This window comes from Rickettsia endosymbiont of Lasioglossum villosulum (assembly GCF_964026455.1).
Taxonomy (GTDB): domain Bacteria; phylum Pseudomonadota; class Alphaproteobacteria; order Rickettsiales; family Rickettsiaceae; genus Rickettsia.
On the sequence record NZ_OZ032152.1, the window covers coordinates 865,072 to 980,414 of the forward strand.

Consider the following 115,343-nt stretch of genomic DNA (forward strand, 5'->3'; position numbering starts at 1 on the left):
CTTCTAACTGCTTAGGAAGCTTTTCCATTTCTTCCTTAATTTCTTTAAAAGCTTGAGGATTGTACCCTTCTTTTTCCCATTTTGCTATTTGTTTGTTGTTATTTTTTATAGTTGCAATAATACTTTTAACATCATTTTTTTTACTAGGATCAGAAGATATATTTTTAGGGTCATCAGGATCAGAATATATTAGATTTTGAATTGTTTTTTTTACATCAGGATCATTTACATTAATTTCTTTTTTTTTAAATCCCTCGTTAATTAACCCTTGTACTAAATAGTTTTTTGTTTCTTTTAAGTCTTTTCTTAATAATTGTATTAAATCATTTTCTTTATCTTTACTCCTAACCTCATGCTGTGCTTCTTGTAACTTTATAGCCATATGTTACCTATTATTAAAACATTTGATATATTAGATATCAAAATTCCATAATTTGCAACTTTTTTATCTTTTGATAGAAATATTTAAAAAATTAACGATGTAAAATAACTAAGATAGGTTCTATGAAGATTTCTAATACATATCCCATTTTAAGGTATTTTTAGAAATCTTCACAGCTTGGAAAGAAGGCTAATTAAAGACCAGGTCCTCTTGTTCTTACTTTCTGATTCTCTTGATGAATAGCAGGTTTGTCTTTTGAAGATGTTTGAGATTGGTTGGCAAATAATAATTTATCAAATATTTCAGGATTTGCTTTTCTTATTTCAACTAAATTAAGATTAGGATTATTAACTTCTTTCGGCTCAACAGTTTTATTCATTAATTTTGTTAAGCCGGCAGCAATTTGTTCGTTTGTTAAAGCATTTGAAAAGATTTTATTATCAATTTCTTTTTTTACATATTCATCACTTAACGCTGCATATTTATTTACTGATTGTTCTAATCTTTCCTCTAAATAATCTTTACCTGTAAAAATTGATTTAAACTTTTCCCAGAGAGAAGTACCTTTGTCATTAATTTCTTTTAGCTCCGAGACTATTCTAGGACTATTGTCAGTTAGATAAGCAGAATCTAAATTCTTTAAAATTGTTCCTGTTTTTTCAATAAGTTTTTCATTGGTACTCTCATATAAAGGAGCAAAAAGCCTAACAATAGGCTCTAACATTTTACTTTCTTGAGTATTTTTATCTAATCTTTCTGTCAGTTTCTTCTGCTGCTTTAGAAATTTCTTTTCTATCCATTTCCGATTCTGTATATGTTTTTTTATTTTTTTTCCCACTATGAATAAATTCCTTACATTGTTACAATTTTTGTTGTGATAAAGAATTAGGTAATTTTTCTATAACTGCTTCTAGTAGTTTTTCAGTATATATCTCTGCGGGAATCTTATTATTACTCACTTCAACTAATGATTCATTAATTGCATTTGTTAAAGTATTTATATCTTGATCATTAAATTCATTTAGTACAGGTTTCATTGATTCTAAATCTAAACTTACCCTAAATCCTTTTAAATTACCTTAAATTTTTGCAGCATAAAGTTTAATTTTATCTCTATTTTGCTTTGTAGTTATTGCAGCATTTTGTTTTGCATTTTCATTTATACTATCAACAAGATTTTGAATTCTCTCTTCTTTAAGATAGGACCTTATAAGGTCATAACCTAAATCTAACGCTCCACCAAAATTTTGTACATATTGAAGCGGTTGATCAAAAAAAGAAAGATCTTTAGGTACTAATTTTAAATTTTTTGCTTCTTCAATCTCATTAATTTTTTCATCAGCTATATCTTTCTTTGGTAATTGCTGAGCTTGATCATCAATATTTAAATCCTTTTCTTGAATATCAATTATATCTTCCATTTCCTGAACTCTATCATCAGCTTTTAAATTCTCTATCATATTATTCCTTTTTTAATTTATTTTAAATAATAATAAACATAATAGAAAAAATGCCAAATTAATTTTAAATTCTAGAAAAAAAAATAGTTAAAATTTGTAAAAAGAATCATATTTTTTTATAGAAGATGTGCGGATAATAATTTCCTCTGGGATTTCAGCTAAGAACCTTGATGGGTATGATCTGACTATTTCGTAGAATATTTTACGGCTTTCAGCATGGGTAATATAAAGCTCTTTTTTAGCTCTAGTAATACCAACATAAGCAATGCGGCGTTCTTCTTCCAAACCTTTTTCACCCTCTTCATCTAAAGATCTTTGAGACGGAAACACCCCCTCTTCCCAACCTGGCAAAAATACTACATCAAATTCAAGACCCTTAGCACCGTGTAGTGTCATTATTGTTACAGAACCACCATAATTGGTTTCTAAAACTTCATTTTCCATAACTAAGCTAGAATGCTCAATAAAATCATGAATATCGTTAAACTCAGCAATAGCTCTTAGCATTTCGTTGATATTCTCGATCCTGCCTAAAGCTTCTTCAGTTTTCTCTTCCTGAAGCATTTCTAAATATCCGGAATCATCGAGTATTGCTTTAGTTACATTTATTGGAGCATCAAAGCTAAATCTTTCATGCCAATTGCTAATTTTGGTAACTAAATCTTTTAAAGTTTCATAGGATTTTGTTTTTATCTCACCATTTTCTAGCATTTCTTTAATAGCAGCGAAATTAGAGATATTTTTTTCTATAGCATACGTTTTAATTTTATTTAAAGTAGCTGCTCCTATTGCTCTTTTCGGTACGTTAATAATACGCTCTAATGCTAAATTATCATTCTGGTTTAAGGCAATACGGATATAAGCAAGCACGTCTCTTATTTCCATACGTTCATAGAACCGCAAACCGCCGATAATTTTATAAGGCATAGCACTATTTATAAAGGCTTCTTCAAAGCTTCTAGTTTGAAACCCTGCTCGCACTAATATAGCAATATTTCCTGCACTATACCTTCCCTCTCGCACTAACCTAGCTATTTCGGAGGCAATATATCTTGCTTCTTCTTTATCATTCCAGCAAGATATAATTTTGATCTTTTCGCCGCTTTCCTTATCAGTCCATAAGGTTTTGCCATGACGATTTTTATTGTTATTAATAACATTTGAAGCAGCCGCAAGAATTGGCAGAGTTGATCTATAATTCTGCTCCAATTTAATAATTGTGGCGTTTAAAAAATCCTTTTCAAAACGTAATATATTACCAACTTCTGCACCACGCCAACCATAAATAGACTGATCATCATCACCAACACAACAGATATTTTTACTTAAGCTCGCAAGCATTCTTGCCCACAAATATTGCACGACATTAGTATCTTGATACTCATCAATTAAAATATAACGATATTTTTCTTGATAATATTTTAATATCTCAGGGTTTTTAATGAAAAGCTCATTATTATAAAGCAGTAAATCCCCAAAATCCACTACGTTAGAGATCAGTAAATTTTGCTGATATTCTTCATAAACAAGTTTTGCTACACGTTGCAGCGGTAAATTAGTATCAGAGCTTGAAAGCTTATTTGGCAATAAACCTTGATCTTTCCAACGTGAGATTACGATATGTATTAATTTAGGAGCATATTTTTTAGTATCAATATTTTTGAGCTTTACTATATCCTTAATCAATCTTAGTTGATCATCTTGATTAATAATAGTGAATCTGCTATTTAAACCAAGATTTAAATGCTCTATTTGATCACGCAATATCCTTGCTGCCATTGAGTGGAAAGTACCAATGTTAAGACCGTAAGAGCTAACCAAATTATGGACTCTTTCCTGCATCTCTTTTGCTGCTTTATTCGTAAAAGTAACAGCTAAAATATTTTGAGGGGATGCTAAATTTTGATGAATAATATTTGCAATTCTTGAGGTTAGTACTTTCGTCTTACCAGTTCCTGCCCCTGCAAGCAAAAGAAGCGGTCCTTCGGTATGAAGAACTGCTTTTTGTTGCTGCTCATTTAATGAATGTAAGAAGTCTTGATTTGGCATATAATATACTTATTTAGTCCAGTTTGTTGGAGGGCTTGAAAAGCCTGCTCGATGTCATGCCGTGGCTTGACCACGGCATCCAGAAAATAAATAAAAATACTAATATTATTAGTATTTTAAACTGGATCCCGCGATCAAGTCGCGGGATGACAATGGTGGAACTGATCCATGCAATAAAGCCGGACAAGCCACGGGATGACAGTGAATAACATAATACCCAATAATACCCTTTTATCAATAAAAATTTATCTAATTCTTTTAAGGTTTTTTAGAATATAAGAAAGGGTAATGATAGGATTACAAATTATTATTTTTAATAATTTGAGATAAGAATTTAAATTTTTATCCTCAATAAACCAGCTATATAAATCATCTATAGGCTTAATCTTATTGGGAATAATATATTTATCCTTAAATAATTCCTTTAAAGCTTTTTTAGCTTTTTGGGCTTCTGCTTTACGTTCAGTTGTTAGGCTCTGATTATGCACCATATAAAAATATAACGACTCTGGTATATGAGCAAATTTCGTAACAAGCCCAAACCGAAGCCAATATTCATAATCATCAACTAAATGCATGTTTTCGTTATATCCACCTACTCTCTTTGCTATATCTGCTCTGTATAAAAAGCATGCTCCAACACAATCACGAATAGGCAAAAATTCCGGAGATTCTTGATAGAGCCTTGCCCCTATTTTGCCCTGCTCATCAATTAAAGTATAATCGGTATAAACAAGCCCTATATCCGGTGAATTATCTAAAACATTATTCATTCTTGCTAAAGCATCTTCGTGCAGAAAATTATCATCGGAAGTCCAAGTAAAATACTGCCCTTTAGCCTCTTTAAAAGCAATATTAAGACTAGCTGGCAATTTTTTATTAGGCTCATTTCTTATTACTTTAATACGCTGATCCTGCTTTGCATATTCCTTTGCTATTTCAAAGCTTTTATCTTTAGAGCAATCATCGATTATAATAAGCTCAAAATCTTTAAATGTTTGATTAAGACAGCTCTCAATAGCTTTCGGCAATAACTTCTCTCTGTTATAAACTGGCAAAACTATTGATATTTTTGGAGAATTATTATTCATATATTTTGATTTTTATTATTATGTCATTGCGAGCGAATGAAATGAGCGTGGCAATCTTATGAAGCAGGACTCCTGAGATTGCTTCGTCGATGCGTTGCCTCTCCTCGCAATGACGTTTTTAATCTTAACCATACCAAGGAGCAAGAGACAAGCCTATCTTAATCCCCCTCACAGTAATATCTTCTTCCTTACTAGCAAGATATTTCTCTTCTTTAACTAAAGCTATAGCTTTATTTTGATAGCTGGAACATATTATCCCAATTTTGTCCTTAGTCGTAATTATTTCCTCATTTTTAACTAAAAATGATAAATCTTCCTCAGCTATAATTTTGTATATTTTTCTTCTTATAACACCTTGATATTTAGCTCTTGATATAACTTCTTGACCTACATAACAACCTTTATCATAGCTAATAGCGTTTAATTCTTCAGCACCATAAATAACTGGAATTGACTCACCTGAAGCCAAATCATCTACTCCGTCTACTATGGCAAAATTATATTTATCATTTAAATATAATTTTTTACTTAGATTCCCGCTTTTGTTGGAATGACTTATAGCTCTGTTTATTATAGAACGAAATCCTAATAAATTATATCGAGGATCACGAGCTGTGACTAACGAATCCATATTTAATTCTTGATGAAAATAAGCAATTTTATACTCATCTTTACAATCTACTATTTCTATTTTAGAGCGGAACTTATAAAAATTTAAGTGATCTATTAAGGCAGTTTTACTTTTCTCATCAATATCAATATAAATTTCTTCAAGGTTATGTATATATACAAAGAAATCAAATAAATATCTACCTTGATTATTAAGTAAATAAGTATAACAATAATTACTCTTATTGATATCATTAGTTGTAAGGTTTTGCAGGAACTTTAACGAATCCGAACCCGCTATTTTAATAACCTCTCTATTGTTTAATATTTCGTACATAATTATAATATTATTGACTTTCTATGCTCCACACTACTATACTTTAAATTTATGTAAATTAAACTTAAATAATTATGAGATGTTCATCTTACTGCGTTTCTTCTGAATATAAGATGAGTGATCTAGTTACTAATTTAAAAAAGATAGGGCTTGAACCTCAGCATTTTGATGATGTTTTATATATTCGGAAAGAAATAAATAAAGATTCTGATTATATAGATATATTTTTCTTTCCATTTGGTTGTGTAACTATTTGGGGTGGTGACGAAATTCAGGAAAAAGTAATTTTAAATGATACTGATTTAGTAACGATAAATAGACTTGCTGAACCTGTATCCGATTATATTTATTTTGAATATAATGAAGAACACGAAAAAACTTTTATTGACGAAGAAAAAAACAAAATAATTTTAACTGATAAATCGGTTTTTGTTAAGCTATCTATTTCTCATGCACTTGCTCAATCTGTTAAGCTTAGCGTTCTTGAGCAATCTGTAAGTAATTTGATATCTCAAACCACTCCTATACAACAGGAATTAGCTAGAACCGGTAGTGTCTCTCTATCTAAAAAAGAGATATTACAACAAATAGGAATATTATTTAGTGAACGCTATTCAATCAGCTTACATAGTGATATATTCGATACTCCTGAATTTTTTTGGCGTCGTCCTAGCTATGAACCCCTATATCTTATGACGGCAGAATTTCAAGACATAGAAATAAGGCAAAATATAATGAATCATCGCCTCAATATGATTCATGAGTTGCTCGATATCCTTTCAAATGACCTTAATTATAAACATTCTACTAAACTTGAGTGGATTATTATTATATTAATTGGTCTTGAAGTAGTATTATCTTTATCTCATACCAATCTTTTTCTAAAAATTATTGGAGCTTTGTAAATAGCTTCATTTATGCAAATTATTAATAGTCAAAAAGTATTAGAAGAGTTTTGTAGGGAATTATCCACCAAAAAATGGTTGAGTATAGATACAGAATTTGAACGTCGTTATACCTATTATGCTAAACTTAGTATAATCCAAGTAAAAGCAGAGGGTTGCAGCATAATAATTGATGCAATAAATAACCTAGATTTAAATGTCTTTAACAAGCTACTTATAGATAATAATATTATTAAAATATTTCATGCACCTCGTGAAGATTTTGAAATTTTCTATAATTTGTTTAAAACTCTACCTTCTAATATTTTTGATGTACAAATTGCGGCAAATATTTGCGGTTTTGGTAGTCAACTAAGCTATGATGATCTTTGTTATAAACTTTTCAAAATCAATATTGATAAAACACATCAAAAATCTAACTGGTTAAAACGCCCTATTACTGAAGATATGCTGAATTACGCATTTTTAGATGTTGAATATTTGGACAAAATATATAAACAGCTAAATAAGATAATTTTGGATAATAATTTAACAAATCAATATCAATCCATGCTTCAGTTTTTATTTAATATTAAAAACTATGAGGTAAAACCCGAAGATGCTTGGAAAAAAGTAAAATTTAGAATTGAGATTAAAGATTTTAATACTAAAATACAAATGCTTGCAGCCTATCGTGAAGAAAAAGCCCAAACTATAAATATTCCACGAAAACATTTCATTTCAGATGAAGACTTAATGAAGTTGTGTAAATATCTACCTTTAACTGAACAAGATTTTAAAAATCTAAACCTAAAAAGTAGACATTTACTAAAACCAAGATACAAAGAAGAGCTAATACAACTATGCAATAGCTATATGCATAAAATAGAATAGCACCGAAAAGTTATTATTCTATGTCATTCTCGCTTAAGGCTTGCTTGCGTAGATCGAGAGTCGTCATTGCGAGGAGCAAAGCGACGTGGCAATCTCAGGAAATAATGATGAGATTGCTTTGTCAAAACTTACAGTTTTTCCTCGCAATGAGGAGAAACTGATCCACGCGGGCAATGCCTACTCGCAATGACGGGCTATTAAAATTTTCTTTTACTGTTGAGGATACGGGTTATTACTTGCCACTTGAGCAGTAACAATTTTTACACTATTATCATCAAAGAAAAAAGTTATATCAACTGTGTCACCAACTTTTAGATCTTTCCTTATATCATAAAGCATTATATGCATACCTCCAGGTACAAAGCCAACGTTAAGATTACCAGAAATTAAAAATGGATAATCTACTTTCACCATTTGACTAACACCATTACTGTCGGTAACTGTTTGGTGCATCTCTATTCTACCTATTTGATCTGAAGATATATTAACTATATTATAGCTAGCCGGTCTAGTATTTACTAATGTAAAATACATAGCAGAATTGCTTAGTACATTATTAACATTTGTTGTAGGTCTTACCCAAGGTTGTGCAAATTGTACAGCTCCTGCTGCATTTAACGTAGATAAAGTAACAGATGAATCTGTAGGGTTAGTATTTTGGGCTGGCTGAGTATTAGGGCTAGCATAGCTTGTTATACTAGCAAAAGCTATAAAACCAGCCAATAAAGTTTTTATCATAATTAACACCTTTTAATAGTTTTATAAAATACTAGCATAAATTTTATATAAATCTAGTTTTTTAGAATATAATGCCTGCGTGTTTCTTTAGGAAATCTCTCAATCGCATAACGCAATGTAGTTCTAGGCATTTGCGATATATGTTGATTTAGAAAATCTATCAGCTGCTTTTCATCCTTTTTTCCTGCTTCACGTAGCATCCACCCTACCGCTTTATGAATTAAATCGTGCTTATCGTTCAGTAATAATTGTGCTATTTTAAAAGTTAAATTGAGTTCATTTTTGCGAATAAAATACCAAGTTGCAACCATTGCTATTCTTCTTTCCCAAAGATTTTCAGATTTTGCTAATTTAAAAAGATATTCCTTATCTTTATCCCATAAATAAGCTCCGATAATATAATGAGCTGAAGCATCAACCAAGTTCCAATTATTAACATATTTTATATTATCTATATAGAATTCATAAAAAAATTTCTTATCATTATCAGAAGCTTTTTGATATTGATTGATAAGGATAACTAATGCTAAAAGTCTTTCTTCATTAAATCTTGATTTAATAAGCCCACCTAAATCATCCTTACTTAAATTATAATAAGTTTTAGCTATTTTACGTAAAGTCGGTACAGTCACGCCTATAAATCTATCATGCTCACCATACTGCCCTTCTTTAGTCTTAAAAAAGATTGTTAAACGTTCTACCGGAATAGTCGCCGAATTAAGTAAAATATTTCTAATTTCTTATAAATTTTCTTTCATGTTCAATAAGCCATTTTTTGCGATGTAATCCTGAACCATATCCGCCAAGCTCGCCATTATTATTAATAATGCGGTGGCATGGAATAATTATAGCAAATCTATTTGCTCCGTTAGCATTTGCAACAGCTCTATAAGCAGTTTCTTTACCCACTGCCTTAGCTTGTGTAAAGTAGCTCCTTGTTTCGCCATATGGCACATTCATTAGCTTTTCCCATACTAATTTCTGAAACTCGCTTCCTACAAGGCGTAAAGATGTATTAAATTTTTGTAAATTGCCGTCAAAATATGACTTAAGTTCTTTTTCAACTGATGAAATAGGTTTGGTATTGCCATCAATAACAGACAATTTAGTCTTAACTTTAAGCATTTTAATTTTACGCTCTAAGCCTTTACTTTCAGCAAAATCAAGCAAATAAAGTTTCTCTTCATCACTAATAGCAAGCATCGAACCAAGAGGCGTATCAAGAAAAGTGGATTTTAAACTCATTTTTTTACCTAAAATTTTTTTAGTATTATATATTGATTTCTTTATTTAACAATTTTATTTTTTTTAAACTAATAATTCTAAGCGATTAAAATAGATAGAACAGAATTTAGCAAGATGAGTATTTAAGTTGAATGACGTCATTGCGAGAAAAAACCGGTTTTGTCGCATGGATAACAAGTTGTCATTGCGAGGAGATACGAAGTATCGACGTGGCAATCTCAGAATTTAATATTAGATTGTAGCAAAGCTTCGCTCCTCGCAAGGCATTGTTGCGTAGATCGGAAAACGCCTCGGTGTCATGCCGTGGCTTGACCACGGCATCCAGAAAATAATAAAAAATACTAATTTCATTAGTATTTTTTAGCTGGATCCCGTGAATAAATCACGAGATGACAGGGGAAAATGATCCACGCAACAATTTCTCCTTGCAATGACGGGAAAACAGTCAACCATCTACAATATCTGCAAGTCTAGTGAATAGAGCCTCAATCATGTCCCAGCCTTTTTTCTGAATATTAAGCAGTAAAAGATCATTAACATTTAACTGTTTTAATAAATCTACTCCCATTTGTTCATGCTCGGGGTCAAGGTGCAGGTGGGTTTTAAAGTGCTTTTCTGCTTTTTTACAACTTAAAAATATTGAGCCTAATTTCTCATAAAATATAGTAGCACACGATTCTATTATCATATGCACAAGCACCGCTCGCTCGCTATCACCAAGTGTCATCATTTTTAAAGTAAACCAAGAACCAAGTGCCTCAAAGATAGGATCTTCCACTTCTGTATTATTTTTTCTATCTTTTGAGAGTTCTATATTGTGACCGAATTCATCAAGTAAATGTTCCCAAGCAAGTTTTGTAAATTTTTTATGTTCTGAAAATACTACCCTTGCAAGTACCATTTTTTGAAATTCATTTGACTAGATTTGGAAGTAATCAAGAAATTTATTTTTTTGTGCGTCACTTTCTAATTTAATTTTAAATAACTTATTTTGTTTAAATCTTTCTTTATATTTTTCATTATCTAAAATTAAACGATCTATTACATTCATCGTTGTTAATATTAATTAGTTGCTCAAATATACTAATATCAATAGAAAATAAATGCCACCAAAATTGTTAATTTTTATTTACCAATTTTTAAAACCATATGTGTAGCTATAGACAAATATAAACTGCAAAATAATAATTTGCACACAATATATATATATATAACATTTCTGCTGATCCATTTTAAATTTATAAATATTCTTTTTGAATAATTACTTATGATCATTAATATATATGTAGCTGTTAATAATATAATATCTAAAACTAAATCAAAATTTGAGAAATTAAGATCACTAAAAGAAATAGTAAGCACGAACAGAGCTGAATGTACTAAAGTAATAAGAATTGTTACAAAACAACAAAGTTTTAGGCTTTTGGGTTCATGTTTTGCAATAAATCCAAGTATCATAATTGCAATTACAATCGTACCATAATCAATGATAGCCCAACTTATATACCATAATATTATCATTATAATAACATGGCAGTAGCCGCTATAGAAGAAACGAGTTAGCGACTTACGAAAACAATAAATATAGCACTGCCCTAAATAAATAGAGATTAAAATATTTGTGGTGATAAACTGCTTGAATAATATTGTAGTGTAAATTTGTAGTAAAATACCCCATATTATTATTCGCAATTTTGGCTTATCATGAAAATTATAGCCAGCAAAAAAGCAAAAAACTGGCATAGCAGTACGACCAATTATTCGCAAAATAATAAGGTCAGGATATAGATACAAACCTATATGATCAATGATCATGGCTATGATTGCTAGAGTTTTTAGCAAATCTTGATAATTTGATTTATTTTTACTACTTTCTAACATGCTTAACTACTTTTAATAAATAAGCTACACTAAAAAAGACTATAATGCCAATTGTAATAGTACCTCCTAATGCAAAAACTTTAATCAGCAAATATTCCGAATAAAAATATTCTAAGAAATAATGTTTTATTGAGCCAATCATAATAGACATAATTGTGCAGCATAATAAAACTTTAATACAAAAAGATTTTATATCCTGTTCTATATGTAGCATATTCTGCTTTTTAGTATAGCTATATAATAAACCTAAATTATACCAAGCTGCAATAGAAGTACCAACTGCAATACCGATATGCTTTAAAGAATCCATCAATAATAAATTCATGCTGGTATTAATTATTATTGAAAATAGAGTTATTTTCAGAGGTGTTTTAGTGTCACTATTAGCATAAAAAATTGGGGTTAGAATTTTTGCCAAAATAAAAGCAGGCAGCCCTAAAGCAAACGCAGAAATAGCCTCAGCCGTATTTGTAGTATCAAGAGAAGTAAAAACGCCTCTTTCGTAAATCACGTTAATAATAGGATGCGATAAAATTATAATTCCAAAAGTCGCAGGCAGCGATAAAAATAACCCCATTCTAATTGCATTATTCTGCACTTTCGTGGCAGCTACTATATCATTTGATTTATATATTTTTGATAATTCAGGCAATAAAATAGTTGAAAAGCTAGTACCTATTATTGATAGAGGAAATTGATAAATTCGGTCCGCATAAGATAGTATGGAGATAGCTCCCTCAATAAAGCTAGCAATAGATTGAGAGATAAAAAGGTTTAATTGCTGTACGCCTGAGCTAATGGTCGCCGGTCCCATATTAATTAAAAGCTTTTTTACATCTGGATCATTTGGCTTAAAAATAAATGGAAAGCTTAAATCCGCTCTTTTAACGCAAACAAACATAAAAGAGACTTGTAATATTCCGGCAATTATTAAAGATAAGCTGATTGAAATGGTAGACTCTGTATAATTATCTAACATTAATGTACAGACTATTACGCATACGCTTAAGATAACAGGTGAAAAAGCAAAAGCAGCAAAGCGTTTTACCGAGTTTAAAATCCCCCCTAATAAAGCTGTAAGTGATACAAATATTAAGTAAGGTATAGTAATTCGGCATAAGAATACTGTAAGCTCAAATTTCTCTTTTTTACCGTGAAAACCAGGAGCTATAAACAGCATTAATTGCGGCATAAATATTTGCATCAATACTATTATAACTATTAATGAGAGTAGTAAAAGCGTAAAGACCTCACCAGAAAATCTACCTGCTGCTTTCTTAGAAATCAGCATTTTTTCATTATAAATAGGGATAAAGACGTTTGATAATGCTCCCTCGGCAAAAATTCTTCTAAATAGATTTGGTAATTTAAAGGCAACATTAATGCTATCACCCATTTGAGTAGAGCCAAATAATGATGCAATAAATTGCTCACGCACAAGCCCAAATATGCGAGAAATTAACGTGAAGAATGCTACTACAATCCCTGATCTGAATAATGTCACTAGTTTATAATTTTATTGTTTTCATAAGCACGTCATTGCGAAAAGATGTTGCCTGGGTGAATCAATTTTTCCTCTGTCATCCAGTTGCTTGACCACGGAATCCAGTATAAAGCGAGAAACGTGATCGGTGTCATACCGTGGCTTGGGAACTAGATCCAGAAAATAATTAAAAATACTAATTTTATTAGTATTTTTAACTGGATCCCGTGAATAAATCACGGGATGACAGGGGAAAATGATCCACGCGGGCAATGCTGCCGCGGGATGACACCCATGCACCTTGGCAGGAATGACATAAAACTAATTCTTAGCTCTCTCTACTCCCTCATTAATCAGGCTATCAGCTTTGGATTTACTTTCCCAGCCGGTAACTTTAACCCATTTACCTTTTTCTAAATCTTTATAATGCTCGAAGAAATGAACTATACGTTTCTTAAGCATCTCACATACATCATCTAATTCCTTGATATGATCAAAGGTAATATCAAGCTTAGAGGTTGGAACTGCAATAATTTTCTCATCAAAACCCGATTCATCTTCCATCATCAATACCCCAACAGCTCGACACTTAATTACTGAGCCAGGCACTACTGGATGATGCGATACAACAAGTACATCTACTGGATCACCATCATTAGAAAGAGTATGCGGAATAAAACCGTAATTACATGGGTAACTCATTGTGGTTTGCATGAAACGATCAACAAAAACCGCTCCTGATTCTTTATCGAATTCATACTTAATCGGACCGCTATTCATCGGTATTTCAATGATTACATTTATTTCGTCGTTATTTGCTTTTGCTTTAATTTTATCTATGAACATGTTTTATTTTTTTGGTTATAATTGTTTTATGTTATTGAATAGCTCATTTATCATTCCCGCAAAAGCGGGAATTCAGTCAATTATATTGTCATCCCGTGACTTGATCACGGGATCTTGTGCCATAGAATGTGTCCTGAGATACCGCGGTCAAGCCGCGGTATGACAGATTTTTTTCTAGATTCCCGCTTCTGCGGGAATGACAGTATTCGGAGGTCGGTAATTCTCATCATGCTTTGCTAGCAGCTCCCTTGCTATAAACTTGCCATTCGATAATCTACCGATAGCGATAATACCCTGATTCTCACGAAATAAGGCAGGCAGCACTCCTTGATATAATATTTCTAAGTCTTTAATATTGTCTGTGATAACAAAACTTATTTTATCAGCTGCAATTTTATTTATTGAATCTACTTTAACTAGCCCGCCGACTCTTAGCTCTTTCCCCTGCTCTACTTCATTAATTTTTGATGGTGGCACGAAAAATACTATACTTTTTTCTAAATTATAAAGTATTATACTAACTCCGATTACTGCTGAACAAAAGCAAATAATGATAGTTATTAACCTATTTTTTGCTCCTTTTTGCATCAGTATTTTTCTTCTCTTTCTTATAACTTATAAAGCTACTAACTAACAATACTCCCAGACTTAAAAAGGTAAATATATATGCTACTAACAAATAATTATTCATCAGTTACTTTTTAAAAATTCCATAATTTCGCTAGGAGCAGAATCTAAATAAAAATGCTTTAGATATTTTCCATTTTTATCCATTAGATAAGTAAAAGAAGAATGATCTAACATGTAATCTTGGTCATTATCATTTTCACTAGCAGCCTTAGCATAATAAACCTTAAACTTATCTGCTACTTCTCTTATTTGCTTCTCATTACCTGTAAGTCCAATAAATTTAGGATGAAAATGTTTTAAATATTCCTTTAATACTGCTGGAGTATCGCGGCTTGGATCAATAGTAATAAAAACCGGTACTATATCTATCTTATTTTCGCTTAAAATTTCCACCGCTTTTGTTATTTTATTTAAAGAAGTTGGGCATATATCAGGGCAGCTAGTAAATCCGAAATATATAAGGCTTAATTTACCTTTTAATTCATCACTACTAAATATTTCACCATTTTGATCTATTAATTCAAAGTCACCACCGATTTCTGCGTTATCTTCATAAATATTTACCTGACCAGCAAGAGGCTTATCTGGAGTCTTTAAAGATAATAATAAATATAATGCTCCAACGCCTATTAATAGACTAACTCCAATAATAATTTTTATAACATTTGATTGCATTTTTTATATCCCCAAATCTTATACAAGACCTAGTTTTTTAGGTTTAAAATATTTTACCCAAATATCTATTAGTAATTTAGTAATAATAATTGCTGAAAACATCGATGATATAATCCCGATTGTTAATGCTACAGCAAATCCTTTTATTGCTCCAACTCCAAATATATAAAGTAGAAAAGCAACAATCAGAGTAGTAAGGTTAGAATCCAAAATAGTAGCAAAGGCTGACTCAAAACCGGTTTTAATAGCATAAAGGTTGGAAGTTCCTTTATTTAGCTCTTCCTTTATTCGCTCGTAAATCAATACATTAGCGTCAACAGCCATACCCATAGTAAGTATTATCCCAGCAATCCCTGGCAGAGTTAAGGTAGCTTGGAAAAGCGACAATAATGCTAAAACATATAGCATAGCAAGACTTAAAGCTATATTTGCAAATAAACCAAGCAAGCCATAAGACCAGACCATAAATATACAAACTGCTGCAAAACCAATTATCCCTGCCTTTTTTCCCGATTCTATAGAATCAGCTCCAAGATTCGGTCCTATACTTCTTTCTTCAATAATCTTAAGCGGTGCAGGCAGTGAGCCGGCACGTAATAATAACGCAAGTTCATTTGCCGATTCAACAGTAAAATCACCTGAGATTATACCGCTACCACCCATAATTGGTTGATTTATTGTTGGAGCACTAAGTAGCTTATTATCTAAAACTATAGCAAGATGCTTTCCAACATTATTTTTAGTAACTTCACCAAATAATTTACTACCCAAACTATTAAAAGAAAATGATACAACTGCTTGTGAATTCTGATCAAAAGAGGCTGCGGCAGTTGTTAATGAATCACCACCTAAAATAGCTTTTTTCTTTACAACTAAATAACCCATTCTATCCCCTTGAACAAGCATTGAACCCATAGGCACATGACCTTTTACTGCTTCTTCAACATTGGCATTTTTATCAACCAAGTGAAAAGTTAGCTTAGCAGTTTTACCTAAGATATTTTTTAAATAGGTTGGATCTTCTTCACCAGGAACTTGTAATAATATATGTCTATCACCTTGTTTTTGTAGTATAGGCTCTTTAGTGCCGGTACTATCAACTCGCATTCTGATAATCTCAATAGATTGATCGACTACTTTATTAAGTAGCTCACTTAATCTAGATTCGCTATAGGAAAGCTTTATTCTATTATCATTTGCTTCAACATTAATCTCAGGATCAATTTTGCTAATTATTTTCTTTAATGGCTTTAATTCTTCCTGTGATCTCAGCTCTAACTGAATATTATTCTGCTTAACCAATAGATTTTTATAACCAATTTTATCTTCACGGAAGCTTTTACGTAAAGTATCGGCTAAATTTTCCATAGTGTCATTGAGATAAGTATCGAAATCAACATCAAGCAATAAATGGGCCCCACCCCTAAGGTCAAGCCCTAAATTTACTGAATCATGAGGCAGATATTTGGACTTTACCTGTGTAAAATTCGGTAAAGCACAAATAACTGCAAAAATCGTACATATAATTGAAAGGAAAATTTTCCACTTAGGAAGATTTTGCACCGCTTACCTTCTTATCTTTTTTATTATTTTTACTGTCTTCCTTTTTAACTGCTACATCTTTAGAACGGCTAGTTATATCAACAATAGCACTTTTTAAAACTTTAATACGTACATCTTTTGCTATCTCAACTTCAATATTAGGTTCACTTTCGCTAACTTTAGTAACGATCCCGTAAATACCGCTATTTGTTAGAACTTCTTCACCCTTTTTAACTTCGCTTACTAACTTCTCTCTTTCTTTACGACGTTTTTCTTGCGGACGTAATAGTAAGAAATAAAAAACAGCAAAAATTAAAACCATCGGTATTAAGCTTGTTAACCCCGATTGTAAAGAATTCGTAGTCTCTACAGGTACAACTTCAGTTTCTTGTATCTCTATTGTATCATTATTATTTGCGTTACTGTCTTGCCCATTTGTCGACATAAATTATTTCCTTTAAGTTTAAAAAAACAATAAAATAAAAATAGCTGCCTAATCGCTTTAATGCAAGGGTAAAATAAAAATAAATATAGAAGAAAAAGAGAGATTATTAATTGCTTTATCAATTATAGAGAACGAGGAATAAGTGATTTTATTAGAAAATCTTAAATTTATGGCATCGTTTTTGAATTATGGGAGTTTTTTAAAACTTCTTTATAAACTTCAAGATTTTTTCGGAGCATTAAATCAAGAGAGAAGTCATTAATTACAGTATGTCTTGCGGCAGTTTGAATTTTCTTAGCTTCTTCAGTATTTAGAATAGATAAGCAATGATCAATTTTTTGAGCTAAATCTTCAGCATCATTCGGCTTTACGTGAAAACCTGTTACATTATCATTTATTGTTTCAGTAGCTCCACCAATATTAGTGGCAATAACAAGCTTTTCCATCGCCTGCCCTTCAATGATAGTACGCCCAAAGGCTTCAGGCTCAATCGAAGCAGAAACAATAATGTCAGAAATACCATATAGATTTATGATATCAGAATCATTACCAAAAATTTGAATTTTATTTTGAAGTTTTAAATTTGCGATAAGTTCTTTTACTCTATTAGTAAAACTAGGATGTCTTGATAAATCACCGACCATTAAACAATAAAAGTTTCTGTGCTTTAATTTGCTTAATGCCTCTACTAAAACAAGATGCCCTTTCCAGTTAGTCATTCTCGAGGGCATTGATATTATTGGTACATTATCTGGAGCATCATATTTATCACGACATTTTTTAAGCCTTTCTGGTGTTAAATTTGCTGGATCGAAATAATCACAATTTACACCACGCTCAATTACCACTATTTTACTTTCATCAACATTATAATTTTTAAGTAAATGCTGCTTCACAAAATTGGATACGGCAATAACTTTCTCTCCCTTTAACATTATACTATTATAATATTTCTTTAAATCATTAGGAGCGTTATAAATACCATGAAAGGTTGTTAAAAACTTAGTATTCGTCCATTTTGCTGCTAGATATGAACTCCATGCCGGAGCTCTTGACCTTGTATGAACTATATCAACCTTATATTTTTTGATTATTTCAGCTATTAACCTAGCATTACTTAGAATTACAAAAGGGTTTTTACTACTACTATTCATTTGAATATGTAGTATATCCTCATTATCTAACTCTTTAACTAAAGCACCGCCAGCTGAAATTATAATCGGAGTATGACCAAGAACTTTAAGATATTTTGCAACTTCTATAGTCCCTCTCTCAACTCCTCCTGAAACTAAAGCAGGAACTACTTGCAAAATAGTATATTTATTGTATCGTTTACTTGAATTTAATGAAGGCATTATAATTTCATCTGTTTAAATAATTATTTAAAATGCACAAGCTTTATACTAGAACACAAGACAAATTTGTTGTCTATAATAATTATAGAATTGTTAATACAAATATTCCACCTGTAACTTTTTTACACGGCTTAATGTCAGGTATGCATTCATCTAAAGCTCTCTATTTAATAGATTATTGTAAAAAAAACAATTATAATTTTACTATTTTTGATAATTTTGGTCACGGTTATGCTACAGGACAATTTACAGATCAAACTATTAGTAGTTGGTTAGAAGGAGTAACTCTAGTTTTAGATGAATTAATTGATGATCAAGCCATAATAGTCGGCTCAAGCATGGGAGGATGGCTTGCACTTCTTGCAGCTTTAAAGTTTCCAAATAAAGTTAAAGGACTTATCTGTTTAGCCCCTGCGGCTGATTTTACGGAAGATATTTGGCACAATCTATCGCCAACAGATCAATCTAGAATACAAAAAGAAAGTGTGCTAGAAATATCAGGTAGAAGTTGTGAACATAGATATCCTATTAGCTATAAATTAATAGAAGATGCAAGAAAGCATTTACTATTGACAAAGAACAAAATTGATATAAATATTCCGGTACATTTAATCCATGGCATGTTAGATGAAGATGTACCTTATGATATTTCTCTTAAGCTGTTAGAAAAAATAACAAGTAAACAGATAATACTGAAATTAGTTAAAGATGCAAAACATAACCTATCTAGAGAAGAGGACTTAAAGGTTATGACAAATTCTTTAGAGGAATTGATCCATGTCATTGCGAGCGACTATAAGGAGCGTGACAATCTCGTAAAGCAGGACTCCTGAGATTGCGAACGTACAAAACTTATAGTTTTTACTCGCAATGACGGAAAAGCTAATACATACAATAATGCTAATTACAAAAAATTAAATAAAGAAAATAATAAATATGTTTAGTAAAATAAATAAAATTCACGATTTTAAAGAAGTTATAAAAGCAATAGAAAAAGCAGATGGAACTTATCTAGTGCTTTTTGATGTTGATGAAGTAATAGTGATGGATTCAGATGAATCTAGATTAACGCATGATTACCGCAAAATATTAGTAAATGACATTGAAAAAAGGCTCTCTCGTAAAGAATGCGAATTATTAATGAGCGTAGTTCTAAAGGACCGCAAAGCTAGGTTTGTGAATGACGATATTTTAACCATATTTGCTTTACTTAAAGAAAAAAATATTCCAGCAATGGGTCTTACAAAGCTTCCTACCGGTAAATTTGGCGTAATTGAAGATATGATAGAGTGGAGAGTACGAGAACTAACTTCATTAAAATTGAATCTTCAAGAATTATCACCTTTAAATGACGAAGTAGTAATAAAAGATTTTAATGCCGGTTATGGTGATCCTATTTTAAAAGATGGGATAATTTACACCGCAGAATATGATAAGGGAGCTGTGCTTGAATATGTGTTGCAAAAAACAAATTATTCTCCGAAATCAATAATATTTATAGATGATATAGAAGAAAATTTATTATCATTACAAAAGACATGTAGTAAACTAAAAATTAATTACCAAGGATTTGAGTTTATGGGTTCTGCAATAGTTCCTGAACCTGATCTTAACGAACAACTAGAAAAAATTAGATTTGAGATTCTAGAAAAAGAATATAAATGGTTAACGGATCACGAACTTAAAAAATTAAATAAATAATATTAATTATGCCTACAAAACTTATCATCCTTTTTGTCCTATTTTTTTCGCTTTCTACTATTGCAAGTAAAAAAATAGAAGAAAAAATTACAGGAGTAAAAGTTACTAAAGCAGAAACAGCTGAGCTTTATGAAGTCTTCAATATTGTAGGACGATGCCAAAATAATAATAGCCGTGATTATTATGCTAATGCTGCTGGTACTGTTGAAAAAATTTCAGCTATGCAAGGACAAATAGTTAAAAAAGGTGATATATTACTAGTTATAGATAGAGATGTAGCGGAAACTACTAAATCAAAAGCCGAGGCTTTATTAAATACAAAGCAGGAAGAGTATAATAGAAAAGAGGCTTTATTTGCAAAGAAATATGTAAGTAGCCAAGAACATAAAAAATCGAAAAGCGAGCTTGAAGAGGCTAAATTTAATTATACAATAGCTCTTAAAACCTACAATGACATGATAATTACCGCTCCTTTTAATGGTAAAATAGGTGTGATAAAACCTATGGTTGGTGATGAAGTAAAAATAGGTGATTATCTTTTTAGTATTACAGGAGCTGATAAATCACAAAGTGTTATTATTGAATTACCAGAATCTTTAAGCGGCAAGGTCTTTGCCGGCACAAAAGCAATAGTTAATGGCAAAATCCATAGTGAGGTTTTTGCTATCTCACACTATTTATCAAATAATGGTACTATAACCGCTAAAATTGCCTTACCAAATAATACAAATATTTTACATAATAGCTATGTAGATGTTAAGTTGATAATCAACCCGCATGAAAATTTAGCTGTACCAGAAAAATCTATACAACGTAATAATCAAGGTAATTTTGTCTATAAAATAGATGGTGATATAGCAAAACAACTATATGTAAAAACTGGTTTACGAACCAATGGCTTAATCGAGATTATTTCCGATAACATCAAAGACAGCGATATAATCGTTACAGAGGGCATGCCTCAAATAAGCGATGGTGCAAAAGTAAAAATACTTAATGAGTAAATTACTTAGATCTGCTTCTTTTAAGCCATATACTTATTCTAGATATAGTTGCATGCATTCCATTATATTTTATAGAATAAATGGCTAACCTAATTAAACTTGGTATATTAGAAAAACCTAATAGTATTTTTTTTATACCACTAGAGTCGCTCTTTGTAACATCATCTTCTTTTAATGATTTTAATTTGGTTATAGCTTTTGATAATAAACCAACAGTTAGGGAGCTATATTTATTTAAATAAGGATGACTAATAATATAAGATGCTGTGTTTATTAAACTTTCTGCATGTTTTCTAGGATTTGACAAAGTATTAGTACTAGTTATTCTTACTTGTGATAATTCTTTATTAATACCACCTATCAGATCCTTACTTGCAATAGAAATCCATACACAAAAATCTTCACCATTTCTAATATTTTCAGGAAATAAATTTTGTCTAAATACAGAAGTTTTAGCCATAACTGTCGGCACTGCTATTGGACAGTAATTAATAATCTGGGGAAAACATTGTCCAGAAAAAGTACCTGAATCCTCAGAAGAAAGATATTTTAGTTGCTCATCTACTTTTTGATAAGAAGTATGAGAAAATGATTTATCATTTTCTGCCATATACCTTAATTGAGTTTCTATTTTATCCGGCATAAATAAATCATCCGAATCAAGAAAAGCAATATATTCTCCGGTAGCTTTTTCAATTCCAAAATTACGAGCTGAACTAACGCCTTTATTTTCTCTACGAAAATATTGTATTCTTTCATCTTTTTTACAGGTTTCAATCAATTTTGATACATCATCAGTTGATCCATCATCTATTACTAGCACTTCAAAATTTCTATGAGTTTGAATAAGCACACTTTCTATAGCCTCTATAGTCCAATTTATTCTATTATATAGAGGAATAATCACGGTAACTTTTGTATTATTTAAATATTTATTTACCATCTCTAAAGCTAATTGTTCTGATTTTTTATAGGGAGTACTGTATTTTAAAAAATTTATAGTATCGAATAGAAACGCTGCTATTGAGCCACCACCCATGGTCAGCATTTCTTGCTCTGTTAATTCTTTTAAAAAACCCGTCCATAACACTTCACATTCTTCTAACTGGTTAGGAACGATACGACTACTTTGATTTGGATGTTGACGACATTTTACAAGAATTTGAGAATCGAAATGAATTGTTGCTATTCGAAAAATCTTAAAAAATAAATCATAATCCTGAGTATGTTTTAGTGACTCATCAAATAACCCAATTTTTTGAAAATATATAGTCGGTATTAATAAAGTACAACCATATGCTAATCCACGTAAAAGAGCAAATAATGATATATTTAATTTTTCTTTTGGATATTTCTCATCAGGTTTTATAAAACGTAAAGAACGGGATTTTTCATCAATTAGCTCATAACCACCATAAATTATGGTATCTTTGTTATCTAATTTATTTAATATATTAATTTGATGTTCAATTTTACTAGGATAATATAGATCATCATGACTAAGCCAAGAAAAATACTCACCTTTTATATTTTTTATGCCGACATTTAAAGCCGAAGCACATCCACCATTTTCTTTAGAAAAATAACGTATTTGATCACCATATGATAATGCTATTTCTTCCGTTTTCCCATTATCTTTTGAGCCATCATTAACGACTATAATTTCAATATTTTTATATGTTTGAGCTAAAGCACTATCTATTGCTTCACGCATATAATTTGCCCCATTATATACCGGAATAATAATGGAAACTAACGGGAAATATGTATTTTTCATCCAACTAATTTTTGAGAATGAGGAATTTTTCTAATTACTATACTAATTAGCAAACTAGCTATAAAAGTAATAACTGCTAAAACTATACTACCAAATATTGGATAGTTTGTTGGATTAAAGCTCGAGAAACTTATCATTTTACTTTCTAATTTAACTAATATCCATACATGCAAAAAGAAAATAACAAAACAATTCTCAGAAATACATTTTAGTAATATATTATACTTTACTGGTATATTAATATTTTGCAATGCTAAAAACATCCCTATAGCTGCTATAACAACGTTCGGAGATAAATACCAATAAGCTTTCTCATCAGGATTAACAGAATTTACATTTAAAATCCAAGTTATAATAAACGTAACACTACTTACTAGCAAATATAAAATTAACCAATAATAGCGAGAAAACTTTAACCCAATATTTTTCCTTATTAAATACGCCCCTAAAACTGCATAACCAGAATAACTAAAAAAATTATTAATTGCCATCCACTTTATTATCGAAAATAAATAATAGTAATTAACAGAATTAATTGCAAACCATAATACTAGAAAATAACAAGCAAATTTTTTACTTTTAAGCATTTCGTTAACAATTAAAGCAAGAATTGGAAATAGTAAATAAACTCCAAGCATATAATAAACAAAGCCTAAATGATACATTGCAGGCTTACGAAAGATACTATTTAACGCAGAAAAAATATTAAATGTCTCGCTAGTATTATAAGAAATCCAATATTTATATAAGGTGCTCCAAAATATTAATGGAATTAATAATCTTTTGATTTTATACCATAATTTTTCTATAGATATATTACCTTTAAGTGCTAAAAAACCTGAAGTTAATATAAATAAAGGAACAGCTACTCTACAAAAAGAATCAATAAAATTAGATAAAATAAAACTTTTAGAAAAAGGGATAGATGAATATTTATAGAATGATGGAGCTATAGAATGAAGTAATACCACCATAACAATAGCTAGAGTTTTTACTAAATCTACCCAAACAATACGGTTATTATCTATTTTCATCGTCATTTACTACCTTTCATATTTAAAAATTTAAAAAAATTTTCTTTCATACGCTCTAATGTAAAATCTTGTAAGAAGCAATTATATCCATTTTTAGTAAAAATATTATAAGAACTAGTATCAGTTACAGCTTTTTCTAAAATATTTAATATTTTTGCCGTATCTAATGAATTACATAAATACCCTGCATTATTGTTTGCTATATATTTACTTGGGGAGGAATAGTCAGGAGCATGACAAAAAACTGGTCTACCGGCTGCAAAATATGTAACTAATTTTCCTGGAAAACTAGTAGATGATTCTTTATAAAATTCTTCTGAAAACCAATATGGAAGATATAAAAGATCTGAATCTGATAATAAAGTGATAGCTTCCTCTTGCAGACGCCATCCTAAATATTCAAAATTTTCCGATTTTTGTGTAGAAACTTCAGAACGTCCAATAATACGGACTAAAATACGCTTTTCCCCTATTATCCAATTAGCCTCATTTAACGCATTAATAAAACTCATCCATGCATCTTGAGCATATAACTGCCCTGCTATTGCAATTATAAAAACATCTCTATCTTCATGTGAAGCAGTAGCAGGAGGTTTAACTAATTCTTTAGGTAAACTAGCAATTATCGGTATAGTTGGTATATTATATTTAGCTTCATACTCCTTAGACATCCCCCAAGAGGCGGTAGCACAACAAGTACTATATTTGAGTACTTCATCAAATTCTTCTAAGAGTCTTTTGCTGGTATATTTATCAATATAATGACTGCGTAACCACCATTCAAAATGATCCCATACCTGCGTATATAAAGGAACTGAGAGTTTTTTAGCTAAAGGACGTGCTAGCCTAACTATAGTTTGACCTTGCAATATAATCCATATAGTATCAACTTTATGTTTTTTGGCAAAATTAATAATCTTAGGAAGTAAAAAATATTTTACTTTTAAGGCACGAAGTAGCTCAATACCATAAGAAATTAAAGTTTTTATTTTCTTTCCTTTAAATCTTGTAACTGATTCGCTAGGTTTGAATAATTTTAAATGAGGAATCTTATCTAATTCTTCTGGTATTTTAAATTCTAAAGACGAATGTGAAACTGTACATATAACAATTTGATCTAAAGGTAGAAATTTTACTAAAGGTTTTAATACCAACCCTGCAGTATAATTATCACAAGGAGGTATATCAGTTAAAAGTAAAATCTTCATTTATTCAGAGCTTCCTTATAAATATCTACTAAATTTTTTATATGCATATCTTGATTATAGTGTAACTCAGCTGCCTTTCTTCCTTTACTACCTCGTTCTAAACGCTCTTCTCGACTGTCAACTAAATGTTTTATTGCATTTGATAAAGCGTTACTATCACGCATTGGAACAGAAATACCAATGTCAGGGGCAAAAGTTACCTCAGGTAATGATGTTTCATCAAAAACTATTATTGGCTTACCGCATGCCATTGCTTCTATTGCCATAACGCCGAATGCTTCTGCAACGGAGGGCATCAAGAAAATATCAGAAGCAGCTACAACATCTCGGAGTAAAACATCATCATTAGTCCAGCCATGTTCTATTATTTCAAATCTTCCTCTAAATCGTTCTAACAAATTATGTCTACCAACTGTTAATAGACATATAGATTTTGTAGTTTCCAACTTTTCTAACGCATCCATAATATAGCGGTAACCCTTAAAAGGAGTATCTTCCGAGCGGAAACAAATCACTATCTTATCATCGCTAATATTAAAACACTCTCTTGCTTTTTTAGTATGATCAGGAGAGAAAAATTTTAAATCCAAACCGAAAGGTAAATGATGAACCTTAACTTCTTTATCAAATAAAGGTGAAGTATCAACCATATTCTTCATCCATTTTGATGCTACAATTAAATTAAAATTGGATTTTTCATAGATTTTTCGTTTGTTATCAAATAAAGATCTACTATTATCTACTCTCATTGGAAATGGGGTTTTAAGGTCAGGGCAAACACCACAATTTTTTTCCCATCCAGTGCAACCCATTGGATAAACGCAACGTCCTGTCATTGCCCAAGGATCGTGCAAAGTCCAAACTGTTGGTTTTAACCTAGTTATTTCAGGTAGGTGATTTATGCTAAAAAACCGAGAATGAATAATATGAAGATGTATAAGATCAGCTTCTTGAAACTCAGGCATCTTTATCATTTGTAAAGCATTACGATATAAAATTGATTGCAACGATAAAATATTTTCTGCTACATACAAAAAGTTATTTATTATATGATCTTTTTTGCTAAAAGATAACACCTCAGGGTTATTGGTATCTCTTTTCCAAATCAGATGTTTGGAATCTATGCCATATTCTTTTAAAAGAGGTGTAATAGCTAAACCATGAAAACGACTTCCTGGTGATTCATAACCATTTACTTGTAATATCTTCATTTTAAACTTGCTGTAAAGTTAATAATATTTTCTAGTAAGATTTCTATCTTTATCAGTAAAATCATGCTTTTTCCATAAAGCTCTATGTGGCTCTTTTATAATATCATTAGCTTCATCACGTGGAGCTTTAGTATAATAGATTTACGATATTCACCTTCAGGAAAATTTAATGGATCAGGAAGACCATGATAACTTTTATCATGAGTATCAAAGGCAACTAAACGATTAAAAAGCGGCTCTACTCTTTTTACACATTTATCACCATTTTCATCATATATACCAAATTCTCCACCCCACCCTTTTTGCCAGTTAGGATTTAAATATAAAATAACATTCATACGACGATTAAGACCTGTTGCATCATGATAATTTCCATCAACATGCACATCTAACAAACCACCAGGCATTGTTATATTAAGCCCACCACCAGTAAAATAAGGATCAGGAATAAGTTTCGGAATTTCAAAAAGCTCTGCAAGTGCATAAAGCATATCCGATGAATTAAATAAACGTATTGTATCAACAATGCCATCTGGTATATCAAATTCAGATTTCCAAGTTGATCTTTGTTTAATTTCTATATCTTTATCATTCGCTATATCCCATTGCTTTTCTTTAGGATTCGGAAAATCGTCTAAACAGCTTTTAGCGAGTTCTAAGGATAAGAAATTATCAATTACTAAATGTTTAAAAGGCGATAAAAAATACTCTTTTTCTTTTGCTGCATTTATTATTTTTTTTATGCTTTCTTCTGCAAAATTTTTCATTTGTTGCTGTGAAAATCTTTTAGTATTCATTACTACACCTATTATTTTACTTGAATGTTATGTTATTCTTGCATGGATCACTTGCACTATTGTCACCCCGTGACTTGTTCACGGGGTCCAGTTAAAAATACTAATGATATTAGTATTTTTATTTATTTTCTGGATACCTAAGGTACAAGCAACTAGATGACACCACTCTCACAATACAATTTACTTATGCCATACTGTGCGGTTAATATAATCTACATAACTTAAAACTATACGTAATATCTTCTTAGATACAAGCCCTGCTTCATTATAATCAGGCACTATAGCTGGCGAACGTTTATTGTTATCATGTTCTTCAGTAATAGTCTTTACCGCTTGTAATACCCGCTCAGCCTTAAAACCGGACATAATTAACGTGCCGACATCCATTCCTTCAGGACGTTCGTGAGCCTCTCTAATATTTAAAGCCGGCAGATTAAGTATTGATGCCTCTTCAGTGATAGTACCACTATCGGATAAAATACAAAAAGCATTCATTTGTAATTTTACATAATCAGTAAAACTAAAAGCCCGTAAAAATCTTATTTTATCTCCAAGCTCTTTAAACCCTTCTAAATCTTCAAGTCTTTTTTTAGTTCTCGGATGCGTAGAAAAAATTATCGGGAAATTATACTCTTTAATAAGCATTTGTAGACTATGTAGTAATTCTTTTAAATTATTTTTGACATCTACATTTTCTTCACGATGCGAACTAATTAAGAAATATTGTTTTGGTGTGAGTGATAATTTATCTAGAATATCTGACTTTAATATTTTAGGCATGAAGCAGTCAAGTACTTCTGGCATATGTGAACCTGATTTAAAGGTAAGCTCAGCCGGTAGCCCTTCAGCAATTAAATAACGTCTTGCATGCTCGGTTAATGTAATATTAACATCGCTAATGTGATCAATGATTTTGCGGTTTATTTCTTCTGGTACTCTTTGGTCAAAGCAGCGATTTCCTGCTTCCATATGAAAAATTGGAATCTTACGACGTTTAGCAGCAATTGCAGAAAGACAAGAATTAGTATCACCGTAAAATAGCACAGCATCAGGTTTTTCTTTTTCAAGAACTTCATCTACTTTTTCAATAACAAGTCCTATAGATTTTGCTGTATTATCTGCTGCAACCTCTAAAAAATAATCTGGTTTTCTGATTCCCATATCATCAAAAAAAACCTGATTTAATTCGTATGCATAATTTTGACCGGTATGAACTAGAATATGTTTGGTATGTTTATCAAACTCAGAGATCACACAACACAGCTTAATAAGCTCAGGACGAGTACCGACAATAGTCATTACCTTAAGCATTTTTTAGCTCCTCTTGAATATAATCAAGATTTAGTAACAACTCTTTGACTTCTTCTAGATTTAAACGTTTTGTATTATGTGAGGTATAATCCTCTAAAAGTGCTACTTTCTTTTCACCCTCAACAAAGTACTTTGCATAATTAAGATCACGTCCATCCATAGGAATGCGGTAGTAATTACCTAAATCCTCGGCTTTCGCCATTTCTTCCGATGATACTAAAGATTCATAATGTTTTTCACCATGACGTGTGCCGATAAAACGTATTTTATTTTTACTGTTAAATATTGCTTGTAACCCTTTTGCGAGTATTTCAATAGTACTAGCCGGAGATTTTTGTACAAAAATATCACCTTGGCGACCATGCTCAAACGCATATAAAACTAAATCTACAGAATCAACTAACGACATTAAAAAACGCGTCATTGAAGGCTCTGTAATAGTTAAATCCTTATTTTGCTTAATTTGATTAATAAATAAAGGAATTACCGACCCTCTTGATGCCATAACATTACCATATCTAGTAACACAAAACACTGTTTTATCTTTCACATTCATACGTGCTTTTGCTACTGTTAGCTTTTCCATTAACGCTTTAGATAAACCCATTGCATTAATTGGATATACGGCTTTATCAGTGCTAAGTACTATAACTTTTGCAACTTTATTGTTAGTAGCGGCTCTTAAAACATTTTCAGCACCTAAAATATTCGTATTTATTGCTTCCATCGGATAAAATTCACAAGTTGGAACTTGCTTTAAAGCAGCAGCATGAAATACGTAATCTACACCTCTCATTGCGTCATCAATGCTATTGTAATTACGCACATCCCCGATATAGAATTTGAGTTTTGGGTTATTTAAAGCAATACGCATATCTTCTTGCTTTTTTTCATCCCTACTAAAAATTCTAATTTCTTTAATATCGTTAATAATATCGCTTTTTAGAAAACGAGAAAGCACCGCATTACCAAATGAACCGGTACCTCCGGTAATCAACAAAGTTTTATCCACAAACATTATCTATAAATACCTATTTTATTAATTTATTTTGGTGTCATTAGACGTCATTGCGAGGAGATGCGTAGATACCGAATCGTCATTGCGAGCAGTCAAAGGCTGCGTGGCAATCTCATGAAGTAGTGCAAAATTCCTGAGATTGCTTCGTCGCTTCACTCCTCGCAATGACGGCTTACTTAAATTCACACATACGCTTCACAAGTTCCCTCCACTCAGGAGGATTATAACCTGTTATCTCATTAAAACGCATAGCGTCTAGCGAGCGATCTATTACTAACTCATCTGATGGAATAACATCGATTTTTTTATTATATATTTCTGCTATTAGCTTTAATAATTCTAACTTATTAATTGGCTTTGATGCGACATGATAAAGACCATGCAGTTCTTTATTAGGTAGCACAAAATCCTTTATTATTCTTGCAAGCTCTACAGTGGGAAAACCTGAATATATAGCTTTTTTAAACCCTTTTACTGACCTTTCTGAACTTAAAAACCAGTTAGTCAAGCTTCTATTTCCTGAAAGTTCGTGACCTATAATTGAAGTACGAAGCGTAATAGCATGTGAATAATCCACCTCACCAAGAAACTTAGAACGACCATATAAATCATAACAATCCGGAAAATCACTTTCTTTGTAATTACCTTTTTTTCCTGAAAATACACAATCAGTGCTAATATGAATAAAACGTGCATTAATAAGTTCACATAACCTTGCAAGCCTATGCGGCAGTAAACTATTAATGGGTAGTGCTTTTAAAGGATCATTTGCATCAGCAAGCTGTTTTACCAGCCCTATACAATTTATTACTACATTAGGCTTTACTTTATTTAATACTTCAACTAACGAATCGTTATTCTCAACATCTACATTTGGAATTATTTTATCTGCTAACTCTTTAGAAAAATAAGAACGAGCTGAGTTGCTCCGACTTGTCGCATAAACATCAAGATTTTTGTCAGTACTCAAAAACCTAAACATGCTATTACCAAGCATGCCGGTTGCACCTAAAATCAATATTTTCATAATTAAATTTACTTTAATTTCCGCATCGTTTCTAACATAAATAGTATATCGTTACAATAGGTTTTGTGAATTGTCATCCCGTGGCTTGTCCATGGTATCCATTAATAAACTTTAAATGTCATCCCGCGACTTGATCGCGGGATCTTAGGACACAGTCCGTGACAAAAGACCCCGTGGTCAAGCCACGGGGTGACATTAATGAGTGATGGGATGACAATTAGTCAACCTTCTAACTATCTCTTCCCTTTTTATCAAAGGTAGCACCTTCGATATTTCCGGTCCTGATTCCTTACCAGTTAAAGCAAGACGCAATGGTAAAAACAACTCTTTTCCTTTTCGATTTGTTATTGCTGCGAGTTTTTTAGTCCATATCCCCCACGTCTCGATGGTAATTTCTTCTTCAGGTAATAACTCTGCTGCTTGTTTTAGATATTCTTTATCTAAATTCAAATCTTTTATGTTTGGAGTTTTATGACAAATCTCCCACCAATCTTTTGCATCAAATAATTTTTTTAAGTTAGGTCTTACTGATAGCCAAAAATTTTCATCAATATATTCAGCATCTATTTCTTTAAGACGATCTTTTACCTCGTTAAATTCTAGACTTATTAATAATTTATGATTTAATCTTTCTAGATCTTCCGGCTGGTAAATAGTTGGGCTTTTAGAAAAACTACTTATCTCAAAATGTTTTACTAACTCATCCATCTTTTTATGAGGGATAATTTGCGCTGATGATCCAAGTAAACTAAAGAAGCTAGCAATTGCCATCGCTTCTAATCCCACTTCTTCTCTTAGGGTTGCAATCTCAAACCCCCCTACTCTTTTTGAAATTTTTTCATCCTTATTAATAATTAAGCTTAGATGTCCAAAAGTTGGTGGAGACTTATCTAAAGCTTCAAACATCTGAATTTGAATCGCAGTATTACTAACATGATCTTCACCTCTAATAATATGAGTGATTTCATAATCAACATCGTCAATAACTGAGCATAACATATAAGTCATGCTTCCATCTGCCCTTATTACTATCGGGTCACTCAAAGCTTTGCCCTCATACTTAACTTCGCCTTTGATCATATCATGCCAAGTAATCGGCTCATGATTTACTAAAAATCTATAATGCGGCTTTCGTCCTTGTTCTATATATTTTTGTATCTGATCTTCTGTTAGATTTAGGGCTGCTCGATCATAAATAGGAGGCAACCCTTTAGAAAGCTGAAATTTACGCTTTAGTTCAAGCTCTTCCGGCGTTTCATAACAGGCATATAATCTTTTTTTATCCAATAATAGTTTTTTGATCTCATCATATCTACTTAAACGACTTAATTGATTAAATGTTTGATCCCAATTAAGGTTTAAAAACTTCAAGTCTGCTCTAATAGCGTCTTTATATTCTTGTTTGCTACGCTCTAGATCCGTATCGTCAAATCTTAAAATAAACTGTCCATCATGCTTCTTCGCATATAGCCAATTAAGTAGTGCTGCTCTTATATTACCGACATGTAACATACCTGTCGGTGATGGAGCAAATCGTGTTATAACTTTTGTCATTTTTACTTATTTTTTCGTCTTTTTAACTTTTATCTTTTTATCGACAAGATTAGTTACCTCATCCATATTTAGAGGATTTGGTTGTTTAGCAGCAATTGCACTTAGTTTTTCTTCAATTAACTTCATTGCATCATCTAAACTTAAATTTAAGAAATCATATTTTTTAGGTATCGAAATAAATTTACCTATATATTTTATATATGGACCAAACTTACCATACCCGACTAAAACTTCTTCACCACTCTCTTTATGATTACCGATTTTAAGCGGTAAACTCAAAAGCTTTAATGCCATATCAAGAGTGATATCATTTTGATTTAAACCAGCAGGTAAAGGTGAACGTTTTGGCTTTATTTTGCTATCAACTTGCTCACCATATTGGACATAAGGTCCATAAGGTCCTTTTTTCAAATATATTTCTACTCCCTCTTTATCCTTGCCTAAAACTTTGTTTTCATTAACAATATCTTTAGCCTCCCCATCAGCTTCATTATTATCATTACCACTAACAATAGATTTTCTAAAATTACATTCAGGGTAATTACTGCACGCTAAAAATGCCCCAAATTTACCAAGCTTTAAGCTTAGCTCACCAGTTTTGCATGAGGGACAAACTTTAGAGTCTTTATTTTCTCCAAATATATGATAATCAAGAGCTTGCTGTACATAGCTAATAATTTCTGTAATGTTTTGCTTACTTACAGATTCTATATTGTGGTTAAAGCCATTCCAAAAATTACCTAAAGCAGATTTCCATTCAAGTCTGCCAGCAGCTATTTCATCTAGCTCATTTTCAAGCCCTGCTGTAAAATCATATTCAACATATTTTTTGAAGAAACCAACTAAAAACACTGTTACCAAACGCCCTAGCTCTTCAGGCATAAAACGCTTTTTCTCTAACGTCACATATTTACGATCTTGTAAAACTGATAAAATAGTAGCATAAGTTGATGGACGACCAATTCCAAGCTCTTCAAGCTTTTTCACTAAGCTAGCTTCTGAATATCGTGGCGGTGGTTCGGTGAAATGCTGATTTGGAACAATCTCTTTAGTTTTCAAATGCTCTTGTTCTTTTAAAGGCGGCAGCATCTTATTTTCTTCTTCAGCCTCATCGTCTATACTTTCGCGATAGACTTTATAAAACCCATCAAAAGCTATAGTTGATCCGTTCGCTCTTGCCAAATATTCCTTATTTTCTGAAGCTAAAGTTGCATTTACTAAATCCATTATGACATTTTCCATTTGGCAGGCTATAGTCCTTTTCCAAATTAATTCATAAAGCTTATAATAATCTTTCTCTAGCTTTTCCTTTAAATCATTAGGGATATAGTTAATATTTGTCGGTCTTATAGCTTCATGAGCTTCTTGAGCGTTTTTTACTTTCGATTTACAAATACGAGGACTGCTTGGTAAATATTTATCGCCATAATCCTTATTTATTAATTTACGTATTTCATCTACCGCATCGTTTGATAAGGTAACGCCATCAGTTCTCATATAAGTAATAAGCCCGATAGTTTCCTTACCGATATCTACACCCTCATACAATTTTTGAGCTATTTGCATGGTCTTTTTAGCACTAAAACCTAATTTTCGTGCAGCTTCTTGTTGCAGGGATGAAGTAATGAAAGGCAGTTGTGGTTGACGTTTTTGCTGTTTCTTTTCTATCTTATCGACATGAAAATTTTGAGATTTAAGCTTTTCAGTTAAATCTTTTGCTTCTTTATTATTAGTAATCGAAAACTTTTCTAGCTTTTGGTCGTTTATATGGGTTAATTTAGCGGTAAATAGCTCATTATTACTATTTAGCATTTTAAGGCTAATATCCCAATATTCTTCCGACTTAAACCGCTCTATCTCATCTTCACGTTCACATATTAAACGAAGTGCTACAGACTGTACACGCCCCGCTGATTTACACCCAGGAAGCTTACGCCATAAGAGAGGTGAAAGTGTAAAGCCAACTAAATAGTCTAAAGCTCTTCGTGCTTGCTGAGCATTTACTAAATTATTGTCAAGTTTTCTTGGATTTTCTATAGCATGAGTAATTGCTTTTTTGGTAATTTCGTTAAACGCTACTCGCTTAAAAAAATCATCGGATTTGACTTTATTTTTTTCTTTAATTACTTCTGCAATATGCCATGAGATGGATTCACCCTCACGATCTGGATCGGTTGCAAGATATACTGACTCAGCTTTTTTTGCATCTTTAATTATTGCATCCACATATTTACCTGCTTTCTCTGAAATATCATATTTCATTGAAAAATTTTCATCAGGTATTACAGAACCTTTTTTAGATGGAAGATCTCTAATATGACCAAATGAGGCAATAACTTTAAATTCATCACCTAAATATTTATTTATTGTTTTTGCCTTTGCTGGCGATTCTACTATTACTAATTTCATCAATTATTATTATTTATTATATACTTATCTAATTTGTATAATTTTATTATAAAAACAACTATTTTTACTTATCAGCAGTATAAATTAATGATATTTTATTGCTGGGGTGTCACATTGCTTTACCAGCAAGCTCTAATTCTAATATTATTGTATATATAATAGGCAGCGGTAATTCCGTCATTTTTTGCAAATAATCAAAATCTATAGGTACCGCAGATAATAATTCTATAACAGCAGCACGCTCTTTTTCTGATGGTTCTTTTATCTGCATTGTATTTAGTGGTTTAAAATTAGCATCTAACTCAGCAAAATCTTTAAATAAGCTTTCATCTTTCTTGATAAATTCTTCATATTGCGGCAAATTAGCTACAATATCATTAACCGATTCTACTAAATATGCACCTTGTCTAATAAGTTTATTTGTACCTTGACATCTTGGATCTAAAGGAAAACCTGGCACGGCAAAAATTTCTCTGTTTTGTTCAAGAGCAAATCTTGCAGTAATTAAAGAGCCAGATTTTAGGCTCGCTTCTATTACTACTGTAGCAAGAGCAAGACTAGATATTATTCTATTACGTTGCGGGAAATGCTTACCAAGTGGCGTAGATCCTACAGGTAATTCAGCTATTATTAATCCCTCTTCTGCTAAATTTTCAAATAATTTTTTGTTTTCTGGTGGATATATATGATCAATACCACCAGCAATAACTCCAATAGTTTTAGAAGTTGCTGCTTGATGCACACTGCTATCTATTCCTCTTGCTAAGCCTGAAACAGTTACATACCCCTCTTCTGTTAACTCGGCAGCAATTTTATGAGCAAAGCTTCTCCCATTTGCTGAGGCGTTTCTAGCTCCAACTATCGCAATACATTTATGATGATTTAGTAAATCTATATTACCTTTATAGCTTAATACCGGCGGGGGATCATAAATTTCAAATAATAATCGTGAATATTCTAGAGATTTATATGTGATAAGTTTAGCATTATTTTTTTTAAGCAGTTCTAATTCTTTCTCAGCATCACTTTTACTAAAAATCTTAATCGGCTTTGATTTTCCACCCCTTAGTGAAAAATCCCCAATATTTTCTATGCTAGTTGCTGCATCACCAAATAACTTTATTAAGCTATAGAAAGTTTTAGGTCCTACATTTTCACTCCTAATAAGCCGTAAAATATTAATTGTTTCAAGATCATAAGATATTTTAGAAGTAGGAGCAGAAAATAGTTCTTTTAGCATTAGGTAAAGTACTTGATGAACGTCATTGCGAGCGACTAAAAGGAGCGTGGCAATCTCAGGATGTTTTATGAGATTGCAACAAAGCTTCGCTCCTCGCAATGACGGGGATAATTAATATAGTATACTATAATTTCTCTGCATGTGAGCTTAAGTAATGTGCGATACCCTCATGCGATGGAGTAATAGCTTCCTCACCTTTATGCCAACCTGCTGGGCAAACTTCACCATGTTTTTGATTATGAGCTAATGCATCTATTACTTTCAAGGTATAATTAATATCACGACCGATTGGCAAATCATTAACTAACATATGACGTACTACAAAATCTTCATCTATTAGAAAAGTACCACGTAGTGAAATACCACCATCATTAAGCACGTTATACATTGAAGAAATTTCTTTTTTAAGATCAGAAACCATTGGGAATTGAACTCGTCCAAGCCCACCTTTGCTATGAGGAGTATTTTTCCAAGCTAAATGGCTAAAATGTGAATCAACACTAACTGACACTACTTTAGTATTTCTTTCAGTAAACTCACCAAGTTTATTATGAAATGCTATAATTTCCGATGGACATACAAAAGTAAAATCTAACGGGTAAAAGAACAATATAATTTTATGTCCTTTAGCATAACGGCTAAGAGTAAATTCACCTTCTACATTATTATTAGGCATAATTGCTGTAGCTGTAAAATCTGGAGCAGGTTTGCCAACAAATACTTTCATATCTTCACAAACATTCTCATTTTTTAGCATATTCTTACCTTTTTAGTTAACAACCTGATTATGATATATAAAACTAATTATTATTACAACAATAAATCTTCACAAATTTTATTTACTTTCTTTCTTTTCTGAAGAAGTTTTTAATTGGTTAAATATACCTAGAGTTTGAGTAATAAAACTACTTGGCTCTGAAAGATTTGCAGGTAAAATTACTGTATTAGTGTCTTTAGCTAAATTACCGAATGCATTAATATACTGCTCGGCTATTTTAAGAGATACCGCCTCACTACCACCAGTTTTCTGCATTGCTGATGCTATAGTCTCAATACTTTTAGCTGTAGCTGTTGCAACTAAACCAATCGCCTCCGATTCACCTTTTGCTCTATTAACTTGATCAGTATAGGAAGCTTCTGAATTTAAAACGATCTGTGCTTTTTCCCCTTCCGCATGGTTAATCTTTGCTTGTCTGTTACCCTCAGACTCTAGAATTTGTGCACGTTTTTGACGTTCCGCTGCTACTTGCAACTCCATAGCTTTCAGAATAGATTGCGGTGGCTGGATATCCTTGATCTAATAACGCATACATTGTATGCCCCAATTTATCGCTGCTTGGTTAATGGCTGCAACAATAGCAACGTTTAAAGTTTCACGTTCTTCAAAAGTTCTATCTAACGGTAATTTACCAATTTCCGAACGCATAGTAGTTTGTGCAAGCTGAGTTATAGCGTAGTAAGGATTATTAACACCGTAAGAAGCTGCCATCGGATCAATGATTTTTACATATAAAACACCATCAATAGATAATGTTACGTTATCGTTTGAAATAGCAGTTTGTGCAGTAACATCTATCGCTTCTTCTTTCAACGTATGTTTATATGCTACTCTTTGAATTACTGGAATTAATAGATTCAATCCAGGTTGCAGCACCTTATCAAACTTCCCTAATTTCTCTACTACCCAAGCTTGTTGCTGAGGCACAACTTTAACCATTTGGATTATAACCAAAATAGCTATGATACTAAAAATTAATAATGCATATTCCATATTAACACCTTTTTTATTTTCTTTTTTATCTTATATTGAAATTTTAAAAATTACTAGAGATATTATTGTGGGTTGGGGGTTAGGTGTCATTGCGAGGAGGCGAAGCCGACGTGGCAATCTCAGGAGTCTAAATTTCATGAGATTGCCACGCTCACTTTGTTCGCTCGCAATGACACAGTCTAATACGATCTGTCCAAAATAAACCTAATAATAGAAAATAAATATTCTTTATAAATATTTTGAACGGGGATTTTGTTAAGCAAGCTAATAGCTTCATTTTCCAAGCTATTCAGATGATTTATAATATCCTTACTAATTTTATGCTTTACCATCAAATCACATATTTGTACAAATTCTTCCTTAGTACGATTATCTGACTTTATCATATTTTTAAGATGGGCTTTGTCATCTTTCTCTAATTTGTCATATAAGAAAATTAGCGGTAGTGTAACTTTCCCCTCTAAAAAATCATCACCGATATTTTTTCCTACCTGCTTATCATTACCGAGATAATCAAGCAGATCATCTATAACCTGAAATATAGTGCCAAGTAATCTTCCAAACTCTTCCATATCTTTAGAAATATCATCACTCTGATTTGCTATGATAGCTCCAACAGAGCAAGAAGCACCAAATAATTCGGCTGTTTTGGATTTAACAATTTGCTGATATTCTTCTATATTTATAAGACGACGCTCGTTTAGCTTAACTAGCTGCACTACCTCACCTTCTGAAATTATCGCTGAAGCTTTTGCTAAAACATTCATGGCTTTAATAGAACCGGAAGCTACCATTAACTTAAATGATTGGCTAAAAAGAAAATCACCGACTAAAATACTTGTTTTACTTCCCCAAATAACGTTAGCAGTTGGCTTAAATCTTCGGAGTGTACTATCATCTACTACATCGTCATGAAGTAATGTTGCTGTATGAATAAATTCCACGGCACTAGCAAGCTTTATATGGCTATCACCATTATAATCAAACATTTTAGCAGTTATGATAGTTAATAGAGGACGAATTCGTTTGCCACCTGCTTCCAGTAAATATTTACCGACTTTCTCTATTAACTCTTCATCACTTTTTAAACAGCTAATAATCAAGTTATTTAACTGTGTTACTTCATCTTTTAAATCTTGCTGTATTTTTACTATAATATCCATTATTTTGTAATCTCTTGCCACATAGTTTCATTAATATCTTGAAACCCTGGTAGCATACATTTTTCTAGTATTTTTTTATGTTCTTTAAAATCCGGTATTAGCTCCATGATTTTTTCTTTTAAATTATCACCTGCTTTAACTTCCTTTACTGCTGCTTGGTATAAAGACAAATAATATAAAGGTAGAATTTTATTTATATCATCTATAGTACCTATTTTAGTTTTATTTAAATCTGATAAATCAAAATTATATTCAAAACTAACATCAATTAAGTTAGAAGAATTTGGATGATCGGAAATAGTTTTAAAAAAAGATATAAAAGCATTTTTATAGATTTCTTTACTTTCTTCCGAAAGATTTTTGTATATATAAGAGCTTAGCACTTCCATTATTTTAGGATAATTATTAGCTATGATATCACCCTTACTATAAGAATCTTTAAATATATTTACTAATGTTTCGTTTGTTATATTAAATCCTGTTCTATTTGAATACAAACTTAGAGCATTTATTTTAGCTCTAGTTAACTTATTTAACTCAGTAAATAAACTAGCATTTAATTTAAAATCATATTCTCGGTTTTCCAAGATACTAAAATCAAACTGCTGACTATTATCTAAAATATAGCTTAGTTTAGAGTTTAAATTTTTATATGACTCATTATCTGAAATTGTCAGCAGATAGTTTTGCCTGTCATAATATTTTCTTATAAAACTTAAGAAATTTGTTATAGAGTCTTGCTTTAGCTTAAATTTTGAATCTATCAAAAGATTAACATTATTATTACCTAAACCATCCAACTTACCTTTATATAGTAAATTAATGTTATTTTCAAAACTATTACTATTTATTTGTGCATTAGTAATTTTAATTGTTAAATCTTTGGCAAAGTCCTTAAAATTTGGGTTACCCGCAGTAACTAAAAAATTAGCTGAAAATTTAAAGTTATTATGCCAAGCTAATCTATATAATAACAACCCTGCCGGAATTATTCTATCTTCAAGATCACTTTGTATTATTTCAGTGTCATAATTAATTTCTAATTTTTGTGGTATATTATCAAGAAAATCCTGTTTACTTGTATAATACTTACTCTTATCAAATATTAAAGTAAATAGAGTATGACCCTCTTCATATAGCTTTTTATTATCTACTAAATCAAAAATTTCTGCTTTATTTAAAGTAAATTTAACATCTTCTATAAAATTTACTATTTCAAAAAAATCCTTCTTCTCTTTTATAATTTTAAATAATCTAAAACTTAAAGGCATTTTTGCGGATAATATACAATTATCATTATAAAATTTTACTCCAAAGCCTCTCTCAATTGGTTTAAATCTGCCAACTGCCTCTCCTGAAAAATCTATAAATATTTGCTGCTTTAATAAATCATAACCAATATTTATAGGTGAGTTAAATTCGATTTTTCTATTAACACTTTCTTCTTGCCAATTAATAATTGAAATACCAAATTTAAAAGGAAAACCATAAGGCTTAGCTTTAGAAAATTTAACAAAATATTGCTGAGAATCATCGATATTAAGATAGGTATCAGAATATTTTTGATTTATAGAATTTGATAAGGAAAATAGGATTGCAAACCACAATATGCTATAAGTTAATACAGCAAGAATAGATACAAAAAATATTATTTTTAAAGTTTTTTTCATATGATTATTATTGTGTGTCTCGTCATTGCGAGGAGAGGCGAAGCCTCGACGTGGCAATCTCATTAAGCAGCAGTATAAGTCTCCTAAGATTGCTTCGTCACTACGCTCCTCGCAATGATGTGATGCATCACTTACACAACTCAGTATATTCCTTATTCAATTTTACAACATCCCAAATCCATAAGCTAATCATAACTATAAAAATTATTAATAGATATATTATTATAGAGTCAAAAGTAGCAGTAGGAATAATTATAAATATTAAGGACTGAATAAATGCACCGAGTGATTTACCAAATTTTGTACCTATTACTTCTACAGCAGCTTTACCCTTAGTTCTAAGTTCAAGCGATAACGGGATATATGCCATTTCTTTTGTTGAATCAAAGAGTGAGTATTTAGAGGATTTACTCAGGATATTTTGAATTGCTCCAACAATTATTGCGGCATATAAAAGGTTAAAATTACCAAAACATGAACCTATTTCTTCGATAAAAATTATGAAAATAAAAAACATTAAACCGGTTATAGATAGCATAATAGGTGTCAATAATGCAGAGACAAACCAACCTAGTCTTCTAAGGATGTTGCTGCCTATTATCATGAAAGTAACGCATGATATGCCCATCAAGATATTAAACCTACCCATAAAATGAACATAATCTATAGTATTTGGATATAGTTCTTTTACTTTTGCTTTCCAAGGTCCTTCTACGATATTAATTAATAACCCATAACAGATTATTAATAAGGCAATACGACCTATATATTTTGAGTTAATTACTAGCTTAATACTTTCCAAAACTGAAAGTTTGGTTTTTGTTTTAGCCTTAACTTTCTTTGAATCTAAAACATTTATAGAATCAGTCAAAATAAATTTATTTATTACTCTAAATAGCAGCATAGAGATAACACCCGCTGCAACAATTATTGACATAATAGGTTGTAGCATCTCTGTTGTTTGAGAGGTTAAATTAACTGATGCATCGAAAGAATTTGGTAATAATTCCGGATCTATTATTTTATTACCTGAGAAAAACACGAGTACACTACCTGCAAGTATTAGTCCCATATTACCAACCATCCCAAGGACTGGATAAAATCTCTTTGCTTTATTAGTATCAAAAATATGGTTAGCAAACTGCCAAAACATTAAGTTTATAACTACAGCACTCCATAACTCTGCAAAGATATACATAAGCCCATAGCTCCATTTACTGGCTATTTTAATAAACCATTTGAAGTTAGGGTAAGATGTTATCAAGCTACTTATTATTTCATCATTAGGATGATAAGCTTCCTGATTCGGATAAATAATATAAGCAAAAAATAAGAAAAATAATAGAAAGCTACCAACTATAATGTAAAAAACATATTCGAAATTGAATTTATTACTGAGCTTAACGTAAAGTATTGTAAAGATCACGCATGAGGGTAATACTAGCCATAATTTTAAAAAGCTAATAATCTCTGCTCCCATAGAGGGTACTACTAAGCTATCCTTTATAGAACGCAATGCTCCGAAATTGAAAAGAATACATAGCATCATTAATGCCATAGGTATGAAAAGCTTTAATTCCTTTCTTTCTATTGGCCAAATTATTTCCTTAACTTTCTCAAAAAAGGTTTTGGGCGGCAACATTTATATTGTAACCTTGCATAAAAATTAAATTAAATTCTATTAATCTTTTTAAATATTCATAGAATATAAACTTTTAAATCTCTTACTCATTAAAGTCAATTAAAATCTTTACTGCCCCAAGGAGTAAACTCTCTATATCGCCAATAATATTTTTCAATTTCTTGATACTTTTCTAAAATATCTTTTGTCCATTTTATTTCCTCATTATTCCATGGTTTCTTTTTACCAGCATAATGCATAATGAAATATGAAAAATAAGTATCTCTATCTATAAAATAGGTATAAAAATTCCATCTCATAGATAATGGATATATGTAATTATGAAAAGCAATATTTAATAAATCTTGATCAGGATAAGCAAAACTACATTTTGAATTATGCATTGCATCTAAAACCATATTCTTTGCTTGCTTTTCACGCATATTTTGTAGATTTAAAAATACTATACCGCTATTTTTATAAAAATTATTTATTTTCCTATTACATTCTTCTTCTACTTTTAAAGTACAATAAGTAAGAGCCGTATCCATACTACCAGCAACTATATAGTTTGACATACCTAGCTTTTTGAAAGAATTTAAATCACGCAACACAATAATGTCTGCATCCAGATATAATATAGACTCTAAATTTGGAAAGACTTGATCAAAATATAACCTATACATTACTAAAGGAGGCCACATCTCCGAAAATTCTATTTTTTTATTAGCTAAATTTAAGTCTAATACATTTTCAGGAAAAGGAACAAAATCTATAGAATAGTCCCTTATATGTTTCATGGAAGCTAATTTTTCCATTGATTCTTCTGTAAGCGAATCGTTTGGATTCATCACAATATGAAACTTATAAAAACTATCTAGATCACTATTTATTAAACTTGAAGCAATAACTGTTGCAGCGTGCCGAACAAACTTATCATTAATAATTAATGCTATATCTAGTGTATTATCTTGTTTAATACTGGTTAACTTAATTACATTTTGTATTTCCTCTATGGCAAGCTTATAATCAAGCTTTATATCCTGCTCATTAAGTGATGGTCTACCAAGTAGGTGAATCATGCTAAGCCTATACAAACATCTTGCTGTAAGCTCAAGCTATATTAAGAGAAATTAGACTTTTTAGAGCAGGAATTTCATCTTTTGTATAACCGCTAAAATATTTTATTAAGTCAGAATCATTTTTTATATTCAAATGTTCTTTTACTTCTTTTTCATAACCTGAAATTATTAATTTTGCTAAATTAATCGCAGCATTTTTAGTATATAAAGTATCAAGACCATAACTACCATTCTTAATTGCTTTATATTGCTCTACTAAAGTAGCATCCTCACCCGAATATAGCTGTAGCAAACAATCATAACCTTTTGCGACTTCTAAACGTACCTTTCCATCTTCTATTTTAAAAGTACAAATTTTTTCTAATTTTACCTTATCTTTAACGCTTAGCGGCTTATCTTTTAACTGCTCAAGTGCTGAGTCAAAGTTGAATAGATCTTCACGCACAATACTATAAAGCTTTTGATAGCTATAGGTAGAGATATCCCTAATACAATAATTTTCTGAATGCATTTTATGATTACTCGTGAAAAATCCTATAACAACTATAAACATTATTAAAATTAGAAGAAGCAATAGAGGAATTTTAATGGTAGCAAAAATATTTTTTTTAGACCTTTTTTTAAACATTTAAATTTATAACTAATTAGTTTAAAAGAATTTATCAATTAATAAGAAAACTCGCAATAATTATATTAGATTATTTAGCTATTTTCATTTATTATTTATAATTCTAGGCGTTATTTATAACAATTAAAACAATATGTCACGCAGTTTATCTATTATTTGGTTATTTGGACTTATTAGCGGCTTTAATATAATGATTACCGGTAATACATTAAATTATTGGCTTGCTAAAGAGAATATAGCTTTGCAAACGATAGGTTTACTATCACTTATAACTTTGCCCTATTCTATCAATTTTTTATTTGCCCCAATTTTCGATAGTTTAAAGATTAAATATTTAGACAAAATTTTTGGTCATAGATTATCTTGGATTTGCTTAACTTCCATAGCCCTAGTATTTTTTGTATATATTTTAAGCTTTTTAAATCCTTTTGATAATTTATTATTATTTGCCTCTATCTCATTGATTATTTCATTTTTTAGCTCTATGCAAGATACTATATTAAGTGCTTTTAGGACAGAAATAGTTAATAAGGAATCTCTTGGTTTTGCCTCAGGAATATATATATTTGGTTACCGATTCGGTATGCTCCTCGCAAACTCAGGAGCTATATATTTATCTATATATTTAACGTTCAACGAAATATATAAAATTTTTGCAATTTTAATATTTATTTATCTTATTTTACTTATAGTTGGTGTAAAATATTGCAGATTTAATCAAAATAAATATATAGAGCAAACCACGAATAATAATAATGAAAGTACTTTTGCTTTTATAAGGAATATTCTGAAACCGATAGGCTCTATCTCTTTTATTATCCTCATATTAGTCTTCCTAATATTATATAGACTACCCGACAATTTTATTAATGTCATGATCAACCCGTTTTTACTTCATTTAAATTATGATGCTTTTGAAATAGCAAGTGTCGGGAAGTTTTGGGGAGTTATGGGTGCTATCGTTGGTGGATTACTCGGCGGTTTTATTATGAAGAAAAAGAATATATTAGATAGCATACTACTATTTGGTATTATTCATGCTTTAGCTCATATATTATTTATTATTCTTAAAATATATGGAAAAAATCCCACACTATTATTTATTACAATAGGAGCAGAAAGTATTACGGGCGGCATGACGATGACAGCTTACATTGCTTTTATCTCATCATTATGTCAAGGCAAGTTTCGTGCTACACAATATTCATTCTTTTCATCAATGATGGGTATTTCTAGATCAATTTTTCCAATAATTTCAGGTTATATAGTAGTAAATTTTGGCTGGCAAAATTTCTTTTTATTTACTACTATTATAACTATTCCATCTTTACTAGTATTATTAAAAATAAAAAATAAATTACAACAATGAATGATATTTTAACTATTTTCTCACATGTAATAATTTTACTTTCATCTTCGATTATACAAAGTATTTTTATATTAAATCAAAGTGCAAAATATTGTAGCTTTAAAAAAGCTTTACCTAGTATGATCGCTGGTTGTATAACTTATAGCATTATCATATACATAATTATCTTTAATACTGAGTTCTTGTTTATTTATATGCTATGGTTTATAGCAATACCTATTTTTGTAGTTGGATTTATTTTTTTCATATATATGGGCTATAATACGTGGCATCAATCATACTTTAATTCAACAAACATCCCTGAATCGGTTTCTATTCAAAAACTATTTTTAGAACCTATATATATATTAGTATTATCAATATTCAATCCTTTTATTTTAGATATGCTAAATACAGTTCTTTATAAATATCGAGATTATAATACTAAAGTAATATACATACTTATACCTATCTATCTATGGTTTTTGTTATTATCAATAATTGGTTATAATATTAGAAAACTAAGTAAAGGGGCTATAATTTTAAAAATACTTAATAAGGTAGGAGCTATAACAATTTGGGGAATAGCACTTCTATATTTACCACAAACAGTAATTACTATAAAATCTTGGATAAATTGGTTAATTTAAAATGAGCGAAATATTAAATGCATTTTTTCATGCAATATTATTAGCACTTGGCTTAATTGTACCTTTAGGAGTGCAGAATATTTTTATATTCAATCAAGGAGCTACACATCAAAAATTTCAAAAAGTTTTACCTAGTATAATATCAGCTTCTATATGCGATACTATTCTTATCTGCTCTGCCGTTTTTGGTTTGTCTTTAATAATTTTTGAAATCCCTACCCTAAAACTTGCTATATTTGTCTTGGGATTTATTTTTTTATTATATATGGGATATAATACTTGGAATCAGCCACCTCTTGATCTTACTAATAACTCGAACGCACTTTCAGCTAAAAAACAGATTCTATTTGCTATATCAGTATCAATATTAAATCCACATGCAATTATGGATACAATAGTAGTAATAGGTACAAGTGCCTTAAAATATCAGGGACTTATAAAAACTATATTTACTTTAACTTGCGTGCTTGTATCTTGGTTATGGTTTTTCTCTTTAGGTTTTGCTGGTTATAATATTAGAAAGCTGAATAAAAGTAGCACAATTTTAGCTATAGTTAATAAAATAGCAGCTATTATAATTTGGGCAGTAGCTCTTTATATAGGAATACAAATATTATATGAAGTCGGTTTTATTAACTAGAAGCTTAGAAGCTAATTTAGAAACTACCCAGGAAATAGGTAAATATTTTCATTATATTAATTGCCCTATAATTAAGTATAAAACTTTAGATTTTGATGCTAATATTTTAAAAAACTACTCAAATATAATAATAACTAGCAAATATGCCGCCACAATTATTGCTGAATATGAATTAAATCATAACATTTGGGTGGTGGGTGATAAATCAAGAGAGATATTAATAAATAAAGGCTTTAAAATAGCCTATGCCGGTAAAAACGTCGATGATTTGATGCAGCATTTTCCGGATGATTTGTATGAACAAGCTATATATCTATCTTCAAATGAAATCACTAAAGATTTGCCTGATAAAATAAAACGTTATATTATTTATAATGTAGAATATTTAAATGAGCTTCCGTTATCTGTTGTAAAAGAACTTAAAAATTCTGTTGATTTTATTTTAGTTTATTCTCAAAATAGTGCTAAGACTCTGTTAAAATTATTGAATGAAAATAATTTATTAGAATATTTACAAAATAGTTTAGTTATAGCTATAAGTTCAAAAGTTGCAAATATAGTTAGACCTTTTTTTAAAAATGTGGTTTATTGTGATGACCAAAATCCTAATGATTTAATCAAATTATTATTTGAAAATGCAAAAATTCAATAGTTTATTTAAAAGCCGGAACATCTTTCTCATAGCGATAGTAATATTTACTTTATCTTCCTTTACACTTTATAACAATAGGAGCGATATTTTAAAATTATGTAAAAGCGAAAATAAAAACTTAAGTCAAACTCTTGATACCCCAGAGGAGATTGAAACAAATATTACAGAAGTAAAAGAAGAAGCACCTTTGCTATCTACTAAAACATTTTTTAATTATATAGATTCCTTAAAATTTCCCGAAGCTCATACTGCTGCATTAGAACAAAAACCTAAGCCTCAGCAAAAAATATATTCACCTGATTATATTAATTATCTGCTAAATGCAAATCTACTAACATATAATTTTTTGCAAGATCAGGAATATAGTAAAAAATTAACAGTATTAAAATCTCTGCTGCTACCTCAGGAAATAAAAAATATTTTAGCAAACTTAGAAGAATATAATAATAATTACCTTATTTCTAAATCTGAAAGAGTAGAAGTAATTTTCCCATTAAATCATAAATGGCTTGAAAAATTTGTTAAAATCGAGAAAAAGCCTTCTAATATAACTATAAAAGAACAAGATAAATCCTTGACCCTAGAAAAATTAAAATATCTAATTAATTTTCTTTATTCAGAAAAATTTATGCAGGAGTTTATAAATAAAGATGTTTAGATTATTATTAATATGTGCTGCTCTTTTTCTTCTTTATTTTGGCTTTACCTTAACGCAAAGCTTTGATTCAAAGGTTTTCATTAGTTTATATAATTATAATATTGAAACTACTTTTTTCTTTAGTCTAATTAGCTTAATTCTATTAATAGTACTTGGTTTTATCATAATAAGATTTTTGATATTAATTATAGATTTACCAATTAAGATACATAATGTTTTTAGTAATTGTAAAATCAATAATGATAGATATTCATTAGTTCTAGCTTTTGCAAAATATATTACTGGTAATAAAGCTAAAGCAGGCTCTATTGCCCGCAAGAATTCATCTTGTGAAAATTTAAAAGAATTTCATAACTTAATTTTAGCCGAAACAGAAGAGGATGTAGATAAGAAAATCGCTTATTTGCAAAATATTTCTAAATCAAAAGAATTTGCTTTTTATAGCAATAAAAATTTAGCCAGACTTTATTACGATAAAGGACTTTATCAAGAAGCTGAGAATTATGCTATTAAAGCTTATAATTTAAATGAATATGATGCAGATAATTTAGTTACTTTAGCTTATTGTTACGGGCAACTTGCTTTATGGTCTAAATTTACTTTTATCACAAATAAAATTGCCAAACTTCATAAAGCCATACCTATTTCAGACAATTTAAAAATTGCTGATTACTATTTGCTGGCAAATGATGCAGAATATTTAGAGTCAGCTATAAACACCAATTTTGTAAATATCCCTTTGCTAGAACTTTATTTGAATTCAAATAATAATCTGAATGATAAGAAAAAGATTAAAATATTGAAAGATGCTTTTCAAATTATGCCGTCTCTAGAAATAGTAAAGCTCTTTAAAAAATTCACTACCCTATCAGACGAACAAGTTTATGAAGAATTAACAAAAGACTTAGATACCAAAAAAGATGAGATATTAATTTTGGCACTAAAATCTTATTTAGAGTTGTAGAAATATCATTACGGGAAAGATGCAGTCTTTGTTGCATGACTCCTATGTCATTCCCGAAAAAGCTTTGTTGCGTGGATCGAAAAATGCCTCGGTGTCATCTAGTTGCTTGACCCATAGTACCGGACAATCATTAAAAAAATGTTATATTTTATTCAGATGTAGGTGACATTGTATGTCATTCCCGCAAAAGCACAGTAGTGTCCGGAGAAAATTGGAGTATTATTAAAACCGTCATTGCGAGCGGTCGTAGACCGCGTGGCAATCCAGAAAAATAGTAAAAAATAACTAATTTTAGCATTTTTTTACTTCCTTGCTTCGCCCTTATTACTTTGTAATTCTTCTCGCAATGACGAAAAAACCTAATAATAACAACGTTTATTTTTTCTCCGGACACTACTGTGCTTTTGCGGGAATGACATATAATAAAAACTGTCCGGTACTATCGGCTTGACTACGGCATCCAGAAAAACAATAAAAAATACTAATAATTTTAGTATTTTAAGCTGGATCCCGCGATCAAGTCGCGGGATGACAGGGAAAAAATGATCCATACGGGACAAGCCTCACGCAAGAATGACATAGTTGGTGACAATTACAATAATTCAACCTTTTTCAACTCTTCCAAATTATGCGATCCTGTACACATCATAGTAATTTTGAGCTGTTCTATTATTAGCTGTATCTCTTCAGATACTAGATTTTCTGAAACATCAGCTGCTTTTAAAAATGGACCAGCAAGACCAAAAATATCCGCTCCCATGCGAATAGCTTTAGCCCCGTCAATACCTGACTTTAAGCCGCCACTTGCAATAACCGAAATATCCTTTGAAGCTTCTCGCACCATTTTAAGGGAATCTAGCGTCGGAATTCCCCAATTGATAAAACTATTAGCTATACGATTTTGTAATGAATTTGTAGCACGGTAAGCTTCTACCTGACTCCACGATGTTCCACCACTTCCTGCAACATCAAGAATCTTAACTCCTATATCTATAAATTGCTTGGCTGTTTTTTTAGATAAACCAAACCCTACTTCCTTGATAATTACAGGAACAGAAAGATAATTTACGACTTCTTTTATTTTCGGTAAAAGATTTTCCCAATTTTTATCACCTTCCGGCTGAGTTAATTCCTGTAACACGTTCAGATGTAAAATTAAGGCATCAGCTTTAACGCTATCTACTAAATATTGGCATTGCTTTGGTGTTACACCATAATTGAGTTGCACCGCACCAATATTAGCAAGTAATACTATATCAGGAGCATTATTTCGCACTGTAAATGTATCTAAAGTACTTGGTTCTGTAAGTAATGTACGCATAGAGCCAAGCCCCATAGCGATACCTGCTTTTTGAGCAGCAGCAGCTAATCTACAATTAATATCTCTTGCCCTAGGTGTTCCGCCTGTCATGCTAGAAATTAGAATAGGTGCTTGTAAGATTTTATTTAAGAAAGTAGTAGTTGTATCTATACTACTATAATTGATTTCCGGTAAGGCATTATGCACAAATTGAACTGACTCAAATCCGCTACTTAAGCCAGATTCAACATTCTTTGTAAGATTAATTTCGATATGGTCTTGTTTTCTTTTTATGTCTAGCATAATATGTTATTCCCGCGAAGGCGGGAATCCAGTAATTAAAAGTTTTAAAATAGCAAGATTTTAAAATTAAAAGCTTTTCCTAAGCCATGCAATGCAACAACGCTGGACAAGCCACGAGATGACCGTGGTGGAACTGATCCACGCAAGCCTTAAGCAGGGATGCCACCGATTCGTACAAATTAGCCCTTTCTTATTCTATTTCTGTACTTTTTCTTTGTAGAAAATATAATAATACCAACCCTATAGGTATCATGAAAGGAGACAAAAGAAAACAAAGTACCATACCTATAACTTTAAAAAACAGCCATATTATATCGCCCAGCATTTTAGTGTTATAATCATTTACGATGATCTTATTAACTACTATTATCACCTTATCATTTTCAATAATCTTGTCACCTGTTATTACATTATTACCCCTTATAAAATCTATTATTGTCTCATATGCAAATCGTGAATATGGATAGAGAAATGGATAAATAATAGCCGGTATGATTATTTCAAAAGATGATTTACCGATAACCAGTACAAAAAAACAGGATATAGCAGCACCAAAAATAAACTGTCTAAAATAGTAATATGGATTTATACTACAAAATAAAGTTATAATAAATTTAATTAATTTTTGTACAGTAAATTTTTAGTAGAATTTTTATCCCTAAAAACTAAAATAAAAACAACTATTTTTTTAAAATTAATAATGACTATGCCTAATTATATAGCTGACTTCCTATCCATATCAGCGAATACTTCTTCCCATGAGCCGGTAGTTGCTGCTTTTGAATATTCGGTTGCTCTATTTTCAAAGAAGTTTGTATGCTCAACCCCGTTTAGCATTTCATCAAGCCATGGCAGAGGGTTATTTTTTACCATATAAATATCTTTTAGCCCTAGCTGAAATAAACGTCTGTCAGCGATATATCTAATATATAATCTTACCTCATCAGCCGTTAGCCCTTCAATTCCCCCTACTTCAAAAGCAAGAGCAATAAACGCATCTTCAAAATGTACAATAGTTGTACAAGCTTTATAGATACGACTACGTAAATTTTCTGTCCAGACTTCAGGATTTTCTCTAACGAAAGTTTTAAAGAGTGTAATAATAGAATTAGTATGCAGCGTTTCATCACGCACTGACCAAGCAATAATCTGCCCCATACCTTTCATTTTATTAAAACGTGGAAAATTAAGCATAATAGCAAAAGATGCAAATAGCTGTAATCCTTCTGTAAAAGCTCCAAATACTGCAAGCGTAGTTGCTATATCCTCGTTAGTAGCAACCCCAAATTGTTGCATATAATCATATTTATCTTTCATTTCCTTATATTTAAGAAACGCAGAATATTCTACTTCAGGCATTCCTACAGTATCAAGCAAATGTGAGTATGCTGCAATATGCACTGTTTCCATATTAGAAAAAGCAGACAGCATCATTAACACTTCAGTCGGCTTAAATACTCTTGAATAATGCTTCATATAGCAATTATTTACTTCAATATCAGCTTGTGTAAAAAAACGAAATATTTGCGTTAATAAATGCTTCTCACCTGGGGTTAAATTATATTTCCAATCTTTAACATCATCAGCAAGCGGTACTTCTTCCGGCAACCAATGAATTTTTTGTTGAGTGTGCCAAGCTTCATATGCCCACGGATATGAAAATGGCTTATAAATCGGACTTGCATCAAGTAATGACATATGCTTTCTTTTTAATTTATTTTTTTATATTAACAGTAACTATACGAAGTTCTCCTAGTATATTATTGAATAGTATAGAACAGTTTCTACTTTATGTCATTCCCGCTTAAGGCTTGCCCCGCGTGGATCATTTTTCCCTGTCATCCCGTGATTTATTCACGGGATCCAGCTAAAAAATACTAATAACATTAGTATTTTTTATTATTTTCTGGATGCCGTGGTCAAGCCACGGCATGACACCGAGGGCGTTTTTCGATCTACGCGGGAATGACATATAAGGTCACCTATACCTAAATAAAATGAGGTATTTTTTAAAACTGTCCGGTACTATTATATTACTGGCAAGCTAGGCATTCTTCGTATTTATTAGCTTCAGCTAGCTCGTCATTTTGTTTTTCTAAATCTTTAAAATCTGCCTTTAAAACATCGTGCGAAACTTTATCTGCCCGCTGAATTGATGTTGATCTACAATAATATAAACTTTTCACTCCTTTTTTCCAAGCTTTAAAATGAATATCATTTAGATATTTTTTGCTAACATTACCGGGTAGAAAGACATTTAAAGATTGTGCTTGAGTAATATAAGGAGTACGATCTGCTGCTAGCTCTATCAACCAATTTTGATCAATTTCATAAGCTGTTTTAAAGACTTGCTTTTCTTCTTCAGTTAAGAATGTTAGATGCTGCACTGATCCTTCGTGAGTACTAATTGAAGACCAAACTTGATCATTATTAAATCCTTTTTCCTCTAATAACCTTTCTAAATGCTTATTACGTACATTAAAAGAACCAGTTAGGGTTTTCTGTACGAAACTATTAGCAGCAAATGGCTCTATCCCTGGTGATGCATTTCCTGCTATTACTGAAATTGAAGCAGTAGGAGCTATTGCTGTTTTGTTACTAAAACGCTCATTGCTTTCTGCATCCAATGCATCAGGACAAGCCCCTTTCTCTTTACCAATTTTAACAGATGCTTCTTCTACTTCCTTAGATACATATTCAAATATTTTTTTATTCCAAACCTTTGCCATAACCGATTCTATTGGTACTTTTTTCATTTGTAAGAATGAGTGGAATCCCATAACGCCAAGTCCAACGCTTCGCTCACGAAAAGCTGAGTATTTAGCTCTTGCCATAGTATCAGGTGCTTTATTGATGAAATCTTCTAAAACATTATCAAGAAATAACATAATGGTTGGTATAAATTCTTTATCGTCTTTCCATTCTTCATAATATTCTAAATTTAAAGAAGAAAGACAACAAACGGCAGTTCTTGATTTGCCTAAATGATCGATACCGGTTGGCAATGTAATTTCACTACAAAGGTTAGACATCTTAACATGCAAGCCTAACTTTTTATGATGCTTAGGTATTGACTTATTAACACTATCAATAAATAACAGATAAGGCTCACCAGTTTCTATTCTGGTAGTGAGCAGCTTAACCCATAAATCTCTTGCTCTAACTTTAGTTACAACTTTTTTGGTAGCAGGACTAATAAGCTCGAAGTCTGTATTATTTTCAACAGCTTGCATAAATTTATCAGTTATGGCAATACCGTGATGAATATTAAGAGATTTTCGGTTAACGTCCCCGCCTGTCGGGCGTCTTATGTCAATAAATTCTTCGATTTCAGGATGATCAATAGGTAGATATACAGCTGATGAGCCTCGTCTAATCGATCCTTGAGAAATAGCAAGGGTCATAGAATCCATTACCTTAATAAAAGGTATAATGCCTGATGAATGTCCCTTATTGTGAATTGCTTCGTTAATAGATCTAACATTACCCCAATAACTTCCTATTCCGCCACCGCGTGAGGCAAGCCAAACATTTTCCGTCCATAAATTTACTATATCATCTAAACTATCATCGGTCTCGTTTAAGAAACAAGAGATAGGTAATCCCCTATCAGTGCCACCATTACTTAAAATCGGTGTTGCAGGCATAAACCACATTTTGCTCATATACTCATATAGCTTCTGAGCATGCTCTTTATTTTCAGCATAGTAACTAGAAACACGAGCAAATAAATCTTGAAAATCTTCGCCTTTCATAAGGTATCGATCTCGCAAAATTGCCTTACCAAAAGGTGTAAGTAAATCGTTATAATTATTATTGATATTTATTTGAAATTTAGTTTTTTTTGCTGTGCTCATTATAAGTACTAATGGGGTTGGTAGAAGCTAATTAAGTATAAAACTTTTTCTTAAGTAGACACTAGAATAAGAGTTTATTCAACATAAATATTTATAATTATTTTAGATTTACCCCTTGACAGTTGATAGTTCAAAGCAAACTCAAGCGAGTATTAAATTTTCTTAAATTTTATAAATTATGTAGGATAGTTGCATTATTGTAATGATAGTATTTTGAAAAATAAGTTTTAACTTGTCCAATCCAACTCTGCATAGTTTAGTTCAGAAGACTCTCCAATTTTATCAGTATGGTTTATATTATTTTTATCTAGATTTTTAGAAGCATTCTCATAATACTATAACGTGTCTTCATCGTTATAACGAGGTTGTAATTGTTCATTTTTAGTGAATTTTAAAGGATCAAACATTTCTATATATTTTAATACGTAGTCTAAAGATTCTTTTTTTTGTTTATCTAAAGTAACATTATTTTCGTCTAAGTAATTATATAGTTTTTGTAAAAAAGTATAATATTTATCGCCTTTACATAATCCGTAACGAGCAAGGAACAGCATATTAATATCTTTAACCTTTTCTGTTATCAGTATTTTTTCAAAAAGCTCTAAATCATACGTATGAAGAGCTACGCATATAATATTATTATGCGTTATTTTACTTTTTATTATTTTAAGTTTTTCTAAGAAAGTATATTTAGACCACTTCACAATTTGTATATATCTTAATTTTAATTAGCCATAAACTAACGTTAAATTAAAATTTGTAAAGTAATAACTTTAGTCTTTAAGGAAATTTTTAGGCATTCTGTAATAAATTGTATTATAAAATTTATCACTTTCTAGGAATTTTCGTGTGCGGATAGAAAAGTTACCGAAATTTCTGATTTCGATACGGTTTTGTTCTTTAAGAGAATTACTTAAATAATTAAGGATTAAATTCACAGAATCACTAACATCTTCTTTAGAAAGATAATCCAGCTGCTTATGTATTTTATTTATCAAATCAATTTTAGTAGCCATAATTAGAAATCGCCTTAATTCCATTAAAACTATTTTTGAAAAAACTAGGTACTAAACTGTCGAAATCTTCAAGCATCATTTCCACTAATTTAGGTTTTGGTTTTAATTGATAGTCCTTAACCGTTAATTTAGCATCGATTTTTTTCTCATCTTGCAACCATTTTAAAGCTGTATCCTCATTACCTATATTATCTACAAGCTTTAGTTTTACAGCCTGACGTCCTGAATATATTCTGCCATCAGCAAGTTTTTTGACTTCATCTATAGGAATTTTACGTCTTTCAGCAACAAGTTCAATAAAAAAATTGTAAGTGTCTTCGATATTTTCCATAATCGCTACCCTTACATTTTCAGTAAGTTTTTCAGTAGGGTTTGGAGCAGCCTTAAGCTCACCTGATTTAAAATTAAGAAAAGTAATGCCAAGTTTTTGTGCAAGGTCAGTTACCTCAGCAGTCTGCAATATTACCCCAATTGAACCAGTTATAGTTCCATTATGGCTAATGATGTAATCACCAGCAAGAGAGATTAAATAACCACCACTTGCTGCCATCGTTCCCATAACTATAACTACCGGCTTTTTTTCTGATATTTTAAGTAGAATATTATAAATTTTTTCTGATCCTACTACTGTACCGCCTGGAGAATTTACATTAACTATTAAGGCTTTAATATGAGAATCATCAACAATTTTCTTAAGCTTTTTATCACGCTTCTCATCTTCAAGTATTATGTCGTCAATTAATACCGAAGCTATATAATCATCATTATTATTGGCTAAAACTTCCGTTGGAACAAAATCTTTACAAATTAAGAAGAATGAAACACCAATTAAAATAATTGCTATTAACTTCCAAACTAATAAACGAGATTTTATTTGTTTTCTTTCAATTAAATAATCAGGTGTTATATTCATTTTGCAATATATTTTTTAGTTTTTCGTCATTGTGAGGAGAGGCAAAACTTGCTGTGTCACCCCGTGATTTATTCACGGGGTCCAGTTAAAAATATCAATATTATTGATATTTTTAGTTATTTTTCTGGATCACGTGGTCAAGCCACGGGATGACACTTAGGACGTTTTTTGATCCATGCGGACAATGCCACCACGGGATGACCCCACAACTTACTTACGTTCTGCTGGGCTTTTCATCATCTCAAAAAACTCACTATTAGTTTTAGTATGTTCTAGCTTTTTAAGCAAGAATTCTATTGCTTCACTGCTACCCATTGGGTCGATGATGCGGCGAAGAACCCACATTTTATTTAGCACTATTTTATCAACTAATAAATCTTCTTTTCTAGTTCCTGATCTAGTTATATCAATCGCCGGATAAATACGTTTATCGGCAATCTTACGATCTAATACTATTTCAGAGTTACCTGTACCTTTGAACTCTTCAAAAATCACCTCATCCATACGTGAGCCTGTTTCAATTAGAGCTGTACCAATTATAGTAAGTGAACCACCATTCTCAATATTTCTTGCAGCACCAAAAAATCTTTTTGGACGCTGAAGTGCGTTAGCATCAACACCGCCAGTTAATACCTTACCTGATGATGGCACTACAGTATTATAAGCACGAGCAAGACGAGTTATAGCATCAACTAAAATTACTACGTCTTTTTTATGTTCTACTAAACGCTTTGCTTTTTCAATGACCATTTCCGCAAGCTGTACGTGTCTACTGGCCGGTTCATCAAAAGTAGAACTAACAACCTCCCCTCGCACGGAACGTTGCATATCTGTTACCTCTTCAGGTCTCTCATCTATTAACAACACAATTAAAAATACTTCCGGGTTATTGGTAGTAATAGCATGAGCGATATTTTGTAGTAACACGGTTTTACCAGTACGGGGTGGTGCAACTATTAAAGCACGCTGTCCTTTACCCATAGGAGCGACTAGCTCGATAACACGTGTACTAAAATCTTTGCTGTTATCTTCAAGCTCTAAGCCTAATTTTTCATCAGGATATAAAGGAGTGAGATTATCAAAATTGACGCGGTGATAAGCCTTAGAGGGATCTTCAAAATTCACTTTATTTACCTTAAGTAGAGCAAAATAACGCTCACCTTCTTTCGGAGCTCTGATTCGTCCTTCCACAGTATCACCAGTACGAAGCCCAAAGCGACGAATTTGGCTTGGAGAAATATAAATATCATCAGGTCCTGCTAAATAATTTACTTCCGGAGAACGCAAAAAGCCAAACCCGTCAAGCAAAACTTCAAGTACACCCTCACCTACTATTGAACCCCCCTGCTCTACAGATTTCTTTAAAATTGCAAAAACTAATTCTTGTTTACGCAAAGAACTAACATTTTCAATTTTTAGCTCTTCTGCTTGAGCTTGCAATTCTTCAGGCAATTTACGTTTTAATTCTTTTAAATTAATTATATTGCCGTTTTCTGCATAATGATTATTAAATTCAGGGTTATTTAGTTGTTCTGGGGATTCTTTATTAGTTATACTCATTATTTTTATTATAATAGATTATAGTTGACATGAATGAAAAATTTAATTCCTTAAATGTAGAGGAAATATTACGTTTGTTTTAAATTGGAATCAAACTAGATTTTTAGATTTATTCTTGTGGCTTGAAGAATTAATTTTATTTGTTAGCTTTATAAAGCTTTAATATATGTAAAAGGATATTAACAATCTAAAAGCATATTGTCAAGTATATACTGCTAATAAATGAAAAGTTGGTAGACGAAGTTTAATTTGAAAATTGACTATAATATTAATAAAAGTGGATCAGCTTTTCCGTCATGGCGAGAAAATTATATTTGCATCTCCTCGCAATGACGACTTTGACCCACAAGGCTTAATTAGGAATCCTTATTATCTCTAATTTCTTTGACTATGCTTAATAATTGAGGAAAATCTACTGATCCTGGAATTAATCTAGCATTAATTACATATGCAGGCACACCCTGAATTTTAAGATTTCTAGCTATTTGCATATTTTGAGCGATTAGATCTCTTACCTCAGAGCTGTCAGCTATTTCTTCAACTTCCGTAATATTTAAGTCATTTTTAGCTAATAATTCTTCGACAGTTTCTTTAGAAACATTTCTTATCTTCATTAATTCACTATGAACAGCTTTAAATTTACTAGGGTTAATTTTATAAACCGCTAAAGCTATTTTTGCTAAATAATCAGAAGCATCACCAAGGATAGGTAATGGTCTTAACAAAATTTTCACTTCTGGATCATTTTGTAATAACTCATTTAAAGAAACATCACCTTTTTTACAGTAGGAACAAGAATAATCATAAAAAGCAACTATAGTTATATCACCGTCTTTATTACCTATGATAGGAAAATTTTGGCTATTCTCGATATCTAATTTGTTATCCTTAATATAGCTATTAACTTTGGTTTCACTTTCTTGTACTTTACGCTTTTGTAGATTTTCTATTGATTGTATTATTATTTCAGGAGTATTAAGCAAATATTCTTCAATAATCTTCTTAACTCTTTCTTCTTCACATTGCTTTGGCTCTTCATTTTGTTTAACTTCTATGGAAACAGGTTTTGTAGAAGAAGTTTTTATAGTTTTAAAAATAAATAAAACTCCTATAATTACTACAAATATAACTAATATCTTTCCAATAATATGCTGCATAAATAACCTTTAAAATTAATTTTATTTTGTTTCGGGCTTGTGTATGTCATTGCGAGGAAATGCAACTCCTACTGTGTCATCCCGTGGCCCCGCCACGGGATCCAGAAAAACAATAAAAAATATTACATATTTTTTTCTGGACCCCGTGAATAAATCACGGGGTGACAACCATACCTTAACCTTTACTTCTGTCTGATCAATCTACTCTGATCTCTCTTCCAATCTTTTTCTTTAATCGATTCTCTTTTATCGTGTAATTTTTTACCTTTAGCAATGCCAAGCTCAATTTTTATTTTGTTCTTTTTGTTAAAATACATAGACAAGGCAACTAGAGTATAACCTTTTATTTTAGTTTTACCGATAATTTTATTTATTTCTTTCTTATGCAATAATAATTTACGTGGTCTTCTAGTAGAATGATTGAACCTATTTGCTTTTTCATATTCTGCAATATGACAATTATACAAAAATACCTCATTTCCCGTATCAGCTGCATGACTCTCTTCTATAGATGCTTTACCTTGACGCAATGATTGAACTTCACTACCCTTTAATACAATACCTGCTTCTAGTCTTTCCTCAATAAAGTAATTAAAGAGAGCTTTTTTATTTTGTGCAATAATTTTCTTATATTCCGTCATACTTTTATAGATAAGGATGTTATAATTTCCTCAATTTGTGTTTTGGTCGTATTTGTTGCTTCAGTTAAAGGCAAACGAATTTCGTTTGTGCAGAATCCTAAATAATGCATAGCATACTTAACTGGGATTGGGTTTGATTCTACAAATAATGCTTTATATAAAGGTAATAATTTTTGATGAATCTCTAAAGCTCCTTTAACATCATTGTTATACCATTTCTCTTGAAGCTCTTTGCATAATTTAGGTGCAACGTTAGAAGCTACGGATACGCACCCTACTCCGCCTTGAGCATTAAAAGCAAGACTTAAATCATCATTACCGCATAATAGATTAAATTCTTTTTTAACTATAGCTTTAATTCTAAGCGGTCTTTCTAAATCTATCCCCGCATCTTTTAAAGCTAAAATACGAGGTAATTTAGCGAGTTTAAATATCACTTCATCGGTAAAGTCAACCCCAGTTCTACCCGGAACTGAATATAGCATAATCGGTAAATTACTAGCTTCATGTATTGCTTCAAAATGTTTATAGATCCCGCTTTGAGTAGGCTTCAAATATGACGGCGGGCTAATCATAAAGCCGTCAACTCCAATTTTTGTAGATTCAGCCGCAAGCTCTATTGCATAAGCGGTATCATTTGAAGAACATCCGCTAATTATAGGAATACGCTTATTTATAATATCCTTAGCTGTCTGCAATAATAATTTATACTCTTCAAAGCTTAAACTACTCCCCTCACCTGTTGAACCTGCTATTACTACGGCATTCACTTCAGCATTTATTTGATATTCTAAAATCTTTTCTAAGGCATCTAAATCTAGTTTATTATTTTTAAACGGCGTTATTATTGCCGTAATCAAACCTTTAAATATATTATTCATTATGTTAGTATTTTTTTATTGTTTTTCTGGATCTAGTTCCCAAGCCACGGGATGACACCGAGGACTATCTCATAAGATTGCCACACAAGCGATGCTCCTTGCAATGACGTTTTTTATCCCCTCACAATTTTACCATACTCTTCTTTTAAAATATTCGCAATTTTATGATCATTAAAAGTAACTTTCTTATTACCAAGATCTATAGAATTAATATTTTGCACCTCAATTGCCGTACCTGTAGCAAAACAGCTGGTAAAATCTTCTATCTGTTCTAATCTTAGACGCTCTTCTTTTACTTCTAGCCCTAAATTTTTTGCAATTTCAATAATAGTTTGTCTTGTTATACCATCTAAAAATCTATCAGCAACTGGAGTATATAGCACATTATCTTTAACAAAGAAAATATTTGTTGTAGTACATTCCGCAATATACCCCTCATAATCAAGTAATAATGCATCATCATAGCCAAGGTCTTTAGCCTCTTTCTTGCTTGTTATTGCCATGTTATAATGAGCAGCGGATTTAGATTGCACTGGCATCATATTAGGTGCAGCTTTACGCCATCTGCTTACATGCAAATTAACTCCAGCGGTAAATGCTCGTGGCATAGAGGGAACAGCCGCAATCAAAACGTTAGTCGACAATTTAGGGTTAATAATATTTAAAGACTCACTCCCACACCAAACAAGTGGTCTTATATATGCATCCTGAATCTTGTTTTTCTCTATTAATAATTCATGAGCTTTTATAATTTCTTCTACACTATAAAGTACTTTCAATCCTAAAACTTCTGCTGATTTAACCAATCTTTCAGTATGTTCTTTAAGTTTAAAAACTTTCCCATTATAAGCCCGCTCACCCTCAAATACTGATCCTGAGTAATGCAAACTATGAGTTAAAACATGCACTGTAGCAAGTTCATAAGGAACTAACTCACCATTAATCCAAATATACCAAAGATTATTTTCTAAATTTTTTGTCATTGTTATTAATTGTTATTTGTACTAGAGTAAAAATGCATTGCGAGCGACTGCAAGGAGCGTGGCAATCTCATAAAGCAAACTCCTAAGATTGCTTCGTCGCTATGCTCCTCGCAATGACGGAAAAATTTTTAAAAATTACATCATATTTATATGCAAGAATATAAGGCACATATCCTAATTGTTGATGATGATACCAGAATATTAGCACTTTTAAAGCAATTTTTAAATAAAAATGAGTTTTTAGTATCAACGGCTGTATCAGCTATAGAGGCAAAGGATTTGTTAAAAACTTCTAATTACGATTTGATTATTTTAGACGTCATGTTACCAAGCATTACAGGGCTTGATTTTGCTACTACCATTAGGGACGCTGGCAATAATATACCAATAGTAATGTTAACTGCTTTATCGGAAGCTGATGACCGTGTTAAAGGTCTTGAAGCCGGTGCATCAGATTATGTTATTAAACCCTTTGAACCACGAGAATTATTATTGCGTATAAATAACTTGATCAATAATTATAACAATCCCAAAAAAGAAAAAAATATAACCAAATTTGGCAATAATTTTTATAATTATAATACTAAAGAATTTACTAAAAATGATCAGATAATTCCGCTTAGCTCTACTGAGCAAAAATTACTTGAAATATTTATAGAACGTCTTGGCACTTCTATTAGCCGCCTTGAGCTTTCAAAAATTATGGGAGGTCTTAGTGAACGTTCTATTGACGTACAAATTACCAGAATAAGAAATAAGCTAGAAGATAATCCTAAAGAACCGAAATATTTAAAAACCGTGCGTAATGAGGGATATGCACTTTATATCTAAATTATTACCTAGGACTTTATTCCTAAGATTTATGCTTATCATAATTATGCCGATTCTGATAGGACAGCTAGTTGCTATATTTTTGTTTTATGATCGTCATTGGTATAATGTTTCATATTATACTAGCACCATTATTATCAATGAAATAGAATCTTTAATTAAAGAGCATAAAGATAATCCAAAAGAAATAACACAATTATCAGAAAATTATCTCAATTTATCTTATCAATTTGAGCCTAATAAGAAACTATTAGCAAAACAGCCTAAGTTAAACGAACCCTTAACTATATTTAAAAATATTTTAAATACAAAAATTCATGAAAAAAATATAATTAACTTAACTAAGGAAAATAGAATTCAAGTATTATTAGAGCTAAATAACGAGGTATTAAATATTTCTTTTCCAGCCAAACTTTTACTTAACCCAACAGTATATATTTTTGTTCTATGGATTATATTTTTAACTATTATATTACTTTCCATCTCTATTATTTTCTCTAAGAATCAAATTAAATCAATAGTTGCTCTTGCAGATAGCATGGATGAATTCGGTCGAGGTATCTTAAAAAGTAAGAATTTTAAGCCTACAGGTGCTTTAGAAATAAGAAAAGCAGGGCTTGCTTTTTTAAAAATGAAATCTCGTATAGAAAAGCAAATTATCAAAAGAACTACCATGCTTGCTATGATTTCTCATGATTTAAGAACTCCTCTAACACGCATGAAATTACAACTTGAATTAATGGACGAAAATGAAGAAACTGACGGTCTAAAGCAAGATATATTAACTATGCAGCAAATGATAAACTCCTATCTAGATTTTGCAAGAGGCGAAAGTGCAGAACAATTTAAAGAAATTTTTATTTTATCCTGGATTAAATCTTTTTTAAATAAATGGTCACATATAGATATAAAGTTTATAAACCCTACTAAATTAGATGGAGTGAAACTTCGAATTAAACCACATTCTTTTGAAAGAGCCTTGTCTAATTTAATTAGTAACGCTATAAAATATGGTACTAAAGTTAGAATTTCGTTAAATGCTAACTCATCTAACTTATCAATAATCATTGAAGATAATGGCAGCGGCATAGATAATGCAGAAAAACCTTTAGTATTAAAGCCATTTTATAGATCGGATAAAGCAAGGCAGTTAGATAATTCAAGTAATGTAGGTCTCGGACTTGCTATTACTCGTGAGATAGTAAAGGATCATAACGGATTTCTTTATCTAGAAGATAGTAAGGATTTAGGTGGGTTGTCGGTTAGAGTAGAAATTCCTGTATATACTAAGATAGAACTCTAAAAATTGGTATAGTCGTTATTGCGAGGAGGGATTGCCTGCGTGGATCGAAAGTCGTCTGAGCTACGCGAATGAAATGAGCGTGGCAATCCAGAAAAAATAATAAAAAATACTATAAATTAGCATTTTTTAGCTGGATTGCTTCGTCAATTACTTCGTAATTTCCTTAGCTCAGACGGAAAAACCGATCTACGCAATAATGCCTTGTGAAAGCAGAGCTTTGATGCAATCTCAGGACATTCTGATAAGATTGCCACGCTACTTTCAGTGGCTCACAATGACGTTAAAAAGAACCAAAAATATATATTTAATAATGACTAACATAAAACATTTAGCAATAATAATGGATGGTAATGCACGCTGGGCAGCTACGCATGACTTACCTAAATCTGAAGGACATAGAGCCGGAGCTGATAAAGTACATGAATTATTACCGGAATTTATTAACCTTAAAATACCATATGTTACGCTATATACTTTCTCTTCCGAAAACTGGCAACGCTCAACTACAGAAATATCTTTTTTAATGAAGTTATTAAACATTTATTTAAAAAAAGAGCTAGATAATTTACATAGAAATGGCATTAAAATAAAAGTAATAGGTAGGCTTAATTTATTAAGCGACTCATTGCAAAAACAAATAAATAATGCTATAGAATTAACGAAAGATAATAATAAATTAACTCTTTGTATAGCTTTTAGCTATGGTAGTCGTCAAGAAATAACAGACGCTTGCACTAAGATTATCGCAAGCGGTAAAACAGAAATTCTTGAGAGCGATATACAAAATGCGTTATATGATCCGGAAATGCCTGATGTAGATTTATTAATAAGACCTGGCGGTGTTTTTCGGATTAGTAATTTCTTACTTTGGCAAGCAGCTTATGCTGAACTATATTTTTCTCAAAAATATTGGCCTGATTTTAATAAAGAAGACATAATAAACGCTATAGATGATTATTCAAAAAGGAAAAGAACATTTGGCAAAAGATAAACAAAAATCAAATTTATATTTAAGAATACTGTCTGGTATAATATTAGTACCATCATTTGTGGTAGCCATATTATGGCTTAAACCTTTATTCTATGTTTTAATGATATTAGTAGCTATAGGAATGCTTAGCGAATGGTATGATATGACCCACTCCTCTATTATGTATCTAATAATAGGGTTAATTATTATCCCAATTCCCATAAGCTTGTTAATATCCTTAAGTAGCAATCCCATAAATAACTGGCTTATTATGCTTTATTTTTGCATAATTTGGTCGGTAGATACATTTGCGATGATTGGAGGCAAAACCTTGGGCGGTGCAAAACTTGCTCCAAAAATCAGCCCTAAAAAAACTTGGAGCGGCTTAATTACAGGAATATTATCGGCAGGTTTAGTTGCAACCTTAATTAGTTTTATACCAAGTTTTTACATTGAAAATTACTATTTCTCAAATAGGATTTATCTGTTTATAATTAGTTGTATGCTAGCTTTAATAGCTCAGCTAAGTGATTTATTTATTTCATATTTTAAACGAAAGTTTAATATTAAGGATAGCGGCGATATTATACCTGGTCATGGGGGAGTGTTAGATAGATTTGACAGTATAATTTTAACTGCCCCAATATTATTTTTTATAAATGGATTATATTTATGAGTATTTTTAATTCAATACTTTCAAATAATCATACAAAAAAAATAATTTTAAATATTTTTCTAGCATTGCTGCTAGGATATTTTGTTTTTCACTGCATTTACGGCAATAAAGGAGTTATTGCATATTTAAAAGTAAATAGACAACTTGAAAAAGCCTATGATGAATTGAAATTATTGCGAGCTGAACGAGTAGAGCTTGAACATAATGTTAAATTACTTAGAACCGAATCGTTAGATAAGGATATGCTAGATGAACAAGCACGCAAAGTTTTAGGTATAGCAGCTCCAAGCGAACAAGTTTTTAACACCAATAGCAAACCATAGGCTCATCACAGAAATTAAAATTTAACTGAAGAATATATTATGACTATTACGCTTTACCAAAACGATTTACCAGATGATTTTGAACTTGAAGGTGATTTAGCAATAGATACCGAAACGATGGGATTAAATTTATATAGAGATAAACTTTGTCTATTGCAGTTTAGTAACGGAAATGGTGATGCTCACCTTGTGCATTTTCTAGATCAAAACTATAATGCTCCTAACCTAAAAAATTTACTAAGTGATAAAGAACGTTGCAAGATATTTCATTTCGCAAGGTTTGATTTAGCAGCGATAAAAAAATATTTGGGAGTTGATTTAGAGAATATCTTTTGTACTAAAATATCTTCAAAGCTAGTTAGAACTTATACTGAAAGCCATGGGCTTAAGGATATATGTAGAGAATTGTTAGGAGTAAATATTTCCAAACAACAACAATCTTCTTATTGGGGTGCTGATAATCTATCTTCTGACCAACAAGAATATGCTGCTAAAGATGTGCTTTATTTGCATAAGTTAAGAGAGCATTTAATAGCAATGTTAGTTAAAGAAAATAGATTTGAACTTGCTCAAGACATCTTTAAATTTCTACCAACCAGAGCCAATTTAGATTTAGTCGGCTGGGATGAAGTTGATATCTTTACGCATTGAATTTTTTGATGCTATAAAACGTTATTGCGAGGAGAAACTGGTCTTGTTGCATGGCTCCGATGTCATCCCCGCTTAAGGCTTGCTTGCGGGGATCATTTCCCCCTGTCACCCCCGTGGCTTGGGAACTAGGTCCAGCTAAAAAATATTAATATCTATTAATTAGTTAATAATTGTTAATGAGTTTTTTATTCTTATGTTGTGATAAATAAGATATATTAATAATTCATTTTAATTCAGAAATCTTATAATGCTTAAAATACCTATCGATAATATTATCATATTCTTATATCTGATATCAATTTTAGCCGTAGGTGTTTATTACCGAGCTAAAAACAGTAGCTTTAAAAATTATGCCAATGTAGAGAGTAAGGTTCAGAATAGCAAACTGCTATTAATAGCTACTATATTTGCAAGTTCTGTAGGAGGAGCTACTACTTTTGGTATTACAGAAAAAACTTTTTTAGGACATGCATATTATGCTTACGCTTTAATACTTACTATCCCGATAGATATCATAATCGCTATTTATGTAGTGCCACTAATTGCAAAACATCATGGGGCAGAAAGCATAGGCGATATAATGAGTATATATTATGGCAATCTAGGTCGCTTTATTGGCGGGGTTAGCTCTGTAATTGTATCGGTTGGATTTTTAGCAGCTCAAATAAGCGTCAGCGGTTATATTTTTCAATATATCTTAGAAATAAATTATATTGAGGGAGTAATTTTAAGCTATAGTATAGTACTTATATACACTACAATAGGTGGGCTGCAATCTATTGTTTTTACTAATTTACTGCAATTTTTTGCTATGATAATTGCGATACCTGTTGTCACTTTTATAGGACTAAACAAAATTGGTTCTATAAATCCTATAGGCGATTTGATTGTTGAAACTAATCCATCTAACTTATTTTCTTATATAATCGCTGCTGCTTTAAGCTTTAGCGTAATGAATCTATACCCTACCTTTATTCAAAGAGCTTTGATTAATAAAAACCCTACTCAAACGACTAAAGCAATATATACAAAATCGGTTATATATTTATTCTTTTTAATTTGTGTTACTTTAAACGGATTAATTGCTTATAAACTTTATCCAGAGCAACCATCAAGCTTAGTATTACCTTATCTGATCAATCAAATAATCCCGCCTTTAATTCAAGGCTTAGTCATAAGCGGGCTGCTTGCTGCTGTTATGTCTACTGCCGACTCTGACTTAAACGTTACTTCCATAGCTATTGTTAAAGACATAATTAACCCAATTCTAAAGGTAAAAAATGAGCAAAAACTATTATTAATTGCCCGAATTATTAACGTAGCAACAGGAAGCCTTGCTATAATTGCTGCCTTAAAATTCAGTAACGTAATAGATTTAGTAGTATTTTTTACTGGCTTTTGGGGACCTGTAATATTAGTACCGCTAGTAACAACGCTTTTTAGCATTAGAGTACCAACACAAATAATGGTTTTATCATCAATAAGCGGAGCAGCAACTTTTCTATTTTGGGAACATTATTCCTTATCTCTACAATATTTTAACCTCAGGGGAGTATTTATAGGAACGATGGTAAGCTGTTTTATATTTATGTTAGGTATAGTGACAAATAAGATTAATAGGAGGTAATAGTAAAAGGCTCAGCACCCTCTTCAAGAATATTTAAATATTTACGATACACGTATATTTTGTCGCGTTTTTTACCGCTTATTTCTTCTAAAATATTAAGTTTTCTCATTAATTCAAGAGCATGCCTTGCCGTAGGTGCAGTTATATCTAGCCCCTTAGCAAGCATAGATACATTTACTTGCGGCAATAATTTCATATATTCTAAAACTTGCTTACAAACAAATCTTGCTCGCCCTGCTTTTTCTATCTGGGTAATATCTTCTTCAAATAATTGATTAATAAGATTGGTTGTTTGGATTGCCTGCATTGCAGATTTATGAATGCCTTCTAAAAAAAACTCCAGCCAAGTTTCCCAATTACCATGGATCCTGACTTCTTGAAGTAGCTCATAATAAATATGACGATTTTGTTTTAAGTAAAGGCTCAAATATAGAATTGGGGCATTAAGTATTTCATTATGACAAAGCAACAATGTAATTAGTAATCGTCCTAAACGTCCATTACCATCTAAAAATGGATGAATTGTTTCAAATTGAACATGAGCAATACCGGCTTTAATAAGAACCGGCAGGCTATTATCATGCAAAAAATTTTCAAAATGAGACAGGCAATCATTTAAATAATTTACAGGAGGAGGAACAAATAACGCATTGCCTGGTCTTGTGCCACCAATCCAGTTCTGAGAACGCATAAATTCTCCTGGCAATTTTTTAGAGCCACGCCCTCCAGAAAGTAATATATTATGGATTTCCCGCAATAATCTTAAGGAAAAAGGAAAACCATCTTTTAACCTTTCTAAACCATACATTATAGCTTTTACATAATTAGATACTTCTTCCACATCTTCTATGGATATTTCAGGTTTTTGATTATGCTCAAATAACATTAAGTCTGAAAAAGAGCTTTGTGTACCTTCAATTTGGCTTGAGAGCAATGCTTCCTTGCGGACATACATATAAATAAATAACGAAGTATTAGGGATAGATTTACAGGTTATGTTTAACTCTGCAAGTGCTAAGGTAGCTTTTTCAAGGTGAGTATATAATTTTACTAAATCTATAGGAGGTTCAGGTGGTATATAAGCCTTATATGACTCACCTGATACTTTTTGAATGATGTATTTACCTATGCGTTTATTCATATTCTATCCTTTCTTAAGAGATATACCTTAAGAAAGGATAACTTATTATCTTTTCTTAGTAAAGATTAAAAAGAAAAGTTTTTGAATAATACAAATAAAGAATAATATATAGATGAAGATACTTCTTCTTAATTTAGGCACACAATAAAGTTAATCTTACTCTAATTTTCTAAATTAATATAATACCTTGTAGCTTTAAGTTCGCCGGTTTTAATAAATGCCTGCATCTCTACCAATTCTTGTAGATCTCTTGTAGCAGTGGCTTTAGAGGTTTTGGTGATGTTTAGATAATTTTTAGCACTCAAACCACCTTTAAAGCCCTCTACCCCCTCTTCAAAAATTCTTTTAATTACTTTTTCCTGTCTTGTGTTTAATGCATTCTTAAATTTATCATAAAATTTTGTTTTATTTATTAAAAACTCAATATTAAGTAAAGTATAATCCTGAGCTTTAATTATCGTTTTAACAAAGTATAATATCCAGTCAGTAATTTCTAAACTTTTATTGTTATTTTCTAGATCATTATAATATAACTTTTTTTCCTGATTTATTACGTGAGACAAAGCTATTAATATTGGTTTTCCTATATTTTGACATAGCATTTTTATAGTGATAACTCTACCTATTCTTCCATTACCATCTTCAAACGGATGTATAGACTCAAAATAAAGATGGGCAATAGCAGCTTTAGTAAGTGGAGTAATAGAATCCGTAATATTATTATACCATTCTATAAATCTATCCATTTCTTTTGGTACAATATCAGATGGCGGTGCTTCAAAATGTACTATTGGCTCATAATATTTGCCTGAAACTACCTGCATTGGCTCTAGGTGGATGCGATATTTTCCTATAGCATCTAAATCTTTTCTACCGTTCATTAACATTTCATGCCAACGAAATAAACAGTCATGGTTTAAAGGCTGATCATATGAATAATACATATCGGCAAGCAATTCTGAGATACCATTTTCCGCAGGCGAAGCTTTTCTATTATCCCTTGCTATATTAAAATAACGCTTTATAGAGGATTGCAAGCTGTCTCTATTTAAATATTCACCCTCAATTTCAGAACTATTTAACGCTTCATCACTTGCAAGCATAACAACTAAATTATCTTTATCTGATTTCGAAAGATGTTTAGTTGCCCCTAAAAGAACACCGCTATTATTGATAAAACGTTTTTCCAAATCAGAAATATTTTTCTGATCATATTTAAAATTAGACCAATCTTTATGCTGCCAATTCCATATCATGAGCTATAAATATTTATTTTATAACTCATATTATAGCATATTTTGAGTTATAAAATAAGTTTTTATTACTCAGATAGCGTATTTTTAAAATATTAAACTTCTACGATCATATTTAAATAGATTCATTATCTGAACTAATCTCATCACCTGATAATACAACTTCTATATCTTCATCATTTTTAAATACTTTATTAAGATCAGTTATTTCAGCACTGCTGCGTGCTCCTAATACTAATTTATTGACTTTATTTAGACTTTTAAATACAACTTTTGTATCAGATGCAATTGTTATCATTCCACTAAACGTTTCTGAAAAATTACTTTCAAAATAATTTGTTGTGCCGGAATTAAGTTTTGTACTTTCAATTTTTTGATCACGCATATTTTCCTCTTTAAGTTAATTTAGTCTTATATAAATTATTACTACAATAAGTTATATAATATTTCAATCAAAAAATTTTATTAAATTTTTCATTTAACACTTTACTCAACTTATAATTGTTATTATAATGCATTTTTTAAATTTAAGCGGCTATGATATTAAGGCTATATTGCTGCCTCATATTTATTATAATTGTTTTTGATATTAACACGGCACATGCTTCCGCATGGCTGTTAGAGCAAGGTAGATATAGATATATTGTAGGAGGAAATAAAACTAATAAAATCTCAAAAACAGAAAAAAAGCAAAGAGAGGAAACTGTTTTACATATAAACAATAGAATAATATATCTTAGGCAACATCTTGAAGAAGTAAAAAATCAACCTAATCTTCAAGCAAAAATTCTACGGCAAATAAAAAAATTAGAGCAGAAAATACTGAAGTTATTATCCTATCAGGATGAGCAGTTTGCAAATATCTGTATAGAGTATGGCATAACCGATAACCAAAATATAGGTATGAATTTCTTACATAAAAACGATAAATTTATAAATAAAAAAAATACAAGCCTAGAAGCTGCTATTTATTACAAGTTTAAATTATTTGGTGATCATGATTTTGTTATTTCAGCTCAACCTAAAATCCTGATGGTTAGTAATAAAAAGCAGAAAGAGAGTTTTTTAGGAGAAATATCTTTATTAACAGGAATGTCTAAAAATATCCATTCCGTTACTATATTTAGCCAAAATGCAATTAGCTTTGGACATTCTATAAATAATACTGGTTATAAGAAGATGTATTATAATTTCTCTATTTGTGAGGGCATTAAATTTAGCAACGGAATAATGCTTACAAGTTTTACAAAATATCACACTAGAAAAAATTACGGCTCTATATATGATAACTCTGTTTATGAGCAATTAGGGGTTGCAAAAATAATTAACTTTGGAAAAGAAAACAAAAGTTCATTAACAACTCAAATAGGTTATTTTTGGGATCGCAGCCTTTCAAACAAAAAATATAAAATATCAGGTATAAGCTTTTCAGCATGGTTAGATGTATAGATGAAGATAAAATTTTGCAACTAATTAAAGATAGAAAGCAGTTAGCTGACTTAAATACTATTATCAAAAAGGATGTAATCGACAATGAATTAATAATTGATATGCTTTATGAAAATAAGATACTACCAATAATAAATAATATTTCTTCTATTAAAATTTATAATTATTCTAATGCTCAAGAATATGTAATGCAGGGATATTTTGTTTATGAAGATAAAGCAGGAAATAAAATTACTGCCATAAATAATTTAAAATTATTATTTGATGAAAAGAATAACTTTTCTTCTATAGCCCTAATCAAGAAATATTATTTTTATAAGTCATTAGAGCAGAACTTTGCTCACTTAAATAGTATTAAAGCTAAATATGATCTTAAATTTAAAGTTGGAACAATTACTGCTAAAAATATTAATTATGCAAATAAGGTAATAATATTTTTTGTTGTGTTTATAGTAATATTAATTTATTTGCCGGTTTTATTTCATATTACTAATAATATAAGCTACTTTGTACAAAATGTTTTAAAATCGCTCTTATTTGTAAAAGCAACCAGAGACTATAAGCCATTAGAAATAAAACAGACGTGAAACAGTATAGAAGAGCTACCGATTTATACAATTTTAGTGCCATTATATAAAGAGTTAAGCAAATTAAGATCAATAATCAAAAATATTTCATTAATTAATTACCCTGATAGTAAACTAGATGTCAAAATAATTATCGAAGATGATGATTATTTAATGATTAAAGAAATGGCATTATATAATTTACCTGCATATTTTCACGTGATACTAGTACCCCAAAGCTTCCCCAAAACTAAACCAAAAGCCCTTAATTATGCTTTAGAATATTCACGAGGTGAATATGTAGTTGTTTACGATGCTGAAGATAAACCTGAACCAGATCAACTACTTAAGGCTTTAGCAATGTTTAAGAGTTTAGCACCCGATTTTATTTGTCTGCAAGCCAAGCTCAATTTTTATAATAAAAACGAAAATGTTTTAACTAAAATGTTTAATCTAGAATATAGCTTATGGTTTGAATATATTTTAAAAGGGTTAAGTTTGCTCAAGCTCCCTACCCCACTTGGCGGTACGAGCAATCATTTTAAAGCAGATATATTACGTAGGTTGGGTGGCTGGGATGCTCATAACGTAACCGAAGATGCTGAAATTGGGTTAAGAATTTACTCGCAAAATTATAAGGTAGCCATTCTTGACTCATATACTTTAGAAGAAGCACCAAATAGTTTAGGTAATTGGTTAAATCAAAGATCACGTTGGATCAAAGGTTTTTTGCAAACATTTTTTGTGTTTATAGCACAAAAAGATAAGTATAAAAAACTTACTTTGTTACAAATGATAACTATTTATATTTTCATTGGGCTATCAACTTATAATTTCTGGTGCTTACCTTTTATAATATTTTCCATTATTATAAATAAAAACCCTATAATTGATTATGTATGGCTGGTTAATAGTATTTTTTCCCTCTTATATTTATACGGAACTGTTATTTATATATTAAAAAATTCTTTAAAATTTGGAAAAATAAAGTTTCAGGATTTAATAGCGTTAGTTTTGTGGGCTGGCTATTTCATATTACATACTATAGCCTCATATAAAGCAGTTTTTGAAATTATCTTCTGTCCGTTTAAATGGAATAAAACAAAACATGGCGTTAGTTTAGAAGATTTTGAGGAATAAGTTTATTGTATTATTAATTATTTTAAAGAAATAAGATGGGAATTAATTACCTCAAAAACAACCTCAAAATGTAATAATATATACTCTTTTAGATTCTCTCAAAAATATCGTGGCACTGTATCGCAAATACTTTAAAATTTGGAAGTCAAATAAGCGCTTTCCCCCACAGACTCTTATATTTTAACTCCTATAACTTCTAATACTGCTTTATAAATTATTTGCATAGTGGTAGGATTACAACTAGTTAGAGGTCCTAAAATTAAACGTTTATTATCTATGCTACGTATTTGGTCTATTAACAGGTCCGAATCTTTTTCTAATTTATTATGAGCTTTAATACGGATTCGTAAAGGAAAAGCATCATCTATCAAATTAGTTGTCAAGGGGATGATTAAAGTAGACGGATGACTCGCATCTAATAATACTTGATCTTGAATAATTAGTACAGGTCTCGTTTTGCCAGGCTCACTACCAACTTTAGGATTCAAATCGGCAAGCCAAATTTCTCCGAGATTAATTTTCAGGGTCATGTTCAATATTAGAAAATTCAGAATTTATTTTTATACTTTCTGTGCGAGTACGCATACTAGCTGCAAATAACTTCTCTTGCCGTTCTTGCTCATATAAGCTTTTATTCATGTTTTCAATAGATTTTCTAATATACTGACTACGTGAAATATGAAGTTTTCTAGCCCTCTTAGTTACTTCTTCTGCTAAGTCATCGGGTAATCTTACAGTAAGTGCGGACATATGATATGCTTTAAGTATTACAATTATAGTTACATTAATATAATATAATTTGTAATACAATTTATGTCAAGTCATCCTTTTTATTAATCCCCTATTAGTTGCTTAAGCAAACTATTATATACTCTCTGCAAATAACCGATATAGGGAATATATGGTAAAAAATTATTGGAAAAAGTTTTGGGGTAGTAATGTTACTAAATCCCAGCATTTTATTGAGCTAAATGACCTTGCTTATGGTAATATAAAGAAAGTTAGAGTGGGGATCGATGCTTATCGTGAAAATGTTATAGTCTATAGATGTGTCAACCTAATTGCTCAATCAGCTGGACATGTTCCTTGGAAAGTACTAAAAAGTAAAAGTGGTGAAGTAATCACAAATCATCCCTTAAATAATTTACTCAAAAGACCAAATCCTGAAAAAGCTGGAGCTGATTTTTTCAGTGAATTAATATCTAGTATGTTATTGTTTGGTAATAGTTATATTTTATCGACATCAGACTTTAGACCTAAAGAGATTTATTTACTACCGGCTAGTGCAACTGAAGCAGTATTAGACAAAAATATTTTGGTTGCATATAAATATCAAAGTGCAAGCGGTAATAAATTATATAGAATAGATCCTATTTCTAAAATAAGCAGGGTTTTGCATTTAAAAAATTATCACCCTACCAATTACCATTACGGCTTATCATCTTTAGAGGCCGCTTCACTTCCTATTGATTTACATCAACAATCTTCTTACTGGAATCATTCATTATTACAAAATGGTGCTAGACCATCTGGAGCGTTAATAGTTAAAGATAGTAATGGCTACCTTAGCGATGAACAATTTGAAAGATTACAAGCACAATTATCAGAAAAATTTACCGGTAACAATAATGCCGGTAAGCCTTTATTGCTTGAGGGTGGGCTTGGTTGGCAGGAAATGAGTATCAACCCAAAAGATATGGATTTTATTCAGTCTAAGAATGCTGCCGCAAGAGAGATAGCCCTAGCATTTGGAGTGCAGCCTCAATTACTTGGTATTAACGGCGATAATACCTATAGCAATATGTAAGAAGCACGTCTTGCTTTATGGGAAGAAACCTTAATTCCGTTACTTGATAAAATTGCTGATAATATAAGTAATTGGTTTTCTTATCTGTTTAATGAAGAAATTACCATTGATTTTGATTCTGATAGTATATCCGCCTTAACCGAAAAACGTGAAAATCTTTGGGCTAAAATTGCTAATGCTAATTTCATGACTCTAAACGAAAAAAGAGCATTTGTTGGGCTTCCTAAAATAAAAGATGGGGATAGTTTATGATCAAAGATACTACAGATACTTTAAATAATTTATATAATTTCACTACTAAGCTTATTCTTTTGCTTGAAGATGAGCTAGAGTCCCTTACTTTAAATAAAAGTGAAAATAATCTAGCTGATACCAAAAATATTGCAGAAATATTAAATAAATTAGTTAACCTACTAATACAATTAAATAAACTACCTAATAATCAAATAACATTTGAAACTTCAAAAATAGATGAAAAGGATAAAATGATCATAGATAATTTCTTAAAAAATTATAATTTAAAGCATCTTTTTTAAAAAATAGTCAATCCTTACAAACCCAAGATATTATTACATACTTCTAACCTTATTATTATATTCTCTACCCTTAAATCTATCCTTAGATCCATCTGAATTTACTACAAATAAAAATTACTGTCTTATCTGATATTTTAAATCTTAAATTACCTTAAAATCTGTGTTGTAAAAAAACCTCATTTCATTAATAATATTTAATATTTGTAAATAAAAGTTAATAAATTTAAGTAATTAAGATATAGAATTCTTAATAAATTTTTACATTTTAGTATTAATTACATTCTATGAAGAGTTTTATTAAAAAATTAATTGGGTAAGATTTGAGATATGAAGAATAAGTTTAAAATATTAAAAGGATTTTTAGCAACAGCATCATTATATGGATCTCTGATTTCAAGCTTTAATGTAGAAGCTACATCAATTTTAACTACTGGAAATAACGTAAGTTTAAGTAGCGGTGCAGGTCTAATAGGAGGATTATTTACTAATGGAGCTACTATTCAAATAGTAGCAAATTTACCAGGATTAACCCCTAAAATATCAGCAGATAAAGCGAATGCTCAAATTGACGGAATAAATACACTAGTTAGCGGTCTTATTTTTGGTGGTGTAGAAGTGAGCCAGAATACACAAATAGGTCCACTTAATGCAACGATAGGTCTTAATCCTAATTTTGGTCCTCTTAAATTTATCGCTGATAATGCAACGGCTACTATTACCGGTGTTGGTAACCAAACATTTACCACCATGGATTTTGCCGGTAAAAATTCTACTTTACAGATTAATGATAACTTAACTATTAATACTACTATAGACAGTACAGGTAGCACAAACGGCACATTAAATTTAGGAAATGGCGTAACTATTACTAAAGATATCGGAGGGACTAACTCTTTAAGTTTGGTAAGTATTAACGGCAGTGGTAACATAAATTTTGGTGGGATTGTTAAAGCAAATGCTATTAATTTAGCAAACGCAGGAGCAAATGTTACTGCAACAGGTTTAGTTACTGGTCCACTAAATTATACGCAAGGAGGTAATTTTACGGTTAATGCAGGTATAGTAGGTAATATAGATTTTAAAAACCAAGCTGGGACATTTACTTTAGCTGACGGTATGAAAATTACCGGTAGTATAAATAGTACCGGTGGGATAAAAGGTACATTAAATGCTGTAGGTGGTACTATTACCGGAACTATTAATAATTTAAATTTATTACAATGTAATGGTGGTACAGGCAAAACACTTAATTTACAAGGTGATGCTATAATAAATACTCTGGTTTTTGCAAATGCTGCTGCTTCTGGAACTGTCAATGCAAGTGGTAAATTAACCCTTAGTGGTCTTACTTTTAACAATAATAACGCAGCGGGTGGTACTTTAATTATTGGTGCAGCAAGTACTATTAACGGATCAATATTAAATGGTATAAAAGGGACAATACAGTTAAACGCTAATTTAACAATTAATGATCCAAGTGCTGGTTCAGTAAATGAAATTGATATAGCAGATAACACCATTTACACGATAGATGCTAAAAACGGTGATGTAGATTTGTTAAATAATGGTGCGAAGATAAATTTCCTAGGAAAAAACTCAGAGCTTGATCTAGTAAATACCGGTAATGCTGATCATAAATTTATGCTATTTGCTAATCTAATTCCTTCTACTACTCAAGATATTTACAGCGTAGTAAGAGTAAGCTCAACAACTAATGGGTTAACTATAGCCAATAACGGTGCGTTTACCATAGGTCAAGATGCTACACATCGTTTGCAGAATTTTATAGTTGATGGTGGCGGTAATATCACAATCGCTCCTACAGTATTTACAAGCTTATTAACTGTAAATAACACTAACCAAGTAACGTTTAACCAACCTTTAAATTTAGGAACAAATGGTCAGGTTATTTATAAAGCAAATGGGACACTCGTCGTAAACGGCGTAACTGGTGCGATTATAACGAATGCCCCTAACCAAGGGACATTAACAATAAATAGTGGTAATATTACAGGTGCTATAGGTGATGCGACTAATTCTTTATTAGCAGTAAATATAGCTGCTAACGGAAACGTAACTTTAGGTGGTACAATTAATGCAACTAGTTTTAATATTAATAATGCTGGTGCTAATATTACCGCTCAAGGGCAAATAACAAGCAATGTATTATATAATCAGTCAGGTACATTAAACATTCAAAATTCTTTAACTAATATTGATTTTAATAACCAAAATGGCGTTCTAAACGTAAATGGTGATGCTACCTTAAGAAATTTTAAAAATGGTACTAATGCTATTCTTAATATTAATAGTGGAACAACAACTACGGAAAATACTATTGTTATTGTAAAAAATATAACAATAGGTAGCGATAGTTCTGCTGCTACTCTTATTATGACTCCAACTAACAATCCTCAAAATATTATAACATTTGGTAGTCAAGGCGGAAAATTAGTAATAAACCAAGCGGCTGGAACAACTCAACTTTTTAGGATCAATTAAAAATGGAAATAAAGGAATTTTAGATCTAAATGTTAATTTAATTGCTAATGATCCAAGCTTTGGAACAATAAATGAAGTTGATATAGCAGATAACACCATTTACACGATAGATGCTAAAAACGGTGATGTAGATTTGTTAAATAATGGTGCGAAGATAAATTTTCTAGGAAAAAACTCAGAGCTTGATCTAGTAAATACTGGTAATGCTGATCATAAATTTACGCTATTTGCTAATCTAATTCCTTCTACTACTCAAGATATTTACGGCATAGTAAGAGTAAGCTCAACAACTAATGGGTTAACTATAGCCAATAACGGTGCGTTTACCATAGGTCAAGATCCTACACATCGTCTGAAAGAATTCATAGTTGATGGCAGTGGTAATATCATAATTAATCCTGCAATATTTACAAGCTTATTAACTGTAAATAACACTAACCAAGTAACGTTTAACCAACCTTTAAATTTAGGAACAAATGGTCAGGTTATTTATAAAGCAAATGGGACACTCGTCGTAAACGGCGTAACTGGTGCGATTATAACGAATGCCCCTAACCAAGGAACATTAACAATAAATAGTGGGAATGTTGCAGGTGCCATAGGTGATGCGACTAATTCTTTATTAGCAGTAAATATCGGAACGAATCCTGTTACTTTCTCATCTAACGTATTCGCACCTGTTAAATTCACTGCTGACAATGTAAATGCAACTATTGCTGGTAGCGGTAATCAAATAATTACTTCTATAGATTTTGCTGGTAAAAATTCTACAATAACAATTAATGATGGTATAAATCTTTCAGGCAGTATCGACAATACCGGAACTGCTGGTAATGGTAAATTAAATATAGGAACCGGTGTAACTATTACTAAAGATATCGGAGGGACTAACTCTTTAAGTTTGGTAAGTATTAATGGCAGTGGTAATATAAATTTTGGCGGAATTGTTAATGCAACTAACATTAATTTAGCAAATGCAAAAGCAAATGTTGTTGTTGCTGGCTTAATTACCGGAACATTAAACTATAATGCAGATGCTACCTTATTTGCTCAAGGCGGTATTAACGGTGGTGTAAATTTTAATAAAAATGGTGGTAATTTCTCTGTATATTCTAATGCTGGTCAGACCTTAACAGCAAATTTTGACAATCTAGATGTAGGAGGAGCATATGGTTCAGTTACTATAAGCCATAATGGAGATAACGCTGGAACAGCTGCTATAATTGATGGTACTGTAGGTGGAACTAACCATATTGCAAATTTCAATATTATAAACGGGAATGAATTTAGTACTAATATTGTTCTAAACGGAGCAATTAATGCAACAAATATCCTGTTTAAGCGTGATGTTGATCAAAATCCTAATTTTACCATAGCTATAAATAATAATATTACAGGTGCAATTCAAAATGTTAGTAATGGTACTAATAATTTTGTGTTGAACATAGCAGATGGAAAAAAGATAACAGGGACTATAGATTCGCAGGGTGTCCTGTCAACAATTATAAATCTTGCAGGTAATAACGAAATTACAGGAGCTATTACAAATGCTACCACTATTAATTTTAATGGTGCAAACATAAAACTTGATTCCACTGTAAATTCTACAAATTTTGTTGTCGCTAATGATGGAGCTAGTGCAATTGTTACTGGTCTTATGACCGGTGATTTAGGATATAATGCAGGAAACAGCAGTGTAACAGCTACTGGTGGGCTTACAGGTAATGTAAATTATAATGATAATAACGGAACATTTACTTTAGGTGATGGTAGCAAGCTTACAGGAACAATAACTAATGGTAATAATGCTACAGTAATTACTTTAGGAAATGGCTCTATTAACGGAGCAATAACTGGCTTAAATACATTAGAGTTTAGCGGTGGTGCGGGTACAAATCTTAATTTAAGTGACACTGTTAACACCAGCATCAACAGTAGTATCACAAATATTACCTATACAAATAGCACTAATCCATCAGGAACAATTAACGTTAATACTGGTTTAACAGCAGGAACTGTAACCTTTAACGCAGGTAATGCAAATGAATGGTGGTACAATTATCATAAATGCACCATCTACAATAGGGCTTGTAGCAAATGCTGCTAACGGCACAATAGTCGTTAATGCTGACTTTACAATTCAAGATCCTAATGCCGGTAATATTGATGAAATAAGAATTAAAGATAAAACCACTTATACAATTGATGCTGTAAATGCTGTAAGTGGTAATATAGATTTATTAGCAAATAACAGACAAATAATATTTGAAGGAGCGGATTCACAGCTAGCTTTAGTAAATAGCAGTAATACAGATGCTAGAACATTTACTTTAAATAATAATCTCAATCCTTCATCGACTCAGGATGGTTACGGGATAGTAAGAGTAAGTACTGCTGGGCAGGATTTAACAATAACAAATAATGGTGGTCCATTTACCATAGGTCAAGATAATGACCATCGTCTGAAAGAATTCATAGTTAGTACTATTGGAACTCCCGGGAATCCTGGAAGTATCACAATTGATAATAATGTGTTTACAAAACTCTTAAGTATGAATAGCACAGGTCAAGTAACATTTACTCAGCCTTTAAATCTACAATTAGACAGTAATATAGCATTTGGTGCAAATGGTATTTTAGTTGTAAATGACACAATCAATTCAGTTACAACATCTGCCCCTAACCAAGGAATGCTAACAATAAATGGTGGTAATGTTACAGGCACTATAGGTACTGACAAAGCTAGCCTAAAGCTTGTAAATATCGGAGCAAATCTTGTTACTTTCTTAGCTGATGTATTTGCACCTGTATTATTAACTGATCAAAATTCGGCTCTAACTTTAGGTAACGGAGTAAAAGTAACAGGTTCAGTAAAAACAAGTAATGATGGAAAAGGGGTATTAACACTTGGAGCAGGTAGTAGTGTTACAGATGGAATAGGTGAAAACGGTGCAGCACTTGCACAAGTAAAAGTTGGTGCAGGAGATAGTAGCCTTGGCGGTGGTATATATTCACAAATTATAACCTTAACAGATAATACATCTGCACTAACGTTACTAGATAGGATTAATTTTGATGGCAGCATAACAAATGAAGCAGATGCCGGAAATGGTCAATTAATATTCGAAAAAGATGGAACAATTACAGGTGGAGTAACAGGTAATAGTTTAACTGAAATCGTATTTAATGGCATTGATACTATAGGCGGTAATGTAAATGCAACAACCTTAACAGTTAATGCTGGGGCAGATGCCACAATAGCAGGGGCTACAACAGTTAATGCATTTTATGATGGAGCAGGAAATTAACATCTACAGGGAATTTTACAGGTGGGGTAGATTTCAAAGGTAAAGGTGGAACATTTACTTTAGGTGACGGCTTTAGTATAGAGGGAATTGTAACAAGCACTGGCAGTGTAGCTGGTACTTTAAATTTTACCTATAATGGTAGAGTAGCTCAAAATATAGGTACTGATGCCGAAAATAGCCCAGCTACTATAAATATATAAGGTGATAATACATCAAAGGTAGTTCTGAAAAATAATGTATTTGCTGAAAATATCAATTTTATAAATGGTGGAAGAATTCAGCTTAGCGGAAATCTAACAACGCCTAATCTTGATTTTAAAACAAATGGCGGTATTTTAGAATTTAGCGGTAATGGTCAATATATCCTAGATGCTATTATAAATGGCAATAATGGCGTATTAAATGTTTTAACTACATTAACGGCTACCAATATAGGTACGCTTAAAACAATTAATATAGGAAACAATTTAGCCTCACAAATTTTTACTATTAAAGAAAATAATCCTAATGTTACTCTTCTAAGTGTAGCAAATAGTAGTATTAACTTTAACAATGCAAATTCAGAATTAGTAATATCTGCTCCAGTAGAACAAACTACTAAATTTGCCGCTAGCTTAGCAGGATTTACCGGTGGCGGTGGTACCGTCTCTTTAGATGGTAGTACTGCAAAATTAACAGTAAGTGGTCAAAATGGAGCAACACTTGGCACAGATGGTAATGCACTTACTGCTTTAAATATTATTGGTAACGTTACAATTAGTGATAATTTAGACGTTCATAATGCCAATAAGTTAAATATTAAAGCTGGAGCAAATCTTACTGATCAAAGCCTAACATCAGCTTTAATTCAAAATATAATTATAGGTGAAGCAGGAGCAAATGGAGCAGCTACTTACGGCTTAGATGCAGAAAGTAAAGATTTTGCTTTAAATAGTGCGAAAATGACATTTGCTAATCCAGATTCTGCTTTAAATCTTCAAAATAGTTCAAATACTACTGATAGAACCATCACTTTAACAGGAATTTTAAGTCCAGGCGGTGATCAGTTTGGTAAAGTACAACTAACAACCGGAAATAATAAGTTAACAATTGATAATGGTGGTAATGCTAATTATACACTTGGCGTTAATGGTCAAAGGTTAAAAGAATTAGATTTTATCAGCACTGGTAATGGTACTATAGATTTAAATGTCGGTATATTTGTTGAGAAGATATCGCTTGGTGTTAATACAATAGAATTAGGAGAAGTAAATGCTGATGTGTATTTCACAAAAGGTACAATTTATTCAGCAACAGGTAATATAAACGGCAAGGTAGATTTTCAAGGTAATGCAGGCACAATAAATCTTGCTGATGGGGTAAATATTAATGGAACTGTAGCAAGCACTGGTATTCAGAATGGTACATTAACTTTCCTAGGTGCAGGACAAGTTACCGATTTAATTACTAATATAGCTATGCTAAAAGCTGGAGCAGGTGATGTATCTTTAACTGCTGGCGGTAATTACTCTATCGGTGAAATTCAAGGTAACGGAAATAATAATATAACTTTTGCAGCAGGCACTAATTTAACTGTAGGCATTAACACAAGCGGCGGTCAGGCTGTAAATCTAGTCTTTACAAATGGTGGTAGTGTTAGCGGCAGCATAGGTTCAAGTGCGGTAGTCGGTAATATTACAGTGCAAGCAGGTAGTGTAAGTTTTGGCAACACTGTTAACAGTGGCAAGGTTATTCTATTAAATGGTGCTACTATAGAGGTTAAGAATAATTTAACTGCTACTGATATTTCTAGCGATAATGCTAATAGCGGTACTTTAAAATTAAATAACCCAGCACCTATTAATATAACATCTACTATTGGGGCTAATAATTCTCTTAATACTATAGAAGTAGCAAATAGCGATGCTATAATTTCAGGTGGTTTAAATGCTCAAAACATTAACTTTTCTAATGCAAACAACCCAGCAACTTTAACTTTAAATGCAGCAAGTAATGTTACAAACGTTACTACAGCAGGAAATAATACTCATACAATAGCAGTAACCGACTTTACAGCAAATGGTGCAATAGGTACTGATACTAATAAATTAAAATCAATAGAGTTACTAGGCAATGGCTTAGTCAATATTAATACTGATAAGTTCTATTCAGGCGTAACTACTGCTAATAACGGACAGGGTAATGTAAAACTTAATATTGATGGTGCTAGTAGTTATGATTTAGGTAGCAGCGGTAAAAGTTTAGCAAGCGTTCAGTTTAGTGGTAATAATACTATCAAAGGTGATCTATATGCTGGCAATGTTAATATTGATGCAGGTAAAACTGTTAATTTTGATCGTGGAACTAATAATACAAATCCTAAGACTTTAAACCTCCCTAACGCCATAGTAGATGGTACACCGCTACCTCGTTCACTTCAATTATTTACTTATTTAACCGATGTTGCGGCAAGTAATTTTAATTTTGCAGATTCTACTTCGTCTGCAGAATTCAAAGACGCTGTTTTAGTAAATGCCCCAATTAATAATGGCGGTACTATAAAATTTGATCAAAATGTTTGGTTCAAAGAAGAAGTTAAAAATGTACAAGCAGGTACTTTAATAGCTGATAAAGCAAAATTAATTTTAACAGCTAACTCAGTGCTGGAGGGTGACCTAAACGTAACAGATGCCATTTTAGATTTAGCAAATTATGAATTAAAACATACGGGAAATGTTACACATAATGGCACATTAAATATTATCACATATTTTGATACGACATTAAAAACAGGTGGACATATATTAGTTGATCAGGATTCAAGTTATGATATGTCCAACATAAATAAAATAATAATCAATGTAGTATCCAGATCAGATACAACTAAAATTACAAAAGGTGATAAGCATCAAATAGTTACTCTTAATGAGGGAGCAACTTTCTCTCCTTATCCTAACAGCGACGTAACTATTAATTCTAGCGATACAGGAAATAAATGGAAAAATTGGGTTAGTGATGGTACTGGATTTGCATTAGTTGCAGATGATGTAGATGGCGGTGACGGTGGTGACGGCGGAGATGGAGGCGATGGAGGTGATGGCGGTAACGGTGGAGATGGAGGTAATGGCTCTGGCGGTTTTGATCCATCTGTAATAAATCCTATAACCAATCCTGTAGCTAGCGGTATAGCAACACAATTAGCTAATAATGTTAAGGATTCTGACACTACTAGTAGTGCTGCTCAATTAAAGAAAGATCTAGAAGCTATGCCTACAAATACCATGATTGAAACGTTAGATCGTTTAGGTCATAGAGTAAATATTACAGAAGTTAGTGAAGGAGTCGGAGAATTTACTAATATGGAACTCCAAAATATATTAACCGATGTTGCTATAAACATGGATAATTTAACCTCAGAAGGAATTTTTGGACGATTAGAAGAATTAGGAGACGAAACTGGACTAAGCGGACTAAATGAACCAAATTCAACTCTTAAAAATAATAATACTAGCGGTAGAAGACGTACTATTAATAGAACTCAAGCCGCAACTGCTGCTTGTGATGAAGATAATATCGGTACTGGCGTTTGGGGTGTACCATTCTATGGCATCGCAACGCAAAAATCTAAAAATGGTGCAAGTGGTTATAAATCCAACACTGGCGGTGGTATAATAGGGATTGATTATGCGTTCGATAATTCTATAGTACTTGGTGCTGCTTATACTAGAGCAGAGAGTAAATTACGCCACAAGAATACTAAAGCTGGTGATAAAACTAAAGCTACAAGTAATATATTCTCTGTTTACGGGCTTTATAACTGGCTACAAAATAACTTATTTGCTGAGTTTATAGGTTCGTATGGTACAAGTAGAATAAAAAATAAGGAAAAACGTATTACTTCTACAGGTAATCAAACTGCTATAGGACAATTTACCAATAGTTTTTATAGTGGTGAATTACTTGGAGGTTATAATTATATTATACCTAACTCTAACCTTACAACTCTAACTCCTATGCTTGGAATTCGTTATGCTACATTTAAAAATAGCAGCTATAACGAAAACAATACTACTTTCCAAAATTTATCAGTTAGAAGAAATTCATATAATAAATTTGAGGGGATAATTGGATTAAAAGGTACAACTAATTTCCTTGTAGAAAATATAATACTAAAACCTGAGTTACATGGCTTTATAAATTATAACTTTAACCATAAATCACCTAATATCAACGCATATCTTGATGGAAATGACGAGCTGCTTACAACAATTGGATTTAAACCAGCAAAAATTCTTTATAATGTAGGTTGTGGTGTTTCAACTAGATATAATATGTTAGAACTAGGTATTAGATATAACCTATCTCTTGCAAAGAAATATATTGCTAACCAAGGTTCTTTAAAAATTAAAGTAAATTTATAGATTAATATTGACTTCCTCACATAATCTCACATAGTAGCTATGTGAGATTATAAATGAGCCTGCAAAATTTTCGTATTCATAAAAGACTAAGTTTAAATCCTGAAACAGTTGAAGAAATATATGCAATAATTTCTGAAGTCGAGGGCGTAAAAAATAGTTGGCAAATTACTAAGCAACTTTTGCCTCAAACAATAGAGCGTTTGACTCGCTGTGTAATTATAACCTCTACAGGTTCTTCTAACCGTATTGAAGGAAATAAACTTACCGATAATCAAGTAGAAAATCTTTATAAAAATTTAGATGTTCAAAAATTTAAAACACGTGATGAGCAGGAAATAGCAGGATACTTACAATGCCTTGAATTGATTTTTAATAATTATGATGAAATACATATTACAAAGTCATTTATATTAAAACTACATAATGATATGTTAATTTATAGCGATAAAGATATACGTCATAAAGGTAATTATAAATTTGCATCAAATCGTGTAGAAGCAAAAGACTATGATGGTAATATAGTGGGTGTGATATTTGAACCGACACCACCATATTTAGTTAAAAAAGAAATGCAAGAGCTAATAGATTGGTATAATTTAGCTGTTAAAGATAAAGCTAAACATCCACTCATACTTATTGCTAATTTTATTTTTGAGTATTTAGCAATTCATCCATTTCAAGATGGTAATGGGCGGACAAGTAGATTATTAACAAATTTATTACTTTTAAAACATGGTTATTTATTTACTCAAATCGTCTCTCATGAGCGTATTATTGAAGAAAATAAAGTAGATTATTATAAGGCACTTAATAAAACACAAAGTCATTGGAAAAAGGAAGCAGAGGATATTACAGCTTGGTTAAAGTTTTTCTTAAATGTAGTTAAATTACAAAGCACTAAAGCTTTACAAATAATTAAAGAGGATAATATAGAGTATTTATTATCGGAAAAACAATTATTATTATGGAATTGGATTAACAAAGAAAATAAAGAGTTTAGTCGAAAAGATGCTGTAAGTGCATTAAATTTTCCAGAAAGAACAGTTGAGTCTATTATAAAAAAATTAGTTGATTTAAAACGTTTAAAATCTATTGGTCAAGGAAAAGCCACACGTTATAAGCTTAAGTAAATACGTATAAAAGACTAAGTTTAAATCCTGAAACAGTTGAAGCTATATTAAGTTAAATATTTGCGTTATGTTATTGTAAATAAATAGATTTCCGTAACGTCCCCACTCTATTACAGTATTTAATATATTTGTAAGCTCTTCATTCTTATATTCCTTTCTTAAGTGACTAATAAGAGTTTGCTTTTTCATTTGGCTTTTAGATTCTTGTAAAATACGCCTAATAGAAGCAGCTACGGGAATATATTCAATCAAATGTCTACCAAAGATTTTTCTTCTTTCTTCTGCATCCCCATCAAGGAACACCCTACCCGCTCCGGTAATATGTACATCACTATTTTGGATTTCAATAAACTGAAAAAGTTGCAAAGCTCCTAAAATGCTAAAGAAATTATCAGATGATATATTTAACGACTTAGCTAAGGTAGCAAGGCTAGCCTGACCGCTATATGGCTTAGATATCAAAATTTCCATCATTCGTTCCATATTATAAGGCTCGGCAGCATGAATCGACATAATATCAGCACTGTTAGATTTTAAATTAATCTTCATCAAATCGTAAATTCTATTTACAAGACAAGTGAATTCTTTACTCAAACGATCACGTGGATGCGGCAAAGTAATAGGGATTTCTGCTATAATCTTACCGGGATTTGAAGATAATACCATAACTCTATCACATAAAAATATTGCTTCTTCTATATTATGCGTTACTAATAATATAGATTTTAATGATATAGTTTTTTCTGACCATAAATCTAATAAATCTGTTTTTAATGCTTGACCGGTTAAAATATCCAAAGCAGAAAACGCTTCATCCATAAGTAAAATCTCAGGTTCAACTGCAAGCGATCTTGCAATCCCTACACGCTGTTTCATACCTCCTGAAATTTCTTTTGGGTAATTATGTTCATATCCGCTAAGCCCTATTATATTTAAAGCGTTTATGGCTTTTTTTCTTACTTCGTCTGATGGTAAATTTTTTGCTTTTAAGCCAAGTTCAATATTTTCAAGTACTGTAAGCCACGGGAAAAGAGCAAAATTTTGAAATACCATAGAAATTTCCTCTATTGGTTCTTCAATTTTTTTGCTATTAAATATTACTTCCTCACTTGTAGGGGGTACTAATGCCGATAATATCCGCAGTAAAGTAGATTTACCTGAACCAGATTTACCAAGCAACCCAACAATTTCTTTTTCATAAAGAGTAAAATTAATATTGTCCAAAATTTTAACTTCATTACCTGACGGAGCAATAAAACTTTTATTTATTTCCTTTAAAATCAATATTTCTTTATTGGTCATAGGATTATTTCTATTAATTAGGTAACTTCAAAATCGTCATTGCGAGAAGAAACTGAAAGTTTCGACGAAGCAATCTCATTAAGCATCCTGAGATTGCCACGTCGCTTCACTCCTCGCAATGACGTGGTATAAAACAACATCTAACTTAACTTACTCTTACTTACCGACAAATTATATAACGGACGCCATACCAAACGGCTTATAACTATAACATATAGAGACATTACCACTACCCCAATAGCTACTCGGCTGTAATCACTAGCATTTGTAATATACGAACCAAGACCAATTGCAGAAATACGCACATTTCCCCAAGATACTATTTCTGCTACTATACTTGCATTCCAAGCTCCTCCATAAGCTGTTATAACGCCAGTAACTATATGAGGGAAAATTCCAGGTAATATAATATTTTTCCACCATAGCCATCCTTTAACACGAAATATATTAGCTGATTCTTTTAAATCAGCAGGAAATGCCGAAGTTCCAGCTATAACATTAAAGAGAATATACCATTGAGTGCCAAGTATCATAAGAAAACTCAAAGCTATGTTGGGATTGAGATTATAGTGCGAAATAAAAATAACCACGAAAGGAAATAAAAAATTAGCAGGAAATGCTGAAGCAATCTGTATTACAGGCATCATTTTTGCGGTATAGCTACTATTTAATCCGATAAATACACCGATAGGTACCCATATAATAATAGCTAAAATGACCATAGCAATTACTCTTAGTAGAGTAAAAAAGCCTAATTTTATTACTAATAAAAACTCCGATAAACTAATTGCTGTTTTAGCAAAGCCATAGCATTTATTTGCAGCATATATTGCTAAACAAGCTAAACACCCATACCATAGGATAGCTATAAGTAAATTTGGTATTGGTTTTATAAAAATAATATAGAGCTTAGATAAAAGATTTGAGATAATTTTGGTTATATTATTAATAAAAAAATTACATGGTATGAATATAATAGAGATAATTTTTGCTATATATTATGGTGATAAAATTTGTCTTTTTAAATAAATCCATAACCATGGATTTAGGTGTACAAGCTTTTACTATATTCTCATAACGAAATTTATCTGCCCACACAATTAACGGACGAAATATAATTTGATCATATAATATAATTACTATAAACATAGTGATTACAGAATAGATTATAGAAATTATATCTTTCTCATATATCGCTTTAGCTATATACGAACCAATACCAGGTACACTAATTGTATTCCCGCCTATTACTACAGTCTCTGATGCTACGAGAAAAAACCAACCACCAGACATCGACATCATGCTATTCCAAATTAGCCCTTGTGTGGCAAAAGGCAATTCAAGCTTTAAAAATTTTTTCAGCGGTGAAAGTTTAAATATATTACTTGCTTCGACTAAATCATTCGGGATAGTTTTAAGTGATTGGTAAAAGCTAAAGGCTATATTAGGCACTTGGTTAGTAAATGTAGCAAATATTACCGCACATTCTATACCTAAACTACTATTTGGAAATATTGATACAAACCATGTAACAGTAAATGTTAAAAAGCCTAATATCGGTACAGATTGAAAGATATCTAATATTGGTATTAAAATATTTTCTGCTGTTTTATATTTTGCGGCAATAGTCCCGTATATTATAGCAGTTATCAGCGAAATAATAATCGCTATAAACATTCGTAATGTAGTTTGCAGCGTATATTCTAATAAATGGATTGGATCTAAATATATTTCGTTTTTTGCAATAGCCACAATGGATGAATCCATTTCATGCAGCCCCTTACCTATTGCAAATATAATCCCGCATATAATCAATATTATACATAGATCCCAAATGTTAAACGAGCCTCTATGAAAATTGTTTTTATATATATGCATGTGCTTTGCTTTGAAAATTAGAAAACGTCATTGCAAGAAGAAACTGCAAGTTTTGTACGTACGCAATCTCAGGATGCTTAACGAGATTGCCACGGCGATGCTACGCATCTCCTCGCAATGACGACAAAAAACACTTTACTCCAAACGTTCAATATATGTAATAGCCTTATTAAGATCATATTGATTAACCGCGAAAGGACCACGGAAAGGTTTATCTAATATAAATAATAAGAAAATCATAGAACCGGAGGTTATACAAACTAACATGACTGAAATTTTATGCAAGTAGACCCTAATCCCAAGCATACAAACAAAAATTAGGTTAATAGTAGTCATAATAAATACGACTACCCAATATTGAACATTTAAGGAAAAATAAGACATTTTAATCCTATTATACCTGATGGTATAAAGCTCTTTGATCTCTTTAACTATTTCTTTTTTAATAAATAATTGCATCTGATCATTTACTTTATAATCTTTAAGACGACTAGTAATATCTTGCAGAAAACTAAGTGCTTCATGACCGATTTTTTTACCATCCCTCATTAACTGCCATTCACGCCCTACTACATCTTGTGCATAATTTTTAATATCTGCATAAATTGCAGGCTTCATCTCGTGGGGAAGCCAACTAACACTATCTGCAAGCCTCATTAATATTGTAGATTCGGTTGCCACTACTTCTTGAGCTTTATTAAAATTACCAAGCAGATATATTAATACAAAACCGGTTGATACTGCATACATGCTTCCTACTACACCTGATAAAAATCCTCCAAGGCTGCCTAATTCTTCTCTTTGGAAATTAGTTGGGATGATATATTTAGAGAGATATAAGCATATACTGCAAAACCCCATTAAAATAATGTTGATTATAAGAAATAAGACAATATTAGGAATGTTATAAATAAAATCAATTATCTGTTCAGGCATAGAATAATATTTATGTTTGTATCATTTTAAATAATTAGCTGCTATACAATGTCATTCCCGCAAAAGCGGGAATCCAGCATAAAGCGAGATAAATCGAGCTTTTATTTTAAAAAATTTACTGTATTTAGACTTTTTTCCTAGATTCCCGCTTTTGCACAGTAGTGTCCGGAGAAAAAATAAACGTTATTATTATTAGGTTTTTTCGTCATTGCGAGAAGAATTACAAAGTAATAAGGGCGAAGCAAGGAAGTAAAAAAATGCTAAAATTAGTTATTTTTTACTATTTTTCTGGATTGCCACGCGGTCTACGACCGCTCGCAATGACGGTTTTAATAATACTCCAATTTTCTCCGGACACTACTGCACTTTCGCGGGAATGACATAGGAGTCATGCAACAACACCGGACAAGCCTTATAAGAAAACTATTATGCATAATAAATCATCCTTTATTTAGACCTCCACTTCCTCCAAGGTTATTGTAGAATCGGCAAGCTTAGTAATTTTCTCAATCTTCAAACGGGCTTCTTTAAGTTTCTTTTCACAGTGATTTTTAAGCAAAATACCACGCTCAAAACTATTAACTGCCGCTTCTAAAGTCTCTTGCCCGTTATCTATTTTTTTTACAATTTCTTCAAGTTCGCTTAAAGCTTCTTCAAAACTAATATTTTCGTCTAAATTTTTATTGGTAGTCATGTGTTTTTATTTTTAATGGTTAACTAAATTAGTTTCTTCTGTAGTTGTTTGCTGAGGTATTAGCAATTTTTTTAATTCACTACTATTAAAGGTCTTTTTAGGAGCAAACATATTTCCTTGTATTTTCAAACTAAGATTGCTTAAAATACTTTTATCTGCATTAGAACTAGTATTTTTTGGATCAGATTTAACAAGGCTAGACGGAATATAAAAAGATAGAATATTAGATGAATCCATATCAAAATTATATATATTAACTGCGAAAGATGCAGCCCCTGTACTATATTGCGTGACAAAATTTATATCTTTTAAAAGAGCAATGCCTTTTTGTAAGTCAATATTACCACTTATACCCGTAATTCTTTGTTGTCCTGTCGTTATAGCACTATTTATATCTTTATCAAGATTCGATGCATTATAATCATAATTATTAATTTTCTGTATGAAAGAATCAATATTAAAGTTATTAACCGTGATAACATTTATAGCAAATTGTGATTTACTAGTAAGGTTATATAGTTGATTTTGCAGAGTATTGCCGTTAGTGGAAAAACTACCGCTAATACTTATTTCACCTTCTGAAGCAGCAAATATTTTAGGTAAGAGTGCTGAAGCCTTATCTAAATCTATAGTATTTAATGCATATACAAAATTAAGAGAGTAAGGATCTAACAAAATATTACCACTACCTTGCAATTTACCACCTAATAGTTCTGCTTCAATATTATTGAATTGTAGTAAATTATTATTATTTACTGCATAGAATTTAACATTTTTTAGTACTAAATCATTTTGCGACAAGCTAGATAAATTACCATATATTTGTAACGTAACTTTATCTAAACTATAATCATTTACTAATTTATTTCTTAAATCAAGTAACTTTGCAGGTGATAATAAATCAGTACTTAAACTACCATCTTTAATTTCGACAGTTAGAGATGGTAATACGCTAGAAGCATCCAAATTCCAGCTAGTTGATAAGTAGCTATTATTTGTTTTTAAATCTAGATTACTAATTTTTACACTAGCTGGTGAAATTTTAGCAAGTAGATTCATCTTATCAAAGATTTGATCATTATATTTAACACCATCTACTAAAATATCTAAATTAATTGTATAAGGATTTGTTCTAATTGGGATAAATTTACTTGGATAATCTAGGCTCTTCATATCCTTAGTCAAGCCTTGCACAAATTCGATAAAAGGTGAAATTACTGGATAACTATTTTTTGTTAAATCAAGCGAAGATATACTAAGTGTAGCATTTAAATGAGGTGTTTGAGCAATAAATTTACCAGAAAAATTCCCTGATAAACTTAAATTATCTGTTTTTAGCAATAAATCTTTAAAAAATAAATCTATTAAGGTTAGTTTTAACTCAGACGATAGAGTAAATGGTATAGCATCTTTAACTGTGATATCAGCAAATCCTAATATATTTAGTAACGAATTAAAATCGTTATGCTTTAAATATATTTGTCCATCAAACATACTTCTAATAGAATTCTGCGTTACATTACCTAGAAGCTTGAACTCACCATCTGGTTTAATACTTCCTAAACATTCATCTATTTTTAAAGTACCTTTTGATAAGCTAGAAGTAAACGTTACTTTCTCTAATGTATTATTATTACTTAAAATTACTTCATCAATTACAATATTGATTTTAAGCAACTTATCAGCAAAAATAAATCTAATATTCGATGGAGCAGTATTAAATGTTACCGGAGCATTTGAAGAAACTATTGAATTTAAATCTATTTTAGAAAAATTTAAATTAACAGTACCAGTAGTATTATCATTTTTAGCAATGTTAATAGCACCACCCCCCGTAATAAATGGTGATTCTACAACTATATCTTTTAGCTCTACTGCATCTTCTGAATTTAAAATGTTAAACTTAACATTTACTACACTTGTTTGATTCAGCTTATTTAAAATATGGCTTAAATCCGGTAGTATGTTATACATTGCTAACGCTAGGTTTTTGATATTATATTCACCATTACCGCTATCAAGTTTAGAATCCTTATAAACTTGCGACAATTTAAAATTATAATCTTTATTATCAATATCAAAGCTAAACTTTACTATATTCTCACTCTTATTAATTGAGCCTGAAATTATGCCTAACTCGTTATTTGTAGTTTTAAATATATAATTAGATGCTAAATTTTCCTTTTTTAATGAACAATTAGAAAAATTTAAAATGGAATAATCTTGTTTATTAATAATATTGAGGTTTGTAATATTAAGATTTATATTTTGCAGTTTATATTTAAAAAACTTATCTATTAGCTCTTCATTATTATAAATATTGAGCATCTTAGAATCTGCATAGATCTTAGCGTCTAATATTTCTAACCTACTAATTTGAGGGCTAAGTTTTATAAGTGACCAGACTGAGAAATAGACTTTAACTTCTTCTAAATCTACTTTTCCCTCTTCCTTTATTGATTCAATGGCTAAATAAGGTATTGGGAATTTATTTATTTTTATTTTTCCGATATTCTCATTGGCAATTCCTAAGCGATTAGTGAAATTACTCGCAACAGAATTATAATTAACTAGAGACAATGCACCAAAAAAAAGAAATAGTAATAAGGAGCAAGAAATTATTATGCCAGCAATTATTTTTTTTATCATATCTATAAAAAATTATTTAAATATATTATTATATATAACTAGCAAAATTTAAAGGTAAATTAATGAATTCCTTAGAAAATTTAATTCTAGTCGGTGTAATAAAATCATGTCATGGGATTAAAGGACATGTAATTTTAAGATCTTTTACCGATCCTGCTATAAAAATAACTGAAAGGGAATTAGTAAACGAATCAGGTGAGAAAGTAAATATTAATCTAATTAAACAAAATTCTAAAGGTGAATTAATTTGCCAATTTAATGATATATCTACTCGCAATGAAGCAGAAAATTTAAAAGGCTATAAATTATTTTGTTTACGTTCAAGTTTGCCAAAACTAAAAGAAGACGAGTTTTATATAACCGATTTAAATAATTTATCAGTATTAGACAGTAACCATACTGAAATCGGTAAAATTAAAAATATCCTCAATTTTGGTGCTGGTGATATAATAGAAGTAGAATTTTTAGATAAAACAACCGAATTATTACCTTTCAACAAAGATTTCTTTCCCGCTATAACTAAGGATTATGCCATTTTAAATTATAAGAGGGATGAATGATAATGTCATTGCGAGGAAATTACGAAGTAATTGACGAAGCAATCCAGCTAAAAAATGCTAATTTATAGCATTTTTTATTATCTTTTCTGGATTGCCACGCTCATTTCATTCGCTCGCAATGACGGAAAAATCAATTCACAGAGGCAACCCATACACAAACGTTAATAAATTTACATCATGGAAATGATTGTCCTTTTTTAGTGCCATTAGGAGCTTTGACATTGGATATTGTAGGATTTTCTAACTGTATAGCATTTTTTGCATCCGTCAATTTTGCCATAATTTGGACATTATCCTTAATATTAACTTTATCTTTTCCTACAACCATTTTAGCTCTTTCAATATCCGGTTCATCTTTACTTACAGTTTTTAATTCAGACTTTCCTGATAAAGTTCTTACATCTTCTGTTTTATCTTGAGATTGTCCTGAAACAGCTGCCCCTCTTTTTTCCACCTGTTCTTGTAATAAATTATCTATAGCTTTTAAACGAGCATCTTTAGATAAATCTTTATTATCAATTAAATTAGCCTGTATGAAATCTAACTGATCTTTAGTAGAAGATTTTTCATTAAACTTTTCAGTTAAATCTTTAGCTTGCTTTTCTGATTCAGCTTTCTTTTCTTCATTAGTTTTAAAGTTACTACCACTGGCAGAAAGAATATTACGTAGTTTATCAACTTTGTTACTTACAAAATTAGATACATCGCTTAACATATTTGAAGTTTCTTGTACAACTTTTTCTTGTTCAGATATTATAGGTTTTTCTGTTTGTTGTTTTGATGTATCATCAACAGGTCCTTTTTCAAATCCAGGCTCAGCAGCTTTATTAAGATTTCCCAAAGCCTCCATTGTTTCTCTTGCAGCTTTAACTATATCTTTCTCTGGTTTATCTTGTTCTAGATTTTGTCCTTTTAACCCTTGAGTTAAATTCTGCATTTCCCTTTCTAATATTGCTTCGTTTGCTATATTTTCAAGAGCAGATCTTTCTTCAGGTACAGCATTAGCTTTAATGCTTTTAACAACACCTTGAGTTATTTCAGGACTTTCATTTCCTATACCCTTATGAATTCCATCTATCAAGCCCTTGGTTATTAGTTCTTTATCTTTCAGCTCAGCTGTGCTTTTTACAATTCCATCTTCTGCAAATGAAGCAATAGTAGCTTTCTCTGGTATAGACATGTCTTTATGACTAGCTATAGCTTCACCCACAACCTCAATAATACCTACTTTATCCTTAATACTTAAAGGACTTTGAGCAACTTCTTTTGTAATACCTTCAACTATTTCACCTTTTATTTCCGCTTTAGCTGGACCATCTAAAACATCTGTAGTGATAGTTTTTATTGCATCCGTCTTTTTTACAGCATCAGATAAAGGATCATATAAAATACCCTGTACTTTCTTTATTGTTTCTTCTGCTGCTTGCTTTTCTTTAATTTTATCTAAATTTTGCTGCATTAATTGTTGCTGCTCTGGACTTAGAATTCCTGCTTCTCTAGCTTTATCTAGTACATCACTTTTTAATTGACTTTTTTCTTGAGCATCATGCTTAGAAGCTTCTATTACATTGCTTATTACTTCAAATATCTCTCCTTTTTCGTCTTTATTCAGGTTACTATCTAATACAGCATCAGTTATGCCATTAATAGCATGCAATCTTACATCTGAGGTATTAAGCTCTAAAGCAGAGTCAGTTATCTTTTCTACTATTTGTTTTTTAGCAGCTTGACTTAAACTATCTTGATCTAGAGCAACAGATGTTATTCCTCCAAGCAATTTTGCTTTTTCTGGTTCTGATAAAACATTATCATTATTTATTGTGTCTAATATTTTACCTAAACCCTCTATCCTTACCTCTTCAGGAAGCTCTTTATTACCTAATACATTTTCAGCTAAAGTATTAATTCCTGCTTGTTTTTGGTCGACGCTTGCTTCTTTCTCTCCTAAGATTTTCTCTGCTACCTCACCGATTAAACCAGCTGGCTCATTTTCATTTTTTAAATCTTTATTTAACTGATTTAATAAATTCTGCATAGCTTGCGATAAGCCTGTTGCTGCATCAACTATATCTTGTGATTGTGGTTGTGGCTGCGAAATCTCAACTTGTTGTGGTTGTGGTATTTGTGAAACCCCAGGCTTTTGCCCTGAACTAAAAGGTGTTATAGGAGGCACTTGATTGGAAGCTATCCCCGATTGAGGTTCAGGTATCGCTGTATTTTTAGTTTCAATAGGCTTTTCATTTGCTGGATCTATTTGTTGTGAAGATACAGATTTTTCACCTCCTTGAACTCTATAAATATCTTGGTCTATAGTTTGTGAGACATCAACGCCCTGCCCTTTATTTACTGCAACCTCTTTCATCATGGCTTCATATTTGCTTCGTGTTACAGGCAGCGTATAAATTTCTCCACCATGCTCTATATAACCTACTGCATTTTCATCTTTTCCCATAAATTTTATAGGTTGCGGTGAGCTTATTTCTTTGAGTTTAGGAGTACCATCAGGATGCGGATCTGCTTCATAGTGAGCAGTAAAACGGAGTGCATTATTAGATTTACCCTCTTTATTTTGTGCAACAAGCGATAAATGCATCGTACCACTTTTGCCCTCAAGGTCTGTAGGAAAGTCTATCGTTCTATATGAATTAACTGTAACTGGAGTACCATCCTGCTTATAGACAGTCATCGGGGCAGTTTTATGAGTTTTTTCGGCTAACGTACAAATTTCTTCACCAGCATCATTTTTAATTACTGTTGATCTAAGATCACCTGCACTTATTTGATTTTCCCATTGCATTGACCTAAATCCACCAACATATTTATTGGCATATTCTTGTCTAATGTTTTCATATTGCCCTTTAAACTGCTCGTTAGATAAAGCTTTATCATATAAGCCTTGTCTTTCCTCTGCATTAAGGTTTGCTAGAAATTGTCTGAATTTTTCTTTATCTTTTGCTTCTTCTGAGTAAGCAGGATCATTATTAAGATAATTTCTTAATAACTCTTCTTGTTCTTCTTTAATTTTATTTTCACGATAAACTTCTGCACTATGTGATGCATGAACATTCTTATAGCCTGCTATTTCTATATTTTCTAATCCCTTTTTAAGATCAGGATTTTCTAAAGCTTTATCGTATAATTCTCTTTTATTTGGATCTTCATTCAAAGTTCTTAAAAAATCTCTAAATTTTTCGTCATTTTCAAAATTAGGTTTCAGATCAGGATTTTCTGCATTTTCTTTTAGTAACTGATTTCTTATTAAATCATGCTGCTTTTCCAGAATTTCTTTTCGAATAGCTTCAGTTATTGGATCTATAAAGCCATCTCCTGATATACCTCCTACTAAAGCACTAGCCGAAAGCGAAGATGTTGAAGTGGCAGTAGCAGGTGTAGTATCAGTACTACTAAAAAAAATACTATCTCCCTCAGACTCAAACAACTCTTGCTCCTGTCTTGTTTGTTCTTGCTTTTCTGCTTCAGTGAACTCTTTATTTGCTATTGGATCAAACTCCTTTATAATTTCTTCTACATTAGGATCTTTACTCATAAAACCTCCAGGCTATATTTTAAATTACATTAATTCTAATAATAGTTTGCTAGTAATAGCAAGAAAAAAATTGTTTTTTATTGAGAAAGTTTAACAGATTTTTTATATTCTTTGTTTAATTCTTTTACTGCCCAAAACCATATTAAACAAGTGATTATAAATATAAACATTAAACATATGGAAATAGATTGATAACTTGCAGAAGGTAAAATAATAAAAACTAAAGATTGTAAAAATGCACTTCCTGATTTTCCAAGTTTTGTACCAAGCACATCAGCAGCAGCTTTTCCTTTTATCTTTATTTCTTTATCTAACGGCACATAAGCCATCTCTTTTGTTGAATCAAATAAGGTATATTTACTTGATTTACTGAGTACATTTTGAATAGCACCGATAGTTATAGCAATTAAAGCCGGATCAGTTAAGATAATACTTGCTACTATCAAACCAGCAGAGTTTTCAAAATTATTAACAGTAAAAAATAATATACCTGTAGTAAAAACTATTATAGGAGTAATAATAGCTGCCGTAAACCAACCGAGTTTTCTAACTATATTTGAGCCAAGTACAACAAAAAGAATAGTAAACGCTCCCGTATAACTTAAATAATTACCGATAAATGCAACATATTCAGTCGGGGTTTTGTATATTTTAGTAGCTGCTGCTTTCCAAGGTCCTTCCACTAAATTTATAGCAATACCATAACAAATAAGTAAAGTTGCAATTAATCTAATATGTCTGGAAGAAAGGATCATCTGAAAGCTTTCGGCAATTGTCATGGTTTTTTTCTTTGCCTTAAAACGCAACAATGCCATATGTTCTTTATCTAGCACTTTGTGATTTAGCAACCAAAAAGTTTTAATACCTACTATCCCTAGAATCAATACTATAGTTAATATAATCTGCACGGAAAGAGTATGAAAAGATGCCTGTAGTGAAAATTTTGCGGCTACATACTCATTAATATGACTTAAATTTTCTAAAAACTGTCCTGCTAAATAAATCCCTGTTTGGCTAAGTAATCCAAATAAAGGATAAAATCTTTTCGATTCTTCAACAGTAGTTATATTATTTACAAATTGCCAAAAAAGTAGTGCAAAAGCTACATTTGGCCATAATTCAGCTATTATATAAAATAGAGAAAAACTCCATTTCGATAAAAGCAAAATAAACCATTTTAAGTTTGGCAGACTTGTAATTAAATTTTGAGCAGTAGTTGGACTTAAATGTAATATCTCGTGATTTGGGAAAATAACATAAGCAAAGAGGGCAAAAAATGCTAAAAATATTGAAATGATCAGATAAAATATATTTTCTGCTTTCATTCTATTAACAAGCTTTACATAAATAGCCGTCATTAAAAAAGCACAAGGCATAACTCCCCAGAACTTTAGAAAGGAAATTGTTTCCGCTCCAATCATCGTAGTAACTATACTATCTTTTAATGCTCTGATTAAATTTTGAATAAATAAAATACAAAACATTAACAAAGTAATGAATAAAAACTTAGAAAGCTCTTGGCGTTTTATTGGCCAAATATAGTCTGAAAATTTATTTATTAACTTGTTGATTTTACGAGGGGAATTATCTAAATTATGACTTGAAAAAGTATGGTTTGAATTATTTTGGTTAATTGTCATTGATTTCTGTCTAACCTAATTGGCTAGAATTATATATTATAGATTTTTTAAACCCACGTCAAGTATATACTCGTTGAACTTGAAAAATTGGCTACGTTATCTTTGCAAGTCCTCCGGTCCTCACGTATTAAGTGATACGCTTCGGTCCTCGGCTTACAGACCGATTACTCTTTTCCAAGTTGATCTTCGTATATAATTCTTCATTTCAGAAAAATAATGTATGAATAGTTATTGGTTAAATGTTTATAAGCCTAAAGGAATAAGCTCGGCTAAACTTGTTAGTATAATAAAAAAAGTACTTGGTAAAGTTAAGATAGGACATAGCGGCACTTTAGATGTCGAGGCAGAAGGAGTACTGCCTCTTGCTATAGGTGAAGCTACAAAATTAGTGCAAATGCTGATTGACGCTAAAAAAACCTATATTTTTACCGTAAAATTTGGTAAGCAAACCGATAGCGGTGACTATGCCGGCAAAGTAATAGCCACAACAGATTTTATACCATCGAAAGAAAGTGCCTATGCCATATGCTCTAAATTTATTGGTACTATAACACAAACCCCCCCTGCTTTTTCTGCTCTTAAAGTTAATGGAGTACGAGCATATAAATTAGCACGAGATGGTAAAGAAGTAGAACTAAAACCACGTAATATAACAATTTATGATCTAAAATGTCTTGATTACGATGAACAAAATGCTACTGCTATTTACTACGCTGAATGCTCAAAAGGTACTTATATAAGGACTTTAGCAGAAGATTTGGCATTGTCCTTGCAAAGTTTAGGATTTGTGATAGAATTACGCCGTACTCAAGTTGGAATATTTAAAGAAGAAAATTCTATTCGAATTGACTCTTCTAATGATATTACCAAACTTTCCCTTGAGGAAAAAAATATAAAGATAGAAGCAATACTGGACGACATCCTGGTTCTTGATGCTAACGACGAGCAAGCACAAAAAATTAAATATGGTCAAAAATGCCTATTTGATTATGATAAAAACGTAGATTTTATGTGGGTTCGCTATAAAGGTGCTTTGCTTGCAATTGGTAGCTTAAATAAGAATTGCTTCCATTCTTTACGAGTATTTAATTTAACGCAATAGACTAATAAGGAGAAATTATCGATGTCGATTACACAAGAACGTAAACAAGAATTAATTAAAAATTATGCTATAAATGATAATGATACAGGCTCAAGTGCAGTACAATGTGCTATTTTAACTGAGCGGATCAATAATTTAACTGAGCATTTCAAATCTAACCATAAAGATCATACCTCAAGAAGAGGGTTATTAATCTTAGTCGGACGCCGCCGTAGATTACTTAATTATATAAAGAAAAAAAATGTAAGCGAGTATTTAGATTTAATAAGTAAGCTCGGTATTAGAAAAATTAAGTAAATTTATGTCATCCATGCGTGGATACCAAAGCGTCTGAGCTAAGTGAATGAAATGAGCGTGGCAATCTCATGAAAAAGCATAAGATTCTTAAGATTGCCGCGTCGAAACTTACAGTTTCTCCTCGCAATGATGCAAAACACTAAAATACAAATTAAGAGATATATATAGATGTTTAATGAGATAATTAAAACAGTTGAATGGGGCGGAAAAACTCTTGAACTGAGTACCGGCAAGATAGCTCGCCAAGCTGATGGAGCAGTTACCGTTAAAATGGGTAATTCTGTACTACTATGTACAGCAGTAACTGCTGCCAAAGCAAAAGAAGGTATTGGCTTTTTTCCTCTAACAATTAATTACAGAGAAATGGCATATGCTGCTGGTAAAATACCAGGCGGCTTTTTTAAGCGTGAGGGCAAAGCATCAGATCGGGAAGTTTTAGTATCACGTCTGATAGATAGACCGATCAGACCATTGTTCCACCCTGCTTTTGTTAATGAAACATTTGTTACCTGCACTGTTCTTTCATATGATCCTGAAACACCAGTTGATATACTTGCTATTATCGGTGCTTCCGCTGCACTTAGCCTTTCACCTGCACCTTATCTAGAAATAGTTGCTGCAAGTAAAGTAGGCTTAATAAACGGGGAATTCGTTTTAAACCCAACACTTGACTTATTAAAGACAAGCCAGCTTGATTTAGTTGTTGCAGGAACAAACGACTCTGTAATGATGGTTGAGTCAGAAGCACATTTACTTTCTGAAGAGCAAATGCTTGCTGCTGTAAAATTTGGCTTTGATAGTTTCCAGCCAGTAGTAAATATTATTAAAGAACTTGCAGCTGAAGCTAAAAAACCAAAGCTTGAAATGCAAGATTTATATCCTGCTGAATTAAAGAATGAAATTAAAAAATTATTTGCAAAAGAAATTGAGCAAACTTTTGCGATTAAATCTAAACAAGAACGTAGTACTAATTTAGAACTAATACCTGAAAAAGTACTTAAGCATTTTGCAGATGATATAGAAAGTAAAAAATATAATAATTACCAAATCGAATCAGCTTTAAAATCTGTTGAATCAGATGTATTACGTGGTAATATTTTACAAAAAAATAAACGTATAGATGGACGTACTACAACAGATATAAGACAAATTACTTGTGAAGTTGGATTATTACCTTGTGCTCACGGCTCAGCTTTATTTACTAGAGGCGAAACACAGAGCTTGGTAAGTAGCACATTTGGAACTAGCTTAGATGAACAAATAATTGATAGCCTTGAGGGTGAATATAAAGAACGCTTTATGCTTAATTATATCTTCCCACCTTACTCTGTTAATGAAGCAATGCCGATGAAAGCTCCAGGAAGACGTGAAGTTGGGCATGGTAAACTCGCTTGGCGTGCTGTTAATCCGGTATTACCTACTAAAACACAGTTCCCTTATTCTATTAGAGTAGTTGCAGAAACTACCGAATCTAATGGCTCTTCTTCAATGGCAACAGTTTGCGGTAGCTCACTTGCTTTAATGTATGCTGGTGTTCCAATAAAAGCACCAGTAGCAGGTATTGCTATGGGGCTTGTTAAAGAAAAAGAAAAATTTGCGGTATTATCTGATATTCTTGGCGATGAAGATTATTTTGGCGATATGGACTTTAAAGTTGCAGGTACTAGCGAAGGTATCACAGCTTTACAAATGGATATTAAAATATCTGGTGTAAATTTTGACATAATGAAAATAGCTTTAGAGCAAGCACGAGCAGGACGTTTGCATATACTTGAGCAAATGAATAAAGTTATTAGTAAACCAAATAATGAGATGAGCAAAAACGCTCCATCTACTACTACTTTAAAAGTTGATAAGGATAAGATCAGAGATATTATCGGTCCTGGTGGTAAAGTAATAAAGGAAATTTGCGAAACTAGCGGTGCTAAAATTGATATAAGCGATGATGGCACAGTTTCTATTTATGCTCCGGATAAGGATAAGCTAAAAGTTGCTTTAGATAAAGTTAAGGCTATTGCTATTGAACCTGAAATAGGTGAAGTATTTAACGGCACAGTGATGAAAATATTAGATTCTGGTGCTTTTGTTAATTATCTAGGCAATAAAGATGGTTTTGTTCATATTAGCGAAATTGCCGAAGAAAGAATCGAATCAGTTAGCAGCATTTTAAAGCAAGGCGATATAGTAAAAGTTAAGCTTATCGGGTTCGATAATAAAGGTAAAGCAAAACTAACTATTAAAAATGCTGAGAAAGATAAATCTTCAGCAAGCCCAAAACCAAAAAATAGTCCTAAAGAACACCAAGAACCTGAAAAACGGGAAAATGGTAAAAAAAGAGCTTGGAACGAAGATAATAATGCTGAAACGACTGAAGTAGTTACAGAACGTAAATATTTTAATTGATAATAACCGTCATTGCGAGCGAACGTAGAGAGTGCGGCAATCTCAGGAAGTAGTATCTGTCTCCTAAGATTGCACACGTACAAAACTTACAGTTTTTCCTCGCAATGACGATTTTTATAAAACAACTATAAAAGCAATGAACCCTATAAACAATTACCAGAATATTGCTAAAAGAGTAATTTCTAGTGAAGCTAGTGCTTTAAAAAAGCTATCTGAATATATCCCTGAAGATTTCAACCGAATTGTAGAGTTTTTACTATCTTTTAAAGGAAGAGTAATTTTAACTGGTATAGGTAAAAGTGGTTATATTGCAAAGAAAATAGCCGCAAGCTTTTCTTCAACTGGTATGCCAGCTTTTTATATACATCCAGCGGAAGCAAGCCATGGGGATCTTGGGATGATTACTAAAGATGATTTAGTAATTATGCTTTCTAATTCCGGTGAAACTAAAGAATTATTTAACATCATTAAATATTGCAAAGATTTTTCTGTAAAAATTGCCGCAATGACAATGAATAAAAATTCTACTTTAGCTGCAAATAGTGATTTCTTACTTATAGTGCCTGAATATTCAGAAGCCTCAATAATTGGAGCTCCTACAGTTTCATCTTTAATAATGCTATCACTTGGCGATGCATTAATGACTGTCATACATGAAGTAAAAGGTTTTACTAAGGATGATTTCAAGTCATATCATCCAGGCGGTAGCATAGGGGCTAATTTGACAGAAATTAAACATTTAATGCGTAGCGGTGACCAAATACCTTTAGTGCATGAAGATACACCTTTTGCTGAAACTATAATTGTTATGAATAAAAAACGCTTAGGTTGTACCTTAGTAATAGATAAAGCTAAGAATTTAGTAGGGGTTATAACAGATGGTGATTTACGTCGTCATATTAACGATCAAATTCATTTAAAAACAGCCTCAGATATTATGACTAAAAATCCTGTATATATTTCATCTGAAATATTTGCAAAAGAAGTTTTAGATTTAATGAAAGCTAAAAATATTACTAATTTACCCATTGTTGACAATAATATCATTATAGGCATTACTCATATACATGATTTATTGCGAGCAGGAGTCAATTAGTATATGCCCTCTTCTTATAAAAGACGGAAAAAATTTTGGAAATTTACTTATTTCCTAATTACACTTGGAATTTTATATGCAGGATATATATTAGTTAAAAGTAGCTACCCTACCGAAGAAAATAATACTAATATTGTAGAAAAAGCTCCAGAAAAAAATCTTGATTTAAAATATAATATTATATTAAAAGATTCAGTTTTTGAGGGGGTAGATAAAAATTTAAATAGCTATTTAGTTAAAGCTGAGCAAGCTATAAAAGATTCGGATAACAAGTATAAATTAGATATAATAAACGGCATATATAACGTAAATCAAAACCAATCAGTTACTGTTTATGCAAAAGAAGGGTTTTTAAACGAAGAGTCGCATATATTAGATTTAAAAAATGATGTAAAATTTTATTTTGAAGATATGATATTTGACACTAATGATGCAAGAATTGATTTAATAAATAAAAGTATAATTAGCAATTCTCCTGCTACATTATTTCATAAAAACTCTACTATTACTTCAGATAGTTTTAACACGCAAGACGACAATAATATTATAATTTTTAAAGGCAATGTCTACACAACTATTGATCTATCGGATTATTAAACTTGTAATATTCTTTACTATTAGTATCTCAACATATGCTGATGATAAAGATATTTCAAACTTACATATCACATCTGATACTTTAATCATTAATAGAGTTAAACAAAAGGCAGAATACCTTGGAAATGTAGTTGTTTATTTTGATAATGCAATACTTAGAACTGAAGAATTATATATTTTTTATAAAACAGTAGATAATAAACAAACCATTGATTATATAGTTGTTCCAACTAAATTGAGTGTTGAGAAAAAAATTAATAATGAGTTATTATTAGCAGATTCAGGAAAATATTTTTTAGATAATAGACAACTTATTTTACTTGGTAATGTTGTATTAGAACGTAATAATAATATTTTAAAAACTAATAAACTTATTTATTATGTGGATATTATTAATAAAAATAGTAAGAAAATAAATTAAATGGACAGCTTACAAGTTAAAAATATATCAAAATCCTATAAAAAGAGAACCATATTAAGTGATATATCTCTTAATGTCAAACAAGGCGAAATAGTTGGTCTATTTGGTCCAAACGGGGCTGGTAAAACAACTTGTTTTAACATCATTATTGGCTTAATGAAAGCAGATTCCGGACAGTTATTATTAAATGATATTAATATAACTAATTTGCCGATTTATTTAAGAGCAAGGCTAGGTATTGGTTACCTTCTTCAAGAACCTTCAATTTTTCGCGGCTTATCGGTTGAAGATAATATTAAAGCTATAATTGAAATATCTGAAAATGATAAAGAAATAATTGAACAAAAAACTCATAATTTACTAGAAAAATTTTCTATAATACATTTAAAGGATCTATCGGCTGCTAGCTTATCAGGCGGTGAAAGACGCAGGCTTGAGATTGCAAGATCGCTTGCAATAGAGCCAAAATTTATCATGCTTGATGAACCACTTGCCGGTATTGATCCGCTGGCTATTTCCGATATCAAAAATCTAATTACTTACTTGCGTGAATTCAATATCGGTATTCTAATTACTGATCATAACGTGCGTGATACTTTAGATATAGTTGACCGAGCATATGTTATTTTCGAGGGGAAAGTGTTATTGGAAGGAAGTAGCAAAGAAATAGCAAATAGTAAGAAAGTTAAAGAGGTTTATCTGGGCGAAAGCTTTAGCCTTTAAGCTATAATGTCATCCCGCGGCTTGTACCTAGGTTGTTGCATGGCTCGAAAAAAGTCCTAGGTGTCATCCCGTGGCTTGTCCACGGGATCCAGTAAAATATACAAATAAAAAAAAACTCGATTTATCTCGCTTTATGCTGGATCTAGTTCCCAAGTCACGGGATGGCAGGGGTAAAATTGAGCCACGCAACAATACGGGTACAAGCCACAGGATAACACCAAACAATATAATAAGGTCTTCATGAACATTAACAAAGACATTTTTAGGGCTTATGACATAAGAGGTAATAGCCTTACCGATTTAACAGTAGAAGTAGCTTATAAGGTTGGTTTTTGCTTTGCAAAGATGACTATAAAGGATGGCAATAATAAGATCTGCGTCGGTATGGATGGTCGCCTTAGCTCCCCTGCTCTTTACAAACTCCTAGAAATAGGATTGGTTAATGGAGGAGCTGAGGTTATAAATATTGGCGTTGTCCCAAGTCCAGTTCTATATTTTGCCGATAAAAAATTTACCCCAGCTGGTAGTATTATGGTTACCGGTTCACATAACCCTCGTGATGATAACGGCTTTAAAATAATACAACATGGCAAATCTTTTTTTGGTTCTCAAATACAGGATTTATTAACAGAGATTTTAAATACTGACTTCAATGTCATTCCTGCGGAAGCAGGAATCCAGCTTAATATGAATATGGATTCCCGCTTTCGCGGGAATGACAGGAAAGGCGGAAATAACAGTGAGGGCGGGAATGACATACAATCAAAATACCTAAATCGTATTCTAGAAAAAATAATAGTAAATTCCAGCCTAAAAGTAGCTTGGGATCCTGGTAACGGAGCAACCGGAAATATTGTTGAAGAGTTAAAAAATCGTTTAAATAATGAAAACATTATCATCAATAGTAAAATTGATGGAAATTTTCCAAGTCATCACCCTGATCCTACTAAAGTCGATAATTTACAAGAATTAATTAAACTAGTTAAAGAACAAAATTGTGACCTTGGTATAGCTTTTGATGGCGATGGCGATAGAATAGGCATTGTAAGCTCAAGCGGTAAGATGTTATTTGGTGATCAAATTTTATGTATTTTTGCCGAGGATATTTTAAAAGAAAACCCAAATGCTACTATAATACTTGATGTAAAAGCTAGCCAGCTTATAGCCGATAGAATCAAATCATATGGTGGGCAAGCTATAATATGGCGAACTGGTCATCCCTTTATTAAAAGTAAAATGGCTGAGTCAAAGGCTTTACTAGCCGGTGAGATGAGCGGGCATATATTCTTTGCTGATAAATATTTCGGTTTTGACGATGCAATCTATGCAGCATTAAGATTTTTGGATTTACTGACTAGATCAAGCAAAACTTTAGACGAAATAATAGATGAGCTACCGAAAAGCTATAGCACGCCGGAAGTTAAAATTTTTGTTTCTTCTGAATTAAAATTACAAATTATTGAAGAAATCAAAGAAAAATTACTAAAGGATAAAATAGAGTTTAATGATATTGATGGAGTAAGAGTAAACACAGAAGATGGTTGGTGGTTATTGCGTAGTTCTAATACTGAATCTGCCATTATTGCAAGAGCTGAATCAAGTAATGCTGAAAAATTAGAAGAGCTAAAAACGATGATTAATCAATTATTAAGCAAGTACGGACTTAATATTTAAGTGCAAAAAAAAGAAATAATTATCTTATGTGGTCCTACTGCTAGTGGAAAATCTTATCTAGGTCATGCACTTGCCAAAGCTTGCGACGGGGAAATAATAAATATTGACTCAATGCAGGTTTATAAAGAAATTCCAATTATTACCGCCTCCCCTCCGGAAAGCTATAAAAGCGAAATTCCTTATCATTTATATAACTTCTTGCCTATTACTGAAGATTTTTCGGTAGTAAAATATTTAAAGCTTGCTGCCGAAAAAATAAATCAGGTAACTACTAGCGGTAAGCTTCCTATATTAATAGGTGGTACGGGATTATATATTAACTCCTTAGTTTTTGGATATAATAATATTCCTGATATATCTGATGATTTAAGGCAACAAGTAAGAAAGCTACATAACGAAATAGGCAATATAGAGCTACATAATAGGCTTACAAAGCTTGATCCACTAGCTTCATCTAAAATTAATCAATCAGACACTCAAAGGCTAATTAGAGCTTATGAAGTAGTACTGCAAACCGGCAAGTCTATTTTCTCTTTCCAAACTTTGCCAAAAGAACAAATTTTATCTGAATTTAATTTTAAAATTATCTTCTTAAACCCTGAGAGAAAATTTTTATATAAAATATGTGATGAACGTTTAGCTAATATATTTAAAGATGGTGCAATAGACGAAATTGCTTTAATCAAAAAACAATTCAATCCTGATTATCTAAATTTAAAAGCTGTAGGCATAAAAGAAATTTTGGCTTATCTAGAAAACAAACTAACTTTGGGTGAGGCTTTAAACTTAGCTCAAACACGAACACGCAGGTATGCTAAAAGACAAATCACATGGTTTAAACATCAGATAAAAGAAAAAATAACTTTAGACTATTCTAACGAAGAAGAGTTTTTACAAGTAACTCGAAAACTTCCTATTTTTATTGACTTGCCAAATAGCAATAAATAATAGACAAGTAGTAAATATTTGAAGTATTTGTAATATTGTACCTAATACCGGTACAAAAGGAACAACTGGCTGCAGTAATATCGGCACTCCGCTTGAAAACATTACTAATCTTGTAGCATCTTGTACTGAGACTTTATTGAATAATAATTTGAATGCAACACATACTAATAATATTATAATACTTCTTTCTAAAAAGAATGTTACAAACCAAAATAATATAATAGCTGGCATACCAAGATAAATAAATAAATTTGGTAAATACATTAAATTATCAGCAAAATATTTTTTTATTATTTCAGGAGTTAAAGTCATCTGACTTTGATCGAATAAACTTGAGTAATTAATGGTACGAGGGAAGCTTTTTTTAGTGTTATCTATTGCAAAATTTATCGTAAGTTTATCTGCCTCAATTACAAAAGGTATCTTGCTTTTTTCTCTAATTGAAACCTGATTTTTTGTATCAATAACAGCTACTTTATCATTATTTTTATTATATAAATAAATAGGTTCTTCATCTTTTACAAGAATCCGTGAATTAGCATATTGCATTTCCGGTAATTGATTGATGATATACTCAATATTATCTGTCATTTTTGTCTGTTTTATTCCGTTAAAGCTGTCTTTCAAGGTTATTAGATAATTTAATATAAAGATACAATAAATTATTGCTGGAATAAAAGATACGATAAATAAATATCTTATTCCATAACCATGATATTTTTGATATACATCTTTATAGAACTCTATAGAGCTAATTGATAGACGTAACTGGCGGAGTAATGTATTCAATCCTCCTAATATATATGATAACAGATACATTATTTTATTAAACTTTTATACATAAACAGCAGTAATATAGCGTATTATTATAGAAAATTGCAAATTTTTAGTGTATTAAAGTCTAATTTATATATAAGTTTATTGATAAAAAATTATTTATTTACTAATATTTATATTTCGATAAACAATATTAATTTTATATGCTACTTCCTGAAATAACTTTAACTTTAACGGCACTTTTAAGCCAATTCTTTGCCGTAATGCTGCAAGGTAAAAATAGAATTGTTGCTAATATAACTATTTTACTTACCATATTAACAATTTTCGTTATTTTAAAATATTCTTACTCTGAAAGTATATTATACCTAGATTATGTAATGTTTACTACTAATGCAAATATTGCTAATTATAAGGCTATCATATTGATATTTACTATAATATCTATGATAATTTACCGAGATTATTCGGTGCGTAGCGGTGAACCACTAAAATTTGAATTTATAACTTTGATATTATTATCTACAGTTGGGATTTTTGTGGCAATTTCAGCACAGAATTTTTTATTACTTTTCTGTGCTATGGAGCTTACTGCTCTAACTTCTTATATACTTGCTGGTTTTAAATTGAGCGATATTAAATCATCAGAGGGAGCATTAAAATATTTTATATTAGGCAGTTTAGTTAGCTGCTTATCATTATTTGGTATTTCTTTTATATATGGATTTGGCGGAAGCTTACAATTTTCAGATATATTTTATAAGCTAAATGATAGCTCTTCGGTAAATTTAGGTTTAGTAATTGGTGTAGTATTATTTTTAAGCAGTATTTTCTTTAAGCTTTCAAGTGCCCCCTTGCATTTTTGGGTACCAGATGTATATGAGGGATCACCTATCGCTTCAGTTACTTATTTTACAGCGGCTTCAAAAATTGGAGCTGTTGCCATTTTATTAAATATCGAAAATTTAATTATCAAAAACTATCACCCTATTAGCTATAATCTGATAAAAATAATTGCTTTATTATCTATGATATTTGGTGCTCTTGGTGCTATTCGTCAAACTTCCTTAAAAAGATTAATGGCATATAGTACCATTCTAAATATCGGTTATGTATTAATCGGCGTATTGCTGCGTACTGAAGATGGCAATAAAGCTGCTATGCTCTATATGTTGATATATGCAGCCGCAAGTATAGGGTTCTTTACTTGCCTGATTATGTTACTCGGAAACCAAACAGACAAAGCCAATTTTGAAAGCATACAAGGAATTGCAGGAAACCATAAAGCTATAGCTGCTGCAATTTTTATAATTATGTTTTCTATGATAGGTATCCCGCCGCTTGCTGGCTTTCTTGGAAAATACTACCTCTTTTACCAAGCAATTACCCAAGAAGAGTTTTTGCTTGCTTATTTTGGTATCTTTACTAGCGTCATTGCGGCTTTTTACTATCTTAAAATAATTAAAACGATGTATTTTGCTGAAAAACCTAATCCAACAAAAATACCTATTTCCTACGGGTTATTATTAATTAATTTTGTAGTAATAGGGTTTTTACTCTTCGGATCTTTCATTATTTCATCTTAGGTTTAAATGAATTTAGGTAGATATAAGCTATTTGTTTTTGATGAATTAGATAGCACAAACCTTGAAGCCATTAGAATAGCTAAAAATAATAAACCTGATAGAGATTATATCATACTTGCTAAATCTCAAACCGAAGGACGTGGCATAAGCGGTAAAAACTGGCAATCTACTTCCGGCAATTTACATGCTAGTTTACTAATTAAGCCAAATAAAGAGCTTGAATTACTACCGCAATTGTCTTTCGTTACAGCCCTAGCGGCTTATGATAGTGTGGTACATGTCATACCGTGGCTTGACCACGGTATCCAGAAAATAAATGGGATTCCTATACAAGCACGCGGGATGACGCCCCTAGTTCTTAAAAAAATCCAATTAAAATGGCCAAATGATGTTTTAGTAGGGGGTAAAAAAATATCCGGTATACTTCTTGAATCGGTTAAAGTAGAAGATGCTTATTATCTTATTATCGGTGTTGGTATTAATATTACTTATCACCCAATAAATATCGACCAGCCCACTACTAGCTTAGTAGCTGAAGAACTTCCCGTTATCACCCCTCAAGCTTTACTTGAAATATTAATAGAAAATTTTGAAAAATATTATCAAATTTGGGAGCAAGAAGGCTTTTCATTTATTAGAGAAGCATGGCTGAAACATGCTTATAAGTTACATGAAAATATTAGTGTTAAATATCAAAATGACATTGTTACAGGCACTTTTCAAGGTATCGATTCCATAGGTAGAATAATATTGCAACTACCTTCCAAAAAAATACTCTCTTTTTCTACTGCTGAACTTTCCTTTTAGCAAAAATATTACTAAATTTAAATTGTAAATTTAATTATTGTTAATTATTTTTCCGTCATTGCGGGAAGAAACTGCAAGTTTCAACGCAGCAATCTCATGTGTTCCTTGCAAGGCATTGTCTGCATGGGTACTAAGTCGTCATTGCGAGCGAATGAAATGAGCGTGGCAATCCAGAAAAAATAATAAAAAATGCTAATTTTATTAGTATTTGGATCCCGCGATCAAGTCGCGGGATGACAGGGGGAGAATGATTCACGTTGGTAATACCTCCTCTCAATGACAATAAAAGCTTAAGCCCTTAAATTAAAAAGTAATAACATATGCCTCAAAACAATAACCCTAACCCTATTTCACAAATATTTATGAATAAGGCTAATGAGCAATTTAGTAAAATAAAAAAACTGAACTTTAGCCCAACTCCTAGTATTGATGATATTAAAAAACTAAAAGCCATGTCAGAGCATGCAGAAAAATATTTTAAATATGCTTTATTCACAGGTTGTGATAATGCAGCTTATGAGTTAATTCAATTATATGATTTTATATTTACAAAATACCCTGACTCTCAGAATAATGATTTGGAAAAAAAAATATTCCGCGATGATTTAGTTTTATTAGGTCCGAAATTTGAAATTGCCGAATGTGAGCAAATGAATTTAATATTTAACCCACCTACGACAAACGAAAGCGAGATAAATATTTCCTACGATGCTATTTGCAGAACACGAGAATATTTTAGTAATAAAAAATTAGTTGATAATCCTGAAACAAATGATGAGATTATTAATTATTACCTCAAATCTTTTGAAGCAATATCAGAGAAACAGTATTTTAATTCAATAAAAGAAATTACAGGTACAGTTTTAAATTGTGCTGATAAAAAAACTTTAGATTTTATAATTGATGATCATAAACCAAAGATAAAGCCGACTATTACTTTTTATAAAAATAATAAATTACATGAGATCTATTGCGATGCAGAAAAAGATATATCAATAACGATAGTTTATGACACACAAAACAACAACGAGGAAGTTAATCTTAGCGGCTATCCAAACCTTTTAGAAATTATCAATCATTTCTTTAGTATATAAAATCGTATTCAATATGACAAAAAAGAAACCTCCTAAAGTTTATAAAAATGTATATATGACACATGATTATCTATACGAAGAAGGAAAAAAATTCTATCAAGAAGCTATAAACATAGAATTTCCACAAGAGAGAGATCTAACTCCAGATAAAGAAAAGAATTTTAATGCAGCTAAAGAAACTTATTTTAAAGCCATACTATATTTTCAAGGAGCTATGCTTTTAGGAAGTAAAGATGCTTGTGCATATTTGAATGCATTTTATAATAAAAATTATTTAGGAATCGACAATCAATATGCAAGTAATTTAATAAAAATGCTGAGTACTATAACAAAATATACAGATCATATAAATAGGACAAATTCCATATATTTAAAGAATTTTGGAATAGTCAGTGATTCTGATCTTAAAGAGCTAGCTTTTATAGAAACAGGAATAATTAATATTGCATCCAAAAGCTGGGATAAAATTCCTGTTCCTGAGTACTTAATTCTTGCTAATATACAAACCATTATAAGAGATTTTAATAATCCTTTACCTCCTGAAGGTCGCTTAATTACTAATATAAGCGTTTTTGATGGTAGGGAGGAAGTATTTTAAAAAATAGAACTGGAAAAAGAAGAAAAAGAGCAAGAGCTATTAAGTGCATTCACTATATTAAATAACGATACTGCTTCTGGGGTAGTGAAAAAACAAATATTTAATGACAAATCAACAAAATTAATGGGAGAAAATCTAGACTTACTAGATGGTGCAGTACTTTGCACTATATCTTAAAAAAGGAATGAAAACGATGAAAGAAAAATTACCTCATCTTTACGAAATAATAAAAAAGGCATTAAGCGATTATGATGAATATATTGAAATACCTCTTAGAACATCAAAGGATTTAGAAATAACACAAAATAATGAAGCAGTTCTAATTGAACTATATAGAAGATTAAAAGAAATATTCGTTTATGGCGAAGCAAAAGCAGCTTGGTATCTAGCTCAATTCTATTATAATGGTTGGTTATTTGAAAAAGATTGTACGATAGGCAATTTTATTATTGCAATAGGAATAAAGCTTGGTTCTATAAGATGTGCAAATAATGGATTTAAAGGTGACATATCAAAAGATTTAGCCAAAGATTGTGCTAAAGCTATTAAAAATACTAAAAATCAATATCAATTAGACACAAATAGTATTATTACTGACGAAATAAGGAAAAATGCCGAATCTAATTTTAAAAGAAATTTAGAAAATTCTGAATTAAAAAATATATTTGAACCAAAATTTTTTCCTACTTCTTTAGACATATTACAAGAAGCATTAAAATATTATTCTGAAAATATAAAATTACCTCTTACTCAATCAAAAGATTGTACATTAAAAATAACACAAGATAATAAATATATTATATCCAAAATATATGTAAAATTAAAAGAAGCTTTAGTTTGTGGTCAAGAAAATGCCGCTTGGTACTTAGCTCAATTTTATTATAATGGCTGGTTGGTTGAAAAAAATATTATTTATGGAGACTTTATACTTGCGATAGGAAAGCATTTTGAATCTAAAAAATGCTCTAATAGCGATTATAAAGGAGAAGATATTTTAACAGATTACTTACAAAAATTAGTTACAGTTTGTGCTAATTCTATTTCCAATAACAAGTATGTATACCGAGCAGGTATTAATGATACAACGAAGCACAATGCAGAATGTG

100 protein-coding genes and 5 pseudogenes (2 of these 105 only partly in view) are annotated in these 115,343 nt (G+C 31.2%); 43 read left to right on the forward strand and 62 right to left on the reverse strand.

Annotated features, from left to right (window positions below):
* The 7 genes from AAGD49_RS04235 to AAGD49_RS04265 all read right to left on the reverse strand — a co-directional run.
* A protein-coding gene (locus AAGD49_RS04235; protein ID WP_341788056.1) for a hypothetical protein crosses the window boundary here: on the reverse strand, positions 1-382 show its start. The gene continues 917 nt to the left of window position 1, outside the view; 382 of the gene's 1,299 nt are visible here — the first part of the coding sequence; its start codon is at positions 380-382; the stop codon falls past the left edge of the window.
* Between the two features lie 193 nt (positions 383-575).
* On the reverse strand, positions 576-1,220 hold the full coding sequence (locus AAGD49_RS04240; protein WP_341788057.1) for a hypothetical protein: 645 nt from the start codon (positions 1,218-1,220) through the stop codon (positions 576-578).
* A gap of 22 nt (positions 1,221-1,242) precedes the next feature.
* A complete protein-coding gene (locus tag AAGD49_RS04245) occupies positions 1,243-1,419 on the reverse strand; it encodes a hypothetical protein (RefSeq protein WP_341788058.1) in 177 nt (58 codons plus the stop codon).
* Positions 1,420-1,461: 42 nt separating this feature from the next.
* Complete coding sequence (locus AAGD49_RS04250) at positions 1,462-1,842, reverse strand: hypothetical protein (protein WP_341788059.1); 381 nt, start codon at positions 1,840-1,842, stop codon at positions 1,462-1,464.
* Positions 1,843-1,929: 87 nt separating this feature from the next.
* Positions 1,930-3,891, reverse strand: coding sequence for a DNA helicase PcrA (gene pcrA, locus AAGD49_RS04255; RefSeq protein ID WP_341788060.1), 1,962 nt, complete (start codon positions 3,889-3,891; stop codon positions 1,930-1,932).
* A 245-nt stretch (positions 3,892-4,136) separates the two neighbouring features.
* Positions 4,137-4,982, reverse strand: coding sequence for a glycosyltransferase (locus AAGD49_RS04260; RefSeq protein WP_341788061.1), 846 nt, complete (start codon positions 4,980-4,982; stop codon positions 4,137-4,139).
* Positions 4,983-5,106: 124 nt separating this feature from the next.
* Complete coding sequence (locus AAGD49_RS04265) at positions 5,107-5,928, reverse strand: folate-binding protein (protein WP_341788062.1); 822 nt, start codon at positions 5,926-5,928, stop codon at positions 5,107-5,109.
* Positions 5,929-6,041: 113 nt separating this feature from the next.
* On the opposite strand from AAGD49_RS04265, the gene AAGD49_RS04270 reads away from it, so the two are divergent.
* Both AAGD49_RS04270 and AAGD49_RS04275 read left to right on the forward strand, forming a co-directional pair.
* Positions 6,042-6,833, forward strand: a complete 792-nt coding sequence (locus AAGD49_RS04270) for an RMD1 family protein (RefSeq protein ID WP_341788063.1) — start codon at positions 6,042-6,044, stop codon at positions 6,831-6,833.
* Between the two features lie 12 nt (positions 6,834-6,845).
* Positions 6,846-7,706 (forward strand): ribonuclease D, encoded by an 861-nt coding sequence (locus tag AAGD49_RS04275; RefSeq protein WP_341788064.1) that lies wholly within the window; start codon positions 6,846-6,848, stop codon positions 7,704-7,706.
* Positions 7,707-7,916: 210 nt separating this feature from the next.
* Here the strand turns inward: AAGD49_RS04275 and AAGD49_RS04280 are convergent, their stop codons facing one another.
* The 12 genes and pseudogenes from AAGD49_RS04280 to AAGD49_RS04340 form a co-directional block, all read right to left on the reverse strand.
* A complete protein-coding gene (locus tag AAGD49_RS04280; protein ID WP_341788065.1) occupies positions 7,917-8,444 on the reverse strand; it encodes a copper chaperone PCu(A)C in 528 nt (175 codons plus the stop codon).
* Positions 8,445-8,497: 53 nt separating this feature from the next.
* The gene (locus AAGD49_RS04285) at positions 8,498-9,076 is read right to left on the reverse strand and encodes a DNA alkylation repair protein (protein WP_341788066.1); all 579 of its coding nucleotides are present in this window, start codon (positions 9,074-9,076) and stop codon (positions 8,498-8,500) included.
* Between the two features lie 100 nt (positions 9,077-9,176).
* Positions 9,177-9,689, reverse strand: coding sequence for a methylated-DNA--[protein]-cysteine S-methyltransferase (locus AAGD49_RS04290; RefSeq protein ID WP_341788067.1), 513 nt, complete (start codon positions 9,687-9,689; stop codon positions 9,177-9,179).
* Positions 9,690-10,134: 445 nt separating this feature from the next.
* Positions 10,135-10,740 (reverse strand): annotated as a pseudogene (locus AAGD49_RS04295) (hypothetical protein).
* Positions 10,741-10,818: 78 nt separating this feature from the next.
* Positions 10,819-11,570: pseudogene (locus AAGD49_RS04300) on the reverse strand (TraX family protein).
* Complete coding sequence (gene murJ / locus AAGD49_RS04305) at positions 11,557-13,074, reverse strand: murein biosynthesis integral membrane protein MurJ (RefSeq protein ID WP_341788068.1); 1,518 nt, start codon at positions 13,072-13,074, stop codon at positions 11,557-11,559. Before murJ ends, AAGD49_RS04300 begins: the two are co-directional and overlap by 14 nt.
* Before the next feature lie 300 nt (positions 13,075-13,374).
* Positions 13,375-13,899: an inorganic diphosphatase gene (gene ppa / locus AAGD49_RS04315; RefSeq protein WP_341788070.1), complete on the reverse strand. Its 525-nt coding sequence runs from the start codon at positions 13,897-13,899 to the stop codon at positions 13,375-13,377.
* Positions 13,900-14,073: 174 nt separating this feature from the next.
* Complete coding sequence (gene ccmE / locus AAGD49_RS04320) at positions 14,074-14,487, reverse strand: cytochrome c maturation protein CcmE (protein ID WP_341788071.1); 414 nt, start codon at positions 14,485-14,487, stop codon at positions 14,074-14,076.
* Positions 14,488-14,589: 102 nt separating this feature from the next.
* Entirely contained in the window at positions 14,590-15,204 is a 615-nt protein-coding gene (locus tag AAGD49_RS04325; RefSeq protein ID WP_016948170.1) for an SCO family protein, read from the reverse strand.
* 18 nt (positions 15,205-15,222) lie between these two features.
* Positions 15,223-16,767, reverse strand: coding sequence for a protein translocase subunit SecD (secD, locus tag AAGD49_RS04330; protein ID WP_341788072.1), 1,545 nt, complete (start codon positions 16,765-16,767; stop codon positions 15,223-15,225).
* Positions 16,751-17,191, reverse strand: a complete 441-nt coding sequence (gene yajC / locus AAGD49_RS04335) for a preprotein translocase subunit YajC (RefSeq protein WP_045798885.1) — start codon at positions 17,189-17,191, stop codon at positions 16,751-16,753. The genes secD and yajC overlap by 17 nt, the downstream gene beginning before the upstream one ends.
* 167 nt (positions 17,192-17,358) lie before the next feature.
* Positions 17,359-18,546, reverse strand: coding sequence for a glycosyltransferase family 4 protein (locus AAGD49_RS04340; protein WP_341788073.1), 1,188 nt, complete (start codon positions 18,544-18,546; stop codon positions 17,359-17,361).
* Between the two features lie 32 nt (positions 18,547-18,578).
* On the opposite strand from AAGD49_RS04340, the gene AAGD49_RS04345 reads away from it, so the two are divergent.
* The 3 genes from AAGD49_RS04345 (at position 18,579) to AAGD49_RS04355 (ending at position 21,251) form a co-directional block, all read left to right on the forward strand.
* Positions 18,579-19,379 carry an alpha/beta hydrolase gene (locus AAGD49_RS04345; RefSeq protein WP_341788074.1) on the forward strand — a complete coding sequence of 267 codons (801 nt, stop codon included), beginning with the start codon at positions 18,579-18,581 and terminating at the stop codon, positions 19,377-19,379.
* 103 nt (positions 19,380-19,482) lie between these two features.
* On the forward strand, positions 19,483-20,247 hold the full coding sequence (locus tag AAGD49_RS04350; RefSeq protein WP_341788075.1) for a DUF2608 domain-containing protein: 765 nt from the start codon (positions 19,483-19,485) through the stop codon (positions 20,245-20,247).
* 5 nt (positions 20,248-20,252) lie between these two features.
* On the forward strand, positions 20,253-21,251 hold the full coding sequence (locus tag AAGD49_RS04355) for an efflux RND transporter periplasmic adaptor subunit (protein WP_341789223.1): 999 nt from the start codon (positions 20,253-20,255) through the stop codon (positions 21,249-21,251).
* A 1-nt stretch (position 21,252) separates the two neighbouring features.
* On the opposite strand, the gene AAGD49_RS04360 is transcribed toward AAGD49_RS04355, so the two are convergent.
* From AAGD49_RS04360 to AAGD49_RS04440, 17 genes and pseudogenes are all read right to left on the reverse strand, one after another.
* Entirely contained in the window at positions 21,253-23,028 is a 1,776-nt protein-coding gene (locus AAGD49_RS04360) for a glycosyltransferase family 2 protein (protein WP_341788076.1), read from the reverse strand.
* Positions 23,025-24,068: an acyltransferase gene (locus AAGD49_RS04365; RefSeq protein WP_341788077.1), complete on the reverse strand. Its 1,044-nt coding sequence runs from the start codon at positions 24,066-24,068 to the stop codon at positions 23,025-23,027. Before AAGD49_RS04365 ends, AAGD49_RS04360 begins: the two co-directional genes overlap by 4 nt.
* On the reverse strand, positions 24,065-25,270 hold the full coding sequence (locus tag AAGD49_RS04370) for a glycosyltransferase (RefSeq protein ID WP_341788078.1): 1,206 nt from the start codon (positions 25,268-25,270) through the stop codon (positions 24,065-24,067). Before AAGD49_RS04370 ends, AAGD49_RS04365 begins: the two co-directional genes overlap by 4 nt.
* Entirely contained in the window at positions 25,267-26,481 is a 1,215-nt protein-coding gene (locus tag AAGD49_RS04375) for a glycosyltransferase family 4 protein (RefSeq protein ID WP_341788079.1), read from the reverse strand. The genes AAGD49_RS04370 and AAGD49_RS04375 overlap by 4 nt, the downstream gene beginning before the upstream one ends.
* 95 nt (positions 26,482-26,576) lie before the next feature.
* Positions 26,577-27,278: a 2OG-Fe(II) oxygenase gene (locus AAGD49_RS04380; protein ID WP_341788080.1), complete on the reverse strand. Its 702-nt coding sequence runs from the start codon at positions 27,276-27,278 to the stop codon at positions 26,577-26,579.
* A 180-nt stretch (positions 27,279-27,458) separates the two neighbouring features.
* Positions 27,459-28,589, reverse strand: a complete 1,131-nt coding sequence (wecB, locus tag AAGD49_RS04385) for a non-hydrolyzing UDP-N-acetylglucosamine 2-epimerase (protein WP_341788081.1) — start codon at positions 28,587-28,589, stop codon at positions 27,459-27,461.
* Positions 28,582-29,607: a polysaccharide biosynthesis protein gene (locus tag AAGD49_RS04390; protein WP_341788082.1), complete on the reverse strand. Its 1,026-nt coding sequence runs from the start codon at positions 29,605-29,607 to the stop codon at positions 28,582-28,584. The genes wecB and AAGD49_RS04390 overlap by 8 nt, the downstream gene beginning before the upstream one ends.
* A gap of 172 nt (positions 29,608-29,779) precedes the next feature.
* On the reverse strand, positions 29,780-30,634 hold the full coding sequence (locus tag AAGD49_RS04395) for an SDR family oxidoreductase (RefSeq protein WP_341788083.1): 855 nt from the start codon (positions 30,632-30,634) through the stop codon (positions 29,780-29,782).
* Between the two features lie 195 nt (positions 30,635-30,829).
* Complete coding sequence (gltX, locus tag AAGD49_RS04400; RefSeq protein WP_341788084.1) at positions 30,830-32,188, reverse strand: glutamate--tRNA ligase; 1,359 nt, start codon at positions 32,186-32,188, stop codon at positions 30,830-30,832.
* 6 nt (positions 32,189-32,194) lie between these two features.
* A complete protein-coding gene (gene topA / locus AAGD49_RS04405) occupies positions 32,195-34,597 on the reverse strand; it encodes a type I DNA topoisomerase (RefSeq protein ID WP_341788085.1) in 2,403 nt (800 codons plus the stop codon).
* Positions 34,598-34,706: 109 nt separating this feature from the next.
* On the reverse strand, positions 34,707-35,837 hold the full coding sequence (gene dprA, locus AAGD49_RS04410; protein ID WP_341788086.1) for a DNA-processing protein DprA: 1,131 nt from the start codon (positions 35,835-35,837) through the stop codon (positions 34,707-34,709).
* Between the two features lie 124 nt (positions 35,838-35,961).
* Complete coding sequence (locus AAGD49_RS04415; protein ID WP_341789224.1) at positions 35,962-36,564, reverse strand: peroxiredoxin; 603 nt, start codon at positions 36,562-36,564, stop codon at positions 35,962-35,964.
* A 108-nt stretch (positions 36,565-36,672) separates the two neighbouring features.
* Positions 36,673-37,608 (reverse strand): annotated as a pseudogene (locus AAGD49_RS04420) (SPFH domain-containing protein).
* Positions 37,609-37,787: 179 nt separating this feature from the next.
* A complete protein-coding gene (locus tag AAGD49_RS04425) occupies positions 37,788-38,771 on the reverse strand; it encodes a polyprenyl synthetase family protein (RefSeq protein ID WP_341788087.1) in 984 nt (327 codons plus the stop codon).
* Entirely contained in the window at positions 38,771-40,441 is a 1,671-nt protein-coding gene (locus AAGD49_RS04430; RefSeq protein WP_341788088.1) for a hypothetical protein, read from the reverse strand. Before AAGD49_RS04430 ends, AAGD49_RS04425 begins: the two co-directional genes overlap by 1 nt.
* Positions 40,442-40,568: 127 nt before the next feature.
* Positions 40,569-42,083: a nucleotide exchange transporter Tlc3 gene (gene tlc3 / locus AAGD49_RS04435; RefSeq protein WP_341788089.1), complete on the reverse strand. Its 1,515-nt coding sequence runs from the start codon at positions 42,081-42,083 to the stop codon at positions 40,569-40,571.
* Positions 42,084-42,178: 95 nt separating this feature from the next.
* Positions 42,179-43,772: pseudogene (locus tag AAGD49_RS04440) on the reverse strand (glycosyltransferase family 8 protein).
* A gap of 133 nt (positions 43,773-43,905) precedes the next feature.
* On the opposite strand from AAGD49_RS04440, the gene AAGD49_RS04445 reads away from it, so the two are divergent.
* The 6 genes from AAGD49_RS04445 to AAGD49_RS04470 are packed head-to-tail and all read left to right on the forward strand — an operon-like array spanning position 43,906 to position 48,684.
* Positions 43,906-45,141 (forward strand): AmpG family muropeptide MFS transporter, encoded by a 1,236-nt coding sequence (locus tag AAGD49_RS04445; protein WP_341788090.1) that lies wholly within the window; start codon positions 43,906-43,908, stop codon positions 45,139-45,141.
* Positions 45,138-45,770 (forward strand): hypothetical protein, encoded by a 633-nt coding sequence (locus AAGD49_RS04450; RefSeq protein ID WP_341788091.1) that lies wholly within the window; start codon positions 45,138-45,140, stop codon positions 45,768-45,770. The genes AAGD49_RS04445 and AAGD49_RS04450 overlap by 4 nt, the downstream gene beginning before the upstream one ends.
* Before the next feature lies 1 nt (position 45,771).
* Positions 45,772-46,410, forward strand: a complete 639-nt coding sequence (locus AAGD49_RS04455) for a LysE/ArgO family amino acid transporter (RefSeq protein ID WP_341788092.1) — start codon at positions 45,772-45,774, stop codon at positions 46,408-46,410.
* Complete coding sequence (locus AAGD49_RS04460) at positions 46,388-47,062, forward strand: uroporphyrinogen-III synthase (protein ID WP_341788093.1); 675 nt, start codon at positions 46,388-46,390, stop codon at positions 47,060-47,062. Before AAGD49_RS04455 ends, AAGD49_RS04460 begins: the two co-directional genes overlap by 23 nt.
* The gene (locus AAGD49_RS04465) at positions 47,046-47,720 is read left to right on the forward strand and encodes a hypothetical protein (RefSeq protein ID WP_341788094.1); all 675 of its coding nucleotides are present in this window, start codon (positions 47,046-47,048) and stop codon (positions 47,718-47,720) included. The genes AAGD49_RS04460 and AAGD49_RS04465 overlap by 17 nt, the downstream gene beginning before the upstream one ends.
* Complete coding sequence (locus tag AAGD49_RS04470) at positions 47,713-48,684, forward strand: tetratricopeptide repeat protein (protein WP_341788095.1); 972 nt, start codon at positions 47,713-47,715, stop codon at positions 48,682-48,684. The genes AAGD49_RS04465 and AAGD49_RS04470 overlap by 8 nt, the downstream gene beginning before the upstream one ends.
* A gap of 592 nt (positions 48,685-49,276) precedes the next feature.
* Here the strand turns inward: AAGD49_RS04470 and fni are convergent.
* The 12 genes from fni to AAGD49_RS04530 all read right to left on the reverse strand — a co-directional run bounded on the left by fni (position 49,277) and on the right by AAGD49_RS04530 (position 61,301).
* On the reverse strand, positions 49,277-50,287 hold the full coding sequence (fni, locus tag AAGD49_RS04475) for a type 2 isopentenyl-diphosphate Delta-isomerase (protein WP_341788096.1): 1,011 nt from the start codon (positions 50,285-50,287) through the stop codon (positions 49,277-49,279).
* A gap of 190 nt (positions 50,288-50,477) precedes the next feature.
* Entirely contained in the window at positions 50,478-50,660 is a 183-nt protein-coding gene (locus tag AAGD49_RS04480; protein ID WP_341788097.1) for a hypothetical protein, read from the reverse strand.
* Positions 50,661-51,001: 341 nt separating this feature from the next.
* Positions 51,002-51,985: a ribonucleotide-diphosphate reductase subunit beta gene (locus AAGD49_RS04485; RefSeq protein WP_341788098.1), complete on the reverse strand. Its 984-nt coding sequence runs from the start codon at positions 51,983-51,985 to the stop codon at positions 51,002-51,004.
* 335 nt (positions 51,986-52,320) lie between these two features.
* Positions 52,321-54,144: a ribonucleoside-diphosphate reductase subunit alpha gene (locus AAGD49_RS04490; RefSeq protein ID WP_341788099.1), complete on the reverse strand. Its 1,824-nt coding sequence runs from the start codon at positions 54,142-54,144 to the stop codon at positions 52,321-52,323.
* 335 nt (positions 54,145-54,479) lie between these two features.
* Positions 54,480-54,848: a hypothetical protein gene (locus AAGD49_RS04495; RefSeq protein WP_341788100.1), complete on the reverse strand. Its 369-nt coding sequence runs from the start codon at positions 54,846-54,848 to the stop codon at positions 54,480-54,482.
* Between the two features lie 69 nt (positions 54,849-54,917).
* Entirely contained in the window at positions 54,918-55,160 is a 243-nt protein-coding gene (locus AAGD49_RS04500) for an HU family DNA-binding protein (RefSeq protein WP_341788101.1), read from the reverse strand.
* The gene (gene sppA, locus AAGD49_RS04505) at positions 55,150-56,073 is read right to left on the reverse strand and encodes a signal peptide peptidase SppA (protein WP_341788102.1); all 924 of its coding nucleotides are present in this window, start codon (positions 56,071-56,073) and stop codon (positions 55,150-55,152) included. Before sppA ends, AAGD49_RS04500 begins: the two co-directional genes overlap by 11 nt.
* Positions 56,074-56,283: 210 nt before the next feature.
* Positions 56,284-57,633, reverse strand: a complete 1,350-nt coding sequence (gene rho / locus AAGD49_RS04510; RefSeq protein WP_341788103.1) for a transcription termination factor Rho — start codon at positions 57,631-57,633, stop codon at positions 56,284-56,286.
* Positions 57,634-57,989: 356 nt separating this feature from the next.
* Positions 57,990-58,790 carry a DsbA family protein gene (locus AAGD49_RS04515; protein WP_341788104.1) on the reverse strand — a complete coding sequence of 267 codons (801 nt, stop codon included), beginning with the start codon at positions 58,788-58,790 and terminating at the stop codon, positions 57,990-57,992.
* Positions 58,791-58,972: 182 nt separating this feature from the next.
* Positions 58,973-59,431 (reverse strand): SsrA-binding protein SmpB, encoded by a 459-nt coding sequence (gene smpB / locus AAGD49_RS04520; RefSeq protein ID WP_341788105.1) that lies wholly within the window; start codon positions 59,429-59,431, stop codon positions 58,973-58,975.
* Positions 59,428-60,312 carry a 4-hydroxy-tetrahydrodipicolinate synthase gene (gene dapA / locus AAGD49_RS04525; protein WP_341788106.1) on the reverse strand — a complete coding sequence of 295 codons (885 nt, stop codon included), beginning with the start codon at positions 60,310-60,312 and terminating at the stop codon, positions 59,428-59,430. The genes smpB and dapA overlap by 4 nt, the downstream gene beginning before the upstream one ends.
* A 113-nt stretch (positions 60,313-60,425) precedes the next feature.
* On the reverse strand, positions 60,426-61,301 hold the full coding sequence (locus tag AAGD49_RS04530) for a branched-chain amino acid transaminase (protein ID WP_341789225.1): 876 nt from the start codon (positions 61,299-61,301) through the stop codon (positions 60,426-60,428).
* 144 nt (positions 61,302-61,445) lie between these two features.
* Between AAGD49_RS04530 and AAGD49_RS04535 the strand changes: the two genes are divergently transcribed.
* From AAGD49_RS04535 to AAGD49_RS04565, 7 genes are all read left to right on the forward strand, one after another.
* Positions 61,446-62,126: a response regulator transcription factor gene (locus AAGD49_RS04535; RefSeq protein WP_011477410.1), complete on the forward strand. Its 681-nt coding sequence runs from the start codon at positions 61,446-61,448 to the stop codon at positions 62,124-62,126.
* A complete protein-coding gene (locus AAGD49_RS04540; protein WP_341789226.1) occupies positions 62,110-63,429 on the forward strand; it encodes a sensor histidine kinase in 1,320 nt (439 codons plus the stop codon). The genes AAGD49_RS04535 and AAGD49_RS04540 overlap by 17 nt, the downstream gene beginning before the upstream one ends.
* Positions 63,430-63,739: 310 nt before the next feature.
* Complete coding sequence (gene uppS, locus AAGD49_RS04545) at positions 63,740-64,420, forward strand: polyprenyl diphosphate synthase (protein WP_341788107.1); 681 nt, start codon at positions 63,740-63,742, stop codon at positions 64,418-64,420.
* Positions 64,380-65,075 (forward strand): phosphatidate cytidylyltransferase, encoded by a 696-nt coding sequence (locus tag AAGD49_RS04550; RefSeq protein WP_341788108.1) that lies wholly within the window; start codon positions 64,380-64,382, stop codon positions 65,073-65,075. Before uppS ends, AAGD49_RS04550 begins: the two co-directional genes overlap by 41 nt.
* Entirely contained in the window at positions 65,072-65,398 is a 327-nt protein-coding gene (locus AAGD49_RS04555; protein WP_341788109.1) for a septum formation initiator family protein, read from the forward strand. Before AAGD49_RS04550 ends, AAGD49_RS04555 begins: the two co-directional genes overlap by 4 nt.
* 39 nt (positions 65,399-65,437) lie before the next feature.
* The gene (locus tag AAGD49_RS04560) at positions 65,438-66,049 is read left to right on the forward strand and encodes a ribonuclease D (RefSeq protein ID WP_341788110.1); all 612 of its coding nucleotides are present in this window, start codon (positions 65,438-65,440) and stop codon (positions 66,047-66,049) included.
* Positions 66,050-66,296: 247 nt separating this feature from the next.
* Positions 66,297-67,676 carry a sodium:solute symporter family protein gene (locus tag AAGD49_RS04565; protein WP_341788111.1) on the forward strand — a complete coding sequence of 460 codons (1,380 nt, stop codon included), beginning with the start codon at positions 66,297-66,299 and terminating at the stop codon, positions 67,674-67,676.
* On the opposite strand, the gene AAGD49_RS04570 is transcribed toward AAGD49_RS04565, so the two are convergent.
* The 3 genes from AAGD49_RS04570 to AAGD49_RS04580 form a co-directional block, all read right to left on the reverse strand.
* Complete coding sequence (locus AAGD49_RS04570; RefSeq protein WP_341788112.1) at positions 67,663-68,817, reverse strand: Fic family protein; 1,155 nt, start codon at positions 68,815-68,817, stop codon at positions 67,663-67,665. The genes AAGD49_RS04565 and AAGD49_RS04570 overlap by 14 nt on opposite strands.
* A 161-nt stretch (positions 68,818-68,978) precedes the next feature.
* Positions 68,979-70,073, reverse strand: coding sequence for a Fic family protein (locus AAGD49_RS04575; protein WP_341788113.1), 1,095 nt, complete (start codon positions 70,071-70,073; stop codon positions 68,979-68,981).
* Between the two features lie 112 nt (positions 70,074-70,185).
* A complete protein-coding gene (locus tag AAGD49_RS04580) occupies positions 70,186-70,455 on the reverse strand; it encodes a hypothetical protein (protein WP_341788114.1) in 270 nt (89 codons plus the stop codon).
* A 518-nt stretch (positions 70,456-70,973) separates the two neighbouring features.
* On the opposite strand from AAGD49_RS04580, the gene AAGD49_RS04585 reads away from it, so the two are divergent.
* From AAGD49_RS04585 to AAGD49_RS04595, 3 genes are read left to right on the forward strand one after another with little or no spacing between them, the layout of a single operon-like run.
* Positions 70,974-71,519, forward strand: a complete 546-nt coding sequence (locus AAGD49_RS04585) for a hypothetical protein (protein ID WP_341789227.1) — start codon at positions 70,974-70,976, stop codon at positions 71,517-71,519.
* Positions 71,504-72,106: a hypothetical protein gene (locus tag AAGD49_RS04590; protein WP_341788115.1), complete on the forward strand. Its 603-nt coding sequence runs from the start codon at positions 71,504-71,506 to the stop codon at positions 72,104-72,106. The genes AAGD49_RS04585 and AAGD49_RS04590 overlap by 16 nt, the downstream gene beginning before the upstream one ends.
* A 36-nt stretch (positions 72,107-72,142) precedes the next feature.
* On the forward strand, positions 72,143-73,225 hold the full coding sequence (locus tag AAGD49_RS04595; protein WP_341788116.1) for a glycosyltransferase family 2 protein: 1,083 nt from the start codon (positions 72,143-72,145) through the stop codon (positions 73,223-73,225).
* A 173-nt stretch (positions 73,226-73,398) separates the two neighbouring features.
* Here AAGD49_RS04595 and AAGD49_RS04600 read toward each other — a convergent pair whose 3' ends face one another.
* Both AAGD49_RS04600 and AAGD49_RS04605 read right to left on the reverse strand, forming a co-directional pair.
* The gene (locus AAGD49_RS04600; protein WP_341788117.1) at positions 73,399-73,755 is read right to left on the reverse strand and encodes a type II toxin-antitoxin system PemK/MazF family toxin; all 357 of its coding nucleotides are present in this window, start codon (positions 73,753-73,755) and stop codon (positions 73,399-73,401) included.
* Positions 73,739-73,975: a ribbon-helix-helix protein, CopG family gene (locus tag AAGD49_RS04605; protein WP_341788118.1), complete on the reverse strand. Its 237-nt coding sequence runs from the start codon at positions 73,973-73,975 to the stop codon at positions 73,739-73,741. Before AAGD49_RS04605 ends, AAGD49_RS04600 begins: the two co-directional genes overlap by 17 nt.
* Before the next feature lie 151 nt (positions 73,976-74,126).
* On the opposite strand from AAGD49_RS04605, the pseudogene AAGD49_RS04610 reads away from it, so the two are divergent.
* The 7 genes and pseudogenes from AAGD49_RS04610 to AAGD49_RS04640 all read left to right on the forward strand — a co-directional run bounded on the left by AAGD49_RS04610 (position 74,127) and on the right by AAGD49_RS04640 (position 86,908).
* Positions 74,127-75,284: pseudogene (locus tag AAGD49_RS04610) on the forward strand (phage portal protein).
* Positions 75,281-75,568, forward strand: coding sequence for a hypothetical protein (locus AAGD49_RS04615; protein WP_341788119.1), 288 nt, complete (start codon positions 75,281-75,283; stop codon positions 75,566-75,568). The pseudogene AAGD49_RS04610 and the gene AAGD49_RS04615 overlap by 4 nt, the downstream one beginning before the upstream one ends.
* Before the next feature lie 327 nt (positions 75,569-75,895).
* Positions 75,896-78,070, forward strand: a complete 2,175-nt coding sequence (locus AAGD49_RS04620) for a hypothetical protein (RefSeq protein ID WP_341788120.1) — start codon at positions 75,896-75,898, stop codon at positions 78,068-78,070.
* A gap of 133 nt (positions 78,071-78,203) precedes the next feature.
* The gene (locus AAGD49_RS04625) at positions 78,204-80,177 is read left to right on the forward strand and encodes a hypothetical protein (RefSeq protein ID WP_341788121.1); all 1,974 of its coding nucleotides are present in this window, start codon (positions 78,204-78,206) and stop codon (positions 80,175-80,177) included.
* Entirely contained in the window at positions 80,113-81,378 is a 1,266-nt protein-coding gene (locus AAGD49_RS04630) for a hypothetical protein (protein WP_341788122.1), read from the forward strand. The genes AAGD49_RS04625 and AAGD49_RS04630 overlap by 65 nt, the downstream gene beginning before the upstream one ends.
* Positions 81,379-82,319: 941 nt before the next feature.
* Entirely contained in the window at positions 82,320-85,778 is a 3,459-nt protein-coding gene (locus tag AAGD49_RS04635; protein WP_341788123.1) for an autotransporter domain-containing protein, read from the forward strand.
* Positions 85,779-85,831: 53 nt separating this feature from the next.
* Positions 85,832-86,908 carry a Fic family protein gene (locus AAGD49_RS04640; RefSeq protein ID WP_341788125.1) on the forward strand — a complete coding sequence of 359 codons (1,077 nt, stop codon included), beginning with the start codon at positions 85,832-85,834 and terminating at the stop codon, positions 86,906-86,908.
* A gap of 42 nt (positions 86,909-86,950) precedes the next feature.
* On the opposite strand, the gene AAGD49_RS04645 is transcribed toward AAGD49_RS04640, so the two are convergent.
* From AAGD49_RS04645 to AAGD49_RS04670, 6 genes are all read right to left on the reverse strand, one after another.
* Complete coding sequence (locus tag AAGD49_RS04645; protein ID WP_341788126.1) at positions 86,951-88,210, reverse strand: nitrate/sulfonate/bicarbonate ABC transporter ATP-binding protein; 1,260 nt, start codon at positions 88,208-88,210, stop codon at positions 86,951-86,953.
* A gap of 140 nt (positions 88,211-88,350) precedes the next feature.
* A complete protein-coding gene (locus tag AAGD49_RS04650; protein ID WP_341788128.1) occupies positions 88,351-88,932 on the reverse strand; it encodes an ABC transporter permease subunit in 582 nt (193 codons plus the stop codon).
* A gap of 235 nt (positions 88,933-89,167) precedes the next feature.
* Complete coding sequence (locus AAGD49_RS04655) at positions 89,168-90,088, reverse strand: ABC transporter permease subunit (protein WP_341788129.1); 921 nt, start codon at positions 90,086-90,088, stop codon at positions 89,168-89,170.
* 135 nt (positions 90,089-90,223) lie between these two features.
* Complete coding sequence (locus AAGD49_RS04660; RefSeq protein ID WP_341789228.1) at positions 90,224-90,949, reverse strand: DUF4239 domain-containing protein; 726 nt, start codon at positions 90,947-90,949, stop codon at positions 90,224-90,226.
* Between the two features lie 526 nt (positions 90,950-91,475).
* Positions 91,476-91,718 carry an exodeoxyribonuclease VII small subunit gene (locus tag AAGD49_RS04665; RefSeq protein WP_011477434.1) on the reverse strand — a complete coding sequence of 81 codons (243 nt, stop codon included), beginning with the start codon at positions 91,716-91,718 and terminating at the stop codon, positions 91,476-91,478.
* Positions 91,719-91,730: 12 nt separating this feature from the next.
* Entirely contained in the window at positions 91,731-94,367 is a 2,637-nt protein-coding gene (locus AAGD49_RS04670) for an AsmA-like C-terminal region-containing protein (protein WP_341788132.1), read from the reverse strand.
* A gap of 62 nt (positions 94,368-94,429) precedes the next feature.
* Between AAGD49_RS04670 and rimM the strand changes: the two genes are divergently transcribed.
* The gene (rimM, locus tag AAGD49_RS04675) at positions 94,430-94,927 is read left to right on the forward strand and encodes a ribosome maturation factor RimM (protein WP_341788133.1); all 498 of its coding nucleotides are present in this window, start codon (positions 94,430-94,432) and stop codon (positions 94,925-94,927) included.
* Positions 94,928-95,102: 175 nt separating this feature from the next.
* Here rimM and AAGD49_RS04680 read toward each other — a convergent pair whose 3' ends face one another.
* Positions 95,103-98,474: a Sca4 family spreading effector gene (locus AAGD49_RS04680; RefSeq protein ID WP_341788134.1), complete on the reverse strand. Its 3,372-nt coding sequence runs from the start codon at positions 98,472-98,474 to the stop codon at positions 95,103-95,105.
* A 77-nt stretch (positions 98,475-98,551) separates the two neighbouring features.
* Positions 98,552-100,114: an NTP/NDP exchange transporter Tlc4 gene (gene tlc4 / locus AAGD49_RS04685; RefSeq protein ID WP_341788135.1), complete on the reverse strand. Its 1,563-nt coding sequence runs from the start codon at positions 100,112-100,114 to the stop codon at positions 98,552-98,554.
* Positions 100,115-100,334: 220 nt separating this feature from the next.
* Here tlc4 and truB point away from each other — a divergent pair, with 220 nt between their 5' ends.
* The 9 genes from truB to miaA all read left to right on the forward strand — a co-directional run bounded on the left by truB (position 100,335) and on the right by miaA (position 109,375).
* Positions 100,335-101,216 carry a tRNA pseudouridine(55) synthase TruB gene (gene truB, locus AAGD49_RS04695; protein WP_341788136.1) on the forward strand — a complete coding sequence of 294 codons (882 nt, stop codon included), beginning with the start codon at positions 100,335-100,337 and terminating at the stop codon, positions 101,214-101,216.
* A 21-nt stretch (positions 101,217-101,237) separates the two neighbouring features.
* Positions 101,238-101,513: a 30S ribosomal protein S15 gene (rpsO, locus tag AAGD49_RS04700; RefSeq protein ID WP_011477440.1), complete on the forward strand. Its 276-nt coding sequence runs from the start codon at positions 101,238-101,240 to the stop codon at positions 101,511-101,513.
* Positions 101,514-101,681: 168 nt separating this feature from the next.
* Positions 101,682-103,916, forward strand: coding sequence for a polyribonucleotide nucleotidyltransferase (gene pnp / locus AAGD49_RS04705; RefSeq protein ID WP_341788137.1), 2,235 nt, complete (start codon positions 101,682-101,684; stop codon positions 103,914-103,916).
* A 136-nt stretch (positions 103,917-104,052) separates the two neighbouring features.
* Entirely contained in the window at positions 104,053-105,012 is a 960-nt protein-coding gene (locus tag AAGD49_RS04710; RefSeq protein ID WP_341788138.1) for a KpsF/GutQ family sugar-phosphate isomerase, read from the forward strand.
* Positions 105,013-105,015: 3 nt separating this feature from the next.
* A complete protein-coding gene (gene lptC / locus AAGD49_RS04715; protein ID WP_341788139.1) occupies positions 105,016-105,609 on the forward strand; it encodes an LPS export ABC transporter periplasmic protein LptC in 594 nt (197 codons plus the stop codon).
* The gene (locus AAGD49_RS04720; protein ID WP_341788140.1) at positions 105,575-106,030 is read left to right on the forward strand and encodes an LptA/OstA family protein; all 456 of its coding nucleotides are present in this window, start codon (positions 105,575-105,577) and stop codon (positions 106,028-106,030) included. Before lptC ends, AAGD49_RS04720 begins: the two co-directional genes overlap by 35 nt.
* Complete coding sequence (lptB, locus tag AAGD49_RS04725; RefSeq protein WP_341788141.1) at positions 106,031-106,753, forward strand: LPS export ABC transporter ATP-binding protein; 723 nt, start codon at positions 106,031-106,033, stop codon at positions 106,751-106,753.
* A 240-nt stretch (positions 106,754-106,993) separates the two neighbouring features.
* A complete protein-coding gene (locus tag AAGD49_RS04730) occupies positions 106,994-108,427 on the forward strand; it encodes a phosphomannomutase/phosphoglucomutase (RefSeq protein ID WP_341788142.1) in 1,434 nt (477 codons plus the stop codon).
* Positions 108,428-109,375 carry a tRNA (adenosine(37)-N6)-dimethylallyltransferase MiaA gene (miaA, locus tag AAGD49_RS04735; RefSeq protein WP_341788143.1) on the forward strand — a complete coding sequence of 316 codons (948 nt, stop codon included), beginning with the start codon at positions 108,428-108,430 and terminating at the stop codon, positions 109,373-109,375.
* On the opposite strand, the gene AAGD49_RS04740 is transcribed toward miaA, so the two are convergent.
* Complete coding sequence (locus AAGD49_RS04740; RefSeq protein ID WP_341788144.1) at positions 109,319-110,194, reverse strand: DUF1189 family protein; 876 nt, start codon at positions 110,192-110,194, stop codon at positions 109,319-109,321. The genes miaA and AAGD49_RS04740 overlap by 57 nt on opposite strands.
* A gap of 161 nt (positions 110,195-110,355) precedes the next feature.
* Between AAGD49_RS04740 and nuoN the strand changes: the two genes are divergently transcribed.
* From nuoN to AAGD49_RS04765, 5 genes are all read left to right on the forward strand, one after another.
* A complete protein-coding gene (gene nuoN / locus AAGD49_RS04745) occupies positions 110,356-111,738 on the forward strand; it encodes an NADH-quinone oxidoreductase subunit NuoN (RefSeq protein ID WP_341788145.1) in 1,383 nt (460 codons plus the stop codon).
* Positions 111,739-111,744: 6 nt separating this feature from the next.
* Entirely contained in the window at positions 111,745-112,545 is an 801-nt protein-coding gene (locus tag AAGD49_RS04750) for a biotin--[acetyl-CoA-carboxylase] ligase (RefSeq protein WP_341788146.1), read from the forward strand.
* Positions 112,546-112,865: 320 nt separating this feature from the next.
* A complete protein-coding gene (locus tag AAGD49_RS04755; RefSeq protein ID WP_341788147.1) occupies positions 112,866-113,639 on the forward strand; it encodes a hypothetical protein in 774 nt (257 codons plus the stop codon).
* Positions 113,640-113,652: 13 nt separating this feature from the next.
* The gene (locus AAGD49_RS04760; RefSeq protein ID WP_341788148.1) at positions 113,653-114,237 is read left to right on the forward strand and encodes a hypothetical protein; all 585 of its coding nucleotides are present in this window, start codon (positions 113,653-113,655) and stop codon (positions 114,235-114,237) included.
* Between the two features lie 193 nt (positions 114,238-114,430).
* Positions 114,431-115,343, forward strand: the 5' portion of a protein-coding gene (locus AAGD49_RS04765) for a hypothetical protein (RefSeq protein WP_341788149.1). It continues 32 nt past the right edge of the window; only the first 913 of its 945 coding nucleotides appear in the window; its start codon is at positions 114,431-114,433; its stop codon lies off the right edge, out of view.

Coding starts and splice junctions, on each gene's coding strand:
- AAGD49_RS04245 (WP_341788058.1), bottom strand. CDS start 1,419: ATGAAACCTGTACTAAATGAATTTAATGATCAAGATATAAATACTTTA.
- AAGD49_RS04250 (WP_341788059.1), bottom strand. CDS start 1,842: ATGATAGAGAATTTAAAAGCTGATGATAGAGTTCAGGAAATGGAAGAT.
- pcrA (WP_341788060.1), bottom strand. CDS start 3,891: ATGCCAAATCAAGACTTCTTACATTCATTAAATGAGCAGCAACAAAAA.
- AAGD49_RS04260 (WP_341788061.1), bottom strand. CDS start 4,982: ATGAATAATAATTCTCCAAAAATATCAATAGTTTTGCCAGTTTATAAC.
- AAGD49_RS04265 (WP_341788062.1), bottom strand. CDS start 5,928: ATGTACGAAATATTAAACAATAGAGAGGTTATTAAAATAGCGGGTTCG.
- AAGD49_RS04270 (WP_341788063.1), top strand. CDS start 6,042: ATGAGTGATCTAGTTACTAATTTAAAAAAGATAGGGCTTGAACCTCAG.
- AAGD49_RS04275 (WP_341788064.1), top strand. CDS start 6,846: ATGCAAATTATTAATAGTCAAAAAGTATTAGAAGAGTTTTGTAGGGAA.
- AAGD49_RS04280 (WP_341788065.1), bottom strand. CDS start 8,444: ATGATAAAAACTTTATTGGCTGGTTTTATAGCTTTTGCTAGTATAACA.
- AAGD49_RS04290 (WP_341788067.1), bottom strand. CDS start 9,689: ATGAGTTTAAAATCCACTTTTCTTGATACGCCTCTTGGTTCGATGCTT.
- ppa (WP_341788070.1), bottom strand. CDS start 13,899: ATGTTCATAGATAAAATTAAAGCAAAAGCAAATAACGACGAAATAAAT.
- ccmE (WP_341788071.1), bottom strand. CDS start 14,487: ATGCAAAAAGGAGCAAAAAATAGGTTAATAACTATCATTATTTGCTTT.
- AAGD49_RS04325 (WP_016948170.1), bottom strand. CDS start 15,204: ATGCAATCAAATGTTATAAAAATTATTATTGGAGTTAGTCTATTAATA.
- yajC (WP_045798885.1), bottom strand. CDS start 17,191: ATGTCGACAAATGGGCAAGACAGTAACGCAAATAATAATGATACAATA.
- AAGD49_RS04340 (WP_341788073.1), bottom strand. CDS start 18,546: ATGCCTTCATTAAATTCAAGTAAACGATACAATAAATATACTATTTTG.
- AAGD49_RS04345 (WP_341788074.1), top strand. CDS start 18,579: ATGCACAAGCTTTATACTAGAACACAAGACAAATTTGTTGTCTATAAT.
- AAGD49_RS04350 (WP_341788075.1), top strand. CDS start 19,483: ATGTTTAGTAAAATAAATAAAATTCACGATTTTAAAGAAGTTATAAAA.
- AAGD49_RS04360 (WP_341788076.1), bottom strand. CDS start 23,028: ATGAAAAATACATATTTCCCGTTAGTTTCCATTATTATTCCGGTATAT.
- AAGD49_RS04365 (WP_341788077.1), bottom strand. CDS start 24,068: ATGACGATGAAAATAGATAATAACCGTATTGTTTGGGTAGATTTAGTA.
- AAGD49_RS04370 (WP_341788078.1), bottom strand. CDS start 25,270: ATGAAGATTTTACTTTTAACTGATATACCTCCTTGTGATAATTATACT.
- AAGD49_RS04375 (WP_341788079.1), bottom strand. CDS start 26,481: ATGAAGATATTACAAGTAAATGGTTATGAATCACCAGGAAGTCGTTTT.
- AAGD49_RS04380 (WP_341788080.1), bottom strand. CDS start 27,278: ATGAATACTAAAAGATTTTCACAGCAACAAATGAAAAATTTTGCAGAA.
- wecB (WP_341788081.1), bottom strand. CDS start 28,589: ATGCTTAAGGTAATGACTATTGTCGGTACTCGTCCTGAGCTTATTAAG.
- AAGD49_RS04390 (WP_341788082.1), bottom strand. CDS start 29,607: ATGTTTGTGGATAAAACTTTGTTGATTACCGGAGGTACCGGTTCATTT.
- AAGD49_RS04395 (WP_341788083.1), bottom strand. CDS start 30,634: ATGAAAATATTGATTTTAGGTGCAACCGGCATGCTTGGTAATAGCATG.
- gltX (WP_341788084.1), bottom strand. CDS start 32,188: ATGACAAAAGTTATAACACGATTTGCTCCATCACCGACAGGTATGTTA.
- topA (WP_341788085.1), bottom strand. CDS start 34,597: ATGAAATTAGTAATAGTAGAATCGCCAGCAAAGGCAAAAACAATAAAT.
- dprA (WP_341788086.1), bottom strand. CDS start 35,837: ATGCTAAAAGAACTATTTTCTGCTCCTACTTCTAAAATATCTTATGAT.
- AAGD49_RS04415 (WP_341789224.1), bottom strand. CDS start 36,564: ATGAAAGTATTTGTTGGCAAACCTGCTCCAGATTTTACAGCTACAGCA.
- AAGD49_RS04425 (WP_341788087.1), bottom strand. CDS start 38,771: ATGGATATTATAGTAAAAATACAGCAAGATTTAAAAGATGAAGTAACA.
- AAGD49_RS04430 (WP_341788088.1), bottom strand. CDS start 40,441: ATGAAAAAAACTTTAAAAATAATATTTTTTGTATCTATTCTTGCTGTA.
- tlc3 (WP_341788089.1), bottom strand. CDS start 42,083: ATGTTGCCGCCCAAAACCTTTTTTGAGAAAGTTAAGGAAATAATTTGG.
- AAGD49_RS04445 (WP_341788090.1), top strand. CDS start 43,906: ATGTCACGCAGTTTATCTATTATTTGGTTATTTGGACTTATTAGCGGC.
- AAGD49_RS04450 (WP_341788091.1), top strand. CDS start 45,138: ATGAATGATATTTTAACTATTTTCTCACATGTAATAATTTTACTTTCA.
- AAGD49_RS04455 (WP_341788092.1), top strand. CDS start 45,772: ATGAGCGAAATATTAAATGCATTTTTTCATGCAATATTATTAGCACTT.
- AAGD49_RS04460 (WP_341788093.1), top strand. CDS start 46,388: ATGAAGTCGGTTTTATTAACTAGAAGCTTAGAAGCTAATTTAGAAACT.
- AAGD49_RS04465 (WP_341788094.1), top strand. CDS start 47,046: ATGCAAAAATTCAATAGTTTATTTAAAAGCCGGAACATCTTTCTCATA.
- AAGD49_RS04470 (WP_341788095.1), top strand. CDS start 47,713: ATGTTTAGATTATTATTAATATGTGCTGCTCTTTTTCTTCTTTATTTT.
- fni (WP_341788096.1), bottom strand. CDS start 50,287: ATGCTAGACATAAAAAGAAAACAAGACCATATCGAAATTAATCTTACA.
- AAGD49_RS04485 (WP_341788098.1), bottom strand. CDS start 51,985: ATGTCATTACTTGATGCAAGTCCGATTTATAAGCCATTTTCATATCCG.
- AAGD49_RS04490 (WP_341788099.1), bottom strand. CDS start 54,144: ATGAGCACAGCAAAAAAAACTAAATTTCAAATAAATATCAATAATAAT.
- AAGD49_RS04500 (WP_341788101.1), bottom strand. CDS start 55,160: ATGGCTACTAAAATTGATTTGATAAATAAAATACATAAGCAGCTGGAT.
- sppA (WP_341788102.1), bottom strand. CDS start 56,073: ATGAATATAACACCTGATTATTTAATTGAAAGAAAACAAATAAAATCT.
- rho (WP_341788103.1), bottom strand. CDS start 57,633: ATGAGTATAACTAATAAAGAATCCCCAGAACAACTAAATAACCCTGAA.
- AAGD49_RS04515 (WP_341788104.1), bottom strand. CDS start 58,790: ATGCAGCATATTATTGGAAAGATATTAGTTATATTTGTAGTAATTATA.
- smpB (WP_341788105.1), bottom strand. CDS start 59,431: ATGACGGAATATAAGAAAATTATTGCACAAAATAAAAAAGCTCTCTTT.
- dapA (WP_341788106.1), bottom strand. CDS start 60,312: ATGAATAATATATTTAAAGGTTTGATTACGGCAATAATAACGCCGTTT.
- AAGD49_RS04535 (WP_011477410.1), top strand. CDS start 61,446: ATGCAAGAATATAAGGCACATATCCTAATTGTTGATGATGATACCAGA.
- AAGD49_RS04540 (WP_341789226.1), top strand. CDS start 62,110: ATGCACTTTATATCTAAATTATTACCTAGGACTTTATTCCTAAGATTT.
- uppS (WP_341788107.1), top strand. CDS start 63,740: ATGACTAACATAAAACATTTAGCAATAATAATGGATGGTAATGCACGC.
- AAGD49_RS04550 (WP_341788108.1), top strand. CDS start 64,380: ATGATTATTCAAAAAGGAAAAGAACATTTGGCAAAAGATAAACAAAAA.
- AAGD49_RS04555 (WP_341788109.1), top strand. CDS start 65,072: ATGAGTATTTTTAATTCAATACTTTCAAATAATCATACAAAAAAAATA.
- AAGD49_RS04560 (WP_341788110.1), top strand. CDS start 65,438: ATGACTATTACGCTTTACCAAAACGATTTACCAGATGATTTTGAACTT.
- AAGD49_RS04565 (WP_341788111.1), top strand. CDS start 66,297: ATGCTTAAAATACCTATCGATAATATTATCATATTCTTATATCTGATA.
- AAGD49_RS04570 (WP_341788112.1), bottom strand. CDS start 68,817: ATGAATAAACGCATAGGTAAATACATCATTCAAAAAGTATCAGGTGAG.
- AAGD49_RS04575 (WP_341788113.1), bottom strand. CDS start 70,073: ATGATATGGAATTGGCAGCATAAAGATTGGTCTAATTTTAAATATGAT.
- AAGD49_RS04580 (WP_341788114.1), bottom strand. CDS start 70,455: ATGCGTGATCAAAAAATTGAAAGTACAAAACTTAATTCCGGCACAACA.
- AAGD49_RS04585 (WP_341789227.1), top strand. CDS start 70,974: ATGAATTTCTTACATAAAAACGATAAATTTATAAATAAAAAAAATACA.
- AAGD49_RS04590 (WP_341788115.1), top strand. CDS start 71,504: ATGGTTAGATGTATAGATGAAGATAAAATTTTGCAACTAATTAAAGAT.
- AAGD49_RS04600 (WP_341788117.1), bottom strand. CDS start 73,755: ATGACCCTGAAAATTAATCTCGGAGAAATTTGGCTTGCCGATTTGAAT.
- AAGD49_RS04605 (WP_341788118.1), bottom strand. CDS start 73,975: ATGTCCGCACTTACTGTAAGATTACCCGATGACTTAGCAGAAGAAGTA.
- AAGD49_RS04615 (WP_341788119.1), top strand. CDS start 75,281: ATGATCAAAGATACTACAGATACTTTAAATAATTTATATAATTTCACT.
- AAGD49_RS04620 (WP_341788120.1), top strand. CDS start 75,896: ATGAAGAATAAGTTTAAAATATTAAAAGGATTTTTAGCAACAGCATCA.
- AAGD49_RS04630 (WP_341788122.1), top strand. CDS start 80,113: ATGAATGGTGGTACAATTATCATAAATGCACCATCTACAATAGGGCTT.
- AAGD49_RS04635 (WP_341788123.1), top strand. CDS start 82,320: ATGACATTTGCTAATCCAGATTCTGCTTTAAATCTTCAAAATAGTTCA.
- AAGD49_RS04640 (WP_341788125.1), top strand. CDS start 85,832: ATGAGCCTGCAAAATTTTCGTATTCATAAAAGACTAAGTTTAAATCCT.
- AAGD49_RS04645 (WP_341788126.1), bottom strand. CDS start 88,210: ATGACCAATAAAGAAATATTGATTTTAAAGGAAATAAATAAAAGTTTT.
- AAGD49_RS04650 (WP_341788128.1), bottom strand. CDS start 88,932: ATGGTCATTTTAGCTATTATTATATGGGTACCTATCGGTGTATTTATC.
- AAGD49_RS04655 (WP_341788129.1), bottom strand. CDS start 90,088: ATGCATATATATAAAAACAATTTTCATAGAGGCTCGTTTAACATTTGG.
- AAGD49_RS04660 (WP_341789228.1), bottom strand. CDS start 90,949: ATGGGGTTTTGCAGTATATGCTTATATCTCTCTAAATATATCATCCCA.
- AAGD49_RS04665 (WP_011477434.1), bottom strand. CDS start 91,718: ATGACTACCAATAAAAATTTAGACGAAAATATTAGTTTTGAAGAAGCT.
- AAGD49_RS04670 (WP_341788132.1), bottom strand. CDS start 94,367: ATGATAAAAAAAATAATTGCTGGCATAATAATTTCTTGCTCCTTATTA.
- rimM (WP_341788133.1), top strand. CDS start 94,430: ATGAATTCCTTAGAAAATTTAATTCTAGTCGGTGTAATAAAATCATGT.
- AAGD49_RS04680 (WP_341788134.1), bottom strand. CDS start 98,474: ATGAGTAAAGATCCTAATGTAGAAGAAATTATAAAGGAGTTTGATCCA.
- tlc4 (WP_341788135.1), bottom strand. CDS start 100,114: ATGACAATTAACCAAAATAATTCAAACCATACTTTTTCAAGTCATAAT.
- truB (WP_341788136.1), top strand. CDS start 100,335: ATGAATAGTTATTGGTTAAATGTTTATAAGCCTAAAGGAATAAGCTCG.
- rpsO (WP_011477440.1), top strand. CDS start 101,238: ATGTCGATTACACAAGAACGTAAACAAGAATTAATTAAAAATTATGCT.
- pnp (WP_341788137.1), top strand. CDS start 101,682: ATGTTTAATGAGATAATTAAAACAGTTGAATGGGGCGGAAAAACTCTT.
- AAGD49_RS04710 (WP_341788138.1), top strand. CDS start 104,053: ATGAACCCTATAAACAATTACCAGAATATTGCTAAAAGAGTAATTTCT.
- lptC (WP_341788139.1), top strand. CDS start 105,016: ATGCCCTCTTCTTATAAAAGACGGAAAAAATTTTGGAAATTTACTTAT.
- AAGD49_RS04720 (WP_341788140.1), top strand. CDS start 105,575: ATGTCTACACAACTATTGATCTATCGGATTATTAAACTTGTAATATTC.
- lptB (WP_341788141.1), top strand. CDS start 106,031: ATGGACAGCTTACAAGTTAAAAATATATCAAAATCCTATAAAAAGAGA.
- AAGD49_RS04730 (WP_341788142.1), top strand. CDS start 106,994: ATGAACATTAACAAAGACATTTTTAGGGCTTATGACATAAGAGGTAAT.
- AAGD49_RS04740 (WP_341788144.1), bottom strand. CDS start 110,194: ATGTATCTGTTATCATATATATTAGGAGGATTGAATACATTACTCCGC.
- nuoN (WP_341788145.1), top strand. CDS start 110,356: ATGCTACTTCCTGAAATAACTTTAACTTTAACGGCACTTTTAAGCCAA.
- AAGD49_RS04750 (WP_341788146.1), top strand. CDS start 111,745: ATGAATTTAGGTAGATATAAGCTATTTGTTTTTGATGAATTAGATAGC.
- AAGD49_RS04755 (WP_341788147.1), top strand. CDS start 112,866: ATGCCTCAAAACAATAACCCTAACCCTATTTCACAAATATTTATGAAT.
- AAGD49_RS04760 (WP_341788148.1), top strand. CDS start 113,653: ATGACAAAAAAGAAACCTCCTAAAGTTTATAAAAATGTATATATGACA.